Raw genomic sequence first — 110,507 nt, 5'->3', positions numbered from 1 at the left:
TTCTCGTCGCCTCACCCATCCCCCGTCCGGGCACGTCCCCGGACGGGCGCCCACCTCGCTGCCCCGGCCGTCGCGCCACCACTTCGCGTTCGGCGTGCCGTCCGTACGCACGCCCCCGTGGCCTCCCGGCCGCGGCGTCAACACCGCCGCGTCCGGCGGGAGTCGATCGACCCGTCTCCCATACGGCCTTCGGCACCCGGGCGTTCGGCACGCCCACGCCCTATCGTGGGCCCATGACGAACCCCCTGCGCGTCCTCACCCTCGACGACCTCAGGCGCCGCACCAGCATGAAGTGGCGCACCTACCCCGAGGACGTACTGCCGCTGTGGGTGGCCGAGATGGACGTGCCGCTCGCCGAACCGGTGGTGCGGGCCGTCGCCGAGGCGATGGAACGCGGCGACACCGGGTACGCCGCCGGCACCGCCTACGCCGAGGCGCTGGCCGCCTTCGCCGGCAAGCGCTGGGACTGGGACGGGCTCGCGGTGGACCGCACGGCGATCGTCCCCGACGTGATGCTGGGCGTCGTGGAGATGCTGAAGCTGGTGACCGGCCCCGGCGACCCGGTGATCGTCAACCCGCCCGTCTATCCGCCGTTCTTCCAGTTCGTGACCCATATGGACCGGCGGATCGTCGAGGCCCCGCTCGGGCCCGACCTGCGCCTGGACCCCGCCGCGCTGGAGGACGCCTTCCGGTGCTCCGTCACCGGCGGCGGCCGGGCCGCCTACCTGCTGTGCAGCCCGCACAACCCGACGGGCACCGTGCACACCGCCGGGGAACTCACCGCCGTCGCCCGCCTCGCCGAGCGGTACGGCGTCCGGGTGGTCGCCGACGAGATCCACGCGCCGCTGGTCACCGGCGACACCCGGTTCGTCCCCTACCTGAGCGTGCCCGGCGCCGAGCGCGGACTGTCGCTGATGTCGGCGTCCAAGGGCTGGAACCTCGCCGGGCTCAAGGCCGCCCTCGCCGTCGCCGGACCCGGCGCCGCCGCCGACCTGGCCCGACTGCCCGAGGAGGTCGGCCACGGACCCAGCCACGTCGGCGTCCTCGCCCACACCGCCGCCCTGCGCGACGGCACCGCCTGGCTCGACGCCCTGCTCGCCGGGCTGGAGGAGAACCGGCGGCTGCTCACCGGCCTGCTGGCCGAGCGGCTCCCCGGCGTCGTGCACCGCGCCGGCGAGGCGACGTACCTGGCTTGGCTGGACTGCCGCGCCCTCGGCCTCGGCGACGACCCCGCGGAGGTCTTCCTGCGGCGGGGCCGGGTGGCGCTCAGCCCCGGCACCGACTTCGGCACCGGCGGCGCCGGGCACGCCCGGCTCAACCTGGCCACCTCGCCCGAGGTGCTCGCGGAGGCGGTGCGCAGAATGGCCGCCGCCGTGTCCTGAACCGCACGGGCCCTCTCGTCCCGCGGCACGGGCGGGCCTAGACTCCCTGACCATGGACGAGGCGTCGCTGGCCCGGCTCGGCGCGGGCAAGTACCTGCTGCTGACCACCTTCCGGAAGAACGGCACCCCGGTCGCCACCCCGGTGTGGGTGGTCCGGGACGGCGACACGCTCGGCGTCTGGACCGTCGCCGACTCCGGGAAGGTCAAACGCGTCCGCAACCGCGCCGACGTCCTGATCGGCCCCTGCGACCTGCGCGGCAACCCGACCGGCGACCAGCGGCCCGCGACCGCCGAGATCGGCGACCAGGCGACCGTCGCCCGCTACCGCGCCCTCATCGTCCGCAAGTACGGACTGGCCGGCCGGCTCACCCTGCTCGGCAGCAGGCTGCGCCGGGGCCTGAACGGCACGGTCGGCATCCGCCTCGCACTGAACGAGTCCAGCACCGACCGCACCTGACCGTCCGTCGGGCCGGCCGTCAGGTCCAGGCGCGGTACGGCTCGTCGACCAACTGGAAGACCGGCTCGCCCCGCACCGGGTCCTTCACCGTCGACAGCCGCACCCGGTCCCCGCTGTGGATGCCGATGAGCGGGCCCATCACCCGGCCGCGCACCACGAAGCCCTCGGCCATCTCGATCAGCGAGACATTGCGCGCGAGAGGCGTGTTGCGGTGCACCACGGTGGAGTGCCGCACCGTGCCCGTGCCCTTGCTGCGCTCCGTACGCAGATCGCTGCCCCGGCAGACCGGACACAGCACCCGGTGGTACATGGCGGTGCCGCACCAGGTGCAGCGCTGGAAGAGGATGCCCTGCTCGGGGTCCGGGGCCCCCGGTTCCAGGACGCCCGTCGCGGAGCCGACGGCCTGCTGAGCGGCGCTTCCTGAGTGGTGGTACACGCTGGTCAACTCCCTGCACTCGGCCGGAAACCCGCGTGCGCGGTCACCGGGCACGCGGGTGCGCGGTGAGTCGTGCCACCGTGCACGGCACTCAGCGTATGGCACTGAGTGACACCCGTAAAGGCACTGCGTATCATCCCGGGGCGGCCGGTGGCCGGAACTCCGGTGGCACTCAGTGCACGGCCGGGAGGGAACCGGGTCCCCCGCTACGATCGTTTCCCGCCGCCTCCCGAGGAGTCCCCGCATGCCGCCCCGCCGCCGCCCCCGCGTCCTGTACGTGACCGACCTGGCCTACCCGGCGCGCGGACGGCGGTACTGCGACGAGGACATCTTCCTCACCGCGTGCCTGCGCGAGGAGTTCGACCTGGCACTGTGTCACCCGCGCGACGCCGCCGCCCTGCTGGACGCCTTCGACGCCGTGGTGGTCCGCAACAGCGGCCCGGTGATCGCCCACCCCGAGGCGTACGCCGCCTTCCGCCGCCGCGCGGCCGAGCGCGGCACCCCCGTCTACAACCCGCTCTCCGGCCGCGCAGACATGGCCGGCAAGCAGTACCTGCTGGACCTGACCGAGGCCGGCTTCCCGGTCATCCCGACCGTGGACCGCGCGGAGCACCTGCCCCAACTGCCCGCCGCCGACCGGTACGTCGTCAAGCCCAAGCTGGGCGCGGACTCCCTCGGCCTGCGGACGGTCGGCGCGGACGAGGCGCGCGAGGCGCTGGCCGGGGCGGACGGCGGCCTGCTCGCCCAGCCCCGGATCGACTTCGTCCACGAGGTCTCCTTCTGCTTCGTCGACCACGACTTCCAGTACGCCCTCCGCGCCCCGGACCCCGACCGCCGCTGGGAACTGCGGCCCTTCGACCCCACCGCCGAGGACCTGGCGTTCGCCCGCCGGTTCATCGACTGGAACACCCTCGACCACGGCATCCAGCGCGTCGACGCCTGCCGCACCCGCGACGGCGGGCTGCTCCTGGTCGAACTGGAGGACCTCAACCCGTATTTGTCCCTGGACGCCCTCGACGAGCCCCGCCGGGACGCCTTCGTCACCGCGTGGACGGCCTCGCTGCACCGGTTCCTCGGCACCGGGGGGTGAGGCGGGCGGCCGGCGCGGGCATCCGGGAAGGACACGGCGAGAGGAGTCACAGGACATGACAGCGGCGGACGCGTTCATCGACCGGCTCGATCCCGACATGTGCGTGGTGACGGCCGCGGCGCGCGGGGAGCGGTCCGGCTGCCTGGTCGGCTTCGCCTCGCAGTGCTCGCTCGACCCCGTGCGGTTCGTCGTCTGGATCTCCCGGGTCAACCGCACCTTCCGGGTGGCCCGCTCCGCGGACGTCCTCGCCGTCCATCTGCTCGCCCGCGACCAGCACGCCACCGCCGAGCTCTTCGGCGGCCGGACCGGCGACCGCACCGACAAGTTCCGCGACGTCCGCTGGCACGAGGGGCACGGCGGCGCCGTGGTCCTGGACGACGTCGAGGCCTGGTTCGTCGGCCGGGTCGTGCGGCGGATCGACGGCGGCGACCACGTCGGGTTCGTCCTCGACCCGGTCGCCGACGGCGCCCCCGCGAAGGACGGCCGGCCGCTGCTGCGGCTGAGCGACGCCCACACCATCGAGGCGGGGCACCCGGCGGACTAGGCTACCCGCCCGCGTCCTCCTCGTCCCGGTCGTCCGGGTGCGGCACCCGGATGTCCAGGACGCACACGTCGTCCCGCCGCTCCTCGCCCTTCAGCAGCGCCGCCAGCAGCCGCCCCAGGGAGCCCGTGTCGGCCCGGGGGGCCGCGGCGGCCCGCGCCAGCCGCTCCAGGCCCCGGTCGATGTTCTCCGGAGGCCGCTCGACCAGACCGTCCGTGTAGAGGATCAGCCGGTCGCCCGGCCGCAGCACGCACTCGGACTCCTCGTAGACCGGGTCCACGCTCGCGCCGAGCAGCATGCCCCGGGGCCGGTCGAGATAGCGGGCCGTGCCGTCGCGCACCAGCAGCGGCGGCGGATGACCGGCCTGCGCCCACACCAGCCGGTGCCGCTCCCGCTCGTAGCGGCCCAGCACCATGCTGGCCGTGCCGTGGGAGTCGCGGGAGTGCAGCAGCAGCGTGTTCAGCCGGGTCAGCGCGCCGGTCAGCGAGGAACCGGTGATCACCATGCCCTTGGCGGCGAAGCGGAGCTGCGCCATCGTGGCGACCGCGTCGACGCTGTGCCCGGCGACGTCCCCGACCACCAGCAGCGCGTCGTCGTCGGGCAGTTCGATGGCGCTGAACCAGTCCCCGCCGACGTGCACCCCGGACTGCGCGGGCAGGTACGCCACCTCCACGCGCAGCCCGGACAGGCGCACCGGCTCCTTGGGCAGCGGCAGCAGCGCGTGCTGGAGCCGGGCGGCCAGGGTGCGCTCGGCCCGCAGGACGTCGTGCTGGGTGAGCATCGCCCGCTCGCTCTCGACCAGGGCCAGCTCGACCCGGCGCCGCGCGGTCAGGTCCTGCACGAAGCCGTGCACCTCGACGGGCGTGCCGTCGGCGTCGGTGGCGGCCTCGGCGACGAACCGCACATGCCGGACCCCGAGCGGCGTCAGGCTGCGGAACGGCACGTCGCAGGGCCGGCCGTGCCGCATCAGGCCCTCGACGGCGCGGTCCACCTCGGGCCGGTCCTCGGGGAGGGCCAGCGCGGGCAGGTCGTCGAGCCGGACCGGACCGTGCAGGGGGTCCCGGCCGAAGATGGCGAAGACCTGGGTGGACCAGCCCGCCTCGTGGCTGACCAGGTTCCAGTTCGCCCAGCCCAGGTTCCCCAGCCGCTGGAGGTCCGCCAGCCGCTGCTCCTGCCGGTCGGAGGAGTCGTGCCGGACCCAGGTGAGCATCAGCCCACCGCCCAGCGGAATCACCCGAACGGAGTACATGGACAGCTCTGCGGCGCCCTCCACGACACCTTGATGGGCGAACGGCTCGCCCTCGTACGGCTCCCCGGTGGCCAGCGTGCTCAGACAGGCCGGCCAGAGCGGCTCGCCGGCCAGCGCCGGGAAGCACTCCAGGAACCGCCGGCCGGCCAGCGTCTCACCGCCACGCGCGGCGAGGCGGGCCGCCTGCTCGGTCGCCGCGTCGATGCGCAGGTCCCGGACCTCGCCCGAGGACCCGCGCAGCGGCGTCAGCAGCATCGCGGCGACCGGCAGCGTGTCCAGTACCCGCTGCACCGTCTCGGCGTCGGCGGCCGTGGCGGCCTCCCGGCGGACGCCGTACGTGCGCAGCAGCCCGGCGCAGAGCCGGGCCACGCCCCGCAGATGATCCCGGGCGGCCGGCGAGAACGGCCCGCCCCGACGCCGGAGCACCCCGAGGCAGAAGTCGGCCGACCCGCCCCCGGGCACCGGCAGCCAGGCCCGGGACCGCCAGCGGCTGGGCGGATCGCCGATCAGCAGGTACCGCTCCTTGTCCCGCTCGAAATCCTCCAGCCAGCGCGGCTCACCGGAGCGCAGCGTGTCCGGCGCGGCCATCCCGGCCAGCGGGGGCACCTGCCGCCACTGCGCGGCCAGCATGGCGTCGATCCCGGCGTGCCCGGCCAGCTCCAGCGCCCCGGAGGGAAGCCGGGAGTAGAGCAGCACGGCGTCCGCGCCGACGTCCGGGGCGAGGTGCTCCAGCAGGCACCGGGCGAGGTCCTGCGGGGAGCCGACGCGCACCAGGGCCTTGGCGAGGCGGGTCAGCGCGGCGGAGACGTCGTCGGAGGCGGGCGCGGCCGGGGGCACGCTCTGCCCGGCGCAGGCCGCGGCGGCGGCCTCGGCCAGGTCGGGGTCCTCGGCCTCGGGCAGCGGCGGCCCCAGTCCGCCGAGGGTGATCCAGCACTCCTCCAGCAGGCTGTGCCCACGGGCCTTCGCCCGCTGGACCAGGGTCTCGCGGGCCTCGTCCGCGGAACAGCCGGTCAGCGCCATCACCGCACCCTTGGCCCGTTCCAGGACGGCGGAGGTCGCGGCCCGGTCGAGCAGGCGGTTCATCTCGGCACGCTGGTTGGCGACGGCCTTCGACAGGGTCTCCAGGTCGGGGGCGGTGCCGGTACCCGGCGGCGTGGCGTGCTCGCTCGTCACCCGTCGAGCATCGCACATCGGGCCGGGTTCGATGACCGTTCGACCCTCGCGGATCATCCGGGGCCCCGGCGGCCGCGCCCCGGGCCGTGCGGTGCCCGGCTCAGCGTCCCGCGCCGGGCCGCTCGGTCAGCGCCTCGGTGACCGCGCGGACGCTGCGGGCGATGTGCTGGAGCTGGCGGACCTCCGCCGCGTACAGCTTGATGGTGTGCTCGATGACCGACTCCGGCAGGCCCAGCCGGGGCAGGTCGGCGCGGGCGGTCTGAAGCGCGGTGCGGGCCACCCGGATCTCCTGCTGGACCTGGAGCTGCGCGTGCCGGGCGAGCAGGACGGGGTGGCGCAGCAGCGCGGGATAGCCGGCGTAGCGGGCCGGGACCAGCTCGCGCAGCCACCTGACCGCCGAGCGCTCCCAGTCGTAACTGCCGGGGGGCTTGACCTGGCACGGCCAGTCCGGGCCGGTGCGCGTGGACGTCAGGGGCATGCACGGCAGTATTTATATATGCCGTGCACTTTGCAAGAAGCATGAAAAAATTCATGTGCGCTGGGAAGGTTCAGTCCCGCAGGAAGAACTGATGCTGCTCGGCGATCTGCTCGTACTGCTCCAGCCGGGCCCGGGTCCGCTCCGGATCGGCGTCCGTCATCGCCTGGAGCAGCGCCGCGCACATCACACCCGGCGCCGCGTAGGAGTCGAAGACCAGCCGGGAGCCGGTGCCGGTGGCGAAGGTGACGTCGGCCTCGTCCACCACCGGCCCGAACGCCAGGTCGGTGACGAGCGCCACCTTCAGCCCGGCCTCCCGCGCCACCCGCACGGCCAGCAGCGTCTCCTGGGCGTGCCGGGGCATCGAGAAGGCCAGCACCCAGGTGCCGCCCGCCGCGCGGGCCTGGAGCAGCGCGTCGTAGGCCACGCTGCCGCCCCGGGTGACCAGCCGCACGTCGGGGTGGATGCGGCGGGCGGCGTAGGCGAAGTACTCGGCGAGCGAGACGGAGATGCGCAGCCCCAGCACGGTCAGCGGGGCCGACTCCGACAGCTTGCGCCCGACGTCGATCACCGCGTCGGGGTCGGCGAAGTCCCGCCGCAGGTTCTCCAGGTGGGCGATCTCGGCGTCCACCGCCGCCTGCAGCTCGTTGCCGCGGATCTCCTCGGCGGGGGCGCCGGGGCGGGTGCCGAGGGCGAGGGACTGGAGCCGCTCGCGCAGCGCCGGGTAGCCGCTGAAGCCGACCGCCGAGGCGAACCGGGTCACCGACGGCTGGCTCACCCCGACCCGGTCGGCGAGGTCGGTGATCGACAGGAACGCCGCCTCGGTGAGGTTCTCGATCAGGTACTGGGCGATGCGCCGCTGTCCCGGGGAGAGACGGGGCCGGTCGAACAGCGTCCGGAGCCCGGCGGCCGGGGAGACCTCCGCCCGGGGAGCGGTCCGTCCCGAGGTGATCGCGGACGCCTGTGCGCGTGCCTGCTGCGGCGATGGCACCGGTGCGCCTCCTTCGTCTCCCAGGGAGGTTCAACATAGCTCAAGGGATATCCGCGCCCGGCCCGGGAACCCGCAGCCAGGAAAGTTCCCGGTACGACGGACGAGGAGCCGCCGCGATGACCGTTCCCGAAGAGAACCGCCCCAAGACCGGCACCACCGACGAGGTCCTGGAGAAGACCGCCCACGAGGACCAGGACGAGCACGGGGACCGGCCGGCCGGCGCCACCGGCCGCACCATGCGCGAGGCCCTGGAGGAAGCACACGTACGCCCCGACGACTACGACGACCAGTGACGCGCCGGCCGCCGGCGGCCGACTGCTCGGCGACCATCGGCAGGAGGTTGGCATGGGCGCACTGAGCGCTCTGGAAGAAGCCCTGGAACACCGTATGGCGGCGCTGTGGAAGCGGGTCTTCGACAAGGAACCCGTCGAACTCCTGAAGGCCCTGCACGCCGAGTGCGACAACAACGCCGTGGTCTGCGCCGAGGGCCGGGTGCTGGTCCCCAACGCCTACGACGTGGCGCTCACCGACGGTGTCCACGAGGAGCTGAACCGGCGCGGCGGCCGGGTGGGCCAGGCGATCACCGACAGTCTGGCCCGGCACGCCGAGCGGCACGGCTACGAGTGGGCGGGCCCCCTCGCGGTGCACATCGCCCGGTCCGACGACGTGCCCAACGGCCGCTACAGCGTGGCGAGCCGCGTGATGCCGCACGTCAGCGCCGACGGTTTCCCGCACGCCGCGGGCGGGTGACGACGGAGGCGGCCGCTCGGCCGTCGGCCCGCGCTTCCGCGTGCCCCCAGTAGCTCCGTCCCCGAAAGCTCCACCCCCCCCGGAAACTCCGCTCTCCCCCCGGACGCTCCGTCCCCGCGGTGGACCGCTCCCGCGGGGACGGAGCCCGCGCGCCCTCCGCCTCCCCGCGGCGGCCGGGAGCGCGCCGGTGCTCAGGCCGCCGGGAGCCGAAGCGGGCCCGGTACCACCAGGTCGGCCCGGTCCCGGGTGGCCGCGACCAGGTCGGCGTTGCGCTGGTCGCTGCCGTGCACCCAGGCCACCGCGGCCCGGTGGGACTTGCCGAACTCCTCGTGCCGGGCGACCAGCCGGCTCACCCGCGTCTCCTCGTCCGCCTCGCAGAACCACACCTCGTCCAGCAGCGGCCGCACCCGCGCCCACGGCCCGCTGTCCAGCAGCAGGTAGTTGCCCTCCGTCACCACCAGCCGGGCCGCCGGCGGCACCGGCAGCGCCCCGGCGATCGGCTGCTCCAGGACGCGTTCGAAGCCGGGCGCGTAGACGGTCTCGCCGTCCTCGTCGGCGCGCAGCCGCCGCAGCAGCGCCGCGTACCCGGCCGCGTCGAAGGTGTCGGGCGCGCCCTTGCGGTCGCGGCGGCCCAGCCGGTCCAGTTCGGCGTCGGCGAGGTGGAAGCCGTCCATCGGGACGTGCGCCACCCAGGGCTCGCCGTCCCCGTTCAGCTCCCGTACCAGGGTCTCGGCGAGGGTCGTCTTGCCCGCGCCCGGAGCGCCCGCGACACCGAGGATCGCGCGCCGGCCGGGCCGGGTCAGGGAGCGGGCGCGGGCCAGGAGGTCGTCGAAGGTCGTCGGCACACCCATGAGTGTGTCACCCGGCCCTGTGTCGGGGACCACCCGATGGGAGGTGCCCGCGCGGGGAACTGTCACGGGTATGACCACGCAGCTCGGCCTCCCCGAGACCATCCAGGCCTGTCTCTTCGACCTCGACGGAGTCGTCACGAAGACGGCGGTGGTGCACGCCGCCGCCTGGAAGGAGACCTTCGACGCCTTCCTGCGCGAACGGGACGGCGACGGCTTCCGGCCCTTCACCGACGCCGACTACGGCGAGTACGTCGACGGCCGCCCCCGCGCCGACGGTGTGCGCACCTTCCTCGCCTCCCGGGACATCGAGCTGCCCGAGGGCACCCCCGACGACCCGCCGGACGCCCGGACCGTCAACGGCGTCGGCAACCGCAAGAACGAACTCCTCCTGGAGAAGATCCGTACCGACGGCGTCGAGGCGTACGACGGGACGCTGCGCTACATCGAGGCGGTCCGCGCGGCCGGTCTGAAGACGGCCATCGTCTCCTCCAGCGCCAACACCGTGGACGTACTGCGCTCCATCGACGCCGAACGCCTCTTCGACACCCGGATCGACGGCGTGGTCGCCCGGGAGCGCGGGCTGCCGGGCAAACCCCGCCCCGACACCTTCCTCGCCGCCGCCCGCGACCTCGGCGTCGAACCGTCCCGGGCCGCCGTCTTCGAGGACGCGCTGGCCGGCATGGACGCCGGCCGCTCCGGGCACTTCGGGTACGTGATCGGCGTCGACCGGGTCGGGCAGACCGACGCGCTGTACGCGCACGGCGCCGACCGCGTGGTCCAGGACCTCGCCGAGCTGGGGAGCGGCCGGTGATCACCAACCGGGCGTACACCGTCGAACCCTGGTCGGTACGCGAGACGGAGCTGAACCTCGACCTGCTGGCCCAGAGCGAGTCCGTCTTCGCCCTCTCCAACGGGCACGTCGGCTGGCGCGGCAACCTCGACGAGGGCGAACCGCACGGCCTGCCCGGCACCTACCTCAACGGCGTCCACGAACTGCACCCCCTGCCCTACGCCGAGGCCGGCTACGGCTACCCCGAGTCGGGCCAGACCGTCATCGACGTCACCAACGGCAAGCTGCTGCGCCTCCTCGTCGACGACGAGCCCTTCGACCTGCGCTACGGACGCCTCGTCCGGCACGAACGCACCCTCGACCTGCGCCGGGGCGTCCTCGAACGGGTCTGCGAGTGGACCTCCCCGGCCGGCTCCACGGTCCGGGTCCGCTCCACCCGGCTGGTCTCCCTCACCCAGCGCGCCATCGCCGCCGTCGACTACCAGGTCGAGCCCGTCGACGCCCGCATCCGGGTGGTGATCCAGTCGGAGCTCGTCGCCAACGAGAGCCTGCCCGACCCCAACGGCGACCCCCGCACCGCCAAGGCCCTCAAGTCCCCGCTGGAACCCGAGGAGGACCTCGCCCGCGGCCCCCGGCTCCGCCTGGTCCACCGCACCCGGCGCAGCGACCTCAGGGTCGCGGTCGCCGCCGACCACGTGGTGGAGGGACCCGAGGGCACCACGACCGCCAGCGAGAGCAACGAGGACGTGGCCCGGCTGACCGTCACCTCCGTGCTGGACCCGGGGCAGACGCTGCGGGTGCAGAAGACCGTCGCCCACGGCTGGTCCGGGGCCCGCTCCCGGCCCGCCATGAGCGACCAGGTCGAGGCCGCGCTGGCCGCCGCCGCGCACGGAGGCTGGGCCGGGCTGCTGGCCGAACAGCGCTCCTACCTCGACGACTTCTGGGCCCGCGCCGACGTCGAGGTGTACGGCGATGAGGAGATCCAGCAGGCGGTCCGCTTCGGCCTCTTCCACGTCCTGCAGGCCGGCGCCCGCGCCGAGCGGCGCGCCCTCCCCGCCAAGGGCCTCACCGGCTCCGGCTACGACGGCCACGCCTTCTGGGACACCGAGATGTTCGTGCTGCCGCTGCTCACCTACACCGAGCCCCGGGCCGTCGCCGAGGCGCTGCGCTGGCGCCAGGACACCCTTCCGGCCGCCCGCGACCGCGCCGCCCAGCTCGGCCTGCGCGGCGCCGCCTTCCCCTGGCGGACCATCGACGGCTCGGAGGGCTCGGCGTACTGGCCGGCCGGCACCGCCGCCTTCCACGTCAACGCCGACATCGCGCACGCCGTGGTCCGCTACGTCGCGACCACCGGCGACACCGACTTCGAACGCGACACCGGCCTGGAACTCCTGGTCGAGACGGCCCGGCTGTGGCGCTCGCTGGGCCACCACGACCACCACGGCGTCTTCCACATCGACGGCGTCACCGGACCAGACGAGTACAGCGCCGTCGCCGACGACAACACGTACACCAACCTCATGGCCCGCTCCAACCTGCTGGCCGCCGCCGAGGTGTGCGAGCGCCACCCCGACGAGGCGACCCGGCACGGCGTCGACGACGAGGAGAGCGCCGCCTGGCGCGACGCCGCCGAGTCCGTGCACATCCCGTACAACGAGGAACTCGGCGTCCACGAGCAGCACGCCGGCTTCACCCGGCACCAGCGCTGGGACTTCGCCCGCACCGGCGCCGACCAGTACCCGCTGATGCTGCACTTCCCCTACTTCGACCTCTACCGCAAGCAGGTGATCAAGCAGTCCGACCTGGTGCTGGCCATGTACACCTGCGGAAGCTGGTTCGACGCGCACTGCGACGAGGACCAGATCGCCCGCAACTTCGCCTACTACGAGCCGCTGACCGTACGGGACTCCTCCCTGTCGGCCTGCTGCCAGGCCGTCGTCGCCGCCCAGACCGGGCATCTGCGCCTCGCCTACGACTACGCGGCGGAGGCCGCGCTGATGGACCTGGCCGACCTGGAGCACAACACCCGCGACGGGCTGCACATCGCGTCCCTGGCCGGTACCTGGATGGCGCTGGTCGCCGGGTTCGGCGGCATGCGCCGGGACGGCGAGACGCTCGGCTTCGCGCCCCGGCTGCCGGAGAAGTTCAGCCGCCTCGCCTTCCACCTCCAGTTCCGCGGCCGGTGCCTGCGGGTGGAGATCGACGGCGGCAGGGCGACGTACACCCTGATGTCCGGGGAGCCGCTGAGGGTCCGTCACTACGGGAGCGCGTTCACCCTGAACGGGGACGGACCCGTCGTGCGGACCGTCCCCGCCACCGTCCCCCGCCCCGAGCCGGAACAGCCCCCGCACCGCCGTCCGAACGTCCGCTGACCGGCCGAGTGGCCGCACAACCCCTGCCTCCCCGCCGGGCCCGGGTTAGGTTGGCCGTGTTTTCCCACGGTTTCCCCGGTGTTGTCCCGGGCTCCACGGAGAGGCGCACATGAACGCGATCCCCGTCGGCATGCGGCGGCGCGCCCCGGCGTCCGCGTCCGGCACGCCCCGCCGCGCACCCGGCGCCGGCCTCCTCGCGGCGGTGGCCGGCGCCTTCACCGTGGCCCAACTGGTGCTGGTGCGCCCGGGGATGGGCCTCGGCTGGGACGAGACGGTGTACGTCAGCCAGGTCACCGCCCACACCCCGGCCGCGTTCTTCAGCGCCCCCCGCTCCCGGGGCGTCTCCCTGCTGGTGGCGCCGGTCGCCTCCTGGTCGTCCTCGACCGCGCTGCTACGGGTCTACCTCGCCGTGCTCTCCGGGCTCGGCCTCTACCTCGCGCTGCGCGTCTGGCGCGGCCTGTTCCCGGCCCGGGTCCTCGCCACCGCGGGCGCCCTGTTCGCCACCCTGTGGGTGACGCTGTTCTACGGCCCGCAGGCGATGCCCAACTACTGGGTCGCCGTCGGCGCCCTGATCTGCGCCGGCTGCTTCCTGCGCGCCCGGGGCGGCGAACCGGGCCGGACCGCGCTGTACGGGGTGGTGGCCGGGGCGGCGCTGATGGCGTGGATGCGGCCCACGGACGCCGTGTACGTCGCCCTCCCGCTGCTCGCCGCCGCCCTGTGGGGCCGCCACTGGCGACTGCTGGCGGCCCTCGCGGGCGGGCTCGCGGCCGGGGGAGTGGAGTGGGTGATCGAGGCGTACGCCTGGTACGGCGGCCTCGGCGAGCGGCTGCACGAGGCGTCCCGCATCCAGGGCGGCCTGGGCTGGCAGTGGGCCGTCGACGACCAGCTCCGCAGCCTGGGCGGCCGCGCCCTGTGCCGCCCGTGCACCGGGCCGATGCCGCATCCGCTGGTGGCCGCCTGGTGGTTCGCGCTGCCCGTGCTCGCCGCCCTCGGCCTCGCCGTCGCGGTCCGCGCCGGACGCGCCGCCCGCACCCTCGTCCCGCTCGCCTGCGCGGCCACCGCCGCCGTGCCCTACCTGTTCCTGATCGGCTACGCGGCGCCGCGCTTCCTCCAGCCCGCCTACGCCCTGCTCGCGCTGCCCGTCGCGGACGCCCTGTGGCACCTGGTCCGCACCCCCGCCGGGCGGTGGCGGCCGGCCGCGGCGGCCCTGGTCGCGCTGGCGCTCGCCGGCCATGTGGCGGTGCAGTACACCGTCCTCGCCCGCACCGTCGACCGCAACACCGACAACCGCCGCGACTGGGCCCGCACCGCCGACGCCCTGCACCGCCTCGGGGTGCGCCCGCCCTGCCTGCTCACCGGCCACGAGGCCATCCCGCTCGGCTACTACGCGGGCTGCTCCTCCGGCAACACCGCCGGGCACAACGTGAACACCACGCGCGCCGAGGTGGAGCGCGCCGCCCGCCGGGTCCCGGTCGCCGCCGTCACCCGCCCCGGCGGCACCCCGCCCTCCTACGCCCGGACCTGGGCATCGCACCGGATCGGCGGCCTCGACGTCCGGATCGCACCGCGCCCGCGCTGACGTCCCCGCTCCGGCGACCCGGGCCCTGCGGTGTCCGGTCGGGCGCCGCGGAGGTTAAAGATCGCCTGACGGGAAACGCGAATGCAGACACCGACAGGACGAAGCGACGCAGCGCGAGAGGGAGGCAGCGATGGGCACGGACCCGATGGCCGACGACGCCTACCAGCCCACCGGGGACAACGAGGAGCAGGAGGACGCCGCGCCGCTCGACATGCAGGACGCGCTCGACGAGCGCACCTACGACGACACCCTGGACGAGGGCTACTCCCCGCCGGAGAAGCCCCTCGGGGTGAACAAGGTCGGCACCACGGCCGCCGAACAGCACGAGGGCGAGACCCTCGACGAGCGGCTCGCCCAGGAGGTGCCCGACGTCGTCCCGCCCGCCGGTGACGGCGTGGGCGACACCCCCGGCGGCGAGGGCGAGCCGATGGACCCGGAGGCGGGCGAGGCCCGCGCCGGCCGGCTGGTCGCCCCGGACGAGGGGCTGCGCACCGACACCACCCCGGAGAGCGTCGCCGACGACGTCGGCATCGACGCGGGCGCGGCCGGCGCCGAGGAGGCCGCCGTACACGTCGTCGAGGACGACACGGAGCTGCCGGACCGCTGACGTCCGCGGTCCGGCGGCTCCGGGGGAGGGTGGGTCAGGGCAGCAGCTTGTCGAGGGCCGCGGGGCCCTCGTCGGCCAGCTTGCGCCTGGCCCACTCCAGGTTGGGTTCGGTCAGGTCCCGGCCGGCCGCCAGGACCAGGTCCTCGGGTGACACGTCGGTGCCGTTGCGGGTGTGGAGCAGGGCGTCCGGGGTGGCGCGGTCCTCCTGTGCGCGGGCCCCGGACGGGCGGGAAGCTTCGGGCTGTGACGTCGTCATGATGTACGGCTCCTCGGGTCCGGATCGCGGGTTCGGTCCCGTACGCAGTCGGTCCCGAACCTCCCGCTATCACCGTAACGTCCCCGGCCGGGGGGCGCCGTGCGGAGGACGCGGAGCCGCCACAGGGCCCCGGAAGCCAGCCGTATCCTCCCGGCAGAACGCGGCGGGGTCTCGTCGACGGCCCGTCGCGTCCTAACCGCGGGGCGTGCCGTGCCAGCGCCAGGTGGTGCGGCGGGGGCGGCCCGGGAGGTCGGCGCGGCCGGTGGCCCACAGCAGGGCGGGCCACGGGGGCGTGTCCGCCGGGGCGTCCGGGAACAGGCGGGTCAGGACGCGGGCGCAGAGATCGGCGGGCGGGTCCCAGGGCAGGCCGAGCCCTTCGGCCAGATCGTGGGTGTGCACCAGGGTCTCCACGACGCCCATCGCGGCGAAGCCCTCGGGGTCGGAGATCCCGAAGGAGTGGTAGGCGCGCACCTCCGGGGGCGTGGTGCGCACCATGGCGGTCAGCAGCGCCCCGCTCGCCTCCAGCACCTGCAACAGGCCGGCCGGTCCCGCCGCCCGGTCGGCGTGCACGGCGTTGGCGGGGCCGCCGGGCCGGCGGCGCTCCCACACGAACGGCACCTCACCCGTCAACGGGGGCTGTTCGGGGCCCAGTTGGGCGGCGTAGGCGAACAGGTCGTCGCTGAGGTGCTCGACGGTCTCCCAGCAGTCCCACTCCAGCGAACCCGCCCTGCCGTCCCAGGCTTCGGCGGGCGCCCGCCGAAGCGCCTCGACGGCGAGCCGGACGGCCCGCCGCACATCGTCGGCGGTGACGGGGGAGGGGGCGGCGGAGGGTGAGGTCATGCGGGCAACGGTAACGCGGGCCCGGCGGGGCGGGGCCCGCGGGAGTCCCTCAGGCGACGGGCCGGTCGGCGGGGGCGTCCAGCAGGGCCTGGGCGGCGCTGAGGATCTCCGTGACGCGCAGGCCGAACGCGGCGTCGCACGGGTGCGGGCGGCCCGTGCGGGCGGCGTCGAGCAGGGCGTCGCCGGCCCGCAGCAGCGCCGACACGGCGTCCCCCGCGCTCTCCGGCAGCAGCGTCACCCCCGCCCCGCCGCGCAGCTCCACCGTGGCGCCCGCCGCCGCGGGCGGAGCCGTCAGACTGAGCGTCAGGACGCTCGACGCGCCCCGGTCGTGGTCCAGGACGACCTGGACGGTGTCCCCGGGACCGGGCACCGCCGCGGCCACGCGCCGCACGTCGCCGAGGACCGGCAGCAGGACGGACAGCGCGTGCGGGCCCACGTCCCACAGCGCCCCCTTCTCGCGCCGCCACGGTGAGCGGGCGAACGGGCTGTCACCGGTGAACACCGCCCCGAGCCACTCGGCCCGCGCCGTGAACCAGTCCTCGCGGCCCGCCTGCCCGTCGATCCACGCCTGGGTCTCGGGCTGGAACCGGCTGGTGAAGAAGACCACCGAGGCCACCCCCGTCTCCCGTACCGCGTCGGCCACGGCCCGCGCGTGCTCCGCGGTCACGGCCAGCGGCTTGTCGAGCAGCAGATGGCGGCCCGCCCGCGCCGCCCGCACCGCCAGTTCGGCCTGCGTGTCCGGGGGGAGCGCGACGGCGACGGCCTCCACGTCGTCCAGCAGGGCGTCCAGGTCGGCGTAGGCCCGGGTGCCGTGCCGGGCCGCCAGTTCCCCGGCGGCCTCCGGGCGGCGCCCCCACACGCCCACGAACTCCAGCCCCTCGTGCCGGCGCAGCGCCGGGGCGTGTGTCATGTCCGCCCACGGTCCGGTGCCGAGCAGTCCGATACGCAATGCCGCCGCCTCTCCACGAAGTGTCCTGTGTCCTCACCGGGCCACGCGCCCGGCCATGCTGCCGATCGCGCCACACGCCCGATCGCGCCGCATACCGGGCCGCATACCGGGCCGACGACCGGCCCCCGACCGGCACCGCCGTCCGGGCCACGCTCGTCTGCCCGCGTCCGGGCCGCGTCACGCCCGGCCGGTCGCAACGAGCGTGCCACAGGCCGTGCGGGACCGGTACGTCCACCTGGCCCGCGCGTGCCACGGGCCGTGCGGGACCGGCGCGTCCGCCCGCTCACCCCGCGCGTGCCGCGGGGCCGTGCGGGTCCGGCATGGTCCGTCCGTCCGCGCGTGCCACGGGCCGCACGGGCCCGGCGCATCCCGCCCGCGCGTGCCGCGGGCCGCACGGGCCCGGTGTGTCCGCCCCGCCGCGCGTACCCCGGAGGGCCGGTGGGCCGTCGGGGTTCCGGGAGGCCGGTGATTTTGCCGATCCCGGCGGGCGGGGGCGCGCCCGACAGTGGCACGGCCAGCTCATCGGCGATGCCCGGCCGCCGCGCCCGGGACGCGGCCCCACGCGTACCCGAGCCGTGTGCGGTCGACGGCCGGGCCCGTCGCCACGACAGAGAGGACGACTCGTCGTGCACTCGTACCTCCCCACCGAGCCCGCCCACCGGGCACCCAGGACCCCGCTGCGCGGAACCCGTCGGCGACTCGCCGGCGCGGCGGCGGCGATCGCCGCGGTCGTCGGGCTCACCACCCTCAGCGGACCGGGCACCGCCCAGGCCGCGGACAACCCCTACGAGCGCGGCCCGGCCCCCACCACCTCCAGCATCGAGGCGCTGCGCGGCCCGTACGCCACCTCGGAGACCAGCGTCTCCTCGCTCGGCGTCACCGGCTTCGGCGGCGGCACCATCTACTACCCGACCAGCACCAGCGACGGCACCTTCGGCGCGGTCGCGATAGCCCCCGGCTTCACCGCGTACCAGTCCTCCATGGCCTGGCTCGGCCCGCGGCTGGCCTCCCAGGGCTTCGTGGTGTTCACCATCGACACCAACACCACGCTGGACCAGCCCGACTCGCGCGGCTCGCAGCTCCTGGCCGCCCTGGACTACCTGACCGAGCGCAGCTCCGTGCGCAGCCGGATCGACAGCAGCCGGCTGGGCGTGATGGGCCACTCCATGGGCGGCGGCGGCACGCTGGAAGCCGCCAAGGACCGGCCGTCCCTCCAGGCCGCGATACCCCTCACGCCCTGGAACCTGGACAAGTCCTGGTCCGAGGTCAGAACGCCCACCCTGATCTTCGGCGCGGACGGCGACACCATCGCCCCCGTCGCCTCGCACGCCGAACCGTTCTACTCGACCCTGCCCTCCAGCACGGACCGCGCCTACCTGGAACTGAACGGCGCCACCCACTTCTCGCCGAACACGTCGAACACCACGATCGCGAAGTACAGCATTTCCTGGCTCAAGCGGTTCATCGACAACGACACCCGCTACGAGCAGTTCCTCTGCCCGCTGCCGCGGGCGAGCCTGACCATCGAGGAGTACCGCGGCAACTGCCCGCACACCTCCTGACGTTCCCGAGGCACGACCCGGCGGCGGCCCTCCTCGCGGTGGCCGCCGCCGGCGTTGTGCGGGCGCACGGCCGGGCGCCCGCGACACTGGGCGGCGGCACAGGCCGCGCCCCGCCCGTACCCGGCCAAAGCGCAGGTGACGGGGTACGGCCCGGTGGTCGGCCGGGGCGGACCAGTGGCTTCCGCCTCTGGTTACGCGAGCGTAACCTCCCGGGAATGACCGGAGAGACGATCGTTCGACCGACGATACGATGGTACGGCCGGGGCACACAGCGGCGAGCCGTCGGAACGCTCATGGACAGGCTGCGGACGCACGGCGCCGGACTGGTCGTGACCGGGGAGCCCGGTCTCGGCCGCACCTCCCTCCTGCAGTGGGCCGCCCGGTCCTTCACGGCCGGCCCCGTACTCCACCTGCGGCCCGCCCCCGCGAGACGGCCCCGGGGCGGCCCCTGTCCACGGGACCTGCTGGACCACTGGCACGCGGCGGCCGCCGACCGCCCCCTGCTGGTCTGCGCCGACGACGCGGACCAGTGGGACGAGGCGGCGCGCGCCGCCCTGGGCGCGGCGGCCGAGAAGCTGCACGCCGCCGGCCGGGTCGGCCTGCTGGTCTCCGTCGCCGGACACCGCGCCGTCGGCCCGGACCTCGCCCACCTGCCCGTCGTCCGCCTGGACCCGCTGGCGCCGCCGGAGGCCGAGGCGCTCCTCGACGACGCCACCGAGAGCTGCGCCGACCCGGCCGTCCGCGCCGAACTCCTCGCCGAGGCCGAGGGCAACCCGGCCCTGCTCCTCGCCCTGCTGCGCCGCCTGTCACCCGCCGAACTGCTCGGCCACCGCCCGCTGCCCCGGCCCCTGGCCGACGCCGGCACCCTGGCGGGCGTCGCGGGCCGCGCCCTGGCCGGGACCGACCCGGCCGCCCGGGACCTGCTGCTGACGGTGGCGGCGGCGGTCCGCGCGGCGGACGGCCAGGACACCGACGCGGCCCTGGTCCGGGAGGCCGTACGGCGACTGCGGCCGGGGCGGGCCGTGCCGTGGCCGGAGCCGCTGCCCGCGCCGCTCGCCCACGTCGAGGGCAGGCTGCGCTTCCACAGCCCGCTGGTGCGGCGCGCCGTCCTGGCCACCGCCGGCCCCGACCACCGCCGCGCCGCCCACCAGGCGCTCGCCGACACCCTGGACGCCACCGGCGGCCACCGCCTGCCCGCCCTGCTGCACCGCTCCTGGAGCCGCCCGGCCCCCGGCCTCGCCCCCGGCGCCCCGGACGGCCCGCCCGCCGACCCGGCCGCGCTCGCCGACCGCCTCGCCCGGCGGGCCGCCGACCCGGCGTCGGCCGCCTCGCACCAACTGCGGGCGACGGCGTACGTCCGGGCCGCCGAACTGGCGGGGGAGGGGCCCGAACGGGCGGAGCGGTACACGGCCGCCGCCGAGCAGGAGTTGCTCGCCGGGCGCCCGGACCGGGCCCGGCCGCTGCTCGCCGCCGCGCGGGCCTGCGCCGCGCCGCCCGCCGTGCGCGGCCGGACGGAACTGGCCAGCGGCCTGACGGAACTGCGCGACGGCCCCGTCGACGACGCCCACCAGACCCTGCTGCTGGCGGCCTCCCTGCTGGCCGGCCCCGCCCCCGCCCAGGCCGCGACCGCCGCCCTGGCCGCCGCCGACGCGGCCTGGGCGGCGGGGGACCTCCAGGCGTGTCTGGCGACCCTCGGCACCGAGCGGCGCGGCGACGCGGTGAGCGAACACCGGGTCGGGATGCGCGCGTTGCTCCAGGGCCACCTCGACAAGGCCGCCGTACCGCTCGGGCACGTGGTGGAGCGGGGCGGCACCGACGACCGGCCCGAGTCGCTGCTGCGCTCGGCGGCTGCGGCGCTGCTGCTCGGCGAGGTGGACGCGGCCCGCCGCGCCGGCTCCCGCGCCCTGGCCGCCGCCCGGCACCACGGCTCGGCCGCGCTGGTCCCGCAGGCCCTGGAGTACCTCGCCTACGCCGAACTCCGCGCCGGGCGGCACGCCCAGGCCCGCGCCCACGCCGAGGAAGGGCTGCGCACCGCGTCCCGCGCCGGGCAGCGCAACACCGCCGCCCTGCACCAGGCGATCCTCGCCCTGGCCGCGTCGATCGAGGAGGCGCCGGCCGTCGTCGCCCGGCATGTGACGGCCGCGCTGGCCACCGCCCGGCGGCACGGACTGGCCCAGGCCGCCACCCTCGCCGAGTGGGCCCTGGCCCGCGCCGACCTGGGACGCGGCCGGCCCCACGACGCCGCCGACCGGCTCGGCCTGCTGGTGCTGCCCGGACCCCGGCGCGGCCACTTCGCGGTGTGGCGGCTGGCGGTGCCCTGCTTCGTGGAGGCCGCGGTGCCCGCCGGACGGTACGAGGACGCCCGTACGGTCCTCGCGGACTTCGCCGACTGGGCGGCGTTCGGCGCCGATCCGCAGGCCGCCGCCCAACTGGCCCGCTGCCGCGCCCTGCTGGCCCCGCCCGAGCACGCCGACGGACTGTACCGGCACGCCCTGGCGCTGCACGACGAGACCGGCGGCGGCGAGTTCGAGGGCGCCCGCACCGCCCTGCTGTACGGCAAGTGGCTGCGCCGGCGCCGCCGTCCCAAGGAGGCCCGGGACCGCCTGGGCGGCGCCCTCGCCGGGTTCGAACGCTGCGGAGCCGGCATCTGGGCCGAGCAGACCCGCGGCGAACTCCGCGCGATCGGCGCCGCCTCCAACGGCCGTGGCACCGGCACCGGAGCGCTGACCCGGCTCACCCCGCAGCAGCAGCGCATCGCCCGGTACGTCGCCGAGGGCGCCACCAACCGCGAGGTCGCCCTCACCCTCGCCGTCAGCACCCGCACGGTCGACTACCACCTGCGGAAGGTCTTCGCGACCCTCGGCGTCCGCTCCCGCGTGGAGCTGGCCCGCATGGTCGAGGAGTCCCTGCGGGCCACCGCACAGCCGTAGCCGACGACGACACCTCCCGGCCGGAGGCGTCCGCTCCCCGCGCCGAGCCGGTGGCCCGCACGGCCGAGCAGTCCTTGCGGGCCACCGCACGGCCGTGGCCCACGAGGGCGTCTCCCGGCCCGCGCCCCCTGGGCCCCGGCTCCGGGTCGGGGCCCGCGTGGTCGAGCCGTCCCCGCGGGTCACCGCACAGCCGTGGCTCACGACGGCACCTCCCGGCCGGCGGCCCCGTCCGCGCCGGATTTGCGGTGCGGCCCGGTTCGAGACCCAATTTTGACAGCACAGCCCTAGGGACCGACCGGACGGTATGCCATCCTTCGGGCAAGGACGAGTCAGCGGACAGTCACGCGTCCGGGCACCGGCCCGGTGCGGGCCGCCGCTGGAAGCCCGAGCCCGGGGGAGGACCGCCATGCAGCACGCCGTACGGTCACGAGGAGCGATCCGCAGCGCGCCCACGCCCGTGCCGCGCCCGCGGACCCGGCGCGTCACGTCGCTGATCGACGCCGACGCGCTGCGCGTCCTGCACCGGGCCGCCCGGGTCCTCCTCGACGACCTGCCCGACCTCACCGACCGGCTGGTCGCCGTGCTCCAGGAACAGGAGCCCGCCTACCGCGCCGCCATGGCCGGCGACCCCACCGCCACCTGGCAGGAGGCCCACCGCTCGCTGCGGCACAGCGTCCACTCGCTGCTCGACCCGCGCAGCGCCCGCGACGCGGCCCGCCGCTGCTCCTGGCGGATCGGCGCCACCCGCGCCGAACAGGGCCTGCCACTGGACGCCCTGCTGCACGCCTACCGCCTGGGCGGTTCCCTGGTCTGGCAGCGCCTGGTCGAGGAGACCTCGCGGGCGGCCCCCGAGGACGTCCGGCTGCTGGTGCACGTGGCGGCCGACGTGTGGAACTTCGTCGACGAGCACTGCACCCTCGTCGCCGACGCCTACCGCCAGGTCGAGTGGCAGGTCAACCGGCGCCGCGAGAACCGCGCCCGGTTGCTGGCCGCCGCCCTCCTCGACGGCAGCAGCCGCATCGCCGACCTGCCCGAGACCGCCCAGGCCCTCGACCTGCCCGAACACGGCCGGTACGTGGTCGTCGCCGTCGCGGCCGGACACCCCGCCCGGTGCGCCGTCGCCCGCGCCTCGGCCGTACCCGACGGCTGGCGCGTGCACTGGCACGCCGGGGTGGACGTCGACCACGGCATCGTCCTCGTCGGCGACGAGGGCCTGCCCGAACCGGCCCCCCGCCCCGCCGACCTGGCCCAGGGCGTCCGGATCGGCGTCGGCAGCCCCGTCGAGGGACTCGCCGCCGTCGGCGACGCCCGCCGCCTGGCCGACACCGCCCTGAGCATCTGTCCCGCCTCCGGCGGCACCGTCCGCCTCGCCGACCACCTGCCCGCCGCCCTGGTCGTCTCCAGCCCCGAACTCGGCCGGTCCCTGGCCGAGCGGGTCCTCGGCCCGCTGCTGCGCCTGGAACCCGGCGACCGGGACGTCCTCCTGGACACCCTCACCACCTGGCTGGCCTGCGACGGCTCCGCGCAGCGCGCCGGCGAACAGCTCTACTGCCACCGCAACACCGTCCTCAACCGGCTGCGCCGCTGCGAGCAGCTCACCGGCCGCTCCCTGGCCCGGCCCGCCGACGTCGTCGAGGTCAGCCTCGCCCTCACCGCCCACCGCCTGCTCCCCGGCTGAGCCGCCCGGCGAAGGGCCCTGGGCGTCCGCACAGAGTCACCCGGCCCGGACTGGGACGCCGCAGCGACCCCGCCCCGGGTGCTGTACCGGCCGGTGACGCCCGTGCTGTCGTGAGCGCGCGTTCCTCCCCGAACGCCTGATCCGCACCTGCGCACCACAGCACCTGTGAACGCCCCCGTACCGTGCCGGTTCGCCCCGGCACGGCTCCAAGGAGCCGCGATGCCCGAAGCACCACCGGACGAGGCGCCCGCGCTGCACGTCGAGGAGATCGACGTGACGTACGGCCGTGCCCTGTCCGCCCTCCGTTCCGTGTCGCTGACCGTTCCGCACGGCGGCGTCGTCGCCCTGCTCGGTGCCAACGGCGCCGGCAAGACGACACTGCTGCGGGCCGTCTCCGGCACGCTGCGCCTGCACCGCGGCGCCGTCACCGCGGGCCGCATCCGCTACGGCGGCACCGTCCTCGACGGCCGGGACCCGGTGGCGGCCGTCCGCGCCGGGGTGGTCCAGGTGCCCGAGGGCAGGCGGGTGTTCGCCGGGCTCACCGTCGACGAGAACCTGCGCACCGGGGGACTCGGGCTCTCCCGGCGCGCTCCCGCCCAGGTCCGCGAGGCCCGGGACCGCGTCCTCACCCTCTTCCCGCGGCTCGCCGAACGCCACCGCCAGGCCGCCGGCCTGCTCTCCGGCGGCGAGCAGCAGATGCTCGCCATCGGCCGCGCCCTGATGGCCGCCCCGCGCCTGCTGCTGCTGGACGAGCCCTCCCTCGGGCTCGCCCCCCTGATGGTCGAGCGCATCGCCGAGGTGGTCCGCGAGATCAACGCCCAGGGCACCGCCGTCCTGCTGGTCGAGCAGAACGCCGGCATGGCCCTGTCGCTCGCCGACCACGCCCACGTCCTGGAGGTCGGCGAGGTCAGGCTCTCCGGCCCGGCGGCCGAACTCGCGCGCACCGACGCCGTACGCCGCCTCTACCTCGGTGAGACCGCCGACGGTCAGGGGGCCGCGTGACCTCCCGCACCGACGCGCCGCCGCCGCTGGAGGTCCGGGAGGTGACCGTGCGCTTCGCCGGCCTCACCGCGCTGGACGACGTCTCCTTCACCGTCGCCCCCCGCACCGTGCACGCCGTCATCGGCCCCAACGGCGCGGGCAAGTCCACCTGCTTCAACGTCCTGTCGGGGCTGTACCGGCCCGTCTCCGGCACCGTACGGCTCGGCGGGCAGGAGCTGACCCGGCTTGCCCCGCACCGGATCGCCGGCCTCGGCGTGGCCCGTACCTTCCAGAACATCGTCACCACCCAGGGCACGGTCGCCGACAACCTGATGCTCGGCCGGCACGCCCTGTCCCGTGCCGGGTTCGCCGCCAGCGCGCTCCGGCTGCCCCGGGCCGTGCGCGAACAGCGCGAGCACCTCGCCAAGGCCCGCGAGATCGCCGAACTCACCGGTCTCGGAGCCCTGTTCGACACCCCGGTCGCCCTGCTCTCCTACGGCGACCGCAAGCGCGTGGAACTCGCCCGCGCCCTCTGTCTGGAGCCCCGTGTGCTGCTGCTCGACGAACCCGTGGCCGGCATGAACGCCGGCGAACGGGTCCGCATGGCCGAGGTGGTCGGCGAGATACGCGCCGAACTCGGCCTCTCCGTGGTCCTCGTGGAACACGACATGGGCCTGGTGATGCGGCTCGCCGACGAGGTCACCGTCCTCGACTTCGGCCGCCGGATCGCCCACGGCACCCCCGACCAGGTCCGCCGCGACCCCGAGGTGCTGCGCGCCTATCTGGGCACCGGGGCCACCGGGAAGGACGCGGCATGACCGGCCTGATCGACAGCCTCTTCAACGGCCTGGCCCTCGGCTCGGTCTACGCCCTGATCGCCCTCGGCTTCGTCACCATCTTCAAGGCGTCCGGCGTGCTCAGCTTCACCCACGGCTCGCTGCTGCTGCTCGGCGGCTACCTGATCGCCCTCCTCCACGACGAGCTGGGCTTCGCCGGGGCGCTGGCCCTCGCGGTCCTCGTGACGGCCGCCGTCGCCGGGCTGGTGGACCGGGTGATCCTGCAGCGGATCGGCGCCGACCCGCACGCCGCCCATGTGGCCACCATCGCCACCATCGGCATCGACATCGTCCTGGTCACCGACCTCGCCCGGCGCATCGGCGGCGACCTGCTCACTCTCGGCGACCCGTGGGGCGACGCGGTCACCGACATGGGACCGGCGACCGTGGCCGACAGCCGGATCGCCGCGATCATCGTCTCCACGCTGGCCATCGGCGGCGCCTTCGCCCTGTTCCGGTTCACGCCCTGGGGCCTGTCCCTGCGCGCCGCCGCCGAGGACTCCGAGGCCGCCGCCCTGATGGGCGTACGGCTGACCCGGGTGCGGATGCTCGCCTGGTGCCTGGCGGGCGCGCTGGCCGCGCTGGCCGCGGTGTTCCTCGCCGCGTTCCCGGCCCCCGGCCTGGAGCGCACCACCGGGCAGATCGCCCTGAAGGCGTTCCCCGCCGCGATCCTCGGCGGCATGGCCTCGCCCGTCGGCGCCCTGGTCGGCTCGATGGTCATCGGCCTCACCGAGGCGTTCGTCGCCGGCTACCAGAGCGACCTGCACGTCCTCGGCGAGGGCTTCGGCGACGTCGCCCCGTACGCCGTGATGGTCCTCGTCCTCCTGGTCCGCCCCGCCGGACTCTTCGCGGCGAAGGGAGCGGCCCGTGTCTGACCTCCTCAAGCGCGGCAGGCTGCTGATCCCCGTCCTCCTGCTCTGCGCGCTCCCCTTCTACCTCGACGCCTTCTGGCTGCGGATCGGCCTGTTCTCCATGGCCGCCGCCATCGGCGCCGTCGGCCTCGGCCTGCTCAGCGGCACCGCGGGCCAGCTCTCCCTCGGCCACGCCTTCTTCCTCGCCGTCGGCGCCTACGGCTACGTCTGGCTGGCCGGCGAGCCCGGACCGGGACTGCCGCCCGCCGTGGCGCTCGTCCTCGCGGTGCTGCTCGCCGGGGCGGCCGGCGGGCTGTTCAGCCCCGTCGCCGGCCGGGTCAAGGGCATCTACCTGGGCGTGGCCACCCTCGCCCTGGTCTTCCTCGGCCACCACGTCCTGCTCACCGCCGACTCCGTCACCGGCGGCTTCAACGGCCGGTCGGTGCCACCCCTGGAGGCAGGCGGCTTCGCCTTCGACCAGGGCGACGACCTCACCGTCCTGGGCGTGCCGTTCGGCGCCGAGGAACGGCTGTGGTACCTGGGCCTGGCCCTGTTCGCCCTCACCTGGTTCACCGCCCGCGGCCTGCTGCGCGGACGCCCGGGGCGGGCCCTGATCGCCCTGCGCGACAGCGAGACCGCCGCCTCCGTGATGGGCGTGCACGTGGCCCGGTACCGCTCGGCCGCGTTCGTCGTCTCCTCGATGTACGCCGGACTCGCCGGCGTCCTGCTCGCCCTCGCCTTCCGGCGCGTGGTGCCCGACTACTTCTCCCTCGCCCTGTCCGTCGACTACCTCGCCATGATCGTCATCGGCGGGCTCGGCTCCGTCGCCGGGGCCACCGCGGGCGCCGTCTTCGTCACCGCGCTGCCGCTGCTGATGACCCGCTACGCCGACCAGTTGCCGCTGGTCGCGGCGCCCGGCAGCGGGGACGGCTCGCTCGGCCCGACCGAGGCCGCCCGCTATCTGTACGGCGCCGCGATCGTGGTGATCCTGCTGTTCGCGCCGGACGGCCTGACGGGCCTGGCCCGCCGCGTCCGCGCCCGCCTCGCCCGCCGGAGGCCGCCCGCCTCGGCCCCCTCCGACCCCGGGGCCGCGCCCCGGACCCCCGCCACCACCGTACGAGCCAAGGAGCACACCCCGTGAACGTCACGCACCGCAGGCCCCGCACCACCAAGATCGCCCTGGCCGCGGCCGTCGCCGCCGTGCTGCTCGCGGGCACGGCCTGCAGCTCCAAGGCCGACGGCGACGACGCGGAAGGCGGCGCCGACGGCGTCAAGGCCGGACCCGGAGTCAGCGCCGGGACCATCAAGCTGGGCGCCCTCACCGACCTCACCGGCCCCTACGCCACCCTCGGCAAGTCCATCGTGCAGGCCCAGCAGATGTGGGCCGACGAGGTCAACGCCAAGGGCGGCATCTGCGACCGCAAGGTCGAGATCGTCGTCAAGGACCACGGCTACGACGTGCAGAAGGCGGTCACCGCCTACGCCGACATCTCCGCCGACGTGCTCGCCCTGCCCCAGGTCATCGGCTCGCCCGTGGTCTCCGCGCTGCTCGACGACATCCAGCGGGACAAGGTGCTGACCTTCCCGCAGGCGTGGGCCGCCTCGCTGCTCGGCAAGGACGCCGTCCAGGTCCTCGGCACCACCTACGACCTGGACATGATCGCCGCCGTCGACTTCCTCACCCGTACCGAGAAGGTCGCCAAGGGCGACACCATCGGGCACGTCTACTTCGAGGGCGACTACGGCGCCAACGCCCTGGAGGGCTCGGAGTGGGCCGCGAAGAAGGCGGGCCTGAAGGTCGCCGGGCAGAAGATCAAGGCCACCGACACCGACCTGTCCGCCCAGGTCTCGGCGCTGCGCAAGGCCGGGGTGAAGGCCGTCCTGATCAGCGCCGGCCCCGCCCAGACCGCCTCCCTCGCCGGTGTCGCGGCGTCCCGCGGGCTGACGGTGCCGATCGTCTCCAGCGCCCCGGGCTACGCCCCGCAGCTCATGAAGACCCCGGCGGCGAAGGCGCTGGAGGCCATGGTGCACGTGGTCAGCGCCGCTCCCGCGGTCAGCTCCGACCTGCCGGGCGTGCAGAAGATGGTCGCCGCCTACGGCAAGAAGTACCCCGGCTCCCCGGTCGACTCCGGTGTGCTCTCCGGGTACAACGCGGCCCAACTGCTGGGCGCCGACCTGAAGAAGGCGTGCGAGGGCGGCAGCCTCACCCGTGAGGCCGTCGTCAAGGCGCACCGCTCGCAGACGAACGCCGACACCGGCCTCGGCACGCCGCAGAACTTCAGCGACGTGTCCCAGCCCGCCAGCCGGTCCACCTATGTGCTCAAGCCCGACGCGAAGGCCGTCGGCGGCATCGTGAACGTCGAGGACGCCCACGAGGCACCGGGCATCGAGGAGTACCTGTCCTCCCGCGGCTGACGGGGTGACGGCCGGTCCGGTCCGCGCCGGGGAACGCGGACCGGACCGGCCGCGCGGGGCTCAACGGCCTTGTCAAGAACACTGGTTACGGAAGGTGCCGACTCCCTAGGATGTACTGTCGGATGCCAAGCGGGCACCGTACGGGACTGGGGGGAAGATGCAGGCCGACAAGCCGCTGTCCACGGAGATCAACGCCAATGTGCCGACAGCCGCTCGGATGTACGACTACTACCTCGGCGGCAAGGACAACTACGCGGCCGACCGCGCCGCCGTCGAGGAACTCGACAAGGTCGTCCCGAGCACCCGCCGGCTGGCCCTGAACAACCGGCGCTTCCTCCAGCGGGTGGTGCGCACCCTCGCCCAGGAGTACGGCGTCCGGCAGTTCCTGGACCACGGTTCCGGCCTGCCCACCCAGGAGAACGTGCACCAGACAGCGCAGCGCGTCGCGCCCGACGCCCGCGTGGTCTACGTCGACAACGATCCGATGGTGCTGGTGCACGGCCGGGCGCTGCTGGAGCAGAACGAGAACACCGCGGTCATCCACGCGGACATGCGGGCGACCGAGGAGATCTTCTCGCACCCCGAGACCCTGCGCCTGATCGACCTGTCCCAGCCGGTCGCCGTGCTGTTCAACTCGGTCTTCCACTGCATCCCGGACAGCGACACCGACGGCCCCCTCGCGGTGGTGCGCCGGGTCACCGAGCGACTGGCGCCCGGCAGTTACGCGGTGATGTGCCAGTTGGTCAGCGAGGACGCCGAGGTCCGCGAGCGCGTCACCGCCTTCATGGACCAGGCCACCCAGGGGCACTGGGGCCGGGTGCGCGAGCAGAAGGACGTCGAGGCGTGGTTCGAGGGCATGGAGATCCTCGAACCCGGTCTGGTGGAGGTCTCCACCTGGCGTCCGGACACCGAGGTCGCGCCGCGTCAGCTCACCCAGGAGTGGGTCGAGTTCGGCGGCGTGGGCCGCATCGTCCGCTGATCCCGGCGGACGGACGGACCGGCCTCGGCCCGGGGGCCCGGAAGAGCCCGGGGAGCGCTCACTTCGCGGAGTAGCGCTCCTCGGCCGTGCGGCGCAGCAGCTCCAGCGACGCGCGGGGGGTCAGCGCCTCGTCGGCCAGCCGGTCCAGCGCCACCCGGTACTCCTCGGTCTCGTCCCGGTCCTCCAGGAAGTTGGCGCTGCGGATGTGCTCCAGGTAGACCACGTCGGGCAGGTCGGCGCCGCCGAACCGCAGATAGGTGATCGGGAAGCTCGGCGCCGACGCGTTGGTCACGTCCAGCGGCACGATCTGCAGGGTGACGTTGGGCCGCACGGCCATCTTCGTCAGATACCGGAGCTGCTCGCGCATGACGCCGGGGCTGCCCAGCACCCGCAGCAGCACGGACTCGTCGATGACCGCCCACAACTGGGGCGCCTGCGCCCGGGTCAGCAACTCGGTGCGCCGCGTGCGCAGTTCCACGCGCCGCTCCACCTCGTGGCCCGGCGCGTTGCGCAGGCCGCGCTCCACCACGGCGCGGGCGTAGTCAGGCGTCTGGAGCAGACCGGGGACGTACTGGATCTCGAAGGTGCGGATCGTCATGGCGGCTTCCTGAAGGCCGACCAGCCGGTCGAACCACTCGGGCATCAGCCGCTTGTCGTACCGCTGCCACCAGCCCGGCTCACCGGCCCGGCGCAGCAGCTTGAGCAGGACCTGCGCCTCGTAGTCGTCGGTGCCGTACAGCGTCAGCAGGGCCCGGACGTCCGCCTCGGCCGGGGGCCTGCGGCCCTTGCCGGCCTCGATCCGGGAGAGCTTGGCGGCGCTGAACCCCAGCTCGCGCGCCGCGTGGTCCTGCGACATGCGGGCGTCCTCGCGGAAGCCGGCCAACTGGACGCCGACCAGCATCTTCAGCAGGGTCGGGGCCGGCTCGGACCGGTCCAGGTAGGGCTCGAGACGGGAGAGGCGATGCGACGACGCGGCGGACATCCTGACTCCCAGCAGACCGGCAGAGTTGAGAAAACAGACTATCGCATCCGACCGGTCCGCATCGCATCAGGCCGTCGAGGAGCGGCGGTCGGACACGACCTGGTTTGGCCGCGTCCGACCGCCGACCCGCCGTCGCGTCGTCGCCGGGGACCGGTCCTACAGCAGGTGGTCGAACTCGCCGTCCTTCACCCCGGCCAGGAAGGCGGCCACCTCCGCGGGGGTGTAGACGAGCGCCGGACCGTCCGGGTCGCGGGAGTTGCGCATCGCTATGCCGCCCTCCACGGGGGCGACCTCGACGCAGTTGCCCTCGGCGTTGCTGTGCCGGCTCTTGATCCAGCAGGCGTCCAGTGAACTCGCCTGCACTCCGTTCCGCGCTGTTGGCACCGCTGTCTCCTTGGTGATTCGGGGGGGAGCTGACGGCGACTCGTCGCCCGTACGTGTTCCGGTCGATTTTTCGTGCAATTCCTCGTGCAATTGCACGCGAGTGCTGTCAGGATGAATAATAGCCGAGGCGTCAACCCCCTTGTTCCGCCCGGCAACTGACGTTCCATCAGGGAGATGCCGTGCCGTCACCCGCGCACCGACCGCTCCGGTCGCCCGCCGACCCCACCTGACCCCGACTGCCCGCGGAAAGGCCCCACGCCATGCGCACCGCTCCGACACCGCAGTTGAGCACCGAGCGCACCGACTCCCACCCGCAGTTGACCCGGTCCACGCCCCTCACCGGGCTCGACGAGGTCCCCTGGGCCGAGATCCAGGACTCCCGCGGCAGCGCCGCCGCCGTCCCGGTCCTGCTCGACCGGATCGCCCGGGGCGACGCGGAGACCGCCCGCGCCGCCCTCGGCGAACTGCGCCGACGCGTCTGCCAGTACGGCTTCGTCGTCGAGCAGGCGACCGCCGCCACCGTCCCGTTCCTGTGGGAGCTGGCGCAGCGGCCCCAGGTGACCTGCCGCGCGCAGATCATCGAACTGCTGGGGAACATCGCCGGTGCCCGGCAGTGGGAGAGCACCGCGGCCGTCTACCCCAAGCTGCTCAACCGCCGCGAGAACCCCGTGGTCTGGGAGCGCGCGGCCCGCCGGGCGGTCCGGGCGCGCCGGGAGGCGATCGAGCGGTTGATGGCCGAGGACGACACCGAGATCACCCGGGCCACCGCCGAACTGGCCCGCAGGCTCGGCGAGTAGACCACACCCGGGGGAAGCGGACCCGCGCCCTTCACGGGGGTGAGGGCGCGGGTCTCCCCGCGTACCCCCGCAGTCCACGCGTACCTCCCCGGTTCCATGCGTACCTCTCCGGTTCCATGCGTCACTCCTGGCCGAACGGGTAAGAAAGCGCTTGCCCCGATCCGGCAACACAGGAGGACCGCCACGCATGGCGTCGTCGCTGGAAAGACCGCTCGACCACCGCTACCGCGGCGAGCACCCGATACGCACCCTCGTCTACCTGCTCCGCGCCGACCGGCACCGCCTGGCCGGCGCGGTCGTCGTCTTCACGGTGAAGCACAGCCCCGTCTGGCTGCTGCCGCTGATCACCGCGTCCATCATCGACACCGTCGTCCAGCACCGGCCGATCGCCCACCTGTGGACCAGCACCGGCGTCATCATGTTCATCCTGCTGGTCAACTACCCCCTGCACCTGCTCTACGTCCGCCTGCTGTACGGCAGCGTCCGCCGGATGGGCACCGCCCTGCGCTCCGCGCTCTGCACCCGGATGCAGCAGCTCTCCGTCGGCTACCACTCCCGGGTCAGCGCCGGCGTGCTCCAGGCCAAGGTCGTCCGGGACGTGGAGACGGTCGAGCAGATGGTGCAGCAGACCGCGGAGACCGGGCTCGGCGCCCTCACCGTGCTCGCCGGCGGCCTGGTCATCATCGGCGTGCGCACCCCCGAGTTCCTGCCGGTCTTCCTCGTCGTCGTGCCCGCCGCCGCCCTGCTGGTGGCCCGGCTCCGGGCCCGGCTGCGCGCCCACAACGAGCACTTCCGCCACGAGGTCGAGACCCTGTCCTCCCGGGTGACGGAGATGACCCGGCTGATCCCGGTCACCCGCGCCCACGGACTGGAGCGCAAGGCGCTGCGCCGCATGGACGGCACCCTGGACCGCCTGCTGACCTCCGCGCTCCGCCTGGATCTGGTCAACGGCCGCTTCGGCTCACTGGCCTGGGTGGTCCTCAACGTGGTCGGCGTGTGCGTCCTCGCGGGCGCCGCGCTGGTCTCGTACTACGGCGTGTGGGGCGTCAGCGCCGGTGACGTCGTCATGCTGAGCGCCTTCCTGACCACCCTCACCAACTCCACGACCACGCTGGCGAGCCTGGCCCCGGTCATCACCAAGGGCCTGGAGTCCGTCCGCTCGGTCGGCGAGGTGCTCCAGGCCCCCGAGCTGGAGGACAACGAGGGCAAGGCCGAACTGACCTCGCTGCGCGGCGCCGTCACCTTCGAGCACGTCGGCCACCGCTTCGAGGGGGACGAGCGGCCGGCCGTCGAGGACTTCACCCTCGCCGTCGCCCCCGGCGAGACCATCGCCCTGGTGGGCGCGTCCGGCGCCGGGAAGTCCACCGTCCTCAACCTCGTGATCGGCTTCCTGCGCCCCACCTCGGGGAGGCTGCTGCTCGACGGCACCGATATGAGCACCCTCGACCTGCGCACCTACCGGCGGTTCGTGTCGGTGGTGCCGCAGGAGTCGATCCTCTTCGACGGCACGGTCCGGGAGAACGTCGCCTACGGGATGGACGACGCCGGCGAGGAGGCGGTGCGCGCGGCGCTGCGGGACGCCAACGCGCTGGAGTTCGTCGACCGCCTGCCGCAGGGCCTGGACACCCTGGTCGGGGAGCGCGGTGCCCGGCTCTCCGGCGGGCAGCGTCAACGCCTGGCCATCGCCCGCGCGCTGATCCGGGACCCCCGGGTGCTGATCCTGGACGAGGCGACCTCGGCGCTGGACACCCGGTCCGAGGCGCTGGTCCAGCAGGCGCTCGCCCAGTTGCTGCGCGGACGCACCACGTTCGTCGTGGCGCACCGCCTGTCCACCGTGCGGGGCGCGGACCGGATCGTGGTGATGGGGGAGGGCCGTGTGCTGGAGACCGGCACCCACGAGGAACTCCTCGCCCGGGGCGGGGCGTACACCGCGCTGCACGGCGGTCAGGCCGCCTGACCCCCGGCGTCCGGTGCGGGCCCCGCCGCCACGGGGCCCGTCAGACGGTGCTGCTGCGCCGGGCGCGGCGGACGCAGCCCGTGTCGTGGCCGGTGCCGCAACTGGTCCACCAGCGCTCGCAGCAGGCGGTGTCCAGTTCCGCGCGGACCACCGCCTCGTCGGCCCGGTGCGCGGGCCGCGGGCGCCCGGCGGGGCGGCCGGCCGCGCGGCGCTCGTCGGCGAGCACGGTCTCCCGGACGACGGCGATCACCGGGACCAGGCTGGCGGCACCGAACAGCGCGGCGGCCCACGGCGGTCCGAAGCGCAGTTCCAGGACCGCCGTCCAGGCCAGTTGGGCACTGGTGGCGAGGTAGAGGGCGCAGAGCAGACAACTGGATCGCGTCATCGGGAACACCGTTCGTCCGGAGGACCTTGCACGCTGCTCAACGGCCGGGGCGGCTCCGGGAAGCGGGGCGAGGCATTCCTTTTCGGCCACACTCCTGTTCGTTCACGCTGGTGATGGGTGATTAAGCGAAGAAATCCGGTCAATCGAGGAAGGCGGTGTGCAAGGGGCGAATGTTTCGGTCGAGTCCGGGCAGGCGCAGTGAAAACCGAGAGAGGGGCGCTACGTGCTCGTACCGGACCCGAAGGTCGTCAGGAAGCTGCTGACGCGCTACGCGTCGCTGCGGATCGCTCAGGCTGAGCGGGAGACTCCGGCGACGGCGCGTGAGCTGGCCGACGTCAGCTACACGCTCTGCGTGATGATGGGCAAGACCGGCATCCAGGAAGCGGTGGCAGCGGCGGACGCCCTGCTCGCCGGGTCCCGCGCCAGGGCCACCGCCGCCGCGGCGGCCGGACGCGACGGTGAGAAGGACCTGTCACTGGCCGTGTGACGCCATCGCCGGCGCGGTCCGCCGAGGCGGCCGGCGTCACGCCGCACGACAGGCGTGGTGCCGCCCACCCGGCGGACCGTCCGGCGGACCGTCCGGCTGTCCATGGCTGGCGGTAATCCGTCGGAAGCTGTCGTTTCCGCCTCTGGGCGATCTCGCGGGTGCTTCCTAGCGTGGGGGTGTCGACATCCACCGACCCGCCGCGCATCCCGGAGCCCCGCACGATGACCAAGCTGCTGCTGTCCCTCCACGTCCTGGCCGCCGTCGTCGCGGTGGGGCCCGTCACCGTCGCGGCGAGCATGTTCCCGCCGGCGGTCCGGCGCGCGGGTGCGGGGGAGCCGGGGACGGTACGGCTGCTGCACCGGATCTGCCGCGTCTACGCGGGTGCCGGGATCGCCGTGCCGCTGCTCGGTCTCGCCACCGCCTCGGCGATGGGCGTGCTGGGCGACGCCTGGCTGACCGCCTCGATCGCGCTGACCGCCGCCGCGGCCGGCGTCCTGGCCGTCGCCGTGCTGCCCCGCCAGGAGGAACTGGTGGAGCGACTGGACGGCGGGGAGGCGGTCGAGCGCGCTGCCACCGTGCGACTGGCCATGCTCACCGGGGTGTTCAACCTGCTGTGGGCCACCGTCACGGTCCTGATGATCGTCCGGCCGGGCTCCACGACCGGTGCGTGAGACCGGTCGTCTCATCGGGGTAACGCGTACCGGCGGACGGACGGACGCCTAGACTGACCGGTCGCGCCTGAATCACAGGGGCGGACCACACGAAAGGCACGTTGACGGGTGTTCCAGGATTCCCCCATCTACGACCGACTCGTCGCCGAGCGCGGCGACGTCCCCGCGCTGGTGCGCGGGGAGGCCGAACGCCTGCACAGGGAACTGGAGGTCGTCATGCGCCCCCTGCGCTCGCCCGGCGCACGCCCCCCGGCGCACGGCAACAACTGGCAGCGCACCGCCGCCATGCTGCCGGGCCCGCGCCCCAACTGACCGCCCGCCGGGCGCCGTCAGGGCACGGCCGCGCCGGCGCCGTCCGCGTGCGCCGCCTCCCCGGGCCCCGGCCGAGCCAGCCACTCGGCGATGGTCCGGGCGATCGGCTGACCGGTGTCCACCTCGACGAACCCGAACTGCCCGGACTGGTTGCACTCCAGGAACCACCACGTCCCGTCCGCGTCCTCGGCGAAGTCGAACGCCCCGTACGCCAGCCCCGCCTCGCGGAGGTAGGCGCGCACGCCCGCCGCGACGCGCGGGGGCACCTCGGCGGGGCGCCACGGCTCGGGCGACTCGGCGAAGCGCACGTCCACCTCGTCCGGGTCCGCCCCGGCGGGCGTCGCCTTCCGGGCGGCCAGCAGCCGGTCGCCCACCGCGGTGAGCCGGAGGTCGGCCCGCTTGGCGACCCGGTGCTGGAGCAGCGTCGGCCCGTAGGCGACGGCCGAGAAGTCGGTCTCCGGCGGCACCCGGCTGGTCGGCACCGCCCGCGGCGGGTCCTGCGGATGCGTGCCCGACACCGGCTTGACGACCAGGTCGGGATAGCGCTGCGCGAACTCCCGCGCCGCCCGCGGGAACGTCGTGATCAGCGTGGCCGGCACCGGCAGGGCGCAGTCCTGGGCGAGCCGGAGCTGCCAGGGCTTGTACCGGGCCCGGCGGGCCGCGTCCGGATGGTTCATCCACCGCGCGGGCGACCCGCGCAGCATCCCGTACAGCGCCTGTCCGGACTCCTCCGCCAGCCACGCGGACGGCTGCGCCGCGCGGGCGGCCGGCACCCCCGGCCGGCGCACCCACACCGACCGCAGCCCGCCGATGCTCACCAGCCGCCCGCCCGCCGAGAGATGGCCGCGGAACGAGCCGTGGACGAACTCCCCCGAGAGGGCCACCGAATCGGTCAGGTCGGCCGGGTCCAGCCGCACCACCGGAACACCCGACTCGTGCAGCCGCACCACCACCATGTCGGCGGTGACGTCCTCTTCACAGGTCAGGATCAACACGGTCATCGGGGACGGCCCGTGTTCAGTCGTCGAAATGGGTCTTCGAGCCCGCGGTCGAGGTCGTGGTCCCCAGTTCCCTCAGCAGCGCGTGGTCGCGGGCGGCCACCCGTCCGTCGAGGAGCACGTTCACCTGCAGCCCGCAGTCGTAGACATACGGAGCGGCGCTTGCCGGTTCCACTGCCGGACGTGCGTAGTCGAGCGCGAACGGTTGCATCGTCTCTCCCTCGTCGGTGCTAGCCGATCAAGCGATGGGCCGGCTGCGCCGTCGCCTGGTCCGCCGACTTCCTTCGGCTTCCAAGGACTTATACGAATCGAACGAGTGGATGGTTTCCTTACGCTCCGTCATCACGGCGCCGGTTCCCGCTCCGCCTTGCGGAGCGTGCCGCGTCCGCGCCCGCCGAGGGAGCCGCGCGCCGAGCGCAGGGCGAGCAGGAGAACGCCTATGTCGTCCAGGTACACCGGGTCGGGCACCAGGTCGGTCGGCAGCACCAGATAGAGCACCGCGCCCCAGAACACCCAGCGCGGTCCGGTCGGCAGCCCGGCCCGGCGCAGTTCCCGCCGGGTCCGCACCAGCCGCACCAGCACGGCGACGGCCAGGGCCAGCACGATCGCCGCGAGCACCGCCGCCACGACGAACACCGCTGTGGTCGTGTCCACCGCGTCCCTCCCTCCGCTGCCGCTGCCGCGGCCGTCCGCGACGCACACGTCTCCTACTGGATTCCCGCCCCGGCCCCTTGTATGGCAGCCGGGCCGGAACGCTCATCCCCCTGACCCGTCCGAGTGGCGGCACGTGCTGGATGCACTTAGTAATGGTCACCACACAGTCGCGTGTCGCACGTCGGGGACGCAGCAGCGGCCGCACCGCCTCCCACGGAGAAGACCATGACCACTGGCTCTTCAGCACACCGTCCGAACGAGTACGCCATAGCCGCTTCCGTGGACCTTCCGTCCGCGCAGACCACCACCGTCACGGGCAACCACCCGGTGGGCCCGGTCCCGGCCGACGACATCCCGGCCGGGCCGTTCCCCGAGGAGGAGCTTCTCGACGAGGACCTCCCCGAGGAGGAACCCGCGGCCGACGGACCCGCGCCGGACCAGCGGCCGGAGCCCGCCCGCGCGGACACCGGCGAGGAGACCGCCGGGACCGGCGATCCGGCCGCCGAACTGGTGCGGACCGCCGTGGCCGACCGGCCGCTGGAGGAGGTCGTCGCCCTCATCACCGCGCTGGAGCGGTCGCCGCAGTACGCGCGGGCCACCGTCGACGCGCTCCGGGCGGCCGGCGTCAACCGGTCCGTGGAGGACGTGACCCGGCTGATCGGGCTGCTGACCCGGCCCCCGCGCCACGCCGACAGCGCGGACGAGGCGATCCGGGCCGCGGCCGAGTGCCGCTCGGTGGAGGACGTGTCCCGGCTGATGGAACTGCTGCGCCGCACCTCCCTGGAGCCGCACTGCGGCCAGGAGGCGGTACGGGCCGCCGCCACCGGCCGGCCGGTGGAGGAACTCGTGCAGCTCATCGGCCGGCTCGACCAGGAGCGCCGCGACCACCCCGACCGGCCCGGCGACCGCCTCGAACGGCCCCCGGCGGACCCCGGCGACGACCGCGGACACCCCGCGCCGGCCGCCGCCGTGCGGACCGGCCAGCTCGCCGGGGCCTTCCGGGCCGTCGGCCGCGCCCGGGGCGCGGGGGAGCGCGGCGGGGACCACCGGCCGGCCCCGCGCCGGACCGTGTCCAGGGCGGCGTCCTGGACGAGCTGGTGCGCCGTGGCCGTACTCGCCGGATGCGGCGTGGCGTTCTTCCCGCTGCGCGCCGACGGCACCGCCGCCCGCGACTACGGCGTCGCCCTCGCCCTGTCGGCGTTCTGCCTGGCGCTGGCCCTGGTGATGACCGTGCGGCCCGCCGTGCCGGTACTCGCCGCGGCCGTCGTCGGCCCCGCCGCGCTCGCCGCCGCCAAGCTGTACGCCGGCACCGCGCCCGGCTCCCGGGCGGCCCAGGTGATGGACCTCACCCTCGCCCCGGCCTGGGGCGCGGTGCCGGCCGCCGTGGCCGCGTCGCTGGCGGCGCTGACCGCGCTGTGCGTACGGGTGGCGCACCAGGCCGCCGCCGACCGGTGGACCGGCCCGGTCGCGCAGGCCGGCCGCGCCGCCGACTGAACCGCCGCCGCCCCGGTGCCCGGACCGCCGGCCCGCGGGTCCGCGGGCCGGGCAGGTGGCGGTTCAGCCGCCGAAGGTGCCGGGCGGTGCCTCGTGCGCGAGCAGCCCGGTGAGCACCCGGTCCGGCGTCAGCGGCAGTTCCCGGAACCGGACCCCGGTGGCGTGGTGGACGGCGTTGCCGACCGCCGCCGCCGAGCCGACGATGCCGATCTCACCGATCCCCTTGCTCCCCATCGGGTTGAGATGGGGATCGTCCTCCTGGAGCCAGTGCGCCTCGATGTCGGTGACGTCGGCGTGCGCGGGCACGTGGTACGAGGCGAGGTCGGACTCGGCGAAGTCGCCGAACGCCGGGTCCAGTCGGCTGCCCTCGGTCAGCGCCATGCCCAGCCCCATGGTCATGCCGCCCACGAACTGCGAGCGCGCGGTACGGGCGTTGAGGATGCGCCCCGCCGCGTAGACGCCGAGCATCCGCCGTACCCGTACCTCGCCGGTGACCGTGTCGACGGCGACCTCGGCGAAGTGCGCGCCGAAGGCGTGCCGGGAGTACCGGCTCTCGGCGTCGGCCTGCCCGGCGGTGTCCGCGTGGGCGCCGATGCCGGCCTCGGGGACGGGCCCCGGCAGCGTGGTGAGCCGGTCCGCGAGCCGGGCGCACGCCTCGTGCACGGCCCAGCCCCAGGAGGCGGTGCCGGAGGAGCCGCCGGCCAGCGGCGCGGCGGGCAGTCCGGTGCTGCCCACCTCGATGCGGACCCGGTCCAGCGGCACGCCGAGGGCGTCCGCCCCGACCTGCGCCAGGACCGTGCGGGCGCCGGTGCCGATGTCGGTGGCGTTGACCCGGACCAGGAAGGTGCCGTCGGGCAGCGCCCACGCCGACGCCTTGGACGGCGCCGCCATCACCGGGTACGTGGCCGCGGCCACGCCGGTGCCGATCAGCAGCGGACCGGCGGCGCGGGAGCGGGGGCGGGGATCGCGGGCCGCCCAGCCGAAGCGGCGGGCGCCCTCGCGCAGGCACTCGACCAGGTGCCGGCTGCTGAACGGCCGCCCGGTGTCGGGGTCGGCCGCCGGCTCGTTGCGCACCCGCAGCTCCACCGGGTCGACGCCCAGTTCCGAGGCCAGCTCGTCCATCGCCGACTCCAGGGCGTACATGCCGGGCGACTCGCCGGGGGCGCGCATCCAGGACGGCGTGGGCACGTCCAGGCGGACCACGCGGTGGGCGCTGCGCAGGTGCGGCGCCGCGTACATCACCCGCGCGGGCACCGCCGCCTGTTCCACGAACTCCTTGATGCGGGAGGAGTGCGTGGTCACCTCGTGCGAGAGGGCGGCCAGCCCGCCGTCCCGGCCGGCGCCGAGCCGCAACCGGTGCACGGTCGGCGCCCGGTGCCCGACCACGGCGGGCAGTCGGCGGCGGGGGAACGCCACGGTGACCGTCCGGCCGGTGTGCCGGGCCGCCATCGCGGCCAGCACCACGTCCGGGCGGGGCGTGCCCTTGGAGCCGAACCCGCCGCCCACGTGCTCGGCGCTCACCGAGATCCGCTCCTCCGGCAGCTCGAACATCTGGGCGAGGGCGGTGCGGACCGCGCCGGTGCCCTGGCTGGAGGTGTGCACCACCAGATGGCCGTCGTCCCACCGCGCGGTGCTCGCGTGCGGCTCCATCGGGTGGTTGTGCAGCGGCGGCACCCGGTACTCCACATCGACGCGCACCTCGGCGGCGGCGAACGCCGCGTCCGGATCGCCGTGCTCCCGCACCGCCGGGTACCCGCCGTTCGCGTTCTCGGGGGTGTACGCGTCCGGGTGCGACGCGGTGAGCGTCACGTCGTGCGGCTCGGCGTCGTACGTGACCCGGACGGCGTCGGCGCCCTCCCGGGCCGCCTCCAGGGACTCGGCGACCACCAGCGCCACGAACCAGCCGCGGTGCGGCACCCGGGGGTTTTGCAGCACCGCCAGCACCGGGTCGTCCGGTTCGGCGAGGCGGGGGGCGTTCTCGTGGGTCAGCACCGCGAGCACGCCGGGCAGCGCCAGCGCGGGCCCGGCGTCCACGGCGGTCACCCGGCCCCGGGCGACGGTGGCGGGCACCGGCCAGGCGTGGGCGCGGCCGGGCCCGTCGTACTCGGCGGCGTACCGGGCGGTGCCGGTGACCTTCTCCCGGCCCTCCCGGCGCTCGGCCGGAGCGCCCAGGACGGTCTCGGTGCCGGTGGTGCCAGTCATGGTCTCCTCCTCGTGGACGCCGGTTCAGATCGGGGAGACCGGCGCCAGTCGGCCCAGCACGTCCAGGGCCAGGCGCCGGGCCAGCGGCACCTTGTAGGCGTTCTCGCCCAGCGGTTCGGCGGCGGCCAGCTCCAGGTCGACGGCGTGCTCGAACGCCGCCGCGGTGGGCGCGACGCCCCGCAGCGCGTCCTCCGCCCGCCGGGCCCGCCACGGGCGGTGGGCCAGCGCCCCGAAGGCGAGGCCGACCCGGTCCACCACCCCGCCCGAGCAGTGCAGCACGGCGGCGACGGAGGCGAGCGCGAAGGCGTACGAGGCCCGGTCCCGGGCCTTGCGGTACACCGACGGCAGCCCGGCGGTCGCGGCCGGCAGCAGCACCCCGGTGATCAGCTCGCCGGGGCGGATCTCGGTGTCCCGCTCCGGGCGCGTCCCGGGCAGCCGGTGGAACTCGGCGGCGGGCACGCTCCGGCCGCCCTCGGGCCCGTACAGCTCGACGCGGGCGTCCAGCGCGGCGAGCGCCACCGCCATGTCCGAGGGGTGGGTGGCGACGCAGTGCGGGGAGTGGCCGAGCACGGCGTGGTCGCGGTGGACGCCCCGCAGCGCGCCGCAGCCGGTGCCCGGCTCGCGTTTGTTGCAGGGCTTGGAGACGTCCTGGAAGTAGGGGCAGCGGGTGCGCTGGAGCAGGTTGCCGCCGGTGGTGGCGGCGTTGCGCAACTGCCCGGAGGCGCCCGCCAGCAGCGCCTGCGACAGCGCGGGGTAGCGGTCGCGGACGGCCGGATGGGCGGCGAGGTCGCTGTTGCGGACCATCGCCCCGACCCGGAGCGAGCCGTCCGGCAGCGGCTCCACCGAGTCCAGCGGGAGCCGGGTGACGTCGATCAGCGCGGCGGGCGTCTCCACGCCCAGCTTCATCAGGTCGACGAGATTGGTGCCGCCGCCGAGGTAGCGGGCGCCGGGGCGGGCGGCGAAGGCGTCGGTGGCCTCCTCGACGCTGCCGGCGCGGACGTAGGCGAAGGGCTTCATTCAGACCACGTCCCGCACCGCGTCGGCGATCCGCGGATACGCGCCGCAACGGCACAGGTTGCCGCTCAGCCGCTCCCGGATCTCCTCCCGGACCAGCGGCACCGGCTCCCCGGAGGGCGCCGCCGGGTCGGTGACGTGCGAGGGGTGGCCGGCCGCGGCCTCCGCGAGGACGCCGAGCGCCGAGCAGATCTGGCCCGGGGTGCAGTACCCGCACTGGAAGGCGTCCCGCTCCAGGAACGCCCGCTGGAGCGGGTGCGGCTCCTCGCCGTCCCCGGTGAGCCCCTCGACGGTGGTGACCTCCGAGCCGTCCAGGGCGACGCCCAGCAGCAGGCAACTGTTGACCCGCCGCCCGTCCACCAGGACCGTGCAGGCCCCGCACTGGCCGTGGTCGCAGCCCTTCTTGGCGCCGGCCAGGCCGAGATCCTCGCGCAGCAGGTCCAGCAGGACGCGGCGGTGGTCGAGGTCGAGGGTGTGCGGTTCGCCGTTGACCCGGAGGGTGATCTCCGAGTGCGGGGGCGCGGGCGGCGCGCTCGTGACGTGGCTTTCCATGACGTCGCTGACCTTCCGGGACGGACGGTGCTGCCGTGCACTCCGCGTATCCAGGTTGCCCCGGCTGACACGTGCGACCGGTACCGGCGGCGCGGGCCCCCGGCTACGCTGGCGATCATGGACATGACGTGGGAGAAGGGGGCCGGGCCGGCCGAGGCGGTCCGCGACGCCTACCAGGCCCTGGCGGCGACCGTCCGGCCGCTCGGCGACGAGGAGTCCTGGCTGCCGACCGACTGCACCGGCTGGGCGGTACGCGATCTGCTGTTCCACCTGGCCGGCGACGCCCAGCGGGCGCTGGTCGCCTTCCACACCCCGGCCGCGGGGCCGCCCGACCGGGACGCCGTCGGCTACTGGACCGCCTGGCGGCCCGACGCCGCCGGCGCGGCCCACGGCCGGCGCTGGAACCGGGTGGCGGCGAGCATGTTCCTCGACTTCGGCCAGTTGCGGGAGCTGTACCTGGAGACGGCGGCAGCAGCCGTGCGGGCGGCCGCCGCGACCGACCCCGGACTGCCGGTGGCCACCCAGGGGCACGTGCTGACCGCGGGCGACCTGATGCTGACCCTCGCGGTCGAGGCGACCGTCCACCACCTCGACCTGACCGCTTCCCTGCCCGCCGCGCCGGGCCCGTCACCGGCCGGGCTGCGCGTGGTACGGGCCACGCTGGACGGGCTGCTGGGCTGGCCGGTGCCGCTGGACTGGAGCGACGAGCACTACGCGCGTGCCGCCACCGGCCGGGCACCGCTCACGGCGGCCGAACGACGGGCCCTGGGCCCGGACGCCGACCGCCTCCCGCTGTTCGGCTGACCGGGCGCCGCGCCCTACTCCTCGCGCGACCGGCCCCGCCCGGCCACGGCGCCGGGGGCGGGGTCGTCCGTACGGGTGGCCGGGGTGGCGGGGCGGTCCGTACGGGGGGCCGGGGTGGCGTCGTCCGTACGGAGGGACAGGGCGGCGGAGTCGTCCGTGCCGGCGGGCGGAGTGGCGGGGTCGTCCGTACGAGGGGACAGGGCGGCGGGGTCGTCCGTGCCGGCGGGCGGGGCGACGGACCCCTCCGCACCGGGCGCCAGGACGTCCAGGTGGGGAACCGGGACGTCCGGGTCCGGAACCGGGACCTGGGTGTCCGGGACCGTGGCGTCGGTGCCCCGCCGTGCCGCGCCGGACCCGCCCCGGAGGCGCTCCAGCTTGCGGGTCAGGGCGCGCAGCGGGGACGCGGCGCGCGGCGCCGGCGGGAGCACGCCGGCCGACTCCCGGTAGGCGGCCAGCGCCTCGTTGGCGCGTTCCGCCGCCTCCCGGTACAGGTCCCGGGACTTCGTCATGGCCTCCAGCGCCTCGGCGTACATGGCCACCAGTTGCCGCTGCCGGACCAGCTCCTCCTCCAGGGTCAGCAGCCCCCAGTCCTCGCGCAGCGCGGCCAGGGCCTCCTCGGCGCCGTCCGGCAGTGGCCGCTCCAGCGCGGCGAACCGCGTCACCGCCGCGATCAGCTCGGTGGGCTCGGACCCGTCGAGGAAGACCGTCCGTACGGAGAAGTCGCGGTCGCCCGGCGCCGCCGGCCGGCCCGGCAGGATCACCGCGCCGCCCCGGGGCACCTGGACGCCGAACTCCTGAAGCGCCCAGTTCACCAGCCGGAACTGCTGGGGCGCGGCCCGGTGCTCCACCACCCGGTGCCCGAGCCCCGGCGGCAGTTGCCGGGCCAGCGGCACCCGCCCCCGGTGGTCGGGGGTCATCGCCTCGTGCACCACGACGTGGATGTTCCACCCCGTCCGCCCCGCGTCCCGCAGCAGGCGCCGCACGGCCTTGTCGTCGTCGGGGAGGAAGTTGATGCCGCGCAGCCGCAGCCCGGTGGCGGTGTCGCGGTCCCAGGTGACGTCCGGGTCGTCGGCGGGCCAGAACTTCGCGGCGGGCGACGGCCACGCCAGGTCCCAGTGCGCCTCGGCCTCCGCGACCAGCGTCCACTCCTGGCTGCCGGCCGAGGGCCGGGCCAGCGTCAGCCGGGCCCGCACGGGCACCTCCCCGGCGACCCGCCAGCGCGCCTCGAAGACCCGCCGCCCGGCCCCGTCCTCCTCGGGCAGCTCCCGGAAGTCGTCGACGGCACCGCCGTCCCGGTGCTGCCGCAGGGTGTGCCCGAGGACGTCCCGGGCGGCGGTCCCGACATGGCGGCCGCGGGCGAGCCACACCGTCGGCGGGATGGCTGGGCGAGGAGTCGAAGAGGTCGGCATGGGTCCAGGGGGGTGCGGGGGCACGTGCGAAGCCCAGTATCGACGCCACCGGCCGGCGGAGATCACCCGGGGGTCCGCCGACCGGCCGCAACGGTGGATGTGGATCACGCGCCGCGACGGGCAACAGTGCTGGAGAGATCGGCGGGCGACCGCGCACGACCGTACGGCACGACAAGGAGCGATGTGATGAATCTGGACCTAGGCGGGCGGACGGCACTGGTGACCGGTTCCTCCCAGGGGATCGGCGCGGCGATCGCCGCCGGACTGGCTCGGGCCGGCGCCAAGGTGGGCGTGAACGGGCGGGACGCCGGACGCCTGGAGAAGGCCGTGGGCGGACTGCGCGCCCAGGTGCCGGAGGGCGAGTTCGTGCCGGTCGCGGCCGACCTCGGCACCGAGGAGGGCGCCGGGCGCGCCGTCGCGGAACTGCCGGACGTCGACATCCTCGTCAACAACCTCGGCATCTTCGGCGCCGCGCCCGCGCTGGAGATCGAGGACGACGAGTGGCGCCGGTACTTCGAGATCAACGTCCTCGCGGGCGTCCGGCTCACCCGCGCGTATCTCCCCCGGATGAGGGACCGGGGCTGGGGGCGTGTGCTGTACATCGCCAGTGACTCGGCGGTCGTGATCCCGGCCGAAATGATCCATTACGGCATGTCCAAGACCGCGCTGCTCGCGGTGAGCCGCGGCTTCGCGAAGGAGGCGGCGGGCAGCGGTGTCACCGTGAACTCGGTGATCGCCGGGCCCACCCGCACCGAGGGCGTCGAGGACTTCGTGTACCAGTTGGTGGACCGGGAGCTGCCCTGGGAGGAGGCGCAGCGCGTGTTCATGCGGGAGCACCGGCCGCAGTCGCTGCTCCAGCGGCTGATCGAGCCCGAGGAGATCGCCAACCTCGTGGTGTACCTCAGCTCCGCGCAGGCGTCGGCCACCACCGGCGCGGCCGTCCGCGTGGACGGCGGCTACGTCGACTCGATCCTGCCGTAGCCGTAGCCGTAGCCGTAGCCGTAGCCGGTGGTGGCCGTGGCAGCCGGGGGCCCGGTCGTGCCGGGGCCTACTCGCGGTCGGTGCCGCCGCTGCGGTTGGGGCGGTCCGGGTGCGGCTCGCGGCCGCCGACGACGTCGCTGACGCCGGACTCGTCGGCGGTGTCCTCGTGCGGACGCGGCGTGGACCGCCCGCCCGCCTGGCCGCCGCCGCTGGTCCCGTAGCCGCCGGGCACGCCGGGGACGCTGTCCGCGTCGGCCTGTTCGCGGCTGATGTGCCGGGTGGCGCGGACGCCCGCGCGCCGCTCGGGGTACGGATAGCTGAAGGGCCGGGACTCGGCGCGCTCCCGCTCCGACTCGGCGGAGGGCGCCTCGTCCCGGTGCTCGGTATTCTTGCGTTCGGTCATGGCCCCCGCGTACCCGTGCGGGGGCGCCCCATGTGACTCACTCCTCCTGTTCCGCGCGCCGCCTGTCCTGCTCGTCCCAGGCGCGGGTGTCGCGCGGCTCGACGTAGGGCTCGCTGTCGGCCGGGTGGCCGCCGTCGATGACCCGCTGCCGGGCCAGCTCGGCGTCGAACTCCAGGCCCAGCAGGATCGCCAGATTGGTCACCCACAGCCAGACCAGGAAGATGATCACACCGGCAAGGGTTCCGTACGTCTTGTTGTACGAGCCGAAGTTCGCCACGTAGAAGGCGAACGCGGCGGAGGCGACCATCCAGATCAGCAGGGCCAGGAAGCTGCCCGGAGTGATCCAGCGGAAGCTGCGCACCTTGGCGTTCGGGGTCGCCCAGTACAGGACCGCGATCATGAGGATGACCAGCAGGACCAGCACCGGCCACTTGGCGATGGACCAGACGGTCAGCGCGGTGTCGCCGATGCCCAGCGCGGTGCCCGCCTGCTTGGCGAGGCTGCCGGTGAAGACGACGATCAGCGCGCTGGCCACGGCGAGCACCAGCAGCAGCACGGTCAGCGCCACCCTGAGCGGCAGCACCTTCCACAGCGGCCGTCCCTCGGCGACGTCGTAGACGGCGTTGGCCGAGCGGATGAACGCGGCCACGTAACCGGAGGCCGACCACACGGCGCCGACCAGGCCGACCACGGCCAGCACCGAGCCCAGCCCGGCCTTGGCCTGCAACTGCTCGATCGCGCTGGACAGCACGTCCCGCGCGGAGCCGGGCGCGAGCTTCTGCACGTTGTCCAGGACCTCCTGGGTGGCCGACTGCCCGGCGATGCCGAGCAGCGAGACCAGCACCAGCAGGGCCGGGAACAGCGACAGGATGCCGTAATAGGTCAGGGCGGCGGCGCGGTCGGTCAGCTCGTCGTCCTGGAACTCCCGCACCACGCGCCGCAGCAGCGAGGTCCAGGAGTGCTTGGGCAGCTCGGTGGGGGAGTCGGGCGCGGCGCGCTCGGTGGCGGCATCCGGGCCGAAGTCCTCGCGGGTCGCCCCGGGCGTCTCGTGGTCGTCCGGACCGGATTCGTGCTTGTCGCGATGGGGGAAGCGGAGTCGGGCCATACCGCACGAGTTGCCCGTATCGGCATGAGCACGCCCCGCGGTCGGGCCGCAGTATGCCGCATCGCGGGCACGTTCCTCCGGAAAATGCCAAAGCTCTCACGGCACGTCCGCGACGTTCCGTAGCTTCGCGGTCACGTTCGAGGAACACCCGTGCAAAAGGGAGGGGAGCCGGCGTGCCCGGAATCGACGAGAGCCTGCTGGAGGTCATGCGGCTGCCCGGGGCACGGGGCGCGTCGCTGGTCGACTGGATCAGCGGACTCGCCCTGGGAGCGGTGGGCGAGGCGCCGGGCGGCGACCCGGAGGCCACCGCCGCCGAGACGGCGGAACTGGCCCGGCACGCCGCGGAGAGCGGCTCGCCGGCGGTGCCCGCCCCCGACGGCGCGGGCGGCAAGGAGCAGTCGGTCGAGGACCTGATCGTCACCACCGCCGACGCCTACCACCTGGTGCGGTTCGTCCCCACCCCCTTCGACAGCACCGTCTTCCTCCAGTTGTGGCTGGACCGGGGCGAGGGCAATCTGGCGCTGGCCCGGATCAGGATGGCCGAGATCGCGGCCCGCATGGTGCTCGGGTGACCATGGCCGAGATCGCCCACGCCACCGTCACCGCGGCGCTCGGCGCCCTGGCGGCCGAGGGGGCCACCGGCGCCCTGACCTGCGAGCGAGGCGTCTTCCACCTCGCGGCGGGCCGCGTCGCGCACGTCGAGTCCCCCGCCGCACCCGGCCCCGGCGTCCTGCTCGCCCACGGCGGGGCCGCCGCCCCGGACACCCGGTCGGCGGACGGCCGGGACGATGCCCGGCACCGGGTCGCGCGCCGGCCGGTGGACGGTGGCCGGCTCGCCGCGGGGGCGCTGGAGATCTGCCACCTCGGCGCCCTGTTCGACGCCGCGTACTTCGCGCTGGCCGAGAACGCCCCGGGGTGCCGCTTCCGGCCGGGCGCCGCGCACCGGCCCGGCGCGGTCCGCCCGGTGCCGGTGGCGACCGTGCTGCGCGAGGCCCGGCGCCGCCGCGACCTGCTGGACCGCATCTGGCCCGACGCCGCCGTCGACGCCGCCCCGCTGGCCCGGGTGCCGGGCGCCCGCGCCGCCCGGCTGCCGCCCCGGCGGGCCCGGGTCCTCGCCCGGGTCGACGGCGTCCGGACCGCCGCGGACATCGCCGAGGCCCTGGCCTGCCGCACGTACCACACCCTCGTCGAACTGCGCCGCCTGGCCGCCGACGGGCTCGTCACCGCCGCCGCCCGCGTCCCCGCCCCGCGCGTACCGGGCCCGGACCCGTGCGCGGACGCGTGGGACGACCCCGGCACGGCCCTGCTGCGGCGGGTCCGCGACGCCTTGGAGGCCCTGTGATCCGCGCACGTCGCCGGCGTGCGGAAAGGAGACTGCTCATGGCCGTCGAGAGCGACGTCCTGGCGGAACTGCGCCGACTGCGCCACCGCGTGCCCAGGCTCACCGGGTCGCTCGCGGCCACCGTCGACGGACTGGTGCTGGCCGAGGACGCGCCGGACACCGAGCCCGAGGGCCTCGCCGCGCTCACCGCCGCCGCCCTCGGCGTCGCCCACCGCACGGCGGACGCCACCGGCCGGGGCGAGTTCCGGGAACTGCTGCTGCGCGGCAGCGGGGGATACGTCGCCGCCTACGCGGCCGGCCCCGCCGCCGTCCTCACCCTGCTCGCCGACGGCGGCGTCAACGTGGGCCGGCTGCACCTGGAGGGCCGGCGCGCCGGCACCCGGATCGGCGACCTGCTCGCCGCCCGTGACCGCCTCGCCCGGCCCGCCGACCCCGGACCGCCCCCGCCCGGCGGCGGCACGGAAGCCGGCGGCGCCACGGCACCCGGCGGCCCGCCGCGCCCCGCCGGCCCTCTGCCGGTGCGCACCCCGCACCGCCCCTGATCCGCTTCGCCCACCCGAGTCACCGAGTCACCGAGTCACTGATGAAGGGAACCACCCATGGCCAACCTGGAGACCTCGCTCAAGGAATGCCTCGGCGCCATCGATGGAGCCACGGCCGTCGCGCTCGTGGACTACACCAGCGGGATGGCCCTCGGCACCCTGGGCGGCGGCAAGAGCTTCGACCTGGAGGTCGCCGCCGCCGGCAACACCGACGTGGTGCGCTCCAAGCTGCGCACCATCGAGCACCTCGGTCTGAAGGAGGAGATCGAGGACATCCTGATCACGCTCAACACCCAGTACCACCTGATCCGCCTGCTCAAAGGCCGCGGCGGCAACGGGCTGTTCCTCTATCTGGTGCTGGACGCGGGCCGGGCCAACCTGGCGATGGCCCGCCACCAACTGCGCCGCATCGAGAGCGAACTGGAGATCTGACGGCGCCGGGGGGGGGCCCCCCCCGGGGCGCCCCCCCCCCCCCCGCCCGCGCGCCCCCCCCCCCCCCCCCGGCCCCCCCCCCCCCCCCCAAAAACCCCCCCCCCCCCCCCCCCCCCCCCCCCCCCCCCAAAAACCCCCCCCCGAACNNNNGGTGGGGGGGGGGGCGGGGGGCCCCCCCCCGGGGCGCCGCCCCCCCCCCCCGGGGCGCGGTCGCCGTGCCAAGGGGGTGGGGGGCGGGGGGGGGGGGCGCCCGGGGGGGGCCCCCCCCCCGGCGAAGCGGCTCAGGCGCCGCTCTCCCGCAGCATGTCCTCGCGCTCGACCAGCTTCACCCGCTCCCGGCCCTGCGGCTCGCCCAGCGCGCGCTCCGCGGCGTCCAGCTTGTACCAGCCGTCCCACGTGGTGAACCGGATGTTCCGCTCGGCCAGGAAGGCGTCGACCGCCTCCGGCGCGGGCGCCGACGGCGTGTGCAGCCGCTCGTTGGCGTAGTCGTCCAGCAGGCTGGCCACCGTCTCGTTGGCGTCGCCCTTGGTGTGGCCGATCAGGCCGATGGGGCCGCGCCGGACCCAGCCGGTGACGTACGTGGACCGCAGGTGCTCGCCGGACTCCTGGACGACCCGGCCGCCCTGGTCCGGGACGGTGCCGGACTCCAGGTCCCAGGGCAGCTTGGGCAGCTTGTCGGAGAGGTAGCCGACCGCGCGGTAGACCGCGGTGACGTCCCAGTCCTTGAACTCGCCGGTGCCCTTGACGTTGCCCGTGCCGTCCAGCGCGGTGCGCTCGGTGCGCAGGCCGACGACCTTGCCGTCCGCGCCGAGGATCTCCGCCGGGGACTCGAAGAAGTGCAGGTAGAGCTTGTGCGGGCGGTCGCCGGCATCGCGTATCGCCCAGTTCTCCAGGGTCTTGGCGACCATGTCGGCCTGCTTGTTGCCGCGCCGGGTGGCGATCGAGCCCTCGTCGTAGTCGATGTCCTCGGGGTCGACGATGACCTCGATGTTGGGGGAGTGGTCCAGCTCCCGCAGCTCCATCGGGGAGAACTTCGCCTGCGCCGGGCCGCGCCGGCCGAAGACGTGGATCTCCAGCGCCTTGTTCGCCTTCAGGCCCTCGTACACGTTCGGCGGGATCTCGGTGGGCAGCAGCTCGTCCGCCGTCTTGGCGAGGATGCGGGCCACGTCCAGGGCGACGTTGCCGACGCCGAGCACCGCGACCTTCTCGGCCTCCAGCGGCCAGGTGCGCGGCACGTCGGGGTGGCCGTCGTACCAGGAGACGAAGTCGGCGGCGCCGTAGGAGCCGTCGAGGTCGACGCCCGGGATCGCGAGCGCCCGGTCGGCCGTCGCGCCGGTGGCGAAGATCACGCCGTCGTAGAACGCGCGAAGGTCGTCCAGGCCGATGTCGGTCCCGTAGTCCACGTTGCCGAAGAGGCGGATCTGCGGCTTGTCCAGCACCTGGTGCAGGGCCGTGATGATGCCCTTGATCCGCGGGTGGTCGGGGGCGACGCCGTAGCGGATGAGCCCGAACGGGGCGGGCATGCGCTCGAAGATGTCGATGGACACGCCGGGGTCGGCGGCCACCTCGGACTTGAGCAGGGCGTCGGCGGCGTAGATCCCGGCGGGGCCGGACCCGACGATGGCTACCCGCAGAGGGCGGGGCATGTGCGGTTTCCCTTCGAGCGGTGAACAGTATCGACTCACCGGGAAGCCTAAGCTAAGGGGACCCTAAGTCGGTACGCGGGTCCGGTCTATGGGCTCATAAGGCCGGCTTATGACTCGCCAAGGCGTGGGTTTGGACCGCGCGGGACCGGAGACGCAGGCGGGAGGGCCGACCGGTCTCGTGGAGGGAGCCCCCGTGAACGATCCGAACCGCTGGCGAGCCCTGTGGGTGACCCTGGTCGCCGGGTTCATGATCCTGCTGGACGTCACCATCGTCGCCGTCGCCCTGCCCTCCATGCAGCGCGAACTGGACGCCTCGGCGGCGTCCGTGCAGTGGGTCGTCTCCGGTTACGCGCTGGCGTTCGCGCTGACCCTGGTGACCGCGGGCCGCCTCGGTGACGCGTACGGCCGGCGCCGGGTCTTCCTGATCGCGCTGGCCGCCTTCGTGGTGTGCAGCGCCGCCGCGGGCGCCGCGCCGACGATCGCCTGGCTCGTCGTCGCCCGGCTCGCCCAGGGCGTCGCCGCCGGGTCGCTGGCCCCGCAGAACTCCGCGCTCATCCAGCAGATGTTCCAGGACGCCGAGCGCGGCCGGGCCTTCGGCATGTTCGGCGCCACCGTCGGCGTCTCCAGCGCGGTCGGCCCGGTGGTGGGCGGCCTGATCCTGTCCCTCGCCGACGGCGCCGACGGCTGGCGGTGGATCTTCTACGTCAACGTGCCGGTCGGCCTGCTCGCCCTGCTGCTCGGCGTCCGGCTGCTGCCCCGCCTCGCGCCCGGCCGGCGCGGCGGACTGGACCTCACGGGCGTCGCCCTGCTGGGCCTGGGCATCCTCGCGGTGATGCTGCCCCTGGTGCTCGCCGAGGCCGGCGGGCTGGGCCGCCTGTGGTGGCTGTTCCCGGCGGGGCTGCTGGTCCTCGCGGGCTTCGTCCGCTGGGAACGCCGGGTCGCCGCCCGCGACGGGGACCCGCTGCTCGATCCCCGGCTGCTCACCGAGACCCGCGGGTACGCCACCGGGGCGGGGCTGGCCGCCCTGTACTTCGTCGGCTTCAGCGGCGTCTGGCTGGTCTTCGCGCTGTTCTTCCAGAACGGCCTCGGCTACTCACCGCTGCGCTCGGGCCTGGCGGTGACCCCGTTCGCCGTCGGCTCCGCCACCGCGGCGGCCGTCGCGGGCCGGCTGGTCGGCCGGTTCGGCCGGTCGCTGACCGTGTGGGGGCTCGTCGCCGTCATGGCGGGCCTCGGCGGCACCGCCCTGCTGCTGTGGCTGGGGCCCGCCGGAGCGAGCGCCTGGCAGGCCGCGCCGCTGCTGTTCCTCGGCGGCCTGGGCAGCGGCTGCGTGATCTCCCCGAACGTCACCATGACGCTGCGCGAGGTGCCCGTACGCATGGCGGGCGCCGCCGGGGGCGCCCTGCAGACCGGCCAGCGGCTGGGCGGCGCCGTGGGCACCGCCGCGCTGCCCGGCCTCTTCTACCTGGTGCTCAGCGGCACCCACGAGGACTACCGGGCCGCCATCGGCCTCTCGGTCGGCTCGGGCGTCGTCTTCCTGCTCTGCGCGCTGGCCGTGGCCGTCGCCGACCGGCGGCGGGACCGCTCCGGCGGCGGAGCCCGCACGCCGCAGCGGTCCCCGGGCCACTCGCACGCCGCTCACCGCTGACCGGGGGTCAGCGGCGCTTGCCGATCCTGCGCAGCAGCCCCTGGGCCTGTGCCCGGCGGCGCGGGTCGGCGGCGGCCCGCCGCACCTGCTCCGTGGCCCGGCGCCCCTGCGGGCTGCGCGCGAACTGCTTGATCCGGTTCAGTACTCCGGCCATGACATCCTCCCGAGATCGCCCGTACGCGGACGGTGACGCCCGCACCGCTCCGCTTACCCGGCCCGGCCCCGCTCACCCCGCCCCGGGACGGGTTTGAGTCCGCCGGACCGGGAAAACCGGAGGTTCATCGGAACCGAGCAACCGCTGAGGTGAGCAGACCGTGGCAGGCAACGAGAAGTCCAAGGCGAAGACCGAGCAGGTCAAGGGCAAGGCGAAGGAAGCGGCCGGCCGGGCCGTCGGCAACGAGAAGCTGGAAGCCGAGGGCCGTGCCGAGCAGGCCAAGGGAGACGCCCGCCAGGCCAAGGAGAAGACCAAGGACGCGTTCCGCCACTGAGCGGCGCCCACCCGTCCTCGCGGACCGGCCCCCCGGCGGGGCCGGTCCGCGCCGTCGTTCACGGGATCGGCTGCTGCGCCCAGATCACCTTGCCGTCGGGCGTGTAGCGGGTCCCCCACCGCTCGGCCAACTGGGCGACCAGGAACAGCCCGCGCCCGCCCTCGTCGGTCATGGCCGCGTACCGCAGGTGCGGCGAGGTGCTGGTGCCGTCGAACACCTCGCAGATCAGGCTGCGGTCGCGCAGCACCCGCACGTGGATGGGCTCCGCGCCGTACCGGATCGCGTTGGTGACCAGTTCGCTCAGGATCAGCTCGGTGGTGAACACCAGCTCCTCCAGCCCCCACTCGGCGAGCCGCCGCGTCACCCCGGCGCGGACCTCGCCGACGGCCGCCGGATCGGCCGGCACCCGCCACTGGGCGACCCGGTCCTCGCCGAGCGCCCGGGTCCGGGCGACCAGCAGCGCGATGTCGTCGACCGGCCGCGCCGGCAGCCGGGCGTCCAGCACCTTCTCGCAGGTCTCCTCCGGTGACGGGCCGGCCGCCGCGAGCGCCGCCCGCAGTTCCTCCAGACCGGTGTCGATGTCGTGCCCCCGGTCCTCGACCAGCCCGTCCGTGTAGAGCACCAGACGGCTGCCCTCCGCCAGTTGCAGCTCGGTCGTCTCGAACGGCAGCCCGCCGAGCCCCAGCGGCGGACCGGCCGGCACGTCGGGGAACTCCACCCGCCCGTCGGGGTGGACCAGCGCCGGCGGCGGATGCCCGGCCCGCGCCAGCACACAGCTCCGGGCCACCGGGTCGTAGATCGCGTACAGACAGGTCGCCCCGGTGACCGCGGCGCCGCCGCCCTCGGCCGCCTGGTCCTGGTCGATCCGGCCGACCAGCTCGTCCAGCAGCGTCAGCAGTTCGTCCGGGGCGAGGTCCAGCGCGGCGAAGTTGTGCACCGCCGTGCGCAGCCGCCCCATGGTGGCCGCCGCGTGCAGGCCGTGCCCGACGACGTCGCCCACCACCAGCGCGACCCGCGCCCCGGACAGCGGCAGGACGTCGAACCAGTCGCCGCCCACCCCGGCCTGCGCGGGCAGGTACCGGCTGGCGATGTCCACGGCGCTCTGCTCCGGCAGCGTGCGCGGCAGCAGACTGCGCTGGAGCGTCACCGCCAGACCGTGCTCGCGCGTGTAGCGGCGGGCGTTGTCGATGGAGACCGCGGCCCGCGTGACCAGTTCCTCGGCGAGCGCCAGCTCGTCCGCGTCGAACGGCTCGGGCCGCTCGGCGCGCCAGAAGCCGACCACGCCGAGCACCAGGGCGCCCGCCCGCAGCGGCACGGTGATCAGCGAGTGGATGCCGTACGCCACCACCTGGGCGGAGCGCTCGGCGTCCTGAACCTGCCAGTCGGGCGCGCGGGCCAGGTCGGGTTCCAGGACGGGGCGTCCGGTGCGCAGGCTGCGGCCCTGCGGGGACCCGTCGACGAAACGTATCTGCCGGCCCACCGGATACAGCGGGCTGTCCGTGCGGACCCCGCTGAGCGCGGTGCGGCGCAGCGGGGTCACCCCCTCCGGCTGGCCCCCGGCGAGCACGGCGTCGAACAGGTCGACGGTGACGAAGTCCGCGAACCGGGGCACGGCCAGCTCCGCCAGTTCCTCGGCGGTGCGGGTGACGTCCAGGCCGGTGCCGACGCCGACCCCGGCGTCGTACAGCAGGTCCAGGCGTTCCCGGGCGGTCTCGGCGCGGCCGGACAGGGCCCGCAGCTCGGTGGTGTCGCGCAGGGTGGCGACGGTGCCGGGCGGGCCGTCGCGGATGTCGGTGGAGCGCTGGCTGACGGCCAGCAGCCGGTCCTTGACCAGGTGCACCTCGTCCGTGGCCCGGCGTCCGGAGGCCAGCAGGTCCGCGACGGCGGCGGGCAGCCCGAGGTCGCCGACGCGGCGGCCCTCGGCGTCGGCGGGCAGGTCGAGCAGCCGCTGCGCCTCGTCGTTGGCGAGCAGCAGGGTGCCCTCGCCGCCGACGATGAGGACGCCCTCGCGGACCGCGTGCAGAACGGCGTCGTGGTGTTCGTACATCCGGGTCATCTCGTCCGGTCCCAGCCCGTGCGTCTGGCGCCGCAGCCGTCTGCTGACGAGTGCGGTGCCCGCCGTGGCCAGGGCCAGCGCCAGGGCGGCGGCGACGAGGACCAGGGGGAGCTGCCGGTCGGCGGCGCCGCCCACGTTCTCCGTGGTGATGCCGGCCGAGACCAGGCCCACGACGGTGCCGTCGGCCGCCCTCACCGGGACCACCGCCTGTACCAGCGGCCCTATGGTGCCGTCGATCTCCTCGGTGACGGTCCGCCCGGCGAGCGCGGGCCCGAGGGTGCCGACGAACTTCTTGCCGATGCGGTCGGGCCGGGGGTGGGTGTAGCGGATGCCGTCGGTGTTCATCACGACGACGAAGTCCACGCCGGTCGCCTCGCGGGCGGCCTCGGCGCGGGGCTGGAGCACCGCCGTGGGGTCGGGGGCGCGCAGCGCCTCGCGGATGCCCGGGGACTCGGCGAAGGCGCCGGCCACGGCGACCGAGCGGTCGCGGGCCTCCTCGGTGCTGTCGTAGCGCCCCTGGAGCACCAGGGCGGCCACGGCGGCCAGTACCAGCAGCAGCACCACGACGACCTGGAGGAGGAACACCTGCCCGGCCAGGCTGCGTCCGGGCAGCGTCGACCGGTCCCGCCGCGACCGGTCCTCGTCTCGCCGCCGCCGGGCGAGCGGACCACTGGGACGACGGGCTGACCGGACCTCCGATCGACCCATGAGTCGGACCATGTGCCCATGTCTACACTGCCGGGCCGCGTGAGGCGAGAGAGACCCCCACCGGGCCGCCGCCCCGGAACGGTCTCCGGAACTCCGAAAGTTTCGGTCCCCAGGTCAGCGCGCCGGAGGGCGAGGGGCCGACTGTTCCGGGGAAACAATGCGGTGAGAGGCGTTGACCCGGCCTGGGGGAGTCCGTAACCTCCTCCGCGAAATTCGGAAACATTCCCGAAACTTTCGCCGCCCAAGGGATGACATGCATCTGACACGTCTGTTCAGAGCCGCGACCGCCGGGCTCGTCACCGTCGCCGCGCTGACCACCGCGGCGCACACCGCCGGGGCCGCCGAGGCCGCCGACACGCTCGGCGCGGCGGCGGCCGCCCAGGGCCGCTACTTCGGCACCGCCGTCGCCGCAGGCCACCTCGGCGAGTCCGGGTACGCCGCCACCCTGGACCGCGAGTTCACCTCCGTGACGCCCGAGAACGAGATGAAGTGGGACGCCACCGAGCCCACCCGGGGCACCTTCACCTTCGGCACGGCCGACCAGATCGTGAACCACGCCCTCGGCCAGGGCATGGACGTCCGCGGGCACACCCTCGTCTGGCACCAGCAACTGCCGTCCTGGGTGAGCGGCCTGAGCGCCACCGACCTGCGCACCGCCATGAACAGCCACATCAACGGGCTGGCGTCGCACTACCGCGGCAAGATCCACAGTTGGGACGTGGTCAACGAGGCGTTCCAGGACGGCGGCAGCGGCGCCCGCCGCAGCTCCCCGTTCCAGGACAAGCTCGGCGACGGCTACATCGAGGAGGCGTTCCGCACCGCCCGTGCCGCCGACCCGGCCGCCAAGCTCTGCTACAACGACTACAACACCGACGGCGTCAACGCCAAGAGCAATGCCGTCTACAACATGGTCAAGGACTTCAAGGCGCGGGGCGTCCCCATCGACTGCGTCGGCTTCCAGTCCCACTTCAACAGCGCCTCGCCCGTCCCGTCGGACTACCGGGCCAACCTCCAGCGCTTCGCCGACCTCGGCGTCGACGTGCAGATCACCGAACTCGACATCGAGGGCTCCGGCACCGCCCAGGCAGACAGCTACGCGAACGTCGTCCGGGCCTGCCTCGCGGTGAGCCGCTGCACCGGCATCACGGTCTGGGGCATCACCGACAAGTACTCCTGGCGCAGCGGCGGCACCCCGCTGCTGTTCGACGGCAACTACGGCAAGAAGCCCGCCTACGACGCCGTGCTCACCGCCCTCGGCGGTACCGGCGGCGGGGGCGGCGGGGGCGGCGGCTCCGCGTCCTGCACGGCCGCCTTCACCAAGGCCGAGGACTGGCCCGGCGGCTACAACGGCAAGGTGACCATCACCGCGGGCAGCGCGCCGATCACCAACTGGTCGACGACCCTCACCTTCAGCCCGCCGCAGAAGGTCTCCACCGTCTGGAACGGCACCACGAGCTGGGACGCGAGCGGCACCGTGCTGACCGTGCGGTCGAGCTACAACGGTTCGGTCGCGGCCGGCGCCTCGACCAGCTTCGGGTTCACCGTCATGAAGAACGGCAGCGAGGCGGTCCCCACCGTCGGCGCCTGCACGGCCTCCTGACCCCGCCGCCGCGGCCCCCCCCGCACGGGGGCCGCGGCGGCCGGTCCGGCTCAGTCGAACGGGTCGAGGATCAGATACGCCTGGCGCGGGCTGCCGTCCTGCACCAGCGACTCGTGGTGCCCGACGTCGTCGAAGGCGAAGGCGTACGCCTTGCCGTCGACGGTCCGGGAGTGGATCGCCCGTGCGTAGTGGTTGGTCACCGCGTCCTGGTAGAAGGCGGCGGCGGAGGTGTCCGGCTGGGCGGCGTTGACCAGCAGCGTGGACCGGTTGAACCCGGCGCACAGGGTGCGGGAGATCGGGCCGCGCACCTGGTCGTTGGGGGCGTCCAGGAGCTTGTGGCAGCCGAAGACGCTGTCCGCGTCGGGCTTCTGGAAGCTGGTGACGACCGCCCCGGAGCCGTCGGTGAAGCGCATGACCCCGCCGGAGACCCGGCCGTAGTACTTGGTGCCCGGCCGGTCGGCGAAGGGCGTCACCGTCAGCGTGGCCGTGGCGTACTTCTGCCAGACCCGGTCGATGTAGTCGTCCATGACGGAGGCCGGCAGCGCGCCGGTGCCCACGCCGTGGCCGGGGGAGAGGGCCCGCAGCACGGTGCCGTCCGAGCGGGTCTGGACCAGGCCGGCCCACCCGGGCCGGGCGCGCAGGTCGGCGAGGACGCCCCGGTAGCCGCCGGGCTGGAGATGGCCGGTGACGGCGGTGCTGCCGTCGGAGCGCTGGACGCCGACCGCGTAGGGCGCGGAGAACATGTCGACCTGGGTGCTGTTGATCCACAGACCGGCGTCGTTGAGGGTGTATTCCGACCAGTTGAACAGGATGTCCCGGTTCGGGTCGCTCGGGTTCTGCACGGCGGGCTGCACCAGGCCGCCGGTGGCCAGCCGGAAGTCCAGTTTGCGGCCGTAGGAGAAGTAGATCCGGCCGGAGAGCTTGGGGATGCGGATGGTCGCCGACCGGCCGGGCGCGGGCCCGGCGATCGCGGCGTCGGGCGCCGGGACGGGCGGCACGCCGCCGGCCGGCCAGGCGTGGAAGGCGCCGCTCGCGTCGGCCCAGCCCTGCCGGCCGGTCGACAGCTCGGTGCCGAGGTTGTAGACGTACACCGGCTCGGAGCGGCCGGAATTGTTGGTGATCTGGAGCGGGATCGTGGCGGGGACGGCGGCCTCGGCGGGGGCGGCGGGGCCGGCCGCGAGCAGGGCGCCCGCCGCGGCGGTGGCGAGCGCGGTCGCCGTCGCGGCGATCCGGTGCCTGAGTTTGCTGAACATGCGCAACCTCCGTACGGGCCCTGTGGTCAGGGGCGCGGAGACGTGGGGGGAAGTGGTACGGACCAGCTCTGAGAGCGCTCTCAGATTGTCGCCGGAGCGTGCACATGTCAAGGGTTCGGGGTGGTGGGAGCGCTGTCCGCCGGGTATCACACCGGTGCCGCGAGACGACCGAAAAGGCTCCGACGCGGCGGAAGTTGGCGGCAAGCGGATCGTACTGGCCGTTTCGATGCGTATCGTGTGATGCCGCGGGCTCCCTGCTCGACCTGATCGGCCCGAACCGGACGGTGAGACTCTTGATGACCCCGGCGCGCAGACCCGATGCCGTGGACTCCTCGGTGCTGTCCACGGCGGTGGACCTCTCCGGCGGATCGGGGATGATCCCCGCCGCACGCGACCTGGTGCGGGCGTTCGTCGCCCGGCTCGGCGAGGCGGGCGTGGAGGTGCCGAGGACCTTCCCGGACGACGCGCGCCTGGTCGTCAGCGAACTGGTCACCAACGCCCTGCGGCACGCCCCCGGCCCCTGCCGGCTGAAGCTGGCCCTGGTGGACGGCCAGGTGGAGATCGCGGTCACGGACACCGGGGAGGGCTTCCCCACCTTCCTGCCCCGCGACCCCCTGCGGGTCGGCCGGCACGGCCTGGAGATCGTCACCCGGCTCTGCGACGAGGTGATCACCAAGCCGCACGACCGGGGCAAGACCGTGTACGCCCGCCTGCCGCTGGCCTGACTCAGCCGCCGAGGGCCTCGTCGACGCTCGGATAGCAGGTGATCAGGGTGTCCACGCCGACGAGCTGCAGCACGCGCCGCACGGCCGGCCTCGGCGCGGCGAGCCGCAGCCAGTTCCCGCCCGCCTCGGCCGCCTGGTGCGCGGCGATGAACGCGTTGATGCCGCTGGAGTCCATGAAGCCCACCTCCGCGAGATCGACCACCGCGCCCCGCGCCCCCTGGAGGCCGGACACCAGTACGTCGCGGAGCTGAGCGCTGCCGTCGAGATCCACTTCCCCGGCGAGGGTGACGACACAGACCCCGTCCTCAGTGGTGGTGCGGGTGATCAGCAGCCGCTCGGGCACTGCCGCTCCCTCGGTGTCCGCCACGCTTCCTCACTTCTCGTACAGGTCCGGCCCATGGTTGGTGACCATGATGTTAAGGGTCGGCGGGCCCTTGGTGGGCAAGTTGTGGAGGACCGGTTCGACGCGCGGAACCACAGGTGTGTGATTAGTCTCTTTTCGTGTGGCTCACACATTCGACGAACTCGTCCACAAGCGCCGCGCGGCGGACCAGGCGCACAGCAGGGTCCAGGAACTGCGCGGTTCCTACGGGCCGCCCACCCAGCAGCAGTGGACCGCGCGGCAGTCGGACACCTATGAGACCGCCGTACGGGCCTGGCGCGACCTCGACCGTGACTGGCGTGCCGCGATGAACGAGTACATCAGGGAACGGGGCGAGCCGGCCCAGGTGGTCGAGGCGCAGGTGCGCCGGGCCCTGGAGGCGTCCTAGGACCCCGCGTCCCGGGCCGCCTCCTCCCCCAGGAAGGACCGTGCGGTGGCCAGTGCCGCGGCCCGGTCCTCGGGGACCAGGCCGATGCGGGTACGGCGGTCCAGCAGGTCGCCCTCGTCCAGCGCGCCCTCGTGGCGGACCGCCCACAGCAGTTCGGCGCCGGTGACGGGGTGGTCCGGCAGGACCCGCGCGCCGAGCCGGGGATCGCGGGCGGCCAGGGCGTGCACCGCCGGGGCCTCGGTGCCGTAGCGGCGGACCAGCCGGCCCGGGGCCCGCAGTCCCGCCAGCACGCGCGGCGCGGCGGCGCCCACCAGCGGCAGCGCGGCGGTGCGGGAGGGCCCGGCGGCCAGCTCGCGGGCGGCGATCGCGGCGTCCACGGCGTCCTCGGCCATCCTGCGGTACGTCGTCAGCTTGCCGCCGACCACCGTGACCACGCCCTCCGCGGAGGTCAGCACGGCGTGCCGGCGGGAGACGTCCGCCGTGCGCGGCGCGGCACCGGGCCGGGCCCCCGGGGCGGCGTCCAGCAGCGGGCGCAGTCCCGCGAAGGCCCCGACGACGTCCGCGCGGCGCACCGGCGCGTCCAGCACCGAGCCGAGGACGTCGAGCAGGAAGCCGATGTCCGTCTCCGGGGGCTCCGGGACGTCGGGGACCTCACCGGCCACGGGCTCGTCGGTGAGCCCGACGTAGACCCGGCCGTCGTCCTGGGGCAGGACGAGGACGAAGCGGTCGCTCTCGCCGGGGACCGGGACGTGCAGGCCGGCCGGGAGCGGGCCGAGGGCCTCGGCGCGCAGGACCAGATGGGTGCCGCGGGAGGGCCGGACCCGGATGCCGTCCACCAGGCCGCCGGCCCACACCCCCGAGGCGTTGATCACCGCGCGGGCGCGGATCTCGCCCTCCTCGCCGGTGAGTTCGTCCCGTATCCGGGCGCCCGAGGAGGTCAGCTCCAGCGCCCGGACCCGGGTCAGGACCCGGGCGCCGTGCGCGGCGGCGGTCCGGGCGAGGGCGGTCACCAGCCGGGCGTCGTCGGTGAGCCGGCCGTCCCAGGACAGCAGGCCGCCGCGCAGCCCGCCGGGGCGCAGCACCGGGGCGAGCCGGCGGGTCTCCACGGCGGTCAGGCGACGCGGCGCGGGCAGCGTGGCGCGGGCGGTGCGGGCGCTCAGCCGCAGTGCGTCGCCGGCCCGCAGGCCCGCCCAGGCCACCGCCGCCTGCCCGCGCGCCACCAGCGGGGTCAGCGGCAGCACGAACGGCTGGGCGGTCACCAGGTGCGGTGCCGTGCGCTCCATCAGCACCCCGCGCTCGACGGCGCTCTCGTGGGCGACGCCGAACTGCGCGGAGGCGAGGTAGCGCAGCCCCCCGTGGATCAGCTTGGAGCTCCAGCGGGAGGTGCCGAACGCCAGGTCGTGGGCGTCCACGGCGACGACGCTCAGCCCCCGGGCGGCGGCGTCCAGGGCGGCCCCGGCGCCGGTCGCGCCGAGCCCGACGACCAGGACGTCCACGGCCGGCCCCCCGGCGGACGCGGCGAGTTCACGGCTGCGGCGCGCTGCCGACAGGGAGGCGCTCATGGCGTCAGGGTCCTCTCCAGGACGGTGCGCAGCTCCTCGAGGAGGGCGGCGGCGGTCAGGTCGGGGTCGTCCTCGTCGGTCATGGTCCGCAGCGACAGGGCGAAGGACTGCACCACCAGGAGCACGGCGCGGGCCTGCCGGGCGGCCGGCGCGGCGCGCACCGAGCCGTCGGCGTGGCCGTCCCGCAGCGCGTCGCCGAGCAGCCCGAGCAGGGCCTCCTGGCTCGCGCCGCGCCGGTCCAGGACGTAGGGCAGCAGCAGTTCGGGATCGACGTCGACGATCTTGCGGAACAGGGGGTGCCCGCGGAACGCCGCCACCCCGGCCACCAGCCCCTCGACCAGCAGTGTCCGGGCGGGCGCGCCGGGCCGCGGCTCGGGCATGGCGCCGGTGGCCACGGCGGTCCACTCCCGGGTCATCAGGTCGCCGACCAGGGAGCGCACGTCCGGCCAGCGCCGGTAGAGCGTCATCCGGGAGACCCCGGCGCGGCGGGCCACGTCGGTCATCGTGGTCCGCCGGACCCCGACGGCCAGCACGCAGTCCCGCACGGCGTCCAGCACGGCGTCGCCGTCGGCGGGGTTCGGCCGGCCCGACTGGTTGTGACGAATAGGCGTCATGTGTCACAGTGTAACGCCCTTGGGGGCGCCCGCACCGAGGCGGCACGGCACGCCGCCCCGGGGGGCCGGGCCGTCGTACCGACCGTGAGGACAGGACGCGCGCATGGACATGCTGTGGAACGGCTGGGGCGATCCCGGCCGGGCGACCCCGCTGCCCGAGGCCGTGACCGGGCTGCTGCGGGACCTGCTCGGCGTCGAGCCGCGCGCCGTCGCCCCCGCCCGGCTCGCGGACGTCACCGTCCCCGGCACCCCGCTCCCGGACGCCGCCCGCCGCGCGCTGCTGGCCGCCGTCGGCGACCGCGCGGACGCCGTGCGGACCGACCCCGGCAGCCGCGTCCGGCACACCCGGGGCAAGTCCACCCCCGACCTGCTGCGGATACGGGCCGGCGATGCCGCCGACGCCCCGGCCGCCGTCGTCCTGCCCGGCGGCCACGACGAGGTCCTCGCCGTGCTGCGGGCCGCCGCCGGACACGGCGTGAGCGTGGTGCCGTACGGCGGCGGGACCTCCGTCGTCGGCGGCCTCGCCCCCGCGCGGCGCGCCCCCGTCGTCGCCCTCGACCTGCGCCGCATGGACCGCCTGCTCGCCCTCGACCCGGTCTCCCGCACCGCCACCCTCCAGGCGGGCCTGCGCGCCCCCGGGGCCGAGGCGCTGCTCGCCCGGCACGGCTTCACCCTCGGCCACTTCCCGCAGTCCTACGAGTGGGCGACCATCGGCGGCTTCGCCGCGACCCGGTCCAGCGGGCAGGCGTCCGCCGGGTACGGCCGGTTCGACGAGATGGTCCTCGGCCTGACCCTCGCCACTCCCGAGGGCACCCTGGACACCGGCCGCGCCCCCCGCTCGGCCGCCGGGCCCGACCCGCGCCAGCTCCTCCTCGGCTCGGAGGGCGCCTTCGGGGTGATCACCTCCGTCACCGTCCGGGTCCGGCCCGTGCCGCGCGTACGCCGGTACGAGGGCTGGCGGTTCGGTTCCTTCGCCGAGGGCACCGACGCCCTGCGCCGGCTCGCGCAGGACGGCCCGCGCCCCACCGTGCTGCGGCTGTCCGACGAGACCGAGACCCTGGTCGGCCTCGCCCAGCCCGACGCCATCGGCACCTCCCTGAGCGGGGCGGACGCGGGCTGCCTCGCGGTGGTCGGCTTCGAGGGCACCGAGGAGGACACCCACCGGCGCCGGGAGGCCGCGGCGGACGTCCTGCGCGCGGCCGGCGGCGCGTTCGCGGGGGACGAGCCCGGCGCACGCTGGGCGCGGGGGCGCTACTCCGCGCCCTACCTGCGCGACGCGCTCCTGGACGCCGGGGCCCTCGCCGAGACCCTGGAGACGGCGGCCTACTGGTCCCGGCTGCCCGGCCTGTACGCCGCCGTCCGCGAGGCCCTCACCGCCGCCCTCACCGACGCCGGCACCCCGCCGCTGGTCATGTGCCACATCTCGCACGTCTACGAGAACGGCGCCTCGCTGTACTTCACGGTCGTCTGCGCGCAGGGCGAGGACCCCCTCGCGCACTGGACCCGGGCCAAGCACGCCGCGAACGAGGCGATCCTCGCCGCCGGCGGCACCATCACCCACCACCACGGCGTGGGCACCGACCACCGCGACTGGTACGTCCGGGAGACCGGGGACCTCGGTATCGCCGCGCTGCGCGCGGTGAAGCGGACCCTCGACCCGGCCGGGGTGCTCAGCCCCGGCATCCTGCTGCCCGTCGACTGACGGGCCGTCCACGGGCCGACCGCCGGGCGACCACCTGCCGACCTGCTGTCCGCCGGGCGACACCTGCCGACCGCCCACCCGCCGCCCGGCCATCCGTCACCGGCCCCCCGCCGGTCCGCCGCCCGCTCACCCACCGCCCCACCCGAAAGAGGCGCCCCGATGCGACAGTTCACGGCCGTGGTCAATCCCACCGCGGGCGGCGCGGCCGGTGCCGCCGCGCTGCTGCGGGTCGCCCCCCTGCTGCGCGAGGCGGGCGCGGGTGTGGAGACGGAGTACAGCCGCGGTCTCGCGCACGCCCGGGACCTCGCCCGCGAGGCAGGACGGCGCGGCCGGGTGGTGCTCGCCGTCGGCGGGGACGGCATCGCCGGATGCGTCGGCGGCGCCCTCAGCGGCACCGGCGCGCCGCTCGGCCTGGTCCCGGCCGGACGCGGCAACGACTTCGCCCGCGCCCTCGGCCTGCCCGCCGACCCGGCCGACCTCGCCCGGCTCCTGCTGCGCGGCGAACCCCGCCCCGTGGACACCGTCGAGGTGACCTCCGCCGTCCACGGCCGTACGGTGGTCCTCGGCAGCGTGTACGCCGGGGTGGACGCCCTCGCCAACCGGCACGCCAACCACGCGCGCCTGCTGCGCGGCACCGCCTCCTACTACACCGGCGCCCTGCGCGCGATCACCACCTGGCGCGCGGCGGCCTACCGCGTCACCGTCGACGGCACGGAGCACTCGTACCGCGGCTACACCGTCGTCGCCGCCAACTCCGGCTACTACGGCTCCGGCCGGCGGATCGCCCCCGGTGCCCGGGTCGACGACGGACTGCTGGACGTCGTGATGATCCGGGACGCGCCGAAGCGGCTGTTCTTCGCCCTGATGAACGAACTGCGGGCGGGCACCCACGTCCACCGGCCCCAGGTGCGGGTCGTCCGGGGCCGGGAGATACGGATCGAGGCCGACCGAGAGGTGCCCTACGGCGCGGACGGCGAGGTCGAGGCGGTGCTGCCGGTCACGGCGCGGGTGCTGCCCGGCGCGCTGCGCGTCCTGTGCTGAACACGCCCGCCGGGCGGCACCCGCCGCCGGGGATCAGACCTGGGTGGCGAAGCGTTCCCAGACCCGGTGCGCGCCGAGCAGCCGCGTGACCTGCTCCAGCGCGGCGGTGCCGGAGTCGGCCACGATCACGCCCGGCGCGTCCGCGGGCACCCCGGCCGCCTGGAGCGCGGCGTCGCCGCCCGCCCAGACGCCGATGGCCTTGCCGTGCCGGAACGTCTCCGACAGCAGCAGCGCCACCCTCGGGTCGGTGACCGCGGGAGCGGCGGGCACCGGGTCGGACTTGGCGTCCCGCGCGGTGTACGCGTCGCTGCCCACCCCGGGCACCCCGGCCAGCAGTACGGCGTCGAACTCCACGGACCGCGCGGTCACGAAGGTCCGCTGCACGGTCAGCGCACCGTCGCCCAGCGTGCCGCCGGTCGGCGCCACCACCAGCGGCACCATCCCGGCGTTCAGCACCGCCTCGCGCACGGCGGCCACCCCGTCCAGGTCGTCGCCGCCGGTGACGATGCCGATCATCCGGCCCTCGGTCGGCCAGGTCCCGCCCACCTGCGACAGCGCCGGGCTGGGCTCGACGTCGGCGAGCGGCACGGTCGGCGCCGGCGCCGGCAGGCCGAGGCCCAGGGCGACCTGCTCGCACAGCTCGGGGTCGATGTTGGCCAGCACCTGGAGCGTGCGCTCCTTGACGGCCTGCTCGTAGCACTTGCCCAGCTCGAAGGTGTACGCGCCGATGATGTGTTCCTTCTCCACCGGGCTCATGCTCAGCCAGAACCGGCGCGGCTGGCTGAAGTGGTCCGCGAACGACTCGGGCGCCTCGCGCACCTTGCGGCCCTCCGGCACCCGCACCGGGGCCTCGACGAACGCCCCGGCGTCCGCCCCGGCCGTGAACGGGCAGCCGCCGTCCAGGGAGTTGGGCCGGTAGGGCGCCACGCCCCGGTGGACGGCCGTCTGGTGCATGCCGTCGCGCTGCATGTCGTTGACCGGCGCCTGCGGCCGGTTGATCGGCAACTGCGGGAAGTTGGGGCCGCCCAGCCGGGTGATCTGGGTGTCCAGGTAGGAGAACAGCCGCCCGGCCAGCAACGGGTCGTCGGTGACGTCGATGCCCGGCACCAGATGGCCGACGTGGAAGGCGACCTGCTCGGTCTCGGCGAAGAAGTTGGACGGGTTGCGGTTCAGGGTGAGCAGCCCGACCGGCTGCACCGGCGCGAGTTCCTCGGGGACCAGGTTGGTCGGGTCCAGCAGGTCGATGCCCTCGAAGGTCTGGTCCGGGGTGTCGGGGAAGGTCTGGATGCCCAGCTCCCACTGCGGGTACGCGCCGGCCTCGATGGCGTCGGCGAGGTCCCGGCGGTGGAAGTCCGGGTCGACACCGTTGATGAGCTGCGCCTCGTCCCACACCAGGGAGTGCACGCCCAGCTTGGGCTTCCAGTGGAACTTCACCAGCGTGGTCTCACCGGCGGCGTTGACCAGCCGGAAGGTGTGGACGCCGAAGCCCTCCATCATCCGGTAGGAGCGCGGGATGCCCCGGTCGCCCATGAAGAAGATGGTGTGGTGGGTCGCCTCGGTGTGCAGCGACACGAAGTCCCAGAAGGTGTCGTGGGCGCTCTGCGCCTGCGGGATCTCCCGGTCCGGGTGCGGCTTGGCCGCGTGGACGACGTCCGGGAACTTGATGGCGTCCTGGATGAAGAAGACCGGGATGTTGTTGCCGACCAGGTCGAAGACGCCCTCACTGGTGTAGAACTTCGTCGCGAAGCCCCGGGTGTCGCGCACGGTGTCGGACGAGCCGCGCGAGCCCACCACCGTGGAGAACCGCGTGAACACCGGCGTCTCCACGTCCTCCGCGAGGAACGCCGCCTTGGTCACCGAGGCCGCGGTGCCGTAGCTCTGGAACACGCCGTGCGCGCCGGCGCCCCGGGCGTGCACCACCCGCTCCGGGATGCGCTCGTGGTCGAAGTGCATGATCTTCTCGCGCAGGTGGTGGTCCTGGAGCAGTACGGGCCCGCGCGGACCGGCCTTGAGCGAGTGGTCGGTGTCCGGGACCCGCGTGCCCTGCGCGGTCGTCAGATACGCCCCGGACTGGGCCAGCCTCGCCTGGTCGGCCCCGGTCGGCTGCCCGGTCGGCGACACGGTGGCCGGGCCGCTCTGGTCGGGCTTGGGCGGCAGCGGCTCGCGGGGGGCGGTGGGCTCGGCGAGCGACGGCGACTCGGGGGCGGGCTTGCCGGGGACGCCGTCCTCCGGTCCGCTGTCGACGCCCAGGGCTTCACTGACCTTGTGGGCGGCCCGCTTGAGAGGGTTGGCCTCGCTCATATGTCTCTTTCCTCCGATTTGGTCCGGTCGGTGGCGGTCTTCGCGACCGGAGTCACGAGTCCCGACGGCCGTGCGGGTACCCCCGGTCGCCGGAACCAGCGGTACCGGATGCGACGACATCCCGGGAAAGGACGACAGGTCGTACGGTCCCCCCGTCGAGACCGCCGCCGCCCCGGGCACCCAGGGCGTCACCGGCGGCCCGCGGGTACGGCGACCTCCTCACGGCGGCTCCCGGCTCGGCCGATCCCTTCCCGCCCCAGCCTCCCCACCCGGCCCCGGACCCGCGACCGGACGCGGGCGCCCGGGGGACGGGCGGGACGGCGGTCCGGCCTCGTGCGTCACCCGTACCGGGCCGAAGGAGACCCGGGTACACCCGCCGGCGCCCACACCACCTCGATGCCGTCCGGGCCGGGAACGACCCGCGTGACGGCGTCCGCGAGCGGACCGGGGCCCGGCGCGGCGGCGAGGAGGGCCAGACAGGCGTGCACCGACGTGCCCTCCGCCCGGCCGGTGAGCCGGGGCAGCCCGGCCCAGCGGGTGTACGCGGTGCCCTGCGGAGCGCGCACCGTCCGGGCCTCCCCGTCCCAGTTGTGCAGCGGGTGCAGCGCCGAGACCAGGTCCTCCTCGGGGCCGGTCGCCCAGCCCGTGTGGGTGATCCGCGCCCCCGGCGGCGCCCCGACGACCCGGTGCACCCGCAGCTCGTACGGGCCGCGCGCCACCGTCACGCTCTCCACCCGCAGCCCCGGCACCATCGGCGGCCCGCCGGTGAACACGGGCCGGTGCCAGGACGCCGCCCAGCCCCACCCGTCGCCGTGCCCCGCGCCCAGCGGACGGGTCCGGCGCCGCGCACTGGGCCGGCCGGCCACCTCCACCGACAGATGGTTGTCCGCGTGGTTCCCGGGCGCGGTCGGGCCGGTCCGGGTGGAGTACGCCTGCCGCCCGTAGTGCGGGTCGTCCTCGGCGGCCGTCTCGCCCTCGTGCGGCCGGACGTGGTCGCTGCCGTGGTTGTGCAGCCGTACGATCCCGTCCTGGCGGGTGGACTGCGCCAGCAGTCCCGGTGCGGGCAGGGCCAGCACCCGGTCGCCCCGCTCCACCGGGGCGGGCTCCTCCGCGGCCGTCCACAGCGGGTGCCCGGCCGGGGCGAGCAGCGAGACGAACGCCTTCGACGCCCAGTAGGGCGAGGCGGGCCCCGAGTAGCGCTGCAGGGTGGCCTCGTGCGGCCCGTGCCAGCCCAGGCTCAGCAGCCCGTCGCCGGTGAGCGCCCCGCGGTCCAGGAAGTACCGCAGGCTGCCGCTGATCAGCCGCCGGGAGGCGCCCGGCGTCAGCGGGGTGTGCCCGGTCAGCGCGCCGAGCCCGACGGCCGCCGACGCGGCGAAGCGGTACGTCAGCGACCGGCCGAAGTGCACCGGCGCCCCGTCGGCGCCGAACAGCGCGGCGTACCCGGCGAGATGGGCGCGCAGCCGCTCGCCGTACCGACCGGCCGCCTCCGGATCACCGGCGAGGTGGGCGTCCAGCACCGGGTACAGGTGCAGTGCCCAGCCGTTGTAGTGGTCGAAGGCCCGGCCGTCGCCGTCGGCGTACCAGCCCTCGCCCCGGTACCAGCCCGCCAGCAGCTCCGCCGCCCGCCGCCGGGCCGCCGCCGTCTCGGCGTCCCCGCGGCCGACCGACTCCAGGAACCCGGCGACGGTGTACGGGAACAGGTACCAGTTGTTCGGCGCGGGCGTGTGCCGCAGCGCCCCGCGCAGCCACTCCTCCGCCCGGTCCTGGACACCGGCGTCGAGGTGCTGCCACAGCCAGGGCGCGGTCAGCCGCAGGCCGAGGGCGACGGACGCGGACTCGACCATCGGCTGGCCCCGCACGTCGTGGTCGAGGATCGGCGGCCAGGACTCGGTGTCGTCGCGGCCCGGGGTGCGGGTACCGGCGGCCAGGCCGTCCGCGTACCGCTCCAGCCGGTGGTGGGGATCGTCGCCGCCGGCGCCCGCGACGCGGAAGGCGGCGGCGAGGAAGGTCCGGGCGTAGCCCTCCAGCCCGTCGGAGCGCACGCCCGAGCCGGACGGCCGTCCGGGCAGGTCGAGCAGGGCGCCGCCCGGGGTCGCCCAGCGCCACGCGGCGGCCAGCAGCCCGTCGGCCACCGCCTCCCAGTGGGCCCGGGTGTACCCGGTGCGGGGGCTCAGGGTCCGGTCCTCGGCGGGCAGTTCGAACGGGATGCTCATGCCAGGAAGGCCAGCCTTTCACGGCGTACGGGATGCAGGAAGCCGGCGCCCGACGCCCAGCGGGCGGTCTCGGCGAGGGCGGTGTCGGCCAGGCGGCGCCACTCGTTGCCCAGCGAACCGGCGAGGTGCGGGGTGATCAGCGCGTCGTCGCAGTCCCACAGCGGGTGGTCCGGCGGCAGCGGCTCGGGGTCGGTCACGTCCAGGACGGCCCGCACCCGGCCCGCCAGGACGGCGTCGGTCAGCGCGTCCTGGTCGACGACCGCGCCGCGCGAGGTGTTGATGAGCACCGCCCCCTCCGGCATCGCGTCGATCAGCTCGCGGCCGACCAGACCCCGGGTGGCGGGCAGCAGCGGGGTGTGCACGCTGACGGTGTCGCAGCGCGCGAACAGCTCCGCCAACTCCACCCGCCGCACCCCCAGTCCGGCCGCCTCCGCGGCGGAGAGGTACGGGTCGTGCAGCAGCACGTCCAGGTCGTGCGGGCGCAGCAGTTCGACGACCCGGCGGCCGATCAGCGAGGCCGACAGGATGCCGACCCGGCGGCGGTGGTTGCCGACCGTGCGCGGGGTGCGCAGCCAGTCGCCCCGGCGGCGGTCCGCCCGGTAGGCGCGGGCCTGTTCCAGCACCCGCTTGCCGGTGAGCAGGATCATCGCGAGGGTGTACTCGGCCACCGGCACCGCGTTGGCGGCGGCGGCGGAGGACACCTCGATCCCGCGCTCCCAGCAGGCGTCGGTGACAAGCCCCCGGACGCTGCCCGCGGTGTGCACCACCGCCCGCAGTCCCGGCGCCGCCCGCAGCACCTCCGCGTCCAGCGGCGGGCAGCCCCAGCCGGTGACCAGCAGGTCGACGCCGGCCAGTACCGAACGGGCCCGGGGCGTGGACAGGTCGTCCAGGGCCGGGAGCGGCGCGAGGTCGCAGAGCGTGCGCAGGGTGCGCAGGGACTCGGCGCCGAGGACGGCGTCGGCGGCGTCGGGGGACATGGCCACGGCGGCACGGGGCCGGAATCCGGGACCGGGGGCGTGCTGGGTCACTTGACGGCTCCGGTGGTCGGTCCGCTGCGCCGGAAACGCCGGAACAGCACCTGCCGCGCGATGAACTCCATGGCGGTCTCACGGGTACGACAGCGGTGTCGGCCGGGCATGGCGCCTCCGCGGCTCCTGCGTGCCGCCGTCCACGGCACGACTCTTCGGGACACGGAAATCCTCGACGCCCACGGGTAAGCGGTCAATAGATCGATCAGAGGAATGAAACGATCAAACGCTCATCCAGTGGGGCGGTCCGTGGAGCCCCGCACGATCAGCTTCGGCAGCAGCTCCACCCGCCGCACCGGACGGCTCCCCGGCGGTTCGGCCAGCCGCCGCAGCAGCAGCTCCGCGGCCACCCGGCCGACCTCGGCCTTCGGCGGCGCCACGGCCGTCAGCGGCGGCGTCCCCAGCCCGGCCACCACGTCGTCGTAGGCCACCACCGAGCAGTCCGCCGGCACCCGCACCCCCTCCTCGGCCAGTTGCTGCACGATCACCAGCGCGTCCACGTCGCCGTGCAGCACCACCGCGGTGGCGCCCACCTCGCGCAGCACCGCCGGCAGACCGGCCGTCTCCCGCGCCGGGTACGGCCCGTCCGCCCCGGCCTCCGGTGCGCTCAGCGCCCACGCCCACCGCTCCACCAGCGGATGCGCCCCCGCGATGTCGGTGAACGCGGCCCGCAGCGAGCGCGCGGTCGGACTGTCGTGCCGGGTCGCGAACACGATCCGCCGGTGCCCGAGCCCCACCAGGTGCCGCACGGCCAGATGCGCCCCGTACCAGTGGTCCGAGCAGACCGAGTCCAGCGCGTACGGGGCGCTGCCGCGCCACGGCCGGCGCTCCATCAGCACCGTCGGCACGTCCACCGCCGCCAGCCACGCGTGGTCGGCCTCCTCGTCGGCGCGGGCCCGCCACCGCGGCGCGAGCAGCAGCCCGCGCGCCCCGTCCGCCAGCGCCCGCTCCACCAGCGGCCGTTCGGCGCCCGCCACCTGCGGCGCGAGATGCAGGGCGAGCCGCAGCCCGGCCTCCTCCAGCACCGTGCGGGCCCCGTGCAGCGCCTCGGTCAGATACGCGTGCCGCACCGGCACCACCACCGCCACCTGGTCCCCGCCCGTCACCGGACCGGCGGGCGGCTCCTCGGCGGGCAGCGTCGACCGGACCACCCCGTGCCCGCGCCGCAGCCTGCCCTCCCGGGTCAGCGCCTCCACGTCCCGGCGCACCGTCACCACCGAGACCTGCAACTCCTCGGCGAGGTCCCGCACCCGCGCGGCCCCGCGCGCCCGCACCGCCGCCAGGATGCGCTGCCGCCTGACCTCGACCGGCTCCCGCACAGGGCCTCCCCACCCGAGAATGTTCGTTTGAGCGTTTCCCGGTCATCCTAGCGATCGCCCGGGGGAGGGGCCGGGGACCGGTCAGGGCCCGGGATCGGCCAGCAGCGGACCCAGCGGGCCGAGATCGAGGTTGAGGTCGGAGCGGCTCAGCCCGTGCCGCGCGCACAGCTCGTCCATCCGCTCGTCCAGCAGCATCAGCGCGGTGCCGAGCCGGTCCTCCTGCTCCGCGCTCAGCGTCCCCTCGTCGAACCGCCGCACCGCCTGCCGCTCCATCAGTTGCCGCAGCAGCTCCACCACGGTCAGCACCAGGGCGGCCAGGTCGTCGCCGACCCGGTCGGGGTCCAGGTCCAGGGTGCGGTCGCGGGGCGCGCTCACAGCGGCCCGCTGTCCGGCCAGGGGGAGGGCACCCGCTCGTTCACCGACGACAGCAGCGCGCGCAGCGAGAGGCGCACCAGCGGTACGTCGGCGACGGCCAGCACCAGGTCCCCGCTGACCACGACCCCGGTGGCCAGCACCCGGTCCAGCAGGTCCACCAGCGGCACCCCGAGCGGCGCGTACTGCTCGCCGCCCTCCCACGGCACCCGGGGCCGGCCGGGCTCACGGACGTCCGGGACGGTCATGTCCGCACCGCCTCCCGCTCCGCCGCCGGGTCGCTCTCCTCGTCCCACCGGGCGAAGGAGTACGGGACCCAGGGCCCCGACGCGTCGACCTCGACGCCCGGCGGGCCGCCGGCGCCGGTGAGCCGGGCCAGCGCCGCGGTGAAGTCAGCGCGCCGGGCGTCGTCCACCAGGTAGGCGGCGTTGAGCAACTGGGGCGCGCGGCGGCCGGTCAGCCGCTCGTTCTGCGGCCGGTGCCGGGTCGCGGCGACGGCGTACCGGCGCAGTTCCGCGTCGACGGCCCCGGCCCCGGCGGCCGCCCTGTCCTGCCCGTCCCGCCGGACCCGGCGGCGCGCGCTGGCCCGGCTGAGGTAGGCCCGCCCGGCGGCGGGGGAGTCACCGGCCCCGGGCGGCCCGGCGGCCTCGGCGGCGGGGGGCGGGGCGGCGTGCACCTTCACCGCCCACTCCGTACGGCCCGCCAGCCTGTCGAGCAGCGCGCCGAACACCGCCGCCCGGGAGGCCACGGCCCGCACGGCGCCGCGGTCGGTGCGGTAGAGCGTGGCCATGGGCAGCGGCACGACCGGGCCGGTGCCGGCGGCGGCCTCGACGCCCCGGTGATGGGCGCGGGCGCATCGCTCCAGGTCCTCGGGCCGGTTCAGGCGCTCGGTGAGGGCCGCCCCGTCGAACGACGCGGCGGGCACGTCCTGCACCACCAGACCGAGGCCGCCCGCGCCGAGCGCCCGCAGCGGACCGCCCTCCTCGTGGCCGCGCGCCGCGGCCAGCGCCCCGGCGGGCGGGGGCGTACGGGTGACGGCGAAGGCACAGACGACGGAACCGGACGCGCCGCTCACCGGACCTCCTCGAACTCGTCGGTCTCGTCGATCTCGTCGCCGGCGGTCTCCTCCAGGGCTTCCAGGCGGGCCCGCAGCCGCGCGTTCTCCTCGGCGAGCGCGTCCCGCGCGGCCCGCGAGGACAGCGCCGGGTCCGTCTCCCACCAGTCGATGCCGGCCTTCTTCGCGGTGTCCACCGAGGCGATGAACAGCCGCAGCCGGATGGTCAGCAGCTCGATGTCCAGCAGATCGATCTTGATGTCGCCCGCGATGACGATGCCCTTGTCCAGCACCCGTTCCAGCAGGTCGGCGAGGTTCCCGGTGACGGGCGCGTACGGCTGGGCCGGCGCGTCGGCGTACCAGGGGTCGACGTCGGTCACGGCGTACCTCCGGGAGAGTCAGCGCCGGCGGCGGGCGGGCGGGGGAGCGGGCTCGTCGTCCTCGTCGCCGGACGCGTAGTCACCGCCCTCGTCCTCGCCGTACTCGGCGCCCTCGTCCTCGTCGGTCTCGGCGTCCTCGTCGTCGTACTCCCCGTCCTCGTCGTCATAGGTCTCTTCGTCGTCCCCGTCGTCGTACTCGTCCCGGTCCCCGTCCTCTTCCTCGCCCCCGTCCCACTCGTCGGTGGCGTTCTCCTCCTCTTCCAGCGCCTCCTCGTGGGTGCGGACGACCTCGCCGTCGCGGATCTCGCCGCGCCAGCCCTCCGCCTCCTCGTCCGGGTGCAGCGTGACCTGCCGGGCGAAGTGCTTCAGGTCGAGCCGCATCCGGCGCCCCTGGGCGCGCCAGAGGTTGCCGGTCTTCTCGAAGAAACCCGCCGGGTAGTACTCCACGACCAGCACGATCCGGGTCAGGGACGGCGCCAGCGCGTGGAAGGTGACCGCGCCGGTCGTGCTGCCCTTGGCGCCCTCCGAGGTCCACACGATCCGGTCGTCGGGGACCTGCTCGCGGACCGTCGCCTTCCAACTGCGGGAGGAGGGACCGACCTTGACGTTCCACTCGGACTCCGTGTCGCCCTTCTTGTTGACGCCGCGGACGCCCTTGGTGAAGCCGCTGAAGTCCTCCAGGCGGGTCCACCGGTCGTAGGCGGTGCGCAGCGGCACGGGGACGTCGACGGTCTCCAGGATGTGCGTCGCCTTCACCCCGCCCCCGGAACCGCCCCCGGAGCCGCCACCCGAACCGCCGCCGGAGCCACCCCCCGAACCGCCGCCGGAACCGCCCCCGGAGCCGCCGCCCCCGCCGGCGGCGAGGTCGGTCAGCCGGCCCGTGAGTCCCTTGACCCGCTCGCCGGCCCGCCCGGCCAGGGCGGTGCCCTGGGCGGAGAGGTAGCCGCCGAGGGCGTCCTTGAGGTCGTCCAGTGCCCGGGTGGCCATCATGCCCTCCCACCCGCCCTGGCCTGCCGGCGCGCCGACACGGCGGCCTTCTTGACGGCCTTGCCGGCCGGGCGCTTCCTGGCGGCGGCCCGCTCGGCCGCCTTGCGCGGCGGCACCGGCTCGGGCGGGCCGTCGGAGCCGCCGGCCTCGGGCCCGTCGTCGTACCGGCCGTCGTCCTCGGCGTCCCCCTCCTGGCGGTCCGGGGTGCCGCCGAGCGCGTCGGTGCGGTCGCGCAGCGCGTCGGCGAGGCGGGTCAGCCGGCGGTCGGCGGCGGCGCCGACGGCCTGCCGCCCGGCGGTGAGCAGCTCGCCGCGCACCTGGTCCGTCAGCTCCTGGAGCTGGGGCACCCCTTGGAGCCGGCCCAGCCCCTGGCCGAGCATCTGGCCGGGGGTGAGGCCGAACCGCCGCCCCGCGAGGTACGTGCCGACCGCGAGGGCCAGCCGCGCCTTCCGGGAGCGGCCGAGCAGATATCCGCCGGCCATGGCCGCCGCCAGCGCCGCCTTGTTGTCGCTCATACGTGCCTTCCCTGCGATCGTTCGGTGGTCGTGGAGTGCCGGGTCCGGCGTTCGAGGAGGGTGAGCAGGCGCTCCTCCTCCCGTTCGAAGGCGGCCTCGTCGATCTCGCCCGCGTCCAGGGCGTGGTCGAGCGCGGCCAGTCGCGCCTGCACGGCACGCGGGTCCCGGGTCTGCCGGCGGGCCTCGGCGAACAGGTGGTCGGCGACCCAGAGGGTGCCGCGCATCGGCGCCAGGGGCAGCAGCAACAGGCCGCTGACGAGTCCCACCGCCGTCACCGCCCCGGGGCGGGCGCGGGACGCGCGTCGACGAAGCTGTAGCAGGGCAGCGGCCCGGTCACGCCGAGCGCCAGCCTGTCCCCGTACTCGCGGGCCCGCGCGGCCACTTCCCGCCGGAACCGCCGCTCGTCGGCGGCGCGCAGCAGGAACGAGGTGCTGAGCACCCGCTCGTCGTCCAGCGGCCCCTCGGCGGTGCGCACGGCGAGCGGGGTGAGCCGGGCGAGGATCTCCCGAGCCGCGCGCCGGGCCTCGCGGCGCACCCCCCGGGCGAGCGCCTCGCCGAGCCGCACCTGGGCCTCGTAGCCGGGCCGGCGCCGGGTCCGCAGGGCGAGCGCCCGCAGGCCCTCGTCCCGGCGGACCACCTCGGCGAGGCAGCCGGCCACCACCGTGCCCTTGACGTTCAGCTCGACACAGCCCGTGATCCCGTCCAGTTGCCGCCGCAAGTGGGCCTCGTCGGCGCGGAGCTGGGCGCGCAGGGCGTCCGGTTCGGGGGTGAGCACGGCGAACCGCATGGGCAGTACGGGCCCCTGCGCCGCCAGCTCCTCCAGCACCGCCTGATGGGCCATCAGGTCGCGCCGCCGGGCCCGGGGCCGTGCCGGGGCCGGCGAGACGGCCGCGCACAGCCCGGCCTCGGTGAGCAGCCCGACCGGGGCGCCGTCCACGCCGGGGCCGCGCGGGACGCTCACACCGGCGGGGGCGATGCCGTAGACGTACAGGGTGCCGAGGGCGTCGGCGGGGGGCGCGGTGGTGCTCACGGTCATTCCTCGGGCTCCGGGCGTCGGCGGGGGCGGGGACGCGGGCGGTCGGCGGGGGCGGCGCGCCGGGCCGTGCCGCGCACCCGGGCGGGGGCGGGGGCGGGGGCGGTCCGGCGGGGCACGGGCGCCTCGGCCGCCTCCTCGGCGAGGTCGTCGGGGGCGGCGGCCTCCTCGGGCGCGAGTATGTTCCGCACCTTGTCGCCCAGCGAGCGCGTCGTCCGCTTCACGCCCGCCTTGCCGGCCGCCTTGGCCATCGGCGCGCCGAACAGCTCGGGAACCGTCTTGGACCGCACGTCGTGCTCCAGGTCCAGCCGGTTGCACGCCTCCGCGAACCGCAGATACGTGTCGACGCTCGCCACCACGATCCGGACGTCCACCTTGAGGATCTCGATGCCGACGAGCGAGACGCGCACGAAGACGTCGATTACCATGCCGCGGTCGAGGATGAGTTCCAGTACGTCGTAGAGGGTGCCGGCGCGCGGCGCGCACACGACCTCGTCGTCGTAGGTGATCATGCGACGGTCCTTCCGGGAGCGGGCCTCGGCGGGCCCGTCACTGGTCCTGGGCACCACGCCGGTAGCGGGCGATCCGCCGGTACTGGAGCAGCTCGCCCGCCGGGTCCAGTTCGACCCGGTAGGTGGCCAGGAGGCTGGTGGTGTCGGGGATGCGCGCGAGTTCCAGCACGTCGATGTCGACGGTCCAGCCGTCCTCCTCGTTGCGGCAGACCGCGGAGACGCCCTCCAGGCGGTGCCGGACGAGTTCGGCCAGCCCGTCGGTGGCGCGCCGGGCGGCCTCGGCGGCACCGCGCGCCCCGGACCGGGACGTGCCGGACCGCCGCACGGTGGGGGTCGTGGTGCCGCGCCTGCGCGCGCCGGGTTCTGTCATGCGTCCCACTCTGACCGCGCCGCCCGGCCGGCGCGTGCGCTGTTACCCCATACGGGCGCCGGGGGCGGTCACCGGCGCCGGGCGTGCGGGAAGAGGTGCGGCTCGGGGGCGGCGTCCGGGCGGGCGGGCGTGGACAGCGTCTCCTCGCGGGCCGCCACCTCGGACCCGGCGTCCTCGGCCACGGCCGTCAGCCCCCGGCGTCGAAGCCGGTCACCCGGACCGGCTGCCCCATGAAGACACCGTCGGCGCCCTGCACGTCCAGCGGCACGGTGGCCGGCGCCAGGTACCCGCCCGGCCGCGGGACGCCCGCGAGGCGCCGCGGCACGGCGGACCGCTCGGCGCGGGTCGTCCGGAGCAGCGAGAAGTACCCGCGGACCGCGTCGAAGGACTCCGCCTCCAGCGGCAGTTCGCGGATGCCGGCGCACCGGAAGGAGGCGGCGGGCACCTGCCGCGCCGCCAGGGCCGTCATCACGGGGGACACGTCCACGCCCCGCCCATCGTGTCCCGCCCGCGCCAGGGTCTCCGCCGTGGGCCGTCCCGTCCCGCTGCCCACCTCCAGCGCCGAGCTGCCGGGCGCGAGCCGGCCGAGCAGCCACTCCAGGGAGCGCCGGTGCGCCCCCGACCCGGCGAACGCCTGCTCGTAGGCGGCGCCCAGCGCGTCGGACACGGCCGCCGCGGACCTCCCCGGCCGCTGCCCCTCGGTCACGGTCGGCATCTTCGCGCTGGTCGGTGCGCAGGCACCGTGCCACCGGGCCGGGCGGCGGCAAGGGCGCCCCGGCCGTCCGGCGTTCACCGCCCGGTGTCGTCCGGTGCCGTCCCCGGCTCCGCCATCCTGCGGTGCATGGCCGACTTCACCCCGTCGGACAGCAGCCGGTCGGCCACCCCCTGCGCCTTGGTCTTCGCCGAACCGGTGACCACCTTGGTGCGGCCCTTCATGACCGCCTCGAACGCCTGCCGGGCGACGTCGGCCGGATCGTCCTTGGCCATGGTGCCCATCCGGGTGTCCTCCATCCCGGCCCGCCGGAAGAAGTCGGTGTCCGTGGGTCCGGGCATGAAGGAGGTGACGGTGACGCCGGTGTCCCCGACCTCCTCCGCCAGCCCCTGCGCGAAGGACTGGACGAAGGACTTCGAGGCGTTGTACACCGACTGGAAGGAGCCCGGCATCATCGACGCGAGGGACGAGGTGAACACCATCCGTCCCGCGCCGCGCGCCACCATCTGCCGCAGCAGCGGCTTGGCCAGTTGCACGGTCGACGTCACGTTCAGGTCGATGACGGACCGGTCGTCGGCCGGGTCGGTGTCCACGAAGGCCCCGCCCCGCCCCACTCCGGCGTTCAGCGCCGCCACGTCCACGGTCAGCCCGGTGGTGGCGGCGACCAGCCGGTCCACGCCCGCGGGCTCGCGCAGGTCGGCGCGTACCGTCCGGACCCGGGCGCCCGTCTGCCGCAAGCGCTCGGCGGCGTGCTCCAGCCGGTCGTCCTCGGCGCAGATCAGCAGGTCGTGACCGTGCTCGGCGAACTGGCGGGCGAGTTCGTACCCGATGCCACCGGATGCCCCGGTCACCAGTGCGAGCGGCCTGTCGGTCTCCATGGAGGTCTCCACAACGTCTTCGCGATCACCAGGAACGACCCCACTCGGCCGGGGTCGGCCGCACGGAGGCGACCGGGCCCGGGTTCCCCGGTCGCGCCGGTCAAACGACGGCGGCCGGATCGCCCGGTGCGCGGGGCCGGACCCCGTCGAGCGCCAGGTCGACCAGGCCCGCCACCAGCGGTCCGTCCAGCGGGGCGCCGCTGAGCAGCACCCGGACGAACAGCGGCCCGCTCACCGCCTCGATCAGCAGACCGGGATCGGCGTCCGGGGCCAGCTCGCCCCGGTCCACACCCCGCCGGACCATCGCGCCGGCCCGGGTCAGCCGGTCGCTCCAGTAGGGCAGCCGCCGGTCGTCCAGGGTGCCGTCCCGCTCCACGCTCAGCCGCAGCAGGGCCTGCCCCTGGGCGGTGCCGAGCAACTGGGCCAGCGAGGTGAAGAAGCGCAGCAGGTCCTCGCGGACCCGTCCGGTGTCGGGGATCGGCAGGGCCGCGTCCAGTTGGGTGGTCAGCGCGTCGAGGATCAGGTTCTCGCGGGTCTTCCAGCGGCGGTAGACCGAGGTCTCGTGCACGCCGGCCGACCGGGCGACCGCCGCCACGGTGGTGCCCGCCAGCCCCTCCCGGGACAGCAGCTCCACCACGGCGGCGAGCACGGCCCCCCGCATCCGCTCCCCGCGCCGCCGCAGCGGCGGCGCGGGAGAGGGGGAAGGAGTGCGGGAAGGAGTCGTCGGGCCGGTCATCGGCCCAGCCTAAAGCAGGCCGGCCTGCGTCAGGTGTACGGTTAACGCAAGTCGACCTGCGATAGAGCGCGAGGGGCGCCCGGGGTCGCCGCACCGAGGAGGTCCTGTCATGGCGCGGATGCTCGCCGCCCGTCTGCACGTACCGAGCCGCACCCTGAAGCTGGAGGAGGTGCCCCGCCCGCAGCCGGGTCCCGGCGAGGTGCTGGTCAAGGTCGAGGCGGCCGGGGTCTGCCTCTCCGACGTCCACCTCATCGACGGCACCCTCACCCCGCTCTACCTCCAGGGCGACACCGTCACCCTCGGCCACGAGGTGTCCGGCACGATCGCCGGGACCGGCGAGGGCGTCACCGCCTGGACGCCGGGGCAGCGCGTGGTCCTGCACGCCGGCGAGAAGCGCGACGGCGTCACCTACACCCGGGGCGTCGACTACGACGGCGGCTGGGCCGAGTACGCCCTGTCCGCCGCCGACGCCCTGACCCTGCTGCCCGACGCGATCCCCTTCGACCAGGGCGCGATCATCCCCGACGCGGTCTCCACGCCGTGGGGCGCGATCACCGAGACCGGCGCGGTCCGGCCCGCCGAGGCGGTCGGCGTCTGGGGCGTCGGCGGACTCGGCGTGCACGCCGTGCAGTTGCTCCGCGCCGCCGGGGCCTGCCCGGTCATCGCCGTCGACCCCAACCCGGTCGCCCGGGAGCGCGCCCTCGCCGCCGGCGCCGACCTCGCCCTCGACTCCGCCGACCCCAATCTGCGCCAGGCCGTCGGCGCGGCGACCGGCGGGGGCGGGATCGCCGCCGCCTTCGACTTCGCGGGCGTGCCGGCGGTGCGCGAGCAGGCCGTCTCCGTCCTCGCGCCGCAGGGCCGGCTGGTCCTGGTGGGGCTGACCGATCAGCCCCTCACGGTCACCGACGGCACCCGCTTCAGCTATCTCCAGCAGCGCATCCTCGGCCACTACGGCTCCGACATGCCGGTGGCGCTGCCGCAGTTGCTGCGGCTGATCGACCACGGGCGGCTGGACTTCTCCGGTTCCATCAGCGGCGTACTGCCGCTGGCCGAGGCCGCCGAGGCGGTCGCCCGCCTGGAGAAGAAGGAGGGCAACCCCATCCGGCTGATCCTGCGCCCGTGAGGCGGGGGACCGCCGGGTCCCCGGGACGGCCGGACGCCGCGGTCCCCGGTTCCGCAGGGAGCCGGGGCCGCCGCCATGTCGAAAACCGGCGTCGAACGCGCCAACCGCCGTCGGAAGGTGGCGTGTTCAAATGTTGCCCCTTTGTTTCGCAGGGCGCAGCCTGTGGTCTGGGAGCGCTCCCAACACGCTCTCACTCCCTTCTGTCCGTCCCCCACCCGAAAGAAGGAGACCATGGCCTCGGCTTGTCATGATTACGTCAACCCCTCGACCGGTGTCAGCAAAAGGCGCCGCGTGCTCACCCTCGGCCTGAGCGCGTTCGCCGCCGCCACACTCGCCCTGATCCCCTGGAGCGGCACCGCCGTGGCGCACGGCTCCGTCGTCGACCCGGCCTCGCGCAACTACGGCTGCTGGCTGCGCTGGGGCAGCGACTTCCAGAACCCGGCGATGGCCCAGCAGGACCCGATGTGCTGGCAGGCGTGGCAGAGCAACCCCAACGCGATGTGGAACTGGAACGGCCTGTACCGCAACGGCTCGGCGGGCAACTTCCAGGCCGTCGTGCCCAACGGGCAGCTCTGCAGCGGTGGCCGTACGGAGAGCGGCCGCTACAACTCGCTGGACGCCGTGGGCGCCTGGAAGACCACGGACATCGGCGCCAACTTCACCGTCAAGCTGTACGACCAGGCCAGCCACGGCGCGGACTACTTCCGGGTCTACGTCACCCGGCAGGGCTTCGACCCCACCACCCAGCCGCTGACCTGGAACGACCTCCAACTGGTCGCCACCACGGGCCGTTACGCGCCCAGCCAGAACTACGAGATCCCGGTCAGCACCTCGGGCTACAGCGGCCGGCACGTGGTCTACACGATCTGGCAGGCGTCGCACATGGACCAGACGTACTTCCTGTGCAGTGACGTGAACTTCCGCTGACCCGGCCGGTCGGCCAACCCCCCCTCCGCCCCCGCCGGACGCGCCGCGCGCCCGGCGGGGCCGTGGCCTCAGTCGTCGAGGGCGTCCAGTACGTCGCCCAGGTCGACGTACTTGAAGTTGGTGACGGCCGGGTCGCCGTCGCCGGGGGCGTCGTGCCCGTCCTGCACCACGAGCAGGCCGTGCGGGTAGCGGGAGCCCAGCGGCTGGTTGAGGGCCGCCGCCCCGTCGCACTCCTCGGAGCCGTCCAGCGCGGCCGAGGCGGGGGTGACCCGGAAGCCGCCCTCGTACTCGTTGGCGTCACCGGTCTCGCGGTCGTACGCGGCGAAGGTGTCGTCGCCCTGGCTGGAGGCGAGCAGGTAGCCGTCGCCGTCCTTCTCCTGGACCAGCGTCAGGCCCTCGACGTCGGCGGTCAGCCGGGTGCCGCCGTAGCCGGGGTCGGCGCCCGCCACGCACTCCTCGGTGCTCTCGTCGTAGGTGCCCGGGACGCCGTACTCGCGCACCTTGTCCAGCAGCTTCGGCGCGCCGGTGAGGTCGGCGCGCAGCTTCCAGATGCCGACGTCCTCCTGGCCGGCGTACAGCACCCCGTTGTCCGGGTCGACGACCATGCCCTCGACCTGCGGCAGTTCGCCCGGCTCGGCGCAGGGCGACCAGGAGGTGCCGTCGGGAAGCCGGAAGGCGGACGGCAGGTCCAGGGTGCGGACCGTGCGGTAGCCGACGCGGCCCCGCGCGGTGGGGGTCAGTTCGAGCAGTGCGATCCGGGTGCGTTCGCGCTGGCTGACCAGGGCGTAGGAGCGTCCGGTGGACCGGTCGGTCAAGGTGGCCAGCCCGTACGCGGTGCGCTGCTCGTTGATCTCTTCCTGGCCGTCGGAGAAGACCGGGGCGGCGGCCGGGTCGGTGACGTCGGTCAGGGGGCGGTCCGGCCGCGTGGGGTCGATGCGGTAGACGCGCAGGCGGTCGTTGCCCCGGTCGGTGGTGACCGCGAGGTCGGCCCGGCCCGTGCTCAGCTTCAGGCCGTGCACCAGGTCGACGTTGTTGAACCGGCCGGGCGCGTCGTCGGCCCCCGGTCCGGGCGGGGCCGGCACCGACTGCACCAGCCGGGCGTCCAGGTCGTAGACCCGCAGTCCGGCCTCCTTCGCGGTGGCGACGACCAGGCTGCGGTCCGGGTCGGCCGGGTTGCGCCAGATCGCGGGGTCGTCGGCGTCGGCGTTGCCGCCGGCCTCGTCGTCCCGCAGCGGCGGCGTCTCGGCGCGGGGATGCACGGCGGGCAGCGTGCCCCCGCCGGCCAGGGCCGGGCCGGCCGGGAGGACGGCGACGGCCGCGGTGAGGGTGCAGACGGCCAGGCGCCTGAGGGAGTGTCGGGTCACGCCGGGTACTCCTGAAGTCGGTGACATGACAAAAAAGTTACGCCGTTGATCTTCGTGGCGCAGTGGGTCGCCCGGACGCCTTCCGGGTGACGGGAGGGCGTCCGGCGGGGGAACGGGACGTGCGTGGTCGTGCGGGCGTGGGGTGCGCGGTCGTACGGGCGTGACGTGTGCGGTCGTACGGCCCTGGGGTGTGCGGTCGTGCGGGCGGGGCGGTCCGGGGCGCCGGGGCGCGGCGGGCCGGTCGCTCGGGCGTCTATACGATGGCGCTTCGGGAAACGGACGGCGGCGGAGGGAGCCAGGTCGTGGCGGATCACCCGCGTCCCCGGCGGCGGGGACAGGGCGAACTGGAGGCGCTGGTGCTGTCGGCGCTGCGCACGGCGGACGGCCCGGCGACGGCCGGCTGGGTGCAGGAGCACCTCGGCGGCGACCTCGCCTACACCACGGTGATCACGATCCTGACCCGGCTGCTGGACAAGGGCGCGGTCACCCGGGAGCGGGCCGGCCGGTCCTTCGTGTGGACGCCCGCCGCGGACCAGGCGGGCCTGGCCGCCCGCAAGATGCGCAAGGTCCTGGACGCCGAGAGCGACCGCGAGGCCGTGCTCGCCAGCTTCGTCACCGGCCTCGAACCGGACGACGAGCGGCTGCTGCGCGAACTGCTCGGCCACACCGCCGCCGACGGGGACGAGGAAGACTGACGCCGCATGGGGGTCTTCGTCTTCCTCCCGCTGGTCCTGCCGCTGACGGCATGGCCCGTCGCCCGCCTCGCCGAGCAGCACCTGCACCCCCGCACCGCGACCCGGCTGCTCACCGGCGTGGCCGCCGTGATGGCCCTGTGCAGCACGGTGTGCCTGGCCCTGGCGATGGTGGTCGGCACCGCCCAACTGCCCGGCAACCCGCTGCCCGACGGCTGGTCGGACCCGGAGGTGCGGGCCGCCGTGCCCTACGACGAGGTGGTCGGCAAGGCCGCGATCCCGGCGCTGTGCGCGGTCGTCACGGCCTGCGCCCGCGCGCTGTGGCGGCACGGCCGGGTACGCCGCCGCGCCCACCGCGCGCTGGCCGGACTGCCCGGCACCTCGGTGGCCGTGCTGCCCGACGCGGTGCCGTACGCCTACGCGCTGCCCGGCGGCGGCCGGCGGGACCGCGTCGTGGTGACGACCGCGCTGCTGGCGTGCCTCGCACCCGCCGAGCGCCGGGCGCTGTTCGCCCACGAGCGCGCCCACCTCGCCGCCCGGCACCACCGGTTCCTGCTCACCGTCCGGCTCGCCGCGCTGGCCAACCCGTTCCTCCGGCCGCTGCGCACGGCGGTGTCGTACACGGCGGAGCGGTGGGCCGACGAGGCGGCGGCGGGCGTGGTCGGCAGCCGCCGTACGGTGGCCACCGCCATCGGCAGGGCGGCCCTCGTCTCCCGGGGCACCCCGGTCGCCACCCTGGCCGGCCTCGCCGCCCCGGGCCCGGTCCCGCGCCGGGTGGCGGCCCTGCTCGGCCCGGCCCCGGCGGCGCGCCGCCGCCCGCCCGTGTTCACCTCGGTGGGCCTGGCGGCGTGGGGCGCGGCCGTCGGCACCGCGGTGTCGGTGATGTCGTCCGCGAACTCGGCGGTCACGATGTTCCTGATCCTGAAGGCCGCGACACCGCTCTGACCCGGGCGGGCGCCCGCCGGCCCGGCCGGCCCGGCGGCCCTCGCGATGACTTGCCGCCCGGCGTCCGGTGGACGGTCGGTGCACTGGCCTTCGCGGCACCGTGCGGCCCGGCGCCCGCCGACCCGGCCGACCCCGGTGGCCGAGCGGTGAGCCGGCCCGTGCGGCCCGGCGCCTGTCGGCCCGGTCGGCCCCGGTGGTCGAGCGGTGAACCGGCCCTCGCGGCGGCCTGCCGCCCCGGCGTCCGGTGGACGGTCGGTGCAGGCCCTTGCGGCTGCCCGGCGCCCGGTGGACTGCCGGTGCAGCGGCCCCGCGACAACTCGGTGTCCGTGAGCGACGGTGTACGGCTACGGTGGCGTGCCGTCGTACCCGCCGCCGCAGGAACGGACCGCCATGCCGCAGCCCTGGATCACCCGCCCCGAGACACCCGCCGACGTCCCCGCGATCCGGGAGGTGCTCCGCGCCGCGTTCCCGACGGCCCTGGAGGCCGACCTCGTGGACGCGCTGCGCGCCGACCCGGCGGCGTGGATCGAGGGCCTGTCCCTGGTCGCCGCGGACGGCACGGGGAGCCCGGTCGCCCAGGCCCTGCTGACGCGCTGCCACATCGGCGAGTCCCCGGCGCTCTGCCTGGGGCCGTGCGCGGTCCGGCCCGAGCGGCAGCGCACCGGCGCCGGCTCGGCGGTCGTACGGGCGGCGCTGGACGCGGCCCGGCGGCGGGGCGAGCACCATGTCGTCGTCCTCGGGCACCCCGCGTACTACCCGCGCTTCGGCTTCGGCCGTGCCTCCGCGCACGGCATCGGGGTCGCCTTCGACGTGCCGGACGAGGCGCTGATGGCCCTCAGCCTGGACCCCGCCCGCCCGCTGCCCGCGGGCACCGTGCGCTACGCCGCGCCGTTCGGGGTCTGACCCCCGGGACGCGGAAAGAGGACGGGCCGCCGGGCGGTCCGTCCTCTTTCCCGGTCATCCGGTCAGCCGGTCATCCGGTCCCGGTCATCCGGTCACCCGGTGGGTCCTGGTCAGCCGACGGGGGCCGCCGGGCCCTTGTCGGTCGGCGCCGCGGACGCCGCGCCGGCCTCCTCGGCCAGCCGCTCCAAGCCGCTGGTGGTCTTCAGCGGCTTCTCCTTGATGAAGACCACGGCGACCAGCGCCAGCAGCGCGAACGGCGTGGCGATCAGGAACAGGTCGGCGGTGGCGACCCCGTAGGCGTGCTCGACGATCTCCCGCATCGGGGCGGGCAGCGTGCTCATGTCCGGGACGCTGCCCTCGCCGCCGCCCGAACCGCCCGCGGCGGCACCGGCGACGCCCGCCTTCTCCAGGCCCTTGGTCATCTCGTCGGCGACCCGGTTGGCGAGGATCGCGCCGAGGACGGACGTACCGATGGTGCCGCCCATGCTGCGGAAGAAGGACAGCACCGAGGTGGCGGCGCCCAGCTCGGCGGCGGGGACGTCGTTCTGCGCGGCGAGCACCAGGTTCTGCATCAGCATGCCGACACCGATGCCGAGCACGGCCATGTAGAGGCTGAGCAGCCCGAAGTGGGTGTCGGCGCCGATCAGGGAGAGCAGCGCCAGGCCGGCCGTCATGATGACGGCGCCCGCCACCAGGTACACCTTCCACTTGCCGGTCCGGCTGATGATCTGGCCGGCGATCGTGGAGGACACCAGCAGGCCGAGGATCATCGGCAGGGACATCAGGCCCGCCATGGTCGGCGACTTGCCCAGCGAGACCTGGAAGTACTGCGAGAGGAAGACGGTCCCGCCGAACATGGCGACACCGACCAGCAGGCTGGCGACCGTGGTCAGGGTGACCGTGCGGTTCTTGAAGATGTCCAGCGGGATGACCGGCTCGTCGGTGCGGGCCTCGACGAACACCGCGAGGACCAGCAGCACGACGCCGCCGATGGTGAGCGCGGCGGTCTGCCAGGACGCCCAGTCGAAGCGGTTGCCCGCGAGCGACACCCAGATGAGCAGCGCGCAGACACCGGCGACGATGAGGAAGGCACCGAGCCAGTCGATCTTCACCTGGCGCTTGACGGTGGGCAGCTTCAGCGTGCGCTGCAACAGGAGGATGGCGAGCAGCGCGAACGGCACGCCGATGAAGAAGCACCAGCGCCAGCCCAGCCAGTCGGTGTCCACCAGCACGCCGCCGATGAGCGGTCCGGCCACGGTGCCGACGGCGAAGACGGCGCCGAAGATGCCGGAGTACTTGCCCAGTTCCCGGGGCGGGATCACGGCGGCCATCACGACCTGCGCGAGCGCGGTCAGGCCGCCCGCGCCGATGCCCTGCACGACCCGGCTGAAGATCAGCAGCGTGGTCTCGTGGGAGAAGCCCGCCAGCAGCGAGCCGACCACGAACATGCCCAGCGAGAGCTGGAGCAGCAGCTTCTTGTTGAACAGGTCCGACAGCTTGCCCCACAGCGGCACCGTCGCGGTCATCGCCAGGAGTTCGGCGGTGACGACCCAGGTGTACGAGGACTGGCTGGCGCCGAGGTCGGCGATGATCGTGGGCAGCGCGTTGGACACCACGGTGCCCGCGAGGATGGCGACGAACATGCCGGCCATCAGCCCCGACATCGCCTGGAGTATCTGCTTCTGGGTCATGGAACTGGGCGGCGCGCCGGCGGGCGCCTGGGGTGCGGTCACGACATCTCTTTCGACGGTGGTGATCGGTGCTCCGCGCGGACCGTGCGGGCACCTCGCGGGGTGCCCCGGCCGCGCGGGGCGGACAGTGGGCGGCCGGTGACCCGGCCGGGTGCGGGGCGGCGGATTACGCGGGTGGCGCCGGGAGTCCGGCGGCGAGGTGGGCGAACACCTCCTGGAACACGTCGCGGAAGGCGCGTTCCTCCGGGCGGGCGCACCAGTGGTCGACGCTGACCCGGACGGCGGTGACCGCCACCGCGGCCAGCAGCCTCGGGTAGAGGTCGAGCGCCTTGCGGCGTTCGCAGTCGGCGCCGGGCGGTGCCGCCGGTGCGCCGGCCTCGGGACCGGGGCCGGAGCGGAGCCGCTCGGCGACGGCCTCGGCCAGTTCGGTCTCGTCGGCCAGGTGGGCGCTGAGGCTGCGGACCATCAGGTGGGGCGCGGCGCGCAGCACCTCGCCGTGCAACCGCCACAGCTCGTGCTGCTCCTCGGCCTCGGCCAGCTCCGCGGCCATGGCGTCGCGCAGCGCCTGGAGCGGGGGCAGCGCGGCCGGCGCGTCCAGCAGGGACCGGCGCACCCGGGCCCCGGTCTCGGCGTCGGTGAGGACGAACACGTCGTCGCGCGTGTCGAAGTAGTTGAAGAACGTCCGGACGGAGACGCCGGCCGCCGCGCTGATCGCCTCCACGGTGACCTTCTCCGCCCCGTGCTCGGCGGCCAGGCGCACCGCGGCCTCGGTGAGAGCGGCACGCGTCGCACGCTTCTTCCGCTCCCGCAGGCCGCCCCCCGAGGCGCTCTTCTCCGACATAACTTGCATGCTATGCAAAGATGCACGCTCTGCAAAATTACCCCTGGCGGGCCTCCTTCTCCCGGCGGCCCCCGTGGGGCGTGCGCGCGGGGCGTGCGGCGGGGACGCGGGGGTAGCCGACCGCCGGGACGGCCGCCGTCGGAGTCGGCGCCGAGGGCGGCCGTACCGTACCCCCTGTGTCCCGGGACGTGACCCGAACGGCCCTGTCGGGTACCCGGCCGCCGCACCGAGGGTGGTGGGATGAGCGGGGCGGCACGACACCGCGCACCGGACCCCGCACCACCCCGGCCCGACCGCTGCCCGACAGGGAAAGGAACCCCGATGTCCGATCCGCAGCAGGTGCCCGCCGTCCTCCCGGACGAGGAGCTGGCCGCCCTGGACGCCCACTGGCGCGCCGCGAACTACCTCGCCGTCGGCCAGATCTACCTGATGGCCAACCCGCTGCTCACCGAGCCGCTGCGCCCGGAGCACGTCAAGCCGCGGCTGCTCGGCCACTGGGGCACCTCACCCGGCCTCAACCTCGTCCACACCCACCTCAACCGGGTGATCCGCGCCCGCGGCCTGGACGCCCTGTGCATCTGGGGGCCGGGCCACGGCGGGCCCGCCGTGCTCGCCAACTCCTGGCTGGAGGGCACGTACACCGAGACCTATCCCGACATCACCCGGGACGCGGCCGGGATGGCCCGGCTGTTCAAGCAGTTCTCCTTCCCGGGCGGGGTGCCCAGCCATGTCGCGCCCGAGACGCCGGGCTCCATCCACGAGGGCGGTGAGCTGGGCTACTCCCTGTCGCACGCCTACGGTGCCGCCTTCGACCACCCGGACCTGGTGGTCGCCTGCGTGATCGGCGACGGCGAGGCGGAGACCGGCCCGCTGGCCGCGTCCTGGCACTCCAACAAGTTCCTCGACCCCGTCCACGACGGCGCCGTCCTGCCGATCCTCCACCTCAACGGCTACAAGATCGCCAACCCGACGGTCCTGGCCCGGCTCCCCGAGGACGAACTCGACGCCCTGCTGCGCGGCTACGGCCACGACCCGATCCACGTCACCGGCGACGAGCCCGCCGCCGTGCACCGCGCGATGGCCCGCGCCATGGACACCGCCCTGGACCGCATCGCCGCCCTCCAGCGCGCCGCCCGCGAGGACGGCGCCACCGAACGCCCCCGCTGGCCGGTGATCGTGCTGCGCACCCCGAAGGGCTGGACCGGCCCCGCCGAGGTCGACGGCAAGCCCGTCGAGGGCACCTGGCGCGCCCACCAGGTCCCCCTGTCCACCGTCCGGGACAACCCCGGGCACCTGCGGCAACTGGAGGACTGGCTGCGCTCCTACCGTCCGGAGGAACTCTTCGACGAACACGGCGCCCCCCGCCCCGAGGTGCTCACCTGCGTCCCGTCCGGCGCCCGCCGCCTCGGCGCCACCCCGTACGCCAACGGCGGCCTGCTGCTGCGCGAACTGCCCCTGCCGCCGCTGGAGAAGTACGCCGTCGCCGTCGACAAGCCGGGCACCCGGATGCACGAACCCACCCGGGTCCTCGGCGACGTACTGCGCGACGTCATGGCCGCCACCGCCGACCGGCGCGACTTCCGCCTCGTCGGCCCCGACGAGACCGCCTCCAACCGCCTCCAGGCCGTCTACGCCGCCAGCGGCAAGGCGTGGCAGGCGGACACGCTCCCCGTCGACGAGGACCTCGACCCGCACGGCCGGGTGATGGAGATCCTCTCCGAACACACCTGCCAGGGCTGGCTGGAGGGCTACCTCCTCACCGGCCGGCACGGACTGTTCTCCTGCTACGAGGCGTTCGTCCACATCGTCGACTCCATGGTCAACCAGCACATCAAATGGCTGCGGGTGACCCGCAAGCTGCCCTGGCGGGCCCCCATCGCCTCCCTCAACTACCTGCTCACCTCGCACGTGTGGCGCCAGGACCACAACGGCTTCTCCCACCAGGACCCCGGCTTCGTCGACCACATCCTCAACAAGAGCCCCGAGGCCGTCCGGGTCTATCTGCCGCCGGACGCCAACACCCTGCTCTCCGTCGCCGACCACGCCCTGCGCAGCCGCGACTACGTCAACGTCGTCGTCGCCGGGAAACAGCCCTGCTTCGACTGGCTGACCATGGAACAGGCCCGTGCGCACTGCGCACGCGGCGCCGGGATCTGGGACTGGGCCGGCACCGAGGACGGCACCCGCGACCCCGACGTGGTCCTCGCCTGCGCGGGCGACGTGCCCACCCAGGAGATCCTGGCCGCCGCCCAACTGCTGCGCCGCCACCTTCCCGAACTCGCCGTCCGCGTGGTCAACGTCGTCGACATCGCCCGGCTGCTGCCCAGCGGCGAACACCCGCACGGGATGAGCGACTTCGAGTACGACGGCCTGTTCACCGCCGACAAGCCGGTCATCTTCGCCTACCACGGCTACCCGTGGCTGATCCACCGGCTGGCCTACCGGCGCGACGGCCACCGGAACCTGCATGTGCGCGGCTACAAGGAGATCGGCACCACCACCACCCCGTTCGACATGGTCGTCGGCAACGACATGGACCGCTACCGCCTGGTCATGGACGTCATCGACCGCGTCCCCGGCCTCGCCGTCCGGGCCGCCGCCGTCCGCCAGCGCATGGAGGACGCCCGGCTGCGCCACCACGACCACATCCGCGAGTACGGCGTCGACCTGCCCGAGGTCGCCGACTGGTCCTGGGACGGCTGAGCGGCCCCGTACGACGACGCGCGAAGGGAACCACCGCCGTGACCGCAACCCCCGCCGCCACCTGGGAGTACGACGGCTACCACCCCGCCGAGGAACGGCTGCGGGAGTCCCTGTGCACCCTCGGCAACGGTTACTTCGCCACCCGCGGCGCACTGCCCGAGTGCGCCGCGGACGACGTGCACTACCCGGGCACCTACGCGGCCGGCTGCTACAACCGCCTCACCTCCACCGTCGCCGGCCGCGAGGTGGAGAACGAGGACATGGTCAACCTCCCCGACTGGCTGCCGCTGCGCTTCCGCCTGCCGGGCGGCGCCTGGCTCACCCCCGACACCGCGCCGGTCCTCTCCCACCGCCAGGTCGTGCACCTGGACCCGGGACTGCTGGAGCGCACCACCCGCTACGCACTCGCCGGACACGGGGTGCTGTCGGTGCGGCAACTGCGGCTGGTGCACATGGCCGACCCGCATCTCGCCGCGCTGCGCACCGAGTTCGGCGTCGAGGGGGACGCCGTGGACCTGGAGGTGGAGGCCGCGCTCGACGGCGGGGTCACCAACGCCGGGGTGCCCCGCTACCGGCAGCTCGCGGGCCGCCACCTCACCCATGTGCACACCGGCGAGGCCGCGCCCGGCACGGTGTGGCTGCGCTGCCGCACCCGCACCTCCGACATCCGCGTCGGCCTCGCCTCCCGGGTGACCGCCGACGTGCCCGTCACCCCCGGCTCGCGGGACCTGTGCGCCACCCAGCGGCTCACCCTGAGGCTGGCCCCCGGCCGCACCGCCGCCGTCGACAAGACCGTCGCCCTGCACACCTCCCGCGACCCGGCGATCAGCGACCCGCTCCAGGCCGCCGTCGACCGGGTCCGCGCCGCGCCCGGCTTCACCGAACTGCTGCGCACCCACCGCACCGCCTGGGCGCAACTGTGGCGGCGGGCCCGCGTGGACGTGCCCGGCGAGGCGGGCGCCATCCTGCGCCTGCACCTCTTCCACGTCCTGATGACCCTCTCCCCGCACACCGCCGACCTCGACGTCGGCGTACCCGCCCGGGGCCTGCACGGGGAGGCGTACCGGGGCCATGTCTTCTGGGACGAACTGTTCGTCCTGCCGTACCTCAACCTGCACTTCCCGGAGGTGTCCCGGGCGCTGCTGCACTACCGGCACCGCCGGCTGGAGCGGGCCCGCGCGGCGGCCCGCGCGATCGGCAGACGGGGCGCGCTGTACCCGTGGCAGAGCGGCAGCGACGGCCGGGAGGAGACCCAGCGGCTGCACCTCAACCCCCGCTCCGGCCGCTGGCTGCCCGACCACTCCCACCTCCAGTACCACGTCGGCTCCGCCATCGCGTACAACGTGTGGCGGTACTGCGAGGCGAGCGGGGACGCCGAGTTCCTGCACACCAAGGGCGCCGAGACGCTGCTGCAGATCGCCCGGTTCTGGGCCGACTCCGCGGTCTGGGACGACCGTCTGGGCCGGCACCGCATCCGGGGCGTGGTCGGCCCCGACGAATACCACGACGCCTACCCGGGCGCCCCGGGACCCGGCCTGGACGACAACGCGTACACCAACGTCACCGCCGCCTGGGTCCTCACCCGCACCCTTCAGGTGCTGCGCGACCTGCCCGAGCCGCGCCGCCGCGAACTCGTCGAGCGCACCGACCTCGACGACGGTGAACTCCAGCAGTGGGAGGACGTCTCCCGCACCCTGCACATCCCCTTCCACGGGGGCGTCATCAGCCAGTTCGAGGGCTACGGCGACCTAGCCGAACTCGACTGGGCCGGCTACCGCGAACGGTACGGCGACATCCGCCGGCTGGACCGAATCCTGGAGGCCGAGGGCGACACCGTCAACCGCTACCAGGCGTCGAAGCAGGCCGACGTCCTGATGCTCGGCTACCTGTTCTCACCCGCCGAACTCCGCTCGCTGTTCGAACGGCTGGGACACCGCCTGGACGACGACACCTGGCGGCGCACCGTCGACCACTACCTGGCCCGCACCAGTCACGGCTCCACCCTCAGCGGCCTCGTCCACGGCTGGGTTCTCGCCCGTGCCCGCCGCGCCGAGGCGTGGACCTACGTCCAGGAGGCGCTCAAGGGCGATGTCGCCGACCTCCAGGGCGGCACCACCGGCGAGGGCATCCACCTCGGCGCCATGGCGGGCACCCTCGACCTGGTGCAGCGGGGACTGACCGGGCTGGAGACCCGCTCCGGCGCCCTCTGGCTGGACCCGGTGCCGCTGCCCGAGCTGTCCTCGTACGGGTTCTCGCTGCGCTACCAGGGCCACTGGGGCGTCCGGCTGAGCCTGGAGCACGAGTGCCTGGAGATCGCCGTACCGCCCTCCGGGCCGCTGCCCATCGACGTCCGGCTGCCCGACCGGACGGTCCGCGTCCGCCCCGGCGACACCTGCCGCCTCGCGCTCGCGGACGGGGCTCAGCCCGGCAGCGGGTAGGACACCGTGCGCGGTGCGCCGTCGGGCCGGTCACCGGTGTACGTCAGGCTGATCCGGGTGAAGTGCCCGCGGTCGTCGGGGGAGCCCAGCCGTACCGTCACCGGGTACGAGCGGAAGGTGCCGACCGCGCAGTACGGCACGCAGTCGTTGACCTGGTTCACCCCCCGGCCCACCGCCGTCCGCGTGCCCCAGCTCGCCCACTGCAGCGACACCAGCCGGCTGTTGCCGTCGCCGCAGGCCAGCAGGAACGCCCCGGGGCGCACCTCCGGGCGCGCGGAGCAGTCGAGCACCGCGGCCTGCCCGGTGCCCTGCCGTCCGGGGCCGTCCGTCGCCGGGGCCGCCGAGGCGGCGCCCACGGGGGCCGCCAGTGCCGCGGCGGCGCAGAGTGTGACCGCCGCCCTCGTGCCGTGTCCGATCCGGTGTCCGCCCATGTCACGCTCCCGGCAGTCCTGGGAGGCCCGTCGCCTCACCGGTGTCCGTCGATACGACGCTACGACCGACTCCGGCACCGCACCACTCGAACGGGCGCGGACCCCGGCGCTCCGACGGCCGGCGAGCGGGCGGCGGGCGGTGGTGGTGGCGGCGGTCAGGCGGCGGTGGCGGTCGGGCGGCGGTGGCGGTCGGGCGGCGGTGGCTCAGAAGTCGACCGGGTCCCGGACCAGCGGGCAGGTCATGCAGTGCCCGCCGCCGCGCCCCCGGCCCAGCTCGGCGCCGACGATGGTGATCACCTCGATGCCGGCCTCGCGGAGCAGGGCGTTGGTGAGCGTGTTGCGGTCGTAGGTGAACACCACGCCCGGCTCCACGGCCACCGCGTTGTTGCCGCTGTCCCACTGCTGGCGCTCCGAGGCGTACTCGTCGCCGCCGGTCTCCACCACCCGCAGCGCGTCCAGGCCGAGCGCCCGCGCCACCACCTCCGTGAACGGCGTCGTGCCCTCGTCGACGACGTCCAGGCCCGGCGCCCGGTCGCTCGGCCGCAGCGAGAAGGTGTGCACGGCGCCCATGATCTTCGGGTAGAGCGTGACCACGTCACGGTCGGCGAAGGTGAACACCGTGTCCAGGTGCATCGCGGACCGCAGCCTCGGCATCCCGGCCACCACCACGTGCTCGGCCGCCCCGCCCCGGAACAGCGCCCGCGCGACCTGTGTGATGGCCTGCCGCGAGGTGCGCTCGCTCATGCCCATCAGCACCACTCCGTTGCCCACCGGCATGATGTCGCCGCCCTCGCCGGGCGTGCCGCGAGTAGACGCTGGCACCCTCCACGCCGAGGAAGACGAACACCGTCGCCAGCATGGTGCCGCGCACCTGGGAGAAGAGGGAGCCCGCGTAGTCGGCGCCGCCGAAGTTGCCGGCGAAGACGCCCGCGTCGAAGAAGAACAGCGCCAGGATCACGAAGATCACGATGGGGACCAGCTTGGCCACCGTGACCACCTTGTTGATGGCGGTGGCCTCCTTCACGCCCCGCCGGATCATCCAGAAGAACGCCCACAGCCCCGCCGAGGACAGCACCACCGCCACGGCGGTGTCCCCGTCGCCCAGTCCGGGCCAGACCGCGCCGATCGTCGACATGATCAGCACCCAGTACGTCACGTTGCCCACGCAGGTGCTGGCCCAGTAGCCGAAGGCGGAGAAGAAGCCCAGGTACTCGCCGAACCCGGCCTTGGCGTAGGCGTACACCCCGGCGTCCAGGTCGGGCCGGCGCACGGCGAGGGACTGGAAGACGAACGCCAGCATCAGCATGCCGGTGCCGGCGACGGCCCAGGCGATCAGCGCCCCCGCGACACCCGTCTCCTCGGCGAACCGGCTCGGCAGCGAGAACACGCCCGCGCCCACCATCGACCCGACGACCATGGCCGTCAGGGTGAACAGCGGCAGTTTCACGGCGGGCGGGGCCTGGTTCCCGGCTTCGTGGGCGGCGGCCTGCGACATGGCGTCCCTCGGGGTCGCTGGGCATTGCGACCACTGTGCCCCAGGTGATCGCCCGGGGCATTTTTTCCGCGTCCCGTCGCATGGGCCCGAGCGCGGGGGGCCGTTCAGCGGCCGGTGCGCAGGTCCACCCCGCGGCGGGCCAGGACGAGGACGCCGGTGACGATCAGGGCGACGCCCAGCACCTGGGGCAGCAGCCACCAGCCGGTACGGATGTGCTCCTGGTACAGCAGGACGCCCAGGAGCAGGCTGACCGTGGCGTCGCCGAGGGTGAGGGCCGGCTGGGAGGCGACCAGCGGGCCGCCCTGCATGGCGTGCTCCAGCAGCAGGACGGCGGCCACCCCGGCCGCCCCGAACGCGTACGTCTGCCAGGTGGTCAGGAACCCGGTCACCCCGTCCTGGTCCAGGACCCGCATCGCGTCCTTCATCAGCGCGGCCGTCAGCGCGTAGCAGACCGCGGTGGCCGCGCCCAGGCAGCCCGCCCGCGCCTTGCCGACGGGCCGCCGCAGCCCGGCCCCGGCGAGCAGCACGGCCGCCGCCGCGCTCGCCGACAGCGCCGGCAGCCAGCGGGGCAGGGACACCTGTTCCTGGCCGCCCGCCGGGTTTGCCGCCGCCAGCGCCAGGCCCAGCCCGACGACCACGGCGGCCACCGCCGCCCACATCCCGGCGGGCAGGGACCGCTTGGTCATCAGCGAGGCCAGCAGCAGGGCCAGGGGCAGTTCCAGGACGAACAGCGGCTGGACGAGTGAGAGCGGCCCGGTCGCCAGCGCCGCCGCCTGCCCCACCCCGGCGACGATCACGGCGAGCATGCCGGCCAGCCACACCGGCCGCCGGAGCAGATCGGTGATGAGCGAGAGGCGGAACCCCCGGGACTGCGGCACGCTCAGCGCGGCCCGCCGCTGCAACACGGTGGCCAGCGCGTTGCTGAACGCGGCGACGAACGCGAAGAGGACCGGCAGTACGACACCCATCCACCGATCCTCACCCCGGCCGCCGCCGGGCGCGCGCCGTCAGCCGGCCGGCGTCTCCTCCTCCGGCGCCGGGCGGGGCAGCGTCAGTACGGCCAGGAAGCCCAGGACCGCGACCGCCGCGAAGAAGTAGAAGCCCCACGGGTGGCCGATCCCGGACGCCACCAGGGCGCCGGTGATGGACGGGCCGACGATCGAGCCGAGCCGGCCGATGCCCGAGGCCGAGCCGAGCGCGGTGCCGCGCACCGGGGCCGGGTAGTAGCTCGTGACGTAGGCGTAGACGAGGACCTGGGCGGAGAAGACGAAGACGCCGGTGAGGAAGACGACCGCGTTGAGCATCAGGTCGCTGTCCATCTTGACGCTGAGGCAGGCCAGCATGGCCACCGAGACGGCGAACCAGCCCAGCGTCGTGATCTTGATGCCGCGCCGGTCGGCGACCCAGCCGCCGAGGACCAGGCCCACCACACCGCCGACGTTGAGCACCAGGAGCTGGGTGACGGCCGTGGGGACGGGGTAGCCGGCGTCGTTCATCAGCTTGGGCAGCCAGGTGTTGAGGCCGTAGACCAGCAGCAGGCCCATGAACGAGGCGACCCAGATGCCGATGCCCGCGCGCAGGTAGGCGGGCTTGAGCAGTTCGGTGAACGGCACCCGCCGGTCCTGGTTCTCCTTGGCGCGGACGAACGCCTGCGACTCGGGCAGCTTGAACCACTGGATGCCGGCGACGACGAACCCGACGGCGCCCAGGAGGTAGAACAGCACCTCCCAGTCGTCGGTGACCTTCAGGGCGAGCAGCGAGGTGACGACCGCTCCGGTGTGGTAGCCGGTCATCGTCAGGGTGCTGGCGCGGGCCCGCCGGTCGGCCGGCATGCGCTCGGCCATCATCGTCAGCGACACCGGCATGCAGGCGCCGAGGCCGAGTCCGGCGGCCAGCCGCAGCGCGGCGAACATCGCGACCGAGCCCGCCAGCGGCACCAGGACGGTGAACAGCGAGAACACCACCACGGAGCCGATGAGCAGCTTGCGCCGGCCGAGCCGGTCGGCGAGCGGGCCGACGCAGACCGCGCCGATGGCGACGCCCACCAGCGACAGCGTGGCGACGGTGGTGGCGTCGCCCGCGGTCATGCCGAGGTGGTGGGTCTTCAGGAGCGTGGGGATGATGGCGCCGAGGACGACGAGGTCGTAGCCCTCCAGCAGGACGGTGATCCAGCACAGGACCACGGTCCAGCGGTCGCGTCCGGGAGCGGAGGCGGTGGGCGCCGGGGAGGTGCGGGGCGAGGTGACGGAGGCCATGTGGCGTTCCCCCTGGGGACGGGAGCGGGCGGGATCAGAACGGGTAGTCGGCGATGTCCGGGCGGACCGTGACCCACTGGGTCTCGGTGAACGCCTCGACGTTGGCCGCGGCCCCGCCGAAACGTGATCCGGTACCGGACGCCTTGACCCCGCCGAACGGCGCGTTGGGCTCGTCGTCGACGGTCTGCTGGTTGATGTGGACCTTGCCGGAGTCGACCCGGTCGGCGAGCTTCATGGCGGTGCCGACGTCGCCGAGGATGCCGACGGACAGCCCGTACTCGCAGTCGTTGACGATCTCGGCGGCCTCCTCCGGCGTGCCGAAGGCGACGACCGGGGCGACGGGCCCGAAGATCTCCTCCCGCCAGGCCGGCATGTCCGTCGTCACGCCGGTCAGCACGGTGGCCCGGTAGCAGGCGCCGTCGATCTCGCCGCCCGCGGCGATCCGCGCGCCCGCCGCGACGCTGTCGGTGACGATGCCGTGCACCCGCTCCAACTGGCGGCGGTCGATGATCGGGCCGAGCGCCACGTCCTCGCGGGCCGGGTCGCCGACCGGCAGCGCCCGCGCCTTGGCGGCGAGCGCGGCGGTGTACTCCTCGACCAGCGACTCGTGCACTATGTGCCGCCCGGTCGTCATGCAGATCTGGCCCTGGTGCAGATACGACCCGAAGGCGCCCGCCGACGCCGCCTTCGCCACGTCGGCGCCGGGCAGCACCACCAGGGCGTTGTTCCCGCCCAGTTCCAGGTGGGCCCGCTTGAGCAGCCTGCCCGCGCGCTCGCCGATCGTCCGGCCCACCGGCGTGGACCCGGTGAAGGAGACGACCCGCACCTCGGGCGCCTCGACGACCGCCTGGCCCACCGAGCCGTCGCCCGGCAGCAGGTGCAGCACGCCCTCGGGCAGCCCGGCCTCCTCGAAGACGCGGGCGATGACCACGCCGCCGCTCACCGCGGTCCGCGGGTCCGGCTTCAGCAGCACCGCGTTGCCCAGCGCCAGCGCGGGAGCCACCGACCGCAGCCCGAGGATCAGCGGGAAGTTGAACGGCGCGATGACGCTGACCACCCCGGCGGGGCGGCGCCGCGCCAGCGACCAGCGGGCCTCCTCGGAGGTGAGGACCTCGCCCTGCGGATGGCTGGGCAGGCCCGCGCACTCGAAGCACTCCCCGATGGCGAGCCCCACCTCGAAGCCGGCCTTGGACCGCACCGAACCGGCCTCGCGGACCAGCCACTCCTCGATCTCGGCGGCGTGCTCGGTGAACAACTCGCCCGCGCGGCGCAGCACCGCGGCCCGCCGCTGCGGCGGGGTCGCGGCCCACTCCCGCTGGGCCTCGGCGGCGCGGGCGGCGGCGCGGCCCGCGTCCTCGGCGCCGGCCAGCCCGACCGTGCCGAGCCGCTCACCGGTGGCCGGTTCGACCACGGGCCGCGTGGCGGCGGCGGCCCGCCACCCGTCGCTGAGGTACTTCCCGCCCCAGACGTCGCTGTCCAGGAATGTCATCGTGTCCCTCTCCTCTGCTTCTGCTGGTGCTGATGCGGCTGGTCGGCCGTTCGGGTCAGGCGGGCGTGGTGAGCGCCGTGTCCACCTGGATCAGCCGGGGCCCGTCGGTGCGTTCGGCGAGCACCGCGCGCAGTTCCCCGGCGCCGGTGACGTGCCGGGACGGCACGCCGTAGCCCTCCGCGATCCGGGTGAAGTCCAGGCCGGGGATGTCCAGGCCCGGCGCGTCCGGCACGCCGAGCAGGCCGCCGAACCAGCGCAGCGCCCCGTAGGTGCCGTTGCGCAGCAGCACCACCGTCAGGGGGACGCGGTGCTGGGCGGCGGTCCACAGCGCGGTGATGCCGTAGTTGGCCGAACCGTCCCCGACGACACCGACGACGGGCCGGTCCGGGTGGCCCATCGCGACCCCGACCGCGCCGGGCAGCCCGAACCCGAGCCCCCCGGCCGCCGGGAAGTAGTACGAGCCGGGGCGGCGCAGGTCCATCTGGCGCCACCAGGCGGAGTTCGTCGACGTGGACTCCACGACGTACGCGGTGTCCTCGGGCTGCTCGTCGCGGAGCGCGGCGAAGACCTCCTCGGGGTGCAGCCGGGCCCCGTCGCCGGCGGGCGGCTCGGGCACCGGCCGGTAGGGGGCGCCGGAGGTCGCGGCCCCGTCGAGGACCTTGAGCAGGTGCTCCACCACGGCCGCGGGGTCGGCGACCAGGGCCTCGCCCATCGGCGCCCGCGCGGCGGCCGAGGCGTCCTCGGTCACCTGGACCAGCCGGGTGCCCTCGGGCAGGTACCGGCCGGGGAGGTGCTCGTGGTAGCGGAACACCGGCGCGCCCAGCACCAGCACCAGGTCATGGCCCTCGAGCGCCGCCGCGACCGGAGCGATCCCGGCGGGCAGCACCCCCCGGAAAAGCGGGTGCCGGTTGGGGAAGGGCAGCCGGAACAGCGAGGGCGCCGCCCACACCGGGCAGCCCAGGCGCTCCGCGAGCCGCACGGCGTCGTGGAACAGGCCGGGGGTGTCCACGTCACCGCCCAGCACCAGGGCGGGGCGGCGGGCGGCGGCGACCCGCTCGGCGAGCCGGCGGCCCTGCTCGGCGTCCGGTACGGCGGCCCGCGCCACCTCCCGTTCGAGCACCGCGAGGCTGTTGTCGCCGGCGTCGGCCGCCCAGTCGTCGTAGGGGACGGAGAGGTAGGTGGGCCGCCGCTGCAACCGGGCCTCGAACACGGCCTGCGCCAGCGCCCGCGGCACGTCCTCGGCGCACGCAGGCTCCGCCGCCCAGCCCACCAGGGGCTTCATCAGCGCCGCCGCGTCCACGTTGGCCAGGTTGGCCTCCGGACCCACCGCGGAGCGCACCTGCTGTCCGGCCACCACCACCAGCGGGGTGCGCGAGGCGACGGCGTTGGTCAGCGCGCCCATCGCGTTCCCGGAACCGGAGGCGGCGTGCAGGTTCACCAGCACCGGCCGGCCGGTCGCCTGGGCGTACCCGTCGGCCATGCCGACCACCGCCCCCTCGTGCAGTCCGAGCACGTAGCGGAAGCCGTCGGGCAGACCGGCGAGGAAGGGCAGTTCGTTGGAGCCGGGGTTCCCGAAGACGGTGGTGAGCCCCTGACGTGCCAGGAAGGCATGGGCTACGCGACGTACGGAGGGCACGAGTGGTTCCTTTCGCAGTGAAGCGGAACTCACGCTAGGCAGGCCGCGACATGGCCACCAATAAACGTTTCGGCGACGCGATATAGAGTCGCTCTATATGAGGAACTTCGACCTCAACCTGGCCCGGGTCTTCGTGCTGCTGTACGAGACCGGCAGCGTCACGGCCACCGCCGAGACCCTCCACGTCACCCAGCCCACCGTCAGCTACAGCCTCGGCAAGCTCCGCCGGCACTTCGGTGACGAGCTGTTCCGGCGCACCGGGCGCGGGCTGGCGCCGACCGCGGGCGCCCGCCGCCTGTACGAACCGCTGCGCCGCGCGCTCGCCGAGATCGACGGCACGGTCCGGCAGGCCGACGACTTCGACCCGCGGACGATGACCGCGCTGTTCACCATCGCCCTGTCCGACCTCGGCGAGGCGACGCTGCTGCCGCGCCTGCTGGTGGCGGCGCGCGAGCGGGCGCCCCGGGTGTCGTTCACCGTGCGCTCCTTCGACGTGGCGGCCGCCGAGGGCCAGTTGCGGCGCGGCGACCTCGACGCGTTCGTGGCCACACCGGTGCTCACCTCGCACCGGACCGTGCGCATCCCGCTGTTCCAGGAGCGGTACGTCGGCATGGTCGCGGCCGACCACCCCCGGGTGCGCGGCGCGTCGGTCACCCTGGCGGAGCTGGCCGCCGAGCACCACGCCACGGTGTTCGGGCCCAGCGGGCACGTGGCGCCGAGGGCGCTGCTCGCCGCGCACGGGCTGCTGGACCGGGTGGTGGTGGACGCCACCCGGTTCTCGATGCTGCCGTACCTGCTGGAGCAGACCGATCTGATCGCGATAGTCCCCGAGTACGTCGGTGAGGTGTTCACCGCCTCCCACCGGCTGCGGCTGGTGCGACTGCCGTTCGAGACCGAGCCGATCGAGATCGCGCTGTACGCGCGGCACGAGTACTCGCGCAGCCCCTCGCAGCGGTGGCTGGTCCGCTTCCTGGCCGAGGTCCTCGGCGAACGCCTCAGTGCGGCCCAGCTCCCGCCGCACGGCGAACCGACCGCACTGCCGTGACCGTCCCGCCGGACGGAGGCCCGTCCGGCCGGCGGGAGTTGGTGGGCGGGCGGCCGGGGCGCCGCGGGCGTGGCCGAATGCGTGCGGAGCGCACGAAGGGAGGGTGTGAGCCCTGTACGCGCCCCCGCGTGTGCGGGCAGAATGCGCCGTACCCGCCGTACCCCCGCGATCACCCGGCTGAGGTGCCCCCCCGTCACCGAGTTCCGAGGAAGGCAGGTCGGCTGCCGTGCTGTTGCGTCTGCCCACGTCCGTGTCAGAGGCCCGGGAACACCTCGCGGAAGGAGCGGTGCCCGTCGGCGGGGCGACACTCGTGTGGGCCGCCTGGCAGCGGGACGGCTTCCCGGACCTGGCCGTGTCGCTGCGGAACCTGCCCGAGGCCAACGAACTGGGCCGGGAGCGGCTCGGCGCCGCCGTCCTGCTGCACCGGATCGACGACCGGGTGCCCGAGGTGCTGCACCGCGCCGCCGCCACCGTCGGCACCGGCGCCGTCCGCCGCACCGCCACGGTCGGCGGCAACATCGTCGGCAGCACCCTGCGCTGCCTGCTGCCCGCCGCGCTGGTCCTCGACGCCCGCGCCACGGTGCTGGGCCCGGACGGCGTCCACGACATCGACCTCATCGAACTCATCGCCAAGAAGCCGCTGCTGCTCTCCCTGCGCTGGCGGGCGCCGCTGGCCAGCGGCTACCGCAAGCTGCCCGCCGACGCGGGCGGCCCGCCGCCGCTGGTCGTGGCCGCCGCGGTCGGCACCGACGAGGACGGACACCGGCGACTGCGGGTCGCCGTCCGGGACGGCTACGAGGTGCTCAGCGAGAGCACCGACGGCGGCGCCGCGCCCGCGCGGGCCGTCGACGGCCTGACGCACACGGCCCTCGGCTCCCTGCCCCCCGGGGCCCGGGACGTCGTCCGCGAACAGGTCACCGACGTCCTGGACCGCGCCGCCGGCCACTGACCCCCTTCACGCCGGGCCCTGGGCCGGGCGCGTCCGCCCCGGCCGGCCGCGAGTCAGCCGAAGCTGCGGCGGTAGGTGTGGGGGCTGACGCCGGTGGTGCGTTTGAAGCGGTCACGGAAGGCGGTGGGGGAGCCGAACCCGACCTGGGCGGCGATGCGTTCCACGGGATGCCGGGTGGTCTCCAGCAGGTGCTGCGCCTGACGGATGCGGGCCCGGTGCAGCCACTGCAACGGGGTGGTGCCGGTGTGTTCGCGAAAGCGCCGGATCAGGGTGCGGGTGCTGGTCCCGGCGCGGGCGGCGATGTCGGCGAGGCTGAGGTCCCGGCCGAGGTTGTCCTGGAGCCAGGTCAGCAGCGGCTCCAGCGCGGACCCCTGGGGCGTGGGCGCGTGGTCGTGGACGATGAACTGGGCCTGCCCGCCCTCCCGTTCGAGCGGCATGACGGACAGCCGGGCGGCGTGGGCGGCGACGGCCGAGCCGTAGTCGCGGCGGATCAGGTGCAGGCACAGGTCCAGTCCCGCGGCGGCCCCGGCCGAGGTGAGGATCTGCCCGTTGTCCACGTAGAGCACGGCCGGGTCGACCTCGACCTCCGGGTGGGCGGCGGCCAGCAGGTCGGCGGCGATCCAGTGGGTGGTGGCGCGCAGCCCGTCGAGGAGGCCGGTGGCGGCCAGCGGGAAGGTGCCCGTGCAGATGGAGGCGATCCGGGTGCCCTGCGCGGCGGCGGTCCGCAGCGCGTCCCGGACGGCCGGGGACAGCGGCGCCGCGGGCGCGGCCGTACCCGGCACGATGATGGTGTCCGCGCCGCGCAGTCCCTCCAGGCCCCAGGGCGCGCGCAGCGTGAAGGCGCCCGCGTCGACCTCGGGCCGTTCGGCGCAGACCCGGATCTGGTAGCCGGGCCGGCCGTCCGGTAGCCGGGTCCGGGTGAAGACCTCGATCGGCGTGGACAGGTCGAACGGGATCACCTGGTCCAGCGCGAGTACGGCGACGGTGTGCATGTCGGGAAACTACCGTGCCGCCGGACCAGCGCGCCGCCCCCGGCGGCGTAAGTGCCCTTTCTCACCAGCTCATCGACGTCCCCGGGGCCCTGTCACTTTTCCGGCGGAAGGTGTCGCTCGTGCCACTGGGAGAAGGACCGGTGGCCGCATAGCGTCGGGCGTGCCCGGCCGGCACCGGCCCGTCTCCCGTACCCGAAGGAAGCAAGGAAGCGCATGCCTGCCCAGATCCTCCCGGCCACCGGTCCCACCGGCGCGTGCGGTCCCGTCCGCCCCGGGCCGTCCGCCGGAGTGTGACCGTGCGAGCGAGCCCCCTGCGCGCCGCCGCGCACCTGGAACTGATCACGCTCGTCGCCATGCTGGCCAACCTGGCCACCGCCCGCCTCGAAGCCGTCTCGTCCGTGCTGGGACCCACCCACGGCTGCGCCTACGCGTTCGTCGTCCTCGCCACCTGGCGGCTCAGGAACGTCCCGGCCGGCGCGAAGGCCGTGGCGCTCGTCCCCGGGGTCGGCGGTCTGCTCGCCCTGCGCGTCCTCGTCCGCCCGCTCTCCGTGAAGGCCACTCAGCCATGACCTACCTCTCGCCGATCGCCGTCGGCGTCGTCTACGCCCTCCTGATGTCGCTGCTGCGCGAACCCCACCGGCGCCGGTTCAACGCCGTCATGGTGGCGGGGGCGGGCGCCGCCTATCTCAGCGGCGGGGGCCTGGGAGGCTGGGAGTTCCCGGCCACCGCCCTCATCACCTACGTCGCCTACCGGGGCCTGGAGTCCTGGACCTTCATCGGCCTCGCCTGGCTGCTGCACACCGCCTGGGACCTGGTCCACCACTTCAAGGGCAATCCGATCATGCCCTTCTACCACGGCTCCTCGATGGCCTGTGCGATCTGCGACCCGGTCATCGCGCTGTGGTGCTTCCGCGGCGGGCCCTCGCTGATCGCCCTCGTCCGCGACCGGGGGCGACGGCCCCGGGCGCCCGGCCCGGCCCCCGCCGCCGAACAGCGGGGCGCGTCCTGACCGGCGCCGGTGCTCACCCGAACGCGACGGCCGGGGCGCCGGGAGCGAGGACCACCTTGCCGACCACGGCACCGGACTCGGCGTACCGCATGGCCTCGGCGGCCTGGGCGAGCGGGTAGACACGGTCGATCCGGGCCGTGACGGTGCCGTCGCGGAGCAGGCCGAAGACGCGGGTGAGGTCCTCGCGCAACTCGGCGCGGTAGGCGGCGAGGTGGCGGGCGCGGCCCGCCCACAGGTTGAAGAAGTGGGCACGGCGGCCGTTGGGCAGCGCGTTCCACAGCATCAGCCGGGCGACCAGCTTCAGCACCGGCAGCGCGCCGTTGCCCGGCTGGTCCCGGGTGGCGGCGCTGCCGTACGACACGAGGGTGCCGCCGGGGGCGAGCATCCGCCAGGAGTCCTCGATGCCCTTGCCGCCGACGTGGTCGAAGACGGCGGCCACCCCGCCCGGCGCGAGTTCCCGGACCCGGGCCAGGACGTCCCCGCGGTAGTCGACGGGTACGGCGCCCATGGCCCGGACGGCTTCCTGGTTGCGGGCGGAGGCGGTGCCGATGACCTCGACGCCGTGCGCCCGTGCCAACTGCACCAGGACGCTGCCGACTCCGCCGTTGGCGCCGTGCACGACGACGGTGTCCCCGGGGCGCACCCGGGCCGTCCGGTGCAGCATCCGCCAGGCCGTCGCGCCGTTGGTCACCATCGTCTCGGCCTCGGCCGCGTCCACGCCGTCGGGCACCGGCACCAGGTCGGCGGCGTCCAGCAGCGCGTACTCCGCCCAGCCTCCGGTCTTGGTGAGCGCGGCGACCCGCTGCCCCGGGGCCAGCCCCGGCGCGGGGGAGCCGAGCGCCTCGACGGTGCCGACGAGGTCGTAGCCGGGGACGAAGGGGAAGGCGGGCATGTCGTAGTACTTACCCCGGCGCATCTGCTGCTCCGCGAAGGTGACGCCGCTGGCCTCGGTCCGGACGAGCGCCTGGCCCGGTCCCGGCGCGGGCAGGTCACGGACCCGCACTTCGAGGCTCTCGGGTTCGCCGACACCCGGCAGGACGATCTCGGTGGTACGCATGACGGTCTCCCTGGTCGGTCACTGGTGGCATAATGAGTGGTCGATCACTCACTCACGAGTTCTCGGAAAGGGCGGCCATCGGTCTCACAAGAACCGTAGGGTCGCCCGTTCGAAGCTCTCCGTTGAGGTGTAGTCAACCACTCACACTTCTGCGGGTCAAGCGCGGCGGCGCCGTGCCCCGGAGCGGGCAGGCTCCGGGGCGCGGCGGTGAGGCGGACGGGGGTGTTACGGGACGATCTTGAGGAGGCGGTTCGGGGAGCCGCTGCCGGGGTTGGTGACCTTGCCGGTGGTGGCGCCCGCGATCAGTGCGGAGGCGACCTGGGCCGGGGTGGCGGAGCTGTGGTTCGCGAGGTAGACCGCCGCCGCGCCCGCGACGTGCGGGGTCGCCATCGACGTACCGGAGATGGTGTTGGTCGCCGTGTCGCTGGTGTTCCAGCCGGCCGTGATGGAGGAGCCGGGGGCGAAGAGGTCCAGCACGGAGCCGTAGTTGGAGTAGCTGGCGCGGGCGTCGGTGCTGGTGGTGGCGCCGACGGTGAGGGCCTCGGTGACCCGGGCGGGGGAGGACGAGGAGGCGTTGGCGGAGCTGTTGCCCGCGGCGAGGGCGTAGGTGACCCCGCTGGCGATGGAGTTGCGGACCGCCGTGTCCAGGGCGGTGGAGATGCCGCCGCCGAGGGACATGTTGGCCACCGAGGGGCCGGAGTGGTTGGCGGTCACCCAGTCGACGCCCGCGATGACACCGGCCGTGGTGCCCGAACCGCTGTTGTTCAGCACCCGCACCGCGACGATCTTCGCCTGCTTGGCGACGCCGTACGTGGTGCCCGCGATCGTCGTGGCCACGTGGGTGCCGTGGCCGTTGCCGTCGGAGGCGACGGTGTCGCCGTCGACCGCGTCGTAGCCGTAGGAGGCCCGGCCGCTGATCTGCGAGTGGGTGATCCGGACGCCGGTGTCGATGACGTACGCCGTCACGCCGCCGCCCGCGCTGTCCGGGTAGGTGTACGTGCCGGAGAGCGGCAGCGAGGTCTGGTCGATGCGGTCCAGGCCCCACGGCGCGTTCGTCTGCGTGGTGTCGGTGAGCCCGACGCGCTGGTTCTGCTCGACCGAGGCCACCGACGGGTCGGCGGCGAGGCGTCTGGCCTCGGCGGCGGAGAGGGTGGCGGTGTAGCCGTTCAGGGCGCTGCCGAACGTCTTCTTCACCGTGCCGCCGTACTCCCGGACGAGGTTCTTGCCGGCGGCGGAGGACGCCTTGAGACCCGCGCCCTTCTTGAGGGTCACGATGTAGCTGTCCTTGACCGCCGTGGGCGAACCGGCGGCGATCACGGTGCCCTCGGCCGGGGCGGCCTGGGCGGGTATCGCGGTGAAGCCGCCCGTCAGGGCGGCGGCCGCCACGCCGGCGATCGCGGCGAACCGTATCTTCTTGCTCCGCAGTGGTGCCATGTGAGGGAGTCCTCCTCTAGGCGGCGCGCGCCCGGGTGTGGCGCGCGTCTGTGGGGGGTGCGCGCGTGCCCGCGCACACGGCCCGCAGGCGTCGCGTTCCGCCCCGGGCCGTGGAACAGCGTCGACCAACTACGCGCGTAGGACAAGGGGTTGAACGTATGTCAACAAACCTGTCATGACCACGAAACGTTGAGCAGGTGTCGACCGGTCACCGGGACGGCGCGAACATGAGGTGAACTCCGGGACCACGAAGTGATAACGGCGGACAACCCAACCGCGCGGGGCCGGGTCTAGTCCGGCATGAAGATCTCTTTCCTCCTGCACAACGCGTACGGGATCGGAGGCACGATCACCACCACCTTCAACCTGGCCCAGGCACTGGCCGGGCGGCACACCGTGGAGATCGTCTCCGTGCTCCGGCACCGGGAGCGCCCGCACTACACCCTCGACCCCCGGGTGACCCTGCGGCCGCTGGTGGACCTCAGGCAGGAGAAGGAGCACCCGCTGCACCTGCGGCCCGCCGAGGTGTTCCCGGCCGCCGAGTACCGCTACGACCAGTACAGCGAGCTGACCGACCAGCGGATCGGCGCCTGCCTGGAGTCGACCGACGCCGATGTGGTCGTGGGCACCCGCCCCGGGCTCAACGTCCATCTCGCCCTCCAGGCACCGCCGCACGTCGCCCGCGTCGGCCAGGAGCACCTCACCCTGGACAACCACCCCCCGCGACTGCGCACCGCGCTGCGCCGGGCCTACCGGCGGCTCGACGTCCTCACCACGGTCACCGAGGCCGACGCCGACGCCTACCGCCGCAAGATGCGCCTGCCCGGCGTCCGGATCGCGGCCCTGCCCAACAGCGTCCCCGACCCCGTGCTGCCGCCCGCCGACGGCAACGCCAAGGTCGTCGTCGCGGCCGGCCGGCTGGTCCCCGTCAAGCGCTACGACCTGATCATCGAGGCGTTCGCCCGGGTCGCCGCCGAACACCCCGACTGGCAGTTGCGCGTCTACGGCAAGGGCGAGGAACGCGACCGGCTGCGCGCCCTCGTCCACCGGCTCGGCCTCGGCGACAACGTTTTCCTCATGGGTCCCGCCGCTCCCATGGAGGCGGAGTGGGTCAAGGGCTCGATCGGCGCCGCCGCGTCGAACTTCGAACCGTTCGGGATGACCCTCGTGGAGGCCATGCGGTGCGGGCTGCCGGTGGTGAGCACCGACTGCCCCTACGGCCCCGGGGAGATCATCCAGGACGGCGTCGACGGCCGCCTGGTCCCGGTCGGCGACACCGCCGCCTTCGCCGGCGCCCTGCTGGACCTCGTCCGCGACGACGAGCGGCGCCGGCGCATGGGCCGGTCGGCGATCGAGAACGCCCGCCGCTTCGCGCCCGGCCCCGTCCTGGAACAGGCCGAGGACCTCTTCGAGCGGGCCGTCGCCGCCCGCCGGGCCGGCCGGCCCGTCACCGAGGGCCGCGACCCGGTGCGCCGGGTCCTGGCGGGCCAGGGCTTCGCCGCCCGCGACGCCCTGCGCACCACGGGCGGCCACGCCCTGCGCACCATCCGGAGGGGACGCCGATGAGCACGGACCAGGACCTCGAACCCCGGATCGACTGCACGGTGGACGCCGACGGCCGCGTCGTCTTCGGCCTCCGCCCGGCCCCGGCCGACCCGGACGCCCGGCTCCTCCTCGCGCTGCGCCCGGCGAAGGGCGAGCCCGAGCGGGTCACCGTCACCCGGCTCCTCGACCTCGGCCCGGCGGACGGCACACACCGCCGCACCGCCGTCCTGCCGGTGGCGCAGCGGCTCCCCGAGGGCCGGTGGGACCTGTACGTGGTCCCGGAACCGGACGGCGACCGGCAGCGAGCGCGCCCCGGACCGCGCGACCTGCGCGCCCTGGTGGACGGCGCCGCCCGGGACCGGTCCGCGCCGGTGGCGGCCCGCGTCCCGTACGTCACCAAGGGCGGCTTCCTCGCGCTGCGGACCTGGCTGCGCGACGCGCACGCCGAGGCCGGCCGCATCACCTTCGGGGACGGGACGATGACGGTCGAAGCCCGCCTGCACGGCGCCGAGTTGACGCCCGGGGCGGCCGTACGGCTGAGGCTGCGCGGCGCCGGGACCGCGCTGTCCGCCGAGGTCCGGGCCGCCGGCGACCGCCGGAGCCTCTCCTTCACCGCAGACCTCGCCGACCTCGCCGCACCGGCCGCCACGGCCCGCTCCGGGCGGTGCGTCTGGGACGTCTTCGTCCGTCCCGGCGGGACGGCGCCGCCGGCCCGGGTCGGCCGGTTCCTCGACGACGTGGCCGACCGCAAGGACATCCAGGTGTACCCGGAGATCCCGGTCGGCGAGACGCTCGTACGCCCCTACTACACGGTCGACAACGACCTGTCCGTGGTGGTGGCCCGCACCGGCTGACCGCCGGCCGCTATTTTTGAACAAGTTCAAAAAACTGCGCTAGGCTCCCCCTGTACGAAAGAAGGGGGAGCCCATGAGGATCGTGATGCCCGGGGGTACCGGGCAGGTGGGCCGGGTCCTCGAGCGGGCGTTCACGGCCGCCGGACACGACGTCGTCGTCCTGACCCGGCGGCCGGCGGGCGCGGGCCAGGTGTACTGGGACGGCGAGACACCGGGCGCCTGGACGGACACCGTCGACGGCTGTGACGTGCTGGTCAACCTCGCCGGACGGAGCGTCGACTGCCGGTACACGCGGGCGAATCTGCGGGAGATGATGGACTCGCGGGTCCGTTCCACCCGTGTCGTGGGCGAGGCCGTCGCCGCCGCCGCGCGGCCGCCCCGGGTCTGGCTGCAGATGAGCACCGCCACCGTCTACGCCCACAGCTTCGACACCGCCCACGACGAGGCCACCGGCGTGCTCGGCGGCCACGAGCCCGGTGTGCCCGGCTACTGGTCGTACAGCGTCGGCATCGCCACGGCCTGGGAACGCGCCCTGGAGGAGGCGCCGACCCCGCACACCCGCAAGGTCGCGCTGCGCTCGGCGATGGTGATGAGCCCCGACCGGGGCGGTGTCTTCGACGTGCTGTCCCGGCTCGCGCGCACCGGCCTCGGCGGTCCGGTCGCGGGCGGCGCCCAGTACGTGTCCTGGGTGCACGAGCGGGACTTCGTGCGCGCCGCCGAGTTCCTGATCGACCGGGAGGATCTCGCCGGCCCGGTCAACGTGGCCGCTCCCGCACCGCTGCCCCAGCGGGCGTTCATGCGGGAGCTGCGCGCCGCCTGGGGCGTGCCGGTCGGGCTGCCCGCCACCCGGTGGATGGCGGAGGCCGGCGCGTTCGTCCTGCGGTCCGACACCGAGCTGCTGCTCAAGAGCCGCCGCGTGGTGCCCGGCCGGCTCCTCGACGCGGGCTTCGCCTTCGACCGGCCCGCCTGGGCCGGGGCCGCCGCCGACCTGGTGCGGCGCTCCCGCGCCCGGCGCCGGGGCGCCTGACGGTCAGGGCCGGTACTGCTGCTGCGGCTGCCCGGACACCTCGCCGCCGGGACCGCCCTGGGCCTGCGCCCGGAGCTGCTCGGCCTGCTCCCTGGGCACCTTCTGCTCCGCGCCGCAGAAGGTGCACTGGGTCGAGTACGACGTGGAGAACGGGAACAGCGGCACGAAGAACAGCGTGAACTTCGTGACGCGCTTGCGGAGCGTGTGCGCGGCCGGGTTGCCGCAGTGGCCGCACACCAGCGTCAGTATCGCCAGTTGGTACAGATAGCCCTTGGTGCCAAAGATGATCATGCCGGTCCTTCCCCGCGTGGGTGCCCTGCGGCCAGAGTGCCAGACGAGCGCCCGGCCTGCCGCGCGGCGGCCGTCGCCGGGCCACCCGGTCACCGGCCCCGCCGTCCAGTGATCCGCCCGCTCGCGGGGCCGTTGATGCTCCTATTGCTGTCAAGCGGTTTGCAGCCAGTCGCGGTAGGCGTAGGTGAGGTCGTCGTCTCTGCTGAGACCTCGTTCGAGTCTGG

General features: G+C 74.8%; 105 protein-coding genes and 5 pseudogenes. 52 read left to right on the top strand and 58 right to left on the bottom strand.

Annotated elements, in window-relative coordinates:
- Positions 1-233 precede the first annotated feature (233 nt).
- Together ACFY32_RS22915 and ACFY32_RS22910 are read left to right on the top strand one after the other, a co-directional pair.
- On the top strand, positions 234-1,382 hold the full coding sequence (locus ACFY32_RS22915) for a MalY/PatB family protein (protein ID WP_390675113.1): 1,149 nt from the start codon (positions 234-236) through the stop codon (positions 1,380-1,382).
- Between the two features lie 52 nt (positions 1,383-1,434).
- Positions 1,435-1,839, top strand: a complete 405-nt coding sequence (locus ACFY32_RS22910) for a PPOX class F420-dependent oxidoreductase (protein WP_359201784.1) — start codon at positions 1,435-1,437, stop codon at positions 1,837-1,839.
- Between the two features lie 19 nt (positions 1,840-1,858).
- Here ACFY32_RS22910 and ACFY32_RS22905 read toward each other — a convergent pair whose 3' ends face one another.
- On the bottom strand, positions 1,859-2,275 hold the full coding sequence (locus ACFY32_RS22905; protein WP_359201786.1) for a zinc ribbon domain-containing protein: 417 nt from the start codon (positions 2,273-2,275) through the stop codon (positions 1,859-1,861).
- A 244-nt stretch (positions 2,276-2,519) separates the two neighbouring features.
- On the opposite strand from ACFY32_RS22905, the gene ACFY32_RS22900 reads away from it, so the two are divergent.
- Both ACFY32_RS22900 and ACFY32_RS22895 read left to right on the top strand, forming a co-directional pair.
- A complete protein-coding gene (locus tag ACFY32_RS22900; protein ID WP_390675112.1) occupies positions 2,520-3,365 on the top strand; it encodes a hypothetical protein in 846 nt (281 codons plus the stop codon).
- Between the two features lie 55 nt (positions 3,366-3,420).
- Positions 3,421-3,909, top strand: coding sequence for a flavin reductase family protein (locus ACFY32_RS22895; RefSeq protein WP_359201790.1), 489 nt, complete (start codon positions 3,421-3,423; stop codon positions 3,907-3,909).
- A gap of 1 nt (position 3,910) precedes the next feature.
- Here ACFY32_RS22895 and ACFY32_RS22890 read toward each other — a convergent pair whose 3' ends face one another.
- The 3 genes from ACFY32_RS22890 to ACFY32_RS22880 form a co-directional block, all read right to left on the bottom strand.
- Positions 3,911-6,346, bottom strand: a complete 2,436-nt coding sequence (locus tag ACFY32_RS22890) for a SpoIIE family protein phosphatase (RefSeq protein ID WP_390675111.1) — start codon at positions 6,344-6,346, stop codon at positions 3,911-3,913.
- Between the two features lie 82 nt (positions 6,347-6,428).
- On the bottom strand, positions 6,429-6,806 hold the full coding sequence (locus ACFY32_RS22885) for a hypothetical protein (RefSeq protein WP_359201794.1): 378 nt from the start codon (positions 6,804-6,806) through the stop codon (positions 6,429-6,431).
- Positions 6,807-6,876: 70 nt separating this feature from the next.
- On the bottom strand, positions 6,877-7,794 hold the full coding sequence (locus ACFY32_RS22880; RefSeq protein WP_359201796.1) for a MurR/RpiR family transcriptional regulator: 918 nt from the start codon (positions 7,792-7,794) through the stop codon (positions 6,877-6,879).
- 116 nt (positions 7,795-7,910) lie between these two features.
- Between ACFY32_RS22880 and ACFY32_RS22875 the strand changes: the two genes are divergently transcribed.
- Both ACFY32_RS22875 and ACFY32_RS22870 read left to right on the top strand, forming a co-directional pair.
- Entirely contained in the window at positions 7,911-8,087 is a 177-nt protein-coding gene (locus ACFY32_RS22875; protein WP_390675110.1) for a hypothetical protein, read from the top strand.
- 52 nt (positions 8,088-8,139) lie between these two features.
- Positions 8,140-8,544 (top strand): DUF3662 domain-containing protein, encoded by a 405-nt coding sequence (locus tag ACFY32_RS22870; protein WP_359201800.1) that lies wholly within the window; start codon positions 8,140-8,142, stop codon positions 8,542-8,544.
- Positions 8,545-8,735: 191 nt separating this feature from the next.
- On the opposite strand, the gene ACFY32_RS22865 is transcribed toward ACFY32_RS22870, so the two are convergent.
- Positions 8,736-9,389: a nucleoside/nucleotide kinase family protein gene (locus tag ACFY32_RS22865; protein WP_359203711.1), complete on the bottom strand. Its 654-nt coding sequence runs from the start codon at positions 9,387-9,389 to the stop codon at positions 8,736-8,738.
- A gap of 76 nt (positions 9,390-9,465) precedes the next feature.
- Between ACFY32_RS22865 and ACFY32_RS22860 the strand changes: the two genes are divergently transcribed.
- The 4 genes from ACFY32_RS22860 (at position 9,466) to ACFY32_RS22845 (ending at position 14,743) form a co-directional block, all read left to right on the top strand.
- Positions 9,466-10,206, top strand: coding sequence for a beta-phosphoglucomutase family hydrolase (locus tag ACFY32_RS22860; protein ID WP_359203714.1), 741 nt, complete (start codon positions 9,466-9,468; stop codon positions 10,204-10,206).
- Positions 10,203-12,557 (top strand): glycosyl hydrolase family 65 protein, encoded by a 2,355-nt coding sequence (locus ACFY32_RS22855; protein WP_359203716.1) that lies wholly within the window; start codon positions 10,203-10,205, stop codon positions 12,555-12,557. Before ACFY32_RS22860 ends, ACFY32_RS22855 begins: the two co-directional genes overlap by 4 nt.
- A gap of 109 nt (positions 12,558-12,666) precedes the next feature.
- Positions 12,667-14,136 (top strand): hypothetical protein, encoded by a 1,470-nt coding sequence (locus ACFY32_RS22850; RefSeq protein WP_390675109.1) that lies wholly within the window; start codon positions 12,667-12,669, stop codon positions 14,134-14,136.
- Between the two features lie 130 nt (positions 14,137-14,266).
- Positions 14,267-14,743 (top strand): DUF5709 domain-containing protein, encoded by a 477-nt coding sequence (locus tag ACFY32_RS22845; RefSeq protein ID WP_359203721.1) that lies wholly within the window; start codon positions 14,267-14,269, stop codon positions 14,741-14,743.
- A gap of 34 nt (positions 14,744-14,777) precedes the next feature.
- Here the strand turns inward: ACFY32_RS22845 and ACFY32_RS22840 are convergent, their stop codons facing one another.
- The 3 genes from ACFY32_RS22840 to ACFY32_RS22830 all read right to left on the bottom strand — a co-directional run bounded on the left by ACFY32_RS22840 (position 14,778) and on the right by ACFY32_RS22830 (position 16,788).
- Positions 14,778-14,999 carry a hypothetical protein gene (locus ACFY32_RS22840; protein WP_359203724.1) on the bottom strand — a complete coding sequence of 74 codons (222 nt, stop codon included), beginning with the start codon at positions 14,997-14,999 and terminating at the stop codon, positions 14,778-14,780.
- A gap of 192 nt (positions 15,000-15,191) precedes the next feature.
- Complete coding sequence (locus tag ACFY32_RS22835; protein WP_359203727.1) at positions 15,192-15,839, bottom strand: hypothetical protein; 648 nt, start codon at positions 15,837-15,839, stop codon at positions 15,192-15,194.
- A 49-nt stretch (positions 15,840-15,888) separates the two neighbouring features.
- Entirely contained in the window at positions 15,889-16,788 is a 900-nt protein-coding gene (locus ACFY32_RS22830; RefSeq protein ID WP_390675108.1) for a Gfo/Idh/MocA family protein, read from the bottom strand.
- Positions 16,789-17,465: 677 nt separating this feature from the next.
- Here ACFY32_RS22830 and ACFY32_RS22825 point away from each other — a divergent pair.
- From ACFY32_RS22825 to ACFY32_RS22785, 9 genes are all read left to right on the top strand, one after another.
- Positions 17,466-18,350: a dienelactone hydrolase family protein gene (locus tag ACFY32_RS22825; RefSeq protein ID WP_359203816.1), complete on the top strand. Its 885-nt coding sequence runs from the start codon at positions 17,466-17,468 to the stop codon at positions 18,348-18,350.
- A 215-nt stretch (positions 18,351-18,565) separates the two neighbouring features.
- Positions 18,566-21,280, top strand: coding sequence for a LuxR C-terminal-related transcriptional regulator (locus tag ACFY32_RS22820; protein ID WP_359203733.1), 2,715 nt, complete (start codon positions 18,566-18,568; stop codon positions 21,278-21,280).
- Positions 21,281-21,686: 406 nt separating this feature from the next.
- Positions 21,687-22,958: a helix-turn-helix domain-containing protein gene (locus ACFY32_RS22815; RefSeq protein WP_359203736.1), complete on the top strand. Its 1,272-nt coding sequence runs from the start codon at positions 21,687-21,689 to the stop codon at positions 22,956-22,958.
- A gap of 219 nt (positions 22,959-23,177) precedes the next feature.
- Entirely contained in the window at positions 23,178-23,960 is a 783-nt protein-coding gene (locus ACFY32_RS22810; protein ID WP_390675107.1) for an ABC transporter ATP-binding protein, read from the top strand.
- Positions 23,957-24,757, top strand: a complete 801-nt coding sequence (locus ACFY32_RS22805) for an ABC transporter ATP-binding protein (protein WP_359203741.1) — start codon at positions 23,957-23,959, stop codon at positions 24,755-24,757. Before ACFY32_RS22810 ends, ACFY32_RS22805 begins: the two co-directional genes overlap by 4 nt.
- Positions 24,754-25,650, top strand: a complete 897-nt coding sequence (locus tag ACFY32_RS22800; RefSeq protein ID WP_390675106.1) for a branched-chain amino acid ABC transporter permease — start codon at positions 24,754-24,756, stop codon at positions 25,648-25,650. Before ACFY32_RS22805 ends, ACFY32_RS22800 begins: the two co-directional genes overlap by 4 nt.
- The gene (locus ACFY32_RS22795) at positions 25,643-26,767 is read left to right on the top strand and encodes a branched-chain amino acid ABC transporter permease (RefSeq protein WP_390675105.1); all 1,125 of its coding nucleotides are present in this window, start codon (positions 25,643-25,645) and stop codon (positions 26,765-26,767) included. The genes ACFY32_RS22800 and ACFY32_RS22795 overlap by 8 nt, the downstream gene beginning before the upstream one ends.
- Positions 26,764-28,041, top strand: a complete 1,278-nt coding sequence (locus ACFY32_RS22790) for an ABC transporter substrate-binding protein (protein ID WP_359203749.1) — start codon at positions 26,764-26,766, stop codon at positions 28,039-28,041. The genes ACFY32_RS22795 and ACFY32_RS22790 overlap by 4 nt, the downstream gene beginning before the upstream one ends.
- 157 nt (positions 28,042-28,198) lie before the next feature.
- Positions 28,199-29,020 carry an SAM-dependent methyltransferase gene (locus ACFY32_RS22785; RefSeq protein WP_359203752.1) on the top strand — a complete coding sequence of 274 codons (822 nt, stop codon included), beginning with the start codon at positions 28,199-28,201 and terminating at the stop codon, positions 29,018-29,020.
- A 58-nt stretch (positions 29,021-29,078) separates the two neighbouring features.
- Here the strand turns inward: ACFY32_RS22785 and ACFY32_RS22780 are convergent, their stop codons facing one another.
- Positions 29,079-30,002, bottom strand: a complete 924-nt coding sequence (locus ACFY32_RS22780; RefSeq protein ID WP_359203755.1) for a helix-turn-helix transcriptional regulator — start codon at positions 30,000-30,002, stop codon at positions 29,079-29,081.
- A gap of 156 nt (positions 30,003-30,158) precedes the next feature.
- Positions 30,159-30,386 carry a DUF397 domain-containing protein gene (locus ACFY32_RS22775; RefSeq protein ID WP_359203758.1) on the bottom strand — a complete coding sequence of 76 codons (228 nt, stop codon included), beginning with the start codon at positions 30,384-30,386 and terminating at the stop codon, positions 30,159-30,161.
- 260 nt (positions 30,387-30,646) lie between these two features.
- Between ACFY32_RS22775 and ACFY32_RS22770 the strand changes: the two genes are divergently transcribed.
- A complete protein-coding gene (locus ACFY32_RS22770) occupies positions 30,647-31,183 on the top strand; it encodes a hypothetical protein (RefSeq protein ID WP_359203761.1) in 537 nt (178 codons plus the stop codon).
- Positions 31,184-31,370: 187 nt separating this feature from the next.
- Complete coding sequence (locus ACFY32_RS22765; RefSeq protein ID WP_359203764.1) at positions 31,371-33,140, top strand: ABC transporter ATP-binding protein; 1,770 nt, start codon at positions 31,371-31,373, stop codon at positions 33,138-33,140.
- Positions 33,141-33,180: 40 nt separating this feature from the next.
- Here ACFY32_RS22765 and ACFY32_RS22760 read toward each other — a convergent pair whose 3' ends face one another.
- Positions 33,181-33,525, bottom strand: coding sequence for a hypothetical protein (locus tag ACFY32_RS22760; RefSeq protein ID WP_359203767.1), 345 nt, complete (start codon positions 33,523-33,525; stop codon positions 33,181-33,183).
- 223 nt (positions 33,526-33,748) lie between these two features.
- On the opposite strand from ACFY32_RS22760, the gene ACFY32_RS22755 reads away from it, so the two are divergent.
- From ACFY32_RS22755 to ACFY32_RS22745, 3 genes are all read left to right on the top strand, one after another.
- Entirely contained in the window at positions 33,749-34,012 is a 264-nt protein-coding gene (locus ACFY32_RS22755; RefSeq protein WP_359203770.1) for a DUF5133 domain-containing protein, read from the top strand.
- Positions 34,013-34,233: 221 nt separating this feature from the next.
- Positions 34,234-34,683 carry a hypothetical protein gene (locus ACFY32_RS22750; RefSeq protein ID WP_390675158.1) on the top strand — a complete coding sequence of 150 codons (450 nt, stop codon included), beginning with the start codon at positions 34,234-34,236 and terminating at the stop codon, positions 34,681-34,683.
- 108 nt (positions 34,684-34,791) lie between these two features.
- A complete protein-coding gene (locus ACFY32_RS22745) occupies positions 34,792-34,995 on the top strand; it encodes a hypothetical protein (protein ID WP_359203772.1) in 204 nt (67 codons plus the stop codon).
- A gap of 17 nt (positions 34,996-35,012) precedes the next feature.
- Here ACFY32_RS22745 and tgmB read toward each other — a convergent pair whose 3' ends face one another.
- The 3 genes from tgmB to ACFY32_RS22730 all read right to left on the bottom strand — a co-directional run bounded on the left by tgmB (position 35,013) and on the right by ACFY32_RS22730 (position 36,647).
- Entirely contained in the window at positions 35,013-35,996 is a 984-nt protein-coding gene (gene tgmB, locus ACFY32_RS22740; RefSeq protein WP_359203775.1) for an ATP-grasp ribosomal peptide maturase, read from the bottom strand.
- Positions 35,997-36,012: 16 nt separating this feature from the next.
- Complete coding sequence (tgmA, locus tag ACFY32_RS22735) at positions 36,013-36,204, bottom strand: putative ATP-grasp-modified RiPP (RefSeq protein WP_359203778.1); 192 nt, start codon at positions 36,202-36,204, stop codon at positions 36,013-36,015.
- Between the two features lie 131 nt (positions 36,205-36,335).
- The gene (locus tag ACFY32_RS22730) at positions 36,336-36,647 is read right to left on the bottom strand and encodes a YkvA family protein (RefSeq protein ID WP_359203781.1); all 312 of its coding nucleotides are present in this window, start codon (positions 36,645-36,647) and stop codon (positions 36,336-36,338) included.
- Positions 36,648-36,872: 225 nt separating this feature from the next.
- On the opposite strand from ACFY32_RS22730, the gene ACFY32_RS22725 reads away from it, so the two are divergent.
- A complete protein-coding gene (locus tag ACFY32_RS22725; RefSeq protein ID WP_390675104.1) occupies positions 36,873-38,141 on the top strand; it encodes a hypothetical protein in 1,269 nt (422 codons plus the stop codon).
- A gap of 63 nt (positions 38,142-38,204) precedes the next feature.
- On the opposite strand, the gene ACFY32_RS22720 is transcribed toward ACFY32_RS22725, so the two are convergent.
- From ACFY32_RS22720 to ACFY32_RS22710, 3 genes are read right to left on the bottom strand one after another with little or no spacing between them, the layout of a single operon-like run.
- On the bottom strand, positions 38,205-40,343 hold the full coding sequence (locus ACFY32_RS22720) for a xanthine dehydrogenase family protein molybdopterin-binding subunit (RefSeq protein WP_390675103.1): 2,139 nt from the start codon (positions 40,341-40,343) through the stop codon (positions 38,205-38,207).
- A gap of 24 nt (positions 40,344-40,367) precedes the next feature.
- Positions 40,368-41,360 carry an FAD binding domain-containing protein gene (locus ACFY32_RS22715; RefSeq protein WP_390675102.1) on the bottom strand — a complete coding sequence of 331 codons (993 nt, stop codon included), beginning with the start codon at positions 41,358-41,360 and terminating at the stop codon, positions 40,368-40,370.
- Complete coding sequence (locus ACFY32_RS22710; RefSeq protein ID WP_390675101.1) at positions 41,361-41,909, bottom strand: (2Fe-2S)-binding protein; 549 nt, start codon at positions 41,907-41,909, stop codon at positions 41,361-41,363. It lies immediately after the preceding gene.
- Positions 41,910-42,026: 117 nt separating this feature from the next.
- Here ACFY32_RS22710 and ACFY32_RS22705 point away from each other — a divergent pair, with 117 nt between their 5' ends.
- Entirely contained in the window at positions 42,027-42,713 is a 687-nt protein-coding gene (locus ACFY32_RS22705; RefSeq protein ID WP_390675100.1) for a maleylpyruvate isomerase N-terminal domain-containing protein, read from the top strand.
- Between the two features lie 299 nt (positions 42,714-43,012).
- On the opposite strand, the pseudogene ACFY32_RS22700 reads toward ACFY32_RS22705, so the two are convergent.
- Positions 43,013-44,122 (bottom strand): annotated as a pseudogene (locus ACFY32_RS22700) (hypothetical protein); the annotation flags it as partial.
- 186 nt (positions 44,123-44,308) lie between these two features.
- Here ACFY32_RS22700 and ACFY32_RS22695 point away from each other — a divergent pair.
- Complete coding sequence (locus ACFY32_RS22695; RefSeq protein ID WP_390675099.1) at positions 44,309-45,103, top strand: SDR family NAD(P)-dependent oxidoreductase; 795 nt, start codon at positions 44,309-44,311, stop codon at positions 45,101-45,103.
- 67 nt (positions 45,104-45,170) lie between these two features.
- On the opposite strand, the gene ACFY32_RS22690 is transcribed toward ACFY32_RS22695, so the two are convergent.
- Entirely contained in the window at positions 45,171-45,506 is a 336-nt protein-coding gene (locus ACFY32_RS22690; RefSeq protein ID WP_359203801.1) for a hypothetical protein, read from the bottom strand.
- 37 nt (positions 45,507-45,543) lie between these two features.
- Positions 45,544-46,611, bottom strand: a complete 1,068-nt coding sequence (locus ACFY32_RS22685; protein ID WP_359203804.1) for a YihY/virulence factor BrkB family protein — start codon at positions 46,609-46,611, stop codon at positions 45,544-45,546.
- Between the two features lie 173 nt (positions 46,612-46,784).
- Here ACFY32_RS22685 and ACFY32_RS22680 point away from each other — a divergent pair, with 173 nt between their 5' ends.
- The 4 genes from ACFY32_RS22680 to ACFY32_RS22665 are packed head-to-tail and all read left to right on the top strand — an operon-like array spanning position 46,785 to position 48,927.
- Positions 46,785-47,183: a hypothetical protein gene (locus tag ACFY32_RS22680; protein ID WP_390675098.1), complete on the top strand. Its 399-nt coding sequence runs from the start codon at positions 46,785-46,787 to the stop codon at positions 47,181-47,183.
- Between the two features lie 2 nt (positions 47,184-47,185).
- The gene (locus tag ACFY32_RS22675; protein WP_390675097.1) at positions 47,186-47,953 is read left to right on the top strand and encodes a hypothetical protein; all 768 of its coding nucleotides are present in this window, start codon (positions 47,186-47,188) and stop codon (positions 47,951-47,953) included.
- A 38-nt stretch (positions 47,954-47,991) separates the two neighbouring features.
- Positions 47,992-48,495 (top strand): roadblock/LC7 domain-containing protein, encoded by a 504-nt coding sequence (locus ACFY32_RS22670; RefSeq protein WP_390675096.1) that lies wholly within the window; start codon positions 47,992-47,994, stop codon positions 48,493-48,495.
- Positions 48,496-48,552: 57 nt separating this feature from the next.
- Positions 48,553-48,927, top strand: a complete 375-nt coding sequence (locus ACFY32_RS22665) for a hypothetical protein (RefSeq protein WP_390675095.1) — start codon at positions 48,553-48,555, stop codon at positions 48,925-48,927.
- A gap of 281 nt (positions 48,928-49,208) precedes the next feature.
- Here ACFY32_RS22665 and ACFY32_RS22660 read toward each other — a convergent pair whose 3' ends face one another.
- Entirely contained in the window at positions 49,209-50,573 is a 1,365-nt protein-coding gene (locus ACFY32_RS22660) for an FAD-dependent oxidoreductase (RefSeq protein WP_390675094.1), read from the bottom strand.
- A 109-nt stretch (positions 50,574-50,682) separates the two neighbouring features.
- Here ACFY32_RS22660 and ACFY32_RS22655 point away from each other — a divergent pair, with 109 nt between their 5' ends.
- Positions 50,683-52,218, top strand: a complete 1,536-nt coding sequence (locus ACFY32_RS22655) for an MFS transporter (protein ID WP_390675093.1) — start codon at positions 50,683-50,685, stop codon at positions 52,216-52,218.
- Positions 52,219-52,225: 7 nt separating this feature from the next.
- Here ACFY32_RS22655 and ACFY32_RS22650 read toward each other — a convergent pair whose 3' ends face one another.
- Positions 52,226-52,372, bottom strand: a complete 147-nt coding sequence (locus ACFY32_RS22650; RefSeq protein WP_359203426.1) for a hypothetical protein — start codon at positions 52,370-52,372, stop codon at positions 52,226-52,228.
- A 160-nt stretch (positions 52,373-52,532) separates the two neighbouring features.
- On the opposite strand from ACFY32_RS22650, the gene ACFY32_RS22645 reads away from it, so the two are divergent.
- Complete coding sequence (locus ACFY32_RS22645) at positions 52,533-52,706, top strand: CsbD family protein (RefSeq protein ID WP_359203423.1); 174 nt, start codon at positions 52,533-52,535, stop codon at positions 52,704-52,706.
- A 58-nt stretch (positions 52,707-52,764) separates the two neighbouring features.
- Here the strand turns inward: ACFY32_RS22645 and ACFY32_RS22640 are convergent, their stop codons facing one another.
- The gene (locus tag ACFY32_RS22640; RefSeq protein WP_390675092.1) at positions 52,765-55,470 is read right to left on the bottom strand and encodes a SpoIIE family protein phosphatase; all 2,706 of its coding nucleotides are present in this window, start codon (positions 55,468-55,470) and stop codon (positions 52,765-52,767) included.
- Positions 55,471-55,723: 253 nt separating this feature from the next.
- Here ACFY32_RS22640 and ACFY32_RS22635 point away from each other — a divergent pair, with 253 nt between their 5' ends.
- Positions 55,724-57,070 (top strand): endo-1,4-beta-xylanase, encoded by a 1,347-nt coding sequence (locus ACFY32_RS22635; RefSeq protein WP_390675091.1) that lies wholly within the window; start codon positions 55,724-55,726, stop codon positions 57,068-57,070.
- 50 nt (positions 57,071-57,120) lie between these two features.
- Here ACFY32_RS22635 and ACFY32_RS22630 read toward each other — a convergent pair whose 3' ends face one another.
- A complete protein-coding gene (locus ACFY32_RS22630; RefSeq protein WP_390675090.1) occupies positions 57,121-58,323 on the bottom strand; it encodes a glycoside hydrolase family 64 protein in 1,203 nt (400 codons plus the stop codon).
- 296 nt (positions 58,324-58,619) lie between these two features.
- Here ACFY32_RS22630 and ACFY32_RS22625 point away from each other — a divergent pair, with 296 nt between their 5' ends.
- Positions 58,620-59,048 carry an ATP-binding protein gene (locus ACFY32_RS22625; RefSeq protein ID WP_390675089.1) on the top strand — a complete coding sequence of 143 codons (429 nt, stop codon included), beginning with the start codon at positions 58,620-58,622 and terminating at the stop codon, positions 59,046-59,048.
- Position 59,049: 1 nt separating this feature from the next.
- Here the strand turns inward: ACFY32_RS22625 and ACFY32_RS22620 are convergent, their stop codons facing one another.
- Positions 59,050-59,415, bottom strand: coding sequence for an STAS domain-containing protein (locus ACFY32_RS22620; protein ID WP_359203412.1), 366 nt, complete (start codon positions 59,413-59,415; stop codon positions 59,050-59,052).
- Positions 59,416-59,551: 136 nt separating this feature from the next.
- Here ACFY32_RS22620 and ACFY32_RS22615 point away from each other — a divergent pair, with 136 nt between their 5' ends.
- Positions 59,552-59,818, top strand: a complete 267-nt coding sequence (locus ACFY32_RS22615) for a hypothetical protein (RefSeq protein ID WP_390675088.1) — start codon at positions 59,552-59,554, stop codon at positions 59,816-59,818.
- On the opposite strand, the gene ACFY32_RS22610 is transcribed toward ACFY32_RS22615, so the two are convergent.
- Both ACFY32_RS22610 and ACFY32_RS22605 read right to left on the bottom strand, forming a co-directional pair.
- Complete coding sequence (locus tag ACFY32_RS22610; RefSeq protein ID WP_390675087.1) at positions 59,815-61,380, bottom strand: glycerol-3-phosphate dehydrogenase/oxidase; 1,566 nt, start codon at positions 61,378-61,380, stop codon at positions 59,815-59,817. The two genes, ACFY32_RS22615 and ACFY32_RS22610, sit on opposite strands and share 4 nt — an antisense overlap.
- Positions 61,377-61,994, bottom strand: a complete 618-nt coding sequence (locus tag ACFY32_RS22605) for a TetR/AcrR family transcriptional regulator (protein WP_359203404.1) — start codon at positions 61,992-61,994, stop codon at positions 61,377-61,379. The genes ACFY32_RS22610 and ACFY32_RS22605 overlap by 4 nt, the downstream gene beginning before the upstream one ends.
- 103 nt (positions 61,995-62,097) lie before the next feature.
- Between ACFY32_RS22605 and ACFY32_RS22600 the strand changes: the two genes are divergently transcribed.
- Entirely contained in the window at positions 62,098-63,696 is a 1,599-nt protein-coding gene (locus tag ACFY32_RS22600) for an FAD-binding oxidoreductase (protein ID WP_390675086.1), read from the top strand.
- 159 nt (positions 63,697-63,855) lie between these two features.
- The gene (locus ACFY32_RS22595) at positions 63,856-64,737 is read left to right on the top strand and encodes a YegS/Rv2252/BmrU family lipid kinase (RefSeq protein ID WP_359203398.1); all 882 of its coding nucleotides are present in this window, start codon (positions 63,856-63,858) and stop codon (positions 64,735-64,737) included.
- A gap of 33 nt (positions 64,738-64,770) precedes the next feature.
- Here the strand turns inward: ACFY32_RS22595 and ACFY32_RS22590 are convergent, their stop codons facing one another.
- From ACFY32_RS22590 to ACFY32_RS22510, 17 genes and pseudogenes are all read right to left on the bottom strand, one after another.
- Complete coding sequence (locus ACFY32_RS22590) at positions 64,771-67,038, bottom strand: catalase (RefSeq protein ID WP_359203395.1); 2,268 nt, start codon at positions 67,036-67,038, stop codon at positions 64,771-64,773.
- 333 nt (positions 67,039-67,371) lie between these two features.
- A pseudogene (locus ACFY32_RS22585) lies at positions 67,372-69,251 on the bottom strand (DUF2264 domain-containing protein); the annotation flags it as partial.
- On the bottom strand, positions 69,248-70,279 hold the full coding sequence (locus ACFY32_RS22580) for a hydroxyacid dehydrogenase (RefSeq protein ID WP_390675085.1): 1,032 nt from the start codon (positions 70,277-70,279) through the stop codon (positions 69,248-69,250). The gene ACFY32_RS22580 and the pseudogene ACFY32_RS22585, both read right to left, overlap by 4 nt.
- A gap of 230 nt (positions 70,280-70,509) precedes the next feature.
- Positions 70,510-71,598, bottom strand: coding sequence for a substrate-binding domain-containing protein (locus ACFY32_RS22575; RefSeq protein ID WP_390675084.1), 1,089 nt, complete (start codon positions 71,596-71,598; stop codon positions 70,510-70,512).
- Between the two features lie 81 nt (positions 71,599-71,679).
- Complete coding sequence (locus ACFY32_RS22570; protein ID WP_359203383.1) at positions 71,680-71,973, bottom strand: gas vesicle protein K; 294 nt, start codon at positions 71,971-71,973, stop codon at positions 71,680-71,682.
- Positions 71,970-72,218, bottom strand: coding sequence for a gas vesicle protein (locus ACFY32_RS22565; protein ID WP_359203380.1), 249 nt, complete (start codon positions 72,216-72,218; stop codon positions 71,970-71,972). Before ACFY32_RS22565 ends, ACFY32_RS22570 begins: the two co-directional genes overlap by 4 nt.
- Complete coding sequence (locus ACFY32_RS22560) at positions 72,215-73,045, bottom strand: GvpL/GvpF family gas vesicle protein (RefSeq protein ID WP_359203378.1); 831 nt, start codon at positions 73,043-73,045, stop codon at positions 72,215-72,217. Before ACFY32_RS22560 ends, ACFY32_RS22565 begins: the two co-directional genes overlap by 4 nt.
- Positions 73,042-73,404 (bottom strand): gas vesicle protein, encoded by a 363-nt coding sequence (locus ACFY32_RS22555; protein WP_359203375.1) that lies wholly within the window; start codon positions 73,402-73,404, stop codon positions 73,042-73,044. Before ACFY32_RS22555 ends, ACFY32_RS22560 begins: the two co-directional genes overlap by 4 nt.
- A gap of 18 nt (positions 73,405-73,422) precedes the next feature.
- The gene (locus tag ACFY32_RS22550) at positions 73,423-74,391 is read right to left on the bottom strand and encodes an SRPBCC family protein (protein WP_390675083.1); all 969 of its coding nucleotides are present in this window, start codon (positions 74,389-74,391) and stop codon (positions 73,423-73,425) included.
- Complete coding sequence (locus ACFY32_RS22545; RefSeq protein ID WP_359203369.1) at positions 74,391-74,906, bottom strand: hypothetical protein; 516 nt, start codon at positions 74,904-74,906, stop codon at positions 74,391-74,393. Before ACFY32_RS22545 ends, ACFY32_RS22550 begins: the two co-directional genes overlap by 1 nt.
- Complete coding sequence (locus tag ACFY32_RS22540) at positions 74,903-75,172, bottom strand: gas vesicle protein GvpG (protein WP_359203366.1); 270 nt, start codon at positions 75,170-75,172, stop codon at positions 74,903-74,905. The genes ACFY32_RS22545 and ACFY32_RS22540 overlap by 4 nt, the downstream gene beginning before the upstream one ends.
- Before the next feature lie 5 nt (positions 75,173-75,177).
- Entirely contained in the window at positions 75,178-75,942 is a 765-nt protein-coding gene (locus ACFY32_RS22535) for a GvpL/GvpF family gas vesicle protein (protein ID WP_359203363.1), read from the bottom strand.
- Positions 75,939-76,451 (bottom strand): gas vesicle structural protein GvpA, encoded by a 513-nt coding sequence (locus tag ACFY32_RS22530; protein WP_390675082.1) that lies wholly within the window; start codon positions 76,449-76,451, stop codon positions 75,939-75,941. Before ACFY32_RS22530 ends, ACFY32_RS22535 begins: the two co-directional genes overlap by 4 nt.
- Positions 76,452-76,488: 37 nt before the next feature.
- Entirely contained in the window at positions 76,489-76,821 is a 333-nt protein-coding gene (locus ACFY32_RS22525) for a gas vesicle protein (protein WP_359203357.1), read from the bottom strand.
- Positions 76,822-76,889: 68 nt separating this feature from the next.
- Positions 76,890-77,536: pseudogene (locus ACFY32_RS22520) on the bottom strand (class I SAM-dependent methyltransferase).
- 74 nt (positions 77,537-77,610) lie between these two features.
- Complete coding sequence (locus ACFY32_RS22515) at positions 77,611-78,411, bottom strand: SDR family NAD(P)-dependent oxidoreductase (protein ID WP_390675081.1); 801 nt, start codon at positions 78,409-78,411, stop codon at positions 77,611-77,613.
- Between the two features lie 100 nt (positions 78,412-78,511).
- A complete protein-coding gene (locus ACFY32_RS22510) occupies positions 78,512-79,072 on the bottom strand; it encodes a TetR/AcrR family transcriptional regulator (RefSeq protein ID WP_359203435.1) in 561 nt (186 codons plus the stop codon).
- 184 nt (positions 79,073-79,256) lie between these two features.
- Between ACFY32_RS22510 and ACFY32_RS22505 the strand changes: the two genes are divergently transcribed.
- Positions 79,257-80,270, top strand: a complete 1,014-nt coding sequence (locus ACFY32_RS22505) for a zinc-binding dehydrogenase (RefSeq protein WP_390675080.1) — start codon at positions 79,257-79,259, stop codon at positions 80,268-80,270.
- 231 nt (positions 80,271-80,501) lie between these two features.
- On the top strand, positions 80,502-81,197 hold the full coding sequence (locus tag ACFY32_RS22500; RefSeq protein ID WP_390675079.1) for a lytic polysaccharide monooxygenase: 696 nt from the start codon (positions 80,502-80,504) through the stop codon (positions 81,195-81,197).
- A gap of 68 nt (positions 81,198-81,265) precedes the next feature.
- Here the strand turns inward: ACFY32_RS22500 and ACFY32_RS22495 are convergent, their stop codons facing one another.
- A complete protein-coding gene (locus ACFY32_RS22495; protein ID WP_390675078.1) occupies positions 81,266-82,588 on the bottom strand; it encodes a phytase in 1,323 nt (440 codons plus the stop codon).
- Positions 82,589-82,863: 275 nt separating this feature from the next.
- Here ACFY32_RS22495 and ACFY32_RS22490 point away from each other — a divergent pair, with 275 nt between their 5' ends.
- From ACFY32_RS22490 to ACFY32_RS22480, 3 genes are all read left to right on the top strand, one after another.
- Complete coding sequence (locus ACFY32_RS22490) at positions 82,864-83,256, top strand: BlaI/MecI/CopY family transcriptional regulator (protein ID WP_359203343.1); 393 nt, start codon at positions 82,864-82,866, stop codon at positions 83,254-83,256.
- A 6-nt stretch (positions 83,257-83,262) separates the two neighbouring features.
- Complete coding sequence (locus ACFY32_RS22485; RefSeq protein WP_359203340.1) at positions 83,263-84,198, top strand: M56 family metallopeptidase; 936 nt, start codon at positions 83,263-83,265, stop codon at positions 84,196-84,198.
- A gap of 390 nt (positions 84,199-84,588) precedes the next feature.
- Positions 84,589-85,101 (top strand): GNAT family N-acetyltransferase, encoded by a 513-nt coding sequence (locus ACFY32_RS22480; protein ID WP_390675077.1) that lies wholly within the window; start codon positions 84,589-84,591, stop codon positions 85,099-85,101.
- Positions 85,102-85,211: 110 nt separating this feature from the next.
- Here the strand turns inward: ACFY32_RS22480 and ACFY32_RS22475 are convergent, their stop codons facing one another.
- Positions 85,212-86,834 carry an MDR family MFS transporter gene (locus ACFY32_RS22475; RefSeq protein ID WP_359203334.1) on the bottom strand — a complete coding sequence of 541 codons (1,623 nt, stop codon included), beginning with the start codon at positions 86,832-86,834 and terminating at the stop codon, positions 85,212-85,214.
- Between the two features lie 124 nt (positions 86,835-86,958).
- Positions 86,959-87,642 (bottom strand): TetR/AcrR family transcriptional regulator, encoded by a 684-nt coding sequence (locus ACFY32_RS22470; protein WP_390675076.1) that lies wholly within the window; start codon positions 87,640-87,642, stop codon positions 86,959-86,961.
- 312 nt (positions 87,643-87,954) lie between these two features.
- On the opposite strand from ACFY32_RS22470, the gene ACFY32_RS22465 reads away from it, so the two are divergent.
- Together ACFY32_RS22465 and ACFY32_RS22460 are read left to right on the top strand one after the other, a co-directional pair.
- A complete protein-coding gene (locus tag ACFY32_RS22465; protein ID WP_390675075.1) occupies positions 87,955-90,336 on the top strand; it encodes a phosphoketolase in 2,382 nt (793 codons plus the stop codon).
- Positions 90,337-90,374: 38 nt separating this feature from the next.
- On the top strand, positions 90,375-92,774 hold the full coding sequence (locus ACFY32_RS22460) for a glycoside hydrolase family 65 protein (RefSeq protein ID WP_390675074.1): 2,400 nt from the start codon (positions 90,375-90,377) through the stop codon (positions 92,772-92,774).
- On the opposite strand, the gene ACFY32_RS22455 is transcribed toward ACFY32_RS22460, so the two are convergent.
- The 7 genes and pseudogenes from ACFY32_RS22455 to mdlC form a co-directional block, all read right to left on the bottom strand.
- On the bottom strand, positions 92,756-93,205 hold the full coding sequence (locus tag ACFY32_RS22455; RefSeq protein ID WP_390675073.1) for a hypothetical protein: 450 nt from the start codon (positions 93,203-93,205) through the stop codon (positions 92,756-92,758). The genes ACFY32_RS22460 and ACFY32_RS22455 overlap by 19 nt on opposite strands.
- A 204-nt stretch (positions 93,206-93,409) precedes the next feature.
- A pseudogene (locus ACFY32_RS22450) lies at positions 93,410-93,997 on the bottom strand (arginine deiminase family protein); the annotation flags it as partial.
- Positions 93,996-94,700 (bottom strand): annotated as a pseudogene (locus ACFY32_RS22445) (amino acid permease); the annotation flags it as partial. The pseudogenes ACFY32_RS22445 and ACFY32_RS22450, both read right to left, overlap by 2 nt.
- 104 nt (positions 94,701-94,804) lie before the next feature.
- Complete coding sequence (locus ACFY32_RS22440; protein WP_359203313.1) at positions 94,805-95,668, bottom strand: DMT family transporter; 864 nt, start codon at positions 95,666-95,668, stop codon at positions 94,805-94,807.
- 39 nt (positions 95,669-95,707) lie between these two features.
- Positions 95,708-96,955, bottom strand: a complete 1,248-nt coding sequence (locus tag ACFY32_RS22435) for an aromatic acid/H+ symport family MFS transporter (RefSeq protein WP_359203311.1) — start codon at positions 96,953-96,955, stop codon at positions 95,708-95,710.
- Between the two features lie 34 nt (positions 96,956-96,989).
- Positions 96,990-98,444: a benzaldehyde dehydrogenase gene (locus ACFY32_RS22430; RefSeq protein ID WP_390675072.1), complete on the bottom strand. Its 1,455-nt coding sequence runs from the start codon at positions 98,442-98,444 to the stop codon at positions 96,990-96,992.
- A 55-nt stretch (positions 98,445-98,499) separates the two neighbouring features.
- Positions 98,500-100,080 (bottom strand): benzoylformate decarboxylase, encoded by a 1,581-nt coding sequence (gene mdlC / locus ACFY32_RS22425; RefSeq protein WP_390675071.1) that lies wholly within the window; start codon positions 100,078-100,080, stop codon positions 98,500-98,502.
- Positions 100,081-100,177: 97 nt separating this feature from the next.
- On the opposite strand from mdlC, the gene ACFY32_RS22420 reads away from it, so the two are divergent.
- On the top strand, positions 100,178-101,125 hold the full coding sequence (locus ACFY32_RS22420; RefSeq protein ID WP_359203302.1) for a LysR family transcriptional regulator: 948 nt from the start codon (positions 100,178-100,180) through the stop codon (positions 101,123-101,125).
- A 226-nt stretch (positions 101,126-101,351) separates the two neighbouring features.
- The gene (locus ACFY32_RS22415; RefSeq protein ID WP_390675070.1) at positions 101,352-102,074 is read left to right on the top strand and encodes an FAD binding domain-containing protein; all 723 of its coding nucleotides are present in this window, start codon (positions 101,352-101,354) and stop codon (positions 102,072-102,074) included.
- Positions 102,075-102,127: 53 nt separating this feature from the next.
- Here ACFY32_RS22415 and ACFY32_RS22410 read toward each other — a convergent pair whose 3' ends face one another.
- Entirely contained in the window at positions 102,128-103,066 is a 939-nt protein-coding gene (locus tag ACFY32_RS22410) for a helix-turn-helix domain-containing protein (protein ID WP_359203296.1), read from the bottom strand.
- Between the two features lie 296 nt (positions 103,067-103,362).
- Between ACFY32_RS22410 and ACFY32_RS22405 the strand changes: the two genes are divergently transcribed.
- Complete coding sequence (locus tag ACFY32_RS22405; RefSeq protein WP_390675069.1) at positions 103,363-103,635, top strand: DUF3817 domain-containing protein; 273 nt, start codon at positions 103,363-103,365, stop codon at positions 103,633-103,635.
- Positions 103,632-104,075 (top strand): DUF6010 family protein, encoded by a 444-nt coding sequence (locus tag ACFY32_RS22400; RefSeq protein ID WP_390675068.1) that lies wholly within the window; start codon positions 103,632-103,634, stop codon positions 104,073-104,075. The genes ACFY32_RS22405 and ACFY32_RS22400 overlap by 4 nt, the downstream gene beginning before the upstream one ends.
- Positions 104,076-104,088: 13 nt before the next feature.
- Here ACFY32_RS22400 and ACFY32_RS22395 read toward each other — a convergent pair whose 3' ends face one another.
- Positions 104,089-105,132 carry a medium chain dehydrogenase/reductase family protein gene (locus ACFY32_RS22395; RefSeq protein ID WP_390675067.1) on the bottom strand — a complete coding sequence of 348 codons (1,044 nt, stop codon included), beginning with the start codon at positions 105,130-105,132 and terminating at the stop codon, positions 104,089-104,091.
- A 225-nt stretch (positions 105,133-105,357) separates the two neighbouring features.
- The gene (locus tag ACFY32_RS22390; protein WP_359203284.1) at positions 105,358-106,566 is read right to left on the bottom strand and encodes a S8 family peptidase; all 1,209 of its coding nucleotides are present in this window, start codon (positions 106,564-106,566) and stop codon (positions 105,358-105,360) included.
- A gap of 300 nt (positions 106,567-106,866) precedes the next feature.
- Between ACFY32_RS22390 and ACFY32_RS22385 the strand changes: the two genes are divergently transcribed.
- From ACFY32_RS22385 to ACFY32_RS22375, 3 genes are all read left to right on the top strand, one after another.
- Complete coding sequence (locus ACFY32_RS22385) at positions 106,867-108,132, top strand: glycosyltransferase family 4 protein (RefSeq protein WP_359203281.1); 1,266 nt, start codon at positions 106,867-106,869, stop codon at positions 108,130-108,132.
- Positions 108,129-108,965, top strand: a complete 837-nt coding sequence (locus ACFY32_RS22380) for a transferase (protein ID WP_390675066.1) — start codon at positions 108,129-108,131, stop codon at positions 108,963-108,965. The genes ACFY32_RS22385 and ACFY32_RS22380 overlap by 4 nt, the downstream gene beginning before the upstream one ends.
- 73 nt (positions 108,966-109,038) lie before the next feature.
- On the top strand, positions 109,039-109,992 hold the full coding sequence (locus tag ACFY32_RS22375; RefSeq protein WP_390675065.1) for a DUF1731 domain-containing protein: 954 nt from the start codon (positions 109,039-109,041) through the stop codon (positions 109,990-109,992).
- A 3-nt stretch (positions 109,993-109,995) separates the two neighbouring features.
- Here the strand turns inward: ACFY32_RS22375 and ACFY32_RS22370 are convergent, their stop codons facing one another.
- Positions 109,996-110,283, bottom strand: a complete 288-nt coding sequence (locus tag ACFY32_RS22370) for a zinc-ribbon domain-containing protein (protein WP_359203273.1) — start codon at positions 110,281-110,283, stop codon at positions 109,996-109,998.
- Positions 110,284-110,507 lie beyond the last annotated feature (224 nt).

It is taken from the genome of Streptomyces sp. NPDC000134 (assembly GCF_042899225.1).
In the GTDB taxonomy this organism is placed as follows: domain Bacteria; phylum Actinomycetota; class Actinomycetes; order Streptomycetales; family Streptomycetaceae; genus Streptomyces.
This window is presented reverse-complemented; position numbering and strand designations above follow the sequence as displayed.

Coding starts and splice junctions, on each gene's coding strand:
- ACFY32_RS22850 (WP_390675109.1), top strand. CDS start 12,667: ATGAACGCGATCCCCGTCGGCATGCGGCGGCGCGCCCCGGCGTCCGCG.
- ACFY32_RS22770 (WP_359203761.1), top strand. CDS start 30,647: ATGCGCACCGCTCCGACACCGCAGTTGAGCACCGAGCGCACCGACTCC.
- tgmB (WP_359203775.1), bottom strand. CDS start 35,996: ATGACCGTGTTGATCCTGACCTGTGAAGAGGACGTCACCGCCGACATG.
- ACFY32_RS22785 (WP_359203752.1), top strand. CDS start 28,199: ATGCAGGCCGACAAGCCGCTGTCCACGGAGATCAACGCCAATGTGCCG.
- ACFY32_RS22820 (WP_359203733.1), top strand. CDS start 18,566: ATGACCGGAGAGACGATCGTTCGACCGACGATACGATGGTACGGCCGG.
- ACFY32_RS22635 (WP_390675091.1), top strand. CDS start 55,724: ATGCATCTGACACGTCTGTTCAGAGCCGCGACCGCCGGGCTCGTCACC.
- ACFY32_RS22375 (WP_390675065.1), top strand. CDS start 109,039: ATGAGGATCGTGATGCCCGGGGGTACCGGGCAGGTGGGCCGGGTCCTC.
- ACFY32_RS22550 (WP_390675083.1), bottom strand. CDS start 74,391: ATGGCCACCCGGGCACTGGACGACCTCAAGGACGCCCTCGGCGGCTAC.
- ACFY32_RS22910 (WP_359201784.1), top strand. CDS start 1,435: ATGGACGAGGCGTCGCTGGCCCGGCTCGGCGCGGGCAAGTACCTGCTG.
- ACFY32_RS22705 (WP_390675100.1), top strand. CDS start 42,027: ATGGACATGACGTGGGAGAAGGGGGCCGGGCCGGCCGAGGCGGTCCGC.
- ACFY32_RS22695 (WP_390675099.1), top strand. CDS start 44,309: ATGAATCTGGACCTAGGCGGGCGGACGGCACTGGTGACCGGTTCCTCC.
- ACFY32_RS22860 (WP_359203714.1), top strand. CDS start 9,466: ATGACCACGCAGCTCGGCCTCCCCGAGACCATCCAGGCCTGTCTCTTC.
- ACFY32_RS22690 (WP_359203801.1), bottom strand. CDS start 45,506: ATGACCGAACGCAAGAATACCGAGCACCGGGACGAGGCGCCCTCCGCC.
- ACFY32_RS22810 (WP_390675107.1), top strand. CDS start 23,178: ATGCCCGAAGCACCACCGGACGAGGCGCCCGCGCTGCACGTCGAGGAG.
- ACFY32_RS22440 (WP_359203313.1), bottom strand. CDS start 95,668: ATGGGTGTCGTACTGCCGGTCCTCTTCGCGTTCGTCGCCGCGTTCAGC.
- ACFY32_RS22915 (WP_390675113.1), top strand. CDS start 234: ATGACGAACCCCCTGCGCGTCCTCACCCTCGACGACCTCAGGCGCCGC.
- ACFY32_RS22385 (WP_359203281.1), top strand. CDS start 106,867: ATGAAGATCTCTTTCCTCCTGCACAACGCGTACGGGATCGGAGGCACG.
- ACFY32_RS22630 (WP_390675090.1), bottom strand. CDS start 58,323: ATGTTCAGCAAACTCAGGCACCGGATCGCCGCGACGGCGACCGCGCTC.
- ACFY32_RS22725 (WP_390675104.1), top strand. CDS start 36,873: ATGACCACTGGCTCTTCAGCACACCGTCCGAACGAGTACGCCATAGCC.
- ACFY32_RS22390 (WP_359203284.1), bottom strand. CDS start 106,566: ATGGCACCACTGCGGAGCAAGAAGATACGGTTCGCCGCGATCGCCGGC.
- ACFY32_RS22470 (WP_390675076.1), bottom strand. CDS start 87,642: ATGCAAGTTATGTCGGAGAAGAGCGCCTCGGGGGGCGGCCTGCGGGAG.
- ACFY32_RS22545 (WP_359203369.1), bottom strand. CDS start 74,906: ATGAGCGACAACAAGGCGGCGCTGGCGGCGGCCATGGCCGGCGGATAT.
- ACFY32_RS22885 (WP_359201794.1), bottom strand. CDS start 6,806: ATGCCCCTGACGTCCACGCGCACCGGCCCGGACTGGCCGTGCCAGGTC.
- ACFY32_RS22525 (WP_359203357.1), bottom strand. CDS start 76,821: ATGACAGAACCCGGCGCGCGCAGGCGCGGCACCACGACCCCCACCGTG.
- ACFY32_RS22670 (WP_390675096.1), top strand. CDS start 47,992: ATGGCCGTCGAGAGCGACGTCCTGGCGGAACTGCGCCGACTGCGCCAC.
- ACFY32_RS22465 (WP_390675075.1), top strand. CDS start 87,955: ATGTCCGATCCGCAGCAGGTGCCCGCCGTCCTCCCGGACGAGGAGCTG.
- ACFY32_RS22640 (WP_390675092.1), bottom strand. CDS start 55,470: ATGGGTCGATCGGAGGTCCGGTCAGCCCGTCGTCCCAGTGGTCCGCTC.
- ACFY32_RS22610 (WP_390675087.1), bottom strand. CDS start 61,380: ATGAGCGCCTCCCTGTCGGCAGCGCGCCGCAGCCGTGAACTCGCCGCG.
- tgmA (WP_359203778.1), bottom strand. CDS start 36,204: ATGCAACCGTTCGCGCTCGACTACGCACGTCCGGCAGTGGAACCGGCA.
- ACFY32_RS22835 (WP_359203727.1), bottom strand. CDS start 15,839: ATGACCTCACCCTCCGCCGCCCCCTCCCCCGTCACCGCCGACGATGTG.
- ACFY32_RS22710 (WP_390675101.1), bottom strand. CDS start 41,909: ATGGAAAGCCACGTCACGAGCGCGCCGCCCGCGCCCCCGCACTCGGAG.
- ACFY32_RS22400 (WP_390675068.1), top strand. CDS start 103,632: ATGACCTACCTCTCGCCGATCGCCGTCGGCGTCGTCTACGCCCTCCTG.
- ACFY32_RS22495 (WP_390675078.1), bottom strand. CDS start 82,588: ATGTCACCGACTTCAGGAGTACCCGGCGTGACCCGACACTCCCTCAGG.
- ACFY32_RS22875 (WP_390675110.1), top strand. CDS start 7,911: ATGACCGTTCCCGAAGAGAACCGCCCCAAGACCGGCACCACCGACGAG.
- ACFY32_RS22370 (WP_359203273.1), bottom strand. CDS start 110,283: ATGATCATCTTTGGCACCAAGGGCTATCTGTACCAACTGGCGATACTG.
- ACFY32_RS22895 (WP_359201790.1), top strand. CDS start 3,421: ATGACAGCGGCGGACGCGTTCATCGACCGGCTCGATCCCGACATGTGC.
- ACFY32_RS22515 (WP_390675081.1), bottom strand. CDS start 78,411: ATGGAGACCGACAGGCCGCTCGCACTGGTGACCGGGGCATCCGGTGGC.
- ACFY32_RS22410 (WP_359203296.1), bottom strand. CDS start 103,066: ATGCACACCGTCGCCGTACTCGCGCTGGACCAGGTGATCCCGTTCGAC.
- ACFY32_RS22840 (WP_359203724.1), bottom strand. CDS start 14,999: ATGACGACGTCACAGCCCGAAGCTTCCCGCCCGTCCGGGGCCCGCGCA.
- ACFY32_RS22435 (WP_359203311.1), bottom strand. CDS start 96,955: ATGGCCTCCGTCACCTCGCCCCGCACCTCCCCGGCGCCCACCGCCTCC.
- ACFY32_RS22815 (WP_359203736.1), top strand. CDS start 21,687: ATGCAGCACGCCGTACGGTCACGAGGAGCGATCCGCAGCGCGCCCACG.
- ACFY32_RS22685 (WP_359203804.1), bottom strand. CDS start 46,611: ATGGCCCGACTCCGCTTCCCCCATCGCGACAAGCACGAATCCGGTCCG.
- ACFY32_RS22890 (WP_390675111.1), bottom strand. CDS start 6,346: ATGTGCGATGCTCGACGGGTGACGAGCGAGCACGCCACGCCGCCGGGT.
- ACFY32_RS22720 (WP_390675103.1), bottom strand. CDS start 40,343: ATGACTGGCACCACCGGCACCGAGACCGTCCTGGGCGCTCCGGCCGAG.
- ACFY32_RS22800 (WP_390675106.1), top strand. CDS start 24,754: ATGACCGGCCTGATCGACAGCCTCTTCAACGGCCTGGCCCTCGGCTCG.
- ACFY32_RS22600 (WP_390675086.1), top strand. CDS start 62,098: ATGGACATGCTGTGGAACGGCTGGGGCGATCCCGGCCGGGCGACCCCG.
- ACFY32_RS22870 (WP_359201800.1), top strand. CDS start 8,140: ATGGGCGCACTGAGCGCTCTGGAAGAAGCCCTGGAACACCGTATGGCG.
- ACFY32_RS22650 (WP_359203426.1), bottom strand. CDS start 52,372: ATGGCCGGAGTACTGAACCGGATCAAGCAGTTCGCGCGCAGCCCGCAG.
- ACFY32_RS22420 (WP_359203302.1), top strand. CDS start 100,178: ATGAGGAACTTCGACCTCAACCTGGCCCGGGTCTTCGTGCTGCTGTAC.
- ACFY32_RS22665 (WP_390675095.1), top strand. CDS start 48,553: ATGGCCAACCTGGAGACCTCGCTCAAGGAATGCCTCGGCGCCATCGAT.
- ACFY32_RS22565 (WP_359203380.1), bottom strand. CDS start 72,218: ATGACCGTCCCGGACGTCCGTGAGCCCGGCCGGCCCCGGGTGCCGTGG.
- ACFY32_RS22765 (WP_359203764.1), top strand. CDS start 31,371: ATGGCGTCGTCGCTGGAAAGACCGCTCGACCACCGCTACCGCGGCGAG.
- ACFY32_RS22430 (WP_390675072.1), bottom strand. CDS start 98,444: ATGACATTCCTGGACAGCGACGTCTGGGGCGGGAAGTACCTCAGCGAC.
- ACFY32_RS22480 (WP_390675077.1), top strand. CDS start 84,589: ATGCCGCAGCCCTGGATCACCCGCCCCGAGACACCCGCCGACGTCCCC.
- ACFY32_RS22590 (WP_359203395.1), bottom strand. CDS start 67,038: ATGAGCGAGGCCAACCCTCTCAAGCGGGCCGCCCACAAGGTCAGTGAA.
- ACFY32_RS22530 (WP_390675082.1), bottom strand. CDS start 76,451: ATGATCACCTACGACGACGAGGTCGTGTGCGCGCCGCGCGCCGGCACC.
- ACFY32_RS22845 (WP_359203721.1), top strand. CDS start 14,267: ATGGGCACGGACCCGATGGCCGACGACGCCTACCAGCCCACCGGGGAC.
- ACFY32_RS22395 (WP_390675067.1), bottom strand. CDS start 105,132: ATGCGTACCACCGAGATCGTCCTGCCGGGTGTCGGCGAACCCGAGAGC.
- ACFY32_RS22505 (WP_390675080.1), top strand. CDS start 79,257: ATGGCGCGGATGCTCGCCGCCCGTCTGCACGTACCGAGCCGCACCCTG.
- ACFY32_RS22675 (WP_390675097.1), top strand. CDS start 47,186: ATGGCCGAGATCGCCCACGCCACCGTCACCGCGGCGCTCGGCGCCCTG.
- ACFY32_RS22900 (WP_390675112.1), top strand. CDS start 2,520: ATGCCGCCCCGCCGCCGCCCCCGCGTCCTGTACGTGACCGACCTGGCC.
- ACFY32_RS22380 (WP_390675066.1), top strand. CDS start 108,129: ATGAGCACGGACCAGGACCTCGAACCCCGGATCGACTGCACGGTGGAC.
- ACFY32_RS22605 (WP_359203404.1), bottom strand. CDS start 61,994: ATGACGCCTATTCGTCACAACCAGTCGGGCCGGCCGAACCCCGCCGAC.
- ACFY32_RS22780 (WP_359203755.1), bottom strand. CDS start 30,002: ATGTCCGCCGCGTCGTCGCATCGCCTCTCCCGTCTCGAGCCCTACCTG.
- ACFY32_RS22655 (WP_390675093.1), top strand. CDS start 50,683: ATGACTCGCCAAGGCGTGGGTTTGGACCGCGCGGGACCGGAGACGCAG.
- ACFY32_RS22485 (WP_359203340.1), top strand. CDS start 83,263: ATGGGGGTCTTCGTCTTCCTCCCGCTGGTCCTGCCGCTGACGGCATGG.
- ACFY32_RS22750 (WP_390675158.1), top strand. CDS start 34,234: ATGACCAAGCTGCTGCTGTCCCTCCACGTCCTGGCCGCCGTCGTCGCG.
- ACFY32_RS22715 (WP_390675102.1), bottom strand. CDS start 41,360: ATGAAGCCCTTCGCCTACGTCCGCGCCGGCAGCGTCGAGGAGGCCACC.
- ACFY32_RS22625 (WP_390675089.1), top strand. CDS start 58,620: ATGACCCCGGCGCGCAGACCCGATGCCGTGGACTCCTCGGTGCTGTCC.
- ACFY32_RS22510 (WP_359203435.1), bottom strand. CDS start 79,072: ATGCGGGGGGCCGTGCTCGCCGCCGTGGTGGAGCTGCTGTCCCGGGAG.
- ACFY32_RS22660 (WP_390675094.1), bottom strand. CDS start 50,573: ATGCCCCGCCCTCTGCGGGTAGCCATCGTCGGGTCCGGCCCCGCCGGG.
- ACFY32_RS22500 (WP_390675079.1), top strand. CDS start 80,502: ATGGCCTCGGCTTGTCATGATTACGTCAACCCCTCGACCGGTGTCAGC.
- ACFY32_RS22455 (WP_390675073.1), bottom strand. CDS start 93,205: ATGGGCGGACACCGGATCGGACACGGCACGAGGGCGGCGGTCACACTC.
- ACFY32_RS22595 (WP_359203398.1), top strand. CDS start 63,856: ATGCGACAGTTCACGGCCGTGGTCAATCCCACCGCGGGCGGCGCGGCC.
- ACFY32_RS22535 (WP_359203363.1), bottom strand. CDS start 75,942: ATGACCGTGAGCACCACCGCGCCCCCCGCCGACGCCCTCGGCACCCTG.
- ACFY32_RS22760 (WP_359203767.1), bottom strand. CDS start 33,525: ATGACGCGATCCAGTTGTCTGCTCTGCGCCCTCTACCTCGCCACCAGT.